This is a genomic window from Herbaspirillum sp. DW155 (assembly GCF_037076565.1).
Lineage (GTDB): Bacteria > Pseudomonadota > Gammaproteobacteria > Burkholderiales > Burkholderiaceae_D > Herbaspirillum.
Genome location: NZ_AP029028.1, coordinates 2,066,824 through 2,176,804, shown reverse-complemented (window position 1 = coordinate 2,176,804; position 109,981 = coordinate 2,066,824). Strand labels below are relative to the sequence as shown.

127 protein-coding genes and 1 tRNA gene (2 of these 128 running past the window's edge) are annotated in these 109,981 nt (G+C 59.9%); 33 read left to right on the top strand and 95 right to left on the bottom strand.

All coding sequences use genetic code 11. The features are described 5' to 3' along the window. From flgL to flgB, 11 genes are all read right to left on the bottom strand, one after another. Window positions 1–920, bottom strand: partial view of a flagellar hook-associated protein FlgL gene (gene flgL / locus AACH55_RS10035; RefSeq protein ID WP_338719270.1) — the 5' portion only. It extends 214 nt beyond the left edge of the window; the window shows 920 of its 1,134 coding nt (coding positions 1–920); it begins with the start codon at window positions 918–920; its stop codon lies off the left edge, out of view. A 20-nt stretch (window positions 921–940) separates the two neighbouring features. Further along, window positions 941–3,271, bottom strand: coding sequence for a flagellar hook-associated protein FlgK (gene flgK, locus AACH55_RS10030; protein ID WP_338719268.1), 2,331 nt, complete (start codon window positions 3,269–3,271; stop codon window positions 941–943). Between the two features lie 142 nt (window positions 3,272–3,413). Further along, window positions 3,414–4,385 carry a flagellar assembly peptidoglycan hydrolase FlgJ gene (gene flgJ, locus AACH55_RS10025; protein ID WP_338719266.1) on the bottom strand — a complete coding sequence of 324 codons (972 nt, stop codon included), beginning with the start codon at window positions 4,383–4,385 and terminating at the stop codon, window positions 3,414–3,416. A 44-nt stretch (window positions 4,386–4,429) separates the two neighbouring features. After that, window positions 4,430–5,560 carry a flagellar basal body P-ring protein FlgI gene (locus AACH55_RS10020; RefSeq protein ID WP_338720248.1) on the bottom strand — a complete coding sequence of 377 codons (1,131 nt, stop codon included), beginning with the start codon at window positions 5,558–5,560 and terminating at the stop codon, window positions 4,430–4,432. Between the two features lie 38 nt (window positions 5,561–5,598). Further along, a complete protein-coding gene (locus AACH55_RS10015; protein WP_338719264.1) occupies window positions 5,599–6,258 on the bottom strand; it encodes a flagellar basal body L-ring protein FlgH in 660 nt (219 codons plus the stop codon). 65 nt (window positions 6,259–6,323) lie between these two features. Next, window positions 6,324–7,106, bottom strand: a complete 783-nt coding sequence (flgG, locus tag AACH55_RS10010; protein WP_338719262.1) for a flagellar basal-body rod protein FlgG — start codon at window positions 7,104–7,106, stop codon at window positions 6,324–6,326. A 65-nt stretch (window positions 7,107–7,171) separates the two neighbouring features. After that, window positions 7,172–7,909: a flagellar basal-body rod protein FlgF gene (flgF, locus tag AACH55_RS10005; protein ID WP_338719260.1), complete on the bottom strand. Its 738-nt coding sequence runs from the start codon at window positions 7,907–7,909 to the stop codon at window positions 7,172–7,174. Window positions 7,910–8,020: 111 nt separating this feature from the next. Continuing rightward, window positions 8,021–9,307, bottom strand: coding sequence for a flagellar hook protein FlgE (gene flgE / locus AACH55_RS10000; RefSeq protein WP_338719258.1), 1,287 nt, complete (start codon window positions 9,305–9,307; stop codon window positions 8,021–8,023). A gap of 39 nt (window positions 9,308–9,346) precedes the next feature. Then, window positions 9,347–10,075, bottom strand: a complete 729-nt coding sequence (locus tag AACH55_RS09995) for a flagellar hook assembly protein FlgD (RefSeq protein WP_338719256.1) — start codon at window positions 10,073–10,075, stop codon at window positions 9,347–9,349. 14 nt (window positions 10,076–10,089) lie between these two features. Next, on the bottom strand, window positions 10,090–10,494 hold the full coding sequence (gene flgC / locus AACH55_RS09990) for a flagellar basal body rod protein FlgC (RefSeq protein WP_338719255.1): 405 nt from the start codon (window positions 10,492–10,494) through the stop codon (window positions 10,090–10,092). 6 nt (window positions 10,495–10,500) lie between these two features. After that, window positions 10,501–10,929 carry a flagellar basal body rod protein FlgB gene (gene flgB, locus AACH55_RS09985; RefSeq protein ID WP_338719254.1) on the bottom strand — a complete coding sequence of 143 codons (429 nt, stop codon included), beginning with the start codon at window positions 10,927–10,929 and terminating at the stop codon, window positions 10,501–10,503. Window positions 10,930–11,157: 228 nt separating this feature from the next. Between flgB and flgA the strand changes: the two genes are divergently transcribed. From flgA to AACH55_RS09970, 3 genes are all read left to right on the top strand, one after another. Continuing rightward, on the top strand, window positions 11,158–11,895 hold the full coding sequence (gene flgA / locus AACH55_RS09980; protein ID WP_338719253.1) for a flagellar basal body P-ring formation chaperone FlgA: 738 nt from the start codon (window positions 11,158–11,160) through the stop codon (window positions 11,893–11,895). A 242-nt stretch (window positions 11,896–12,137) separates the two neighbouring features. Further along, window positions 12,138–12,452 (top strand): flagellar biosynthesis anti-sigma factor FlgM, encoded by a 315-nt coding sequence (gene flgM, locus AACH55_RS09975; RefSeq protein WP_338719252.1) that lies wholly within the window; start codon window positions 12,138–12,140, stop codon window positions 12,450–12,452. A gap of 28 nt (window positions 12,453–12,480) precedes the next feature. After that, on the top strand, window positions 12,481–12,939 hold the full coding sequence (locus AACH55_RS09970; RefSeq protein ID WP_338719251.1) for a flagellar protein FlgN: 459 nt from the start codon (window positions 12,481–12,483) through the stop codon (window positions 12,937–12,939). Window positions 12,940–13,036: 97 nt separating this feature from the next. On the opposite strand, the gene AACH55_RS09965 is transcribed toward AACH55_RS09970, so the two are convergent. The 12 genes from AACH55_RS09965 to AACH55_RS09910 form a co-directional block, all read right to left on the bottom strand. Beyond that, entirely contained in the window at window positions 13,037–14,503 is a 1,467-nt protein-coding gene (locus tag AACH55_RS09965) for an IS1182 family transposase (RefSeq protein WP_338714814.1), read from the bottom strand. A gap of 118 nt (window positions 14,504–14,621) precedes the next feature. Next, window positions 14,622–15,359, bottom strand: a complete 738-nt coding sequence (locus AACH55_RS09960; protein ID WP_338719250.1) for an RNA polymerase sigma factor FliA — start codon at window positions 15,357–15,359, stop codon at window positions 14,622–14,624. A gap of 5 nt (window positions 15,360–15,364) precedes the next feature. Next, entirely contained in the window at window positions 15,365–16,168 is an 804-nt protein-coding gene (locus tag AACH55_RS09955; protein WP_338720246.1) for an antiactivator of flagellar biosynthesis FleN protein, read from the bottom strand. Window positions 16,169–16,202: 34 nt separating this feature from the next. Then, entirely contained in the window at window positions 16,203–17,690 is a 1,488-nt protein-coding gene (gene flhF, locus AACH55_RS09950; RefSeq protein ID WP_338719249.1) for a flagellar biosynthesis protein FlhF, read from the bottom strand. Then, window positions 17,687–19,795, bottom strand: a complete 2,109-nt coding sequence (gene flhA, locus AACH55_RS09945; protein ID WP_338719248.1) for a flagellar biosynthesis protein FlhA — start codon at window positions 19,793–19,795, stop codon at window positions 17,687–17,689. Before flhA ends, flhF begins: the two co-directional genes overlap by 4 nt. Window positions 19,796–19,797: 2 nt before the next feature. Next, window positions 19,798–20,973, bottom strand: coding sequence for a flagellar biosynthesis protein FlhB (gene flhB, locus AACH55_RS09940; RefSeq protein ID WP_338719247.1), 1,176 nt, complete (start codon window positions 20,971–20,973; stop codon window positions 19,798–19,800). Window positions 20,974–21,338: 365 nt separating this feature from the next. Then, complete coding sequence (gene cheZ / locus AACH55_RS09935) at window positions 21,339–21,998, bottom strand: protein phosphatase CheZ (RefSeq protein WP_338719246.1); 660 nt, start codon at window positions 21,996–21,998, stop codon at window positions 21,339–21,341. Beyond that, window positions 21,991–22,386, bottom strand: coding sequence for a chemotaxis response regulator CheY (cheY, locus tag AACH55_RS09930; RefSeq protein ID WP_338719245.1), 396 nt, complete (start codon window positions 22,384–22,386; stop codon window positions 21,991–21,993). The genes cheZ and cheY overlap by 8 nt, the downstream gene beginning before the upstream one ends. 177 nt (window positions 22,387–22,563) lie before the next feature. Then, window positions 22,564–23,640 (bottom strand): chemotaxis response regulator protein-glutamate methylesterase, encoded by a 1,077-nt coding sequence (locus AACH55_RS09925; protein ID WP_338719244.1) that lies wholly within the window; start codon window positions 23,638–23,640, stop codon window positions 22,564–22,566. 69 nt (window positions 23,641–23,709) lie between these two features. Beyond that, window positions 23,710–24,315 carry a chemoreceptor glutamine deamidase CheD gene (gene cheD, locus AACH55_RS09920; RefSeq protein WP_338719243.1) on the bottom strand — a complete coding sequence of 202 codons (606 nt, stop codon included), beginning with the start codon at window positions 24,313–24,315 and terminating at the stop codon, window positions 23,710–23,712. After that, complete coding sequence (locus AACH55_RS09915) at window positions 24,312–25,184, bottom strand: CheR family methyltransferase (protein WP_338719242.1); 873 nt, start codon at window positions 25,182–25,184, stop codon at window positions 24,312–24,314. Before AACH55_RS09915 ends, cheD begins: the two co-directional genes overlap by 4 nt. A 210-nt stretch (window positions 25,185–25,394) precedes the next feature. After that, the gene (locus tag AACH55_RS09910; protein WP_338719241.1) at window positions 25,395–27,071 is read right to left on the bottom strand and encodes a methyl-accepting chemotaxis protein; all 1,677 of its coding nucleotides are present in this window, start codon (window positions 27,069–27,071) and stop codon (window positions 25,395–25,397) included. 244 nt (window positions 27,072–27,315) lie between these two features. Between AACH55_RS09910 and AACH55_RS09905 the strand changes: the two genes are divergently transcribed. Both AACH55_RS09905 and dmeF read left to right on the top strand, forming a co-directional pair. Then, entirely contained in the window at window positions 27,316–27,591 is a 276-nt protein-coding gene (locus tag AACH55_RS09905; RefSeq protein WP_338719240.1) for a metal/formaldehyde-sensitive transcriptional repressor, read from the top strand. Between the two features lie 16 nt (window positions 27,592–27,607). After that, window positions 27,608–28,564, top strand: coding sequence for a CDF family Co(II)/Ni(II) efflux transporter DmeF (gene dmeF, locus AACH55_RS09900; protein ID WP_338719239.1), 957 nt, complete (start codon window positions 27,608–27,610; stop codon window positions 28,562–28,564). Between the two features lie 81 nt (window positions 28,565–28,645). On the opposite strand, the gene AACH55_RS09895 is transcribed toward dmeF, so the two are convergent. The 5 genes from AACH55_RS09895 to AACH55_RS09875 form a co-directional block, all read right to left on the bottom strand. After that, window positions 28,646–28,888, bottom strand: coding sequence for a hypothetical protein (locus AACH55_RS09895; RefSeq protein ID WP_338719238.1), 243 nt, complete (start codon window positions 28,886–28,888; stop codon window positions 28,646–28,648). A gap of 153 nt (window positions 28,889–29,041) precedes the next feature. Beyond that, entirely contained in the window at window positions 29,042–30,163 is a 1,122-nt protein-coding gene (locus AACH55_RS09890; protein WP_338719237.1) for an acyltransferase, read from the bottom strand. Window positions 30,164–30,269: 106 nt separating this feature from the next. After that, entirely contained in the window at window positions 30,270–31,904 is a 1,635-nt protein-coding gene (locus AACH55_RS09885; RefSeq protein WP_338719236.1) for a GMC oxidoreductase, read from the bottom strand. 16 nt (window positions 31,905–31,920) lie between these two features. After that, window positions 31,921–33,138, bottom strand: a complete 1,218-nt coding sequence (locus AACH55_RS09880) for a glycosyltransferase (RefSeq protein WP_338719235.1) — start codon at window positions 33,136–33,138, stop codon at window positions 31,921–31,923. 64 nt (window positions 33,139–33,202) lie between these two features. Then, the gene (locus AACH55_RS09875) at window positions 33,203–34,213 is read right to left on the bottom strand and encodes an NAD-dependent epimerase/dehydratase family protein (protein ID WP_338719234.1); all 1,011 of its coding nucleotides are present in this window, start codon (window positions 34,211–34,213) and stop codon (window positions 33,203–33,205) included. 659 nt (window positions 34,214–34,872) lie between these two features. Between AACH55_RS09875 and AACH55_RS09870 the strand changes: the two genes are divergently transcribed. Together AACH55_RS09870 and AACH55_RS09865 are read left to right on the top strand one after the other, a co-directional pair. Then, window positions 34,873–35,823 (top strand): sialate O-acetylesterase, encoded by a 951-nt coding sequence (locus AACH55_RS09870; RefSeq protein ID WP_338719233.1) that lies wholly within the window; start codon window positions 34,873–34,875, stop codon window positions 35,821–35,823. A gap of 292 nt (window positions 35,824–36,115) precedes the next feature. Beyond that, complete coding sequence (locus tag AACH55_RS09865) at window positions 36,116–37,201, top strand: acyltransferase (protein ID WP_338719232.1); 1,086 nt, start codon at window positions 36,116–36,118, stop codon at window positions 37,199–37,201. 389 nt (window positions 37,202–37,590) lie between these two features. Here the strand turns inward: AACH55_RS09865 and AACH55_RS09860 are convergent, their stop codons facing one another. Continuing rightward, window positions 37,591–37,971: a hypothetical protein gene (locus AACH55_RS09860; protein ID WP_338719231.1), complete on the bottom strand. Its 381-nt coding sequence runs from the start codon at window positions 37,969–37,971 to the stop codon at window positions 37,591–37,593. A 161-nt stretch (window positions 37,972–38,132) separates the two neighbouring features. Between AACH55_RS09860 and AACH55_RS09855 the strand changes: the two genes are divergently transcribed. After that, window positions 38,133–38,327 carry a hypothetical protein gene (locus AACH55_RS09855; RefSeq protein WP_338719230.1) on the top strand — a complete coding sequence of 65 codons (195 nt, stop codon included), beginning with the start codon at window positions 38,133–38,135 and terminating at the stop codon, window positions 38,325–38,327. A 493-nt stretch (window positions 38,328–38,820) separates the two neighbouring features. Here the strand turns inward: AACH55_RS09855 and AACH55_RS09850 are convergent, their stop codons facing one another. The 53 genes from AACH55_RS09850 to AACH55_RS09590 form a co-directional block, all read right to left on the bottom strand. Next, a complete protein-coding gene (locus tag AACH55_RS09850) occupies window positions 38,821–39,321 on the bottom strand; it encodes a hypothetical protein (RefSeq protein WP_338719229.1) in 501 nt (166 codons plus the stop codon). After that, the gene (locus AACH55_RS09845; RefSeq protein ID WP_338719228.1) at window positions 39,318–39,782 is read right to left on the bottom strand and encodes a glycoside hydrolase family 104 protein; all 465 of its coding nucleotides are present in this window, start codon (window positions 39,780–39,782) and stop codon (window positions 39,318–39,320) included. The genes AACH55_RS09850 and AACH55_RS09845 overlap by 4 nt, the downstream gene beginning before the upstream one ends. After that, window positions 39,775–40,065, bottom strand: a complete 291-nt coding sequence (locus AACH55_RS09840; RefSeq protein WP_338719227.1) for a hypothetical protein — start codon at window positions 40,063–40,065, stop codon at window positions 39,775–39,777. Before AACH55_RS09840 ends, AACH55_RS09845 begins: the two co-directional genes overlap by 8 nt. Beyond that, window positions 40,062–40,457 (bottom strand): restriction endonuclease, encoded by a 396-nt coding sequence (locus AACH55_RS09835; RefSeq protein WP_338719226.1) that lies wholly within the window; start codon window positions 40,455–40,457, stop codon window positions 40,062–40,064. The genes AACH55_RS09840 and AACH55_RS09835 overlap by 4 nt, the downstream gene beginning before the upstream one ends. Before the next feature lie 53 nt (window positions 40,458–40,510). Next, entirely contained in the window at window positions 40,511–40,846 is a 336-nt protein-coding gene (locus AACH55_RS09830) for a hypothetical protein (RefSeq protein ID WP_338719225.1), read from the bottom strand. An 8-nt stretch (window positions 40,847–40,854) separates the two neighbouring features. After that, on the bottom strand, window positions 40,855–41,847 hold the full coding sequence (locus tag AACH55_RS09825) for a hypothetical protein (RefSeq protein WP_338719224.1): 993 nt from the start codon (window positions 41,845–41,847) through the stop codon (window positions 40,855–40,857). An 8-nt stretch (window positions 41,848–41,855) separates the two neighbouring features. Then, window positions 41,856–42,452: a putative phage tail protein gene (locus AACH55_RS09820; protein ID WP_338719223.1), complete on the bottom strand. Its 597-nt coding sequence runs from the start codon at window positions 42,450–42,452 to the stop codon at window positions 41,856–41,858. 7 nt (window positions 42,453–42,459) lie between these two features. After that, a complete protein-coding gene (locus tag AACH55_RS09815) occupies window positions 42,460–43,605 on the bottom strand; it encodes a baseplate J/gp47 family protein (protein WP_338719222.1) in 1,146 nt (381 codons plus the stop codon). Continuing rightward, the gene (locus AACH55_RS09810) at window positions 43,605–44,051 is read right to left on the bottom strand and encodes a phage GP46 family protein (RefSeq protein WP_338719221.1); all 447 of its coding nucleotides are present in this window, start codon (window positions 44,049–44,051) and stop codon (window positions 43,605–43,607) included. Before AACH55_RS09810 ends, AACH55_RS09815 begins: the two co-directional genes overlap by 1 nt. 53 nt (window positions 44,052–44,104) lie before the next feature. Continuing rightward, window positions 44,105–44,707 (bottom strand): phage baseplate assembly protein, encoded by a 603-nt coding sequence (locus AACH55_RS09805; RefSeq protein ID WP_338719220.1) that lies wholly within the window; start codon window positions 44,705–44,707, stop codon window positions 44,105–44,107. Then, window positions 44,707–45,840: a phage baseplate assembly protein gene (locus tag AACH55_RS09800; RefSeq protein WP_338719219.1), complete on the bottom strand. Its 1,134-nt coding sequence runs from the start codon at window positions 45,838–45,840 to the stop codon at window positions 44,707–44,709. Before AACH55_RS09800 ends, AACH55_RS09805 begins: the two co-directional genes overlap by 1 nt. 43 nt (window positions 45,841–45,883) lie before the next feature. Then, complete coding sequence (locus AACH55_RS09795) at window positions 45,884–47,344, bottom strand: DNA circularization N-terminal domain-containing protein (protein WP_338719218.1); 1,461 nt, start codon at window positions 47,342–47,344, stop codon at window positions 45,884–45,886. After that, window positions 47,341–49,200 carry a phage tail tip lysozyme gene (locus AACH55_RS09790; RefSeq protein ID WP_338719217.1) on the bottom strand — a complete coding sequence of 620 codons (1,860 nt, stop codon included), beginning with the start codon at window positions 49,198–49,200 and terminating at the stop codon, window positions 47,341–47,343. The genes AACH55_RS09795 and AACH55_RS09790 overlap by 4 nt, the downstream gene beginning before the upstream one ends. A 102-nt stretch (window positions 49,201–49,302) precedes the next feature. Continuing rightward, window positions 49,303–49,584 (bottom strand): phage tail assembly protein, encoded by a 282-nt coding sequence (locus AACH55_RS09785; RefSeq protein WP_338719216.1) that lies wholly within the window; start codon window positions 49,582–49,584, stop codon window positions 49,303–49,305. Window positions 49,585–49,593: 9 nt separating this feature from the next. Next, window positions 49,594–49,959, bottom strand: a complete 366-nt coding sequence (locus AACH55_RS09780; protein WP_338719215.1) for a phage tail tube protein — start codon at window positions 49,957–49,959, stop codon at window positions 49,594–49,596. A 48-nt stretch (window positions 49,960–50,007) separates the two neighbouring features. Continuing rightward, window positions 50,008–51,501: a phage tail sheath subtilisin-like domain-containing protein gene (locus tag AACH55_RS09775; protein WP_338719214.1), complete on the bottom strand. Its 1,494-nt coding sequence runs from the start codon at window positions 51,499–51,501 to the stop codon at window positions 50,008–50,010. A gap of 64 nt (window positions 51,502–51,565) precedes the next feature. Next, window positions 51,566–51,733 carry a DUF2635 domain-containing protein gene (locus tag AACH55_RS09770; RefSeq protein ID WP_338719213.1) on the bottom strand — a complete coding sequence of 56 codons (168 nt, stop codon included), beginning with the start codon at window positions 51,731–51,733 and terminating at the stop codon, window positions 51,566–51,568. 7 nt (window positions 51,734–51,740) lie between these two features. Beyond that, window positions 51,741–52,301 carry a hypothetical protein gene (locus AACH55_RS09765; RefSeq protein WP_338719212.1) on the bottom strand — a complete coding sequence of 187 codons (561 nt, stop codon included), beginning with the start codon at window positions 52,299–52,301 and terminating at the stop codon, window positions 51,741–51,743. Continuing rightward, window positions 52,298–52,615 carry a hypothetical protein gene (locus AACH55_RS09760; protein WP_338719211.1) on the bottom strand — a complete coding sequence of 106 codons (318 nt, stop codon included), beginning with the start codon at window positions 52,613–52,615 and terminating at the stop codon, window positions 52,298–52,300. The genes AACH55_RS09765 and AACH55_RS09760 overlap by 4 nt, the downstream gene beginning before the upstream one ends. A gap of 3 nt (window positions 52,616–52,618) precedes the next feature. Then, window positions 52,619–53,662 carry a major capsid protein gene (locus AACH55_RS09755; protein WP_338719210.1) on the bottom strand — a complete coding sequence of 348 codons (1,044 nt, stop codon included), beginning with the start codon at window positions 53,660–53,662 and terminating at the stop codon, window positions 52,619–52,621. A 70-nt stretch (window positions 53,663–53,732) separates the two neighbouring features. Then, entirely contained in the window at window positions 53,733–54,386 is a 654-nt protein-coding gene (locus AACH55_RS09750; RefSeq protein ID WP_338719209.1) for a head decoration protein, read from the bottom strand. 33 nt (window positions 54,387–54,419) lie between these two features. After that, the gene (locus AACH55_RS09745) at window positions 54,420–55,022 is read right to left on the bottom strand and encodes a hypothetical protein (protein WP_338719208.1); all 603 of its coding nucleotides are present in this window, start codon (window positions 55,020–55,022) and stop codon (window positions 54,420–54,422) included. Window positions 55,023–55,042: 20 nt separating this feature from the next. Next, a complete protein-coding gene (locus AACH55_RS09740; RefSeq protein ID WP_338719207.1) occupies window positions 55,043–55,939 on the bottom strand; it encodes a S49 family peptidase in 897 nt (298 codons plus the stop codon). Beyond that, complete coding sequence (locus AACH55_RS09735; RefSeq protein WP_338719206.1) at window positions 55,936–57,582, bottom strand: phage portal protein; 1,647 nt, start codon at window positions 57,580–57,582, stop codon at window positions 55,936–55,938. The genes AACH55_RS09740 and AACH55_RS09735 overlap by 4 nt, the downstream gene beginning before the upstream one ends. Beyond that, window positions 57,582–57,845 carry a gpW family head-tail joining protein gene (gene gpW, locus AACH55_RS09730; RefSeq protein WP_338719205.1) on the bottom strand — a complete coding sequence of 88 codons (264 nt, stop codon included), beginning with the start codon at window positions 57,843–57,845 and terminating at the stop codon, window positions 57,582–57,584. Before gpW ends, AACH55_RS09735 begins: the two co-directional genes overlap by 1 nt. Before the next feature lie 2 nt (window positions 57,846–57,847). Continuing rightward, window positions 57,848–58,072 (bottom strand): hypothetical protein, encoded by a 225-nt coding sequence (locus AACH55_RS09725; RefSeq protein ID WP_039788568.1) that lies wholly within the window; start codon window positions 58,070–58,072, stop codon window positions 57,848–57,850. 8 nt (window positions 58,073–58,080) lie between these two features. Beyond that, on the bottom strand, window positions 58,081–60,198 hold the full coding sequence (locus AACH55_RS09720) for a terminase gpA endonuclease subunit (protein ID WP_338719204.1): 2,118 nt from the start codon (window positions 60,196–60,198) through the stop codon (window positions 58,081–58,083). Next, a complete protein-coding gene (locus AACH55_RS09715) occupies window positions 60,137–60,772 on the bottom strand; it encodes a hypothetical protein (RefSeq protein ID WP_338719203.1) in 636 nt (211 codons plus the stop codon). The genes AACH55_RS09720 and AACH55_RS09715 overlap by 62 nt, the downstream gene beginning before the upstream one ends. A gap of 121 nt (window positions 60,773–60,893) precedes the next feature. Beyond that, on the bottom strand, window positions 60,894–61,556 hold the full coding sequence (locus AACH55_RS09710) for a hypothetical protein (protein WP_338719202.1): 663 nt from the start codon (window positions 61,554–61,556) through the stop codon (window positions 60,894–60,896). Between the two features lie 207 nt (window positions 61,557–61,763). Further along, a complete protein-coding gene (locus AACH55_RS09705; RefSeq protein ID WP_338719201.1) occupies window positions 61,764–63,890 on the bottom strand; it encodes a hypothetical protein in 2,127 nt (708 codons plus the stop codon). A gap of 9 nt (window positions 63,891–63,899) precedes the next feature. After that, complete coding sequence (locus AACH55_RS09700) at window positions 63,900–64,562, bottom strand: hypothetical protein (RefSeq protein ID WP_338719200.1); 663 nt, start codon at window positions 64,560–64,562, stop codon at window positions 63,900–63,902. Window positions 64,563–64,573: 11 nt separating this feature from the next. Then, entirely contained in the window at window positions 64,574–65,260 is a 687-nt protein-coding gene (locus AACH55_RS09695; protein ID WP_338719199.1) for a fibronectin type III domain-containing protein, read from the bottom strand. A gap of 291 nt (window positions 65,261–65,551) precedes the next feature. Further along, a complete protein-coding gene (locus AACH55_RS09690; RefSeq protein ID WP_338719198.1) occupies window positions 65,552–66,643 on the bottom strand; it encodes an acyltransferase in 1,092 nt (363 codons plus the stop codon). A 265-nt stretch (window positions 66,644–66,908) separates the two neighbouring features. Beyond that, window positions 66,909–67,313, bottom strand: coding sequence for a hypothetical protein (locus AACH55_RS09685; protein WP_338719197.1), 405 nt, complete (start codon window positions 67,311–67,313; stop codon window positions 66,909–66,911). Between the two features lie 202 nt (window positions 67,314–67,515). Beyond that, a complete protein-coding gene (locus tag AACH55_RS09680; protein WP_338719196.1) occupies window positions 67,516–68,031 on the bottom strand; it encodes a hypothetical protein in 516 nt (171 codons plus the stop codon). A 107-nt stretch (window positions 68,032–68,138) separates the two neighbouring features. Further along, the gene (locus AACH55_RS09675; protein WP_338719195.1) at window positions 68,139–68,393 is read right to left on the bottom strand and encodes a hypothetical protein; all 255 of its coding nucleotides are present in this window, start codon (window positions 68,391–68,393) and stop codon (window positions 68,139–68,141) included. Further along, window positions 68,390–68,593 carry a hypothetical protein gene (locus AACH55_RS09670; RefSeq protein ID WP_338719194.1) on the bottom strand — a complete coding sequence of 68 codons (204 nt, stop codon included), beginning with the start codon at window positions 68,591–68,593 and terminating at the stop codon, window positions 68,390–68,392. Before AACH55_RS09670 ends, AACH55_RS09675 begins: the two co-directional genes overlap by 4 nt. Before the next feature lie 11 nt (window positions 68,594–68,604). Continuing rightward, window positions 68,605–68,796 (bottom strand): hypothetical protein, encoded by a 192-nt coding sequence (locus AACH55_RS09665; RefSeq protein ID WP_338719193.1) that lies wholly within the window; start codon window positions 68,794–68,796, stop codon window positions 68,605–68,607. Then, the gene (locus AACH55_RS09660) at window positions 68,793–69,143 is read right to left on the bottom strand and encodes a hypothetical protein (RefSeq protein WP_338719192.1); all 351 of its coding nucleotides are present in this window, start codon (window positions 69,141–69,143) and stop codon (window positions 68,793–68,795) included. The genes AACH55_RS09665 and AACH55_RS09660 overlap by 4 nt, the downstream gene beginning before the upstream one ends. Window positions 69,144–69,160: 17 nt before the next feature. Beyond that, window positions 69,161–69,628: a hypothetical protein gene (locus AACH55_RS09655; protein ID WP_338719191.1), complete on the bottom strand. Its 468-nt coding sequence runs from the start codon at window positions 69,626–69,628 to the stop codon at window positions 69,161–69,163. Continuing rightward, window positions 69,625–70,002, bottom strand: coding sequence for a hypothetical protein (locus AACH55_RS09650; RefSeq protein WP_338719190.1), 378 nt, complete (start codon window positions 70,000–70,002; stop codon window positions 69,625–69,627). Before AACH55_RS09650 ends, AACH55_RS09655 begins: the two co-directional genes overlap by 4 nt. Continuing rightward, window positions 69,999–70,301, bottom strand: a complete 303-nt coding sequence (locus AACH55_RS09645; protein WP_338719189.1) for a DUF4406 domain-containing protein — start codon at window positions 70,299–70,301, stop codon at window positions 69,999–70,001. The genes AACH55_RS09650 and AACH55_RS09645 overlap by 4 nt, the downstream gene beginning before the upstream one ends. 12 nt (window positions 70,302–70,313) lie before the next feature. After that, window positions 70,314–70,592, bottom strand: coding sequence for a DUF3310 domain-containing protein (locus tag AACH55_RS09640; RefSeq protein ID WP_338719188.1), 279 nt, complete (start codon window positions 70,590–70,592; stop codon window positions 70,314–70,316). Window positions 70,593–70,605: 13 nt separating this feature from the next. Further along, window positions 70,606–70,827 (bottom strand): hypothetical protein, encoded by a 222-nt coding sequence (locus AACH55_RS09635; protein WP_338719187.1) that lies wholly within the window; start codon window positions 70,825–70,827, stop codon window positions 70,606–70,608. After that, window positions 70,824–71,795 (bottom strand): helix-turn-helix domain-containing protein, encoded by a 972-nt coding sequence (locus AACH55_RS09630; protein WP_338719186.1) that lies wholly within the window; start codon window positions 71,793–71,795, stop codon window positions 70,824–70,826. Before AACH55_RS09630 ends, AACH55_RS09635 begins: the two co-directional genes overlap by 4 nt. After that, the gene (locus AACH55_RS09625) at window positions 71,792–72,040 is read right to left on the bottom strand and encodes a helix-turn-helix domain-containing protein (protein WP_338719185.1); all 249 of its coding nucleotides are present in this window, start codon (window positions 72,038–72,040) and stop codon (window positions 71,792–71,794) included. Before AACH55_RS09625 ends, AACH55_RS09630 begins: the two co-directional genes overlap by 4 nt. Continuing rightward, window positions 72,037–72,435, bottom strand: coding sequence for a nuclease domain-containing protein (locus AACH55_RS09620; protein WP_338719184.1), 399 nt, complete (start codon window positions 72,433–72,435; stop codon window positions 72,037–72,039). Before AACH55_RS09620 ends, AACH55_RS09625 begins: the two co-directional genes overlap by 4 nt. 41 nt (window positions 72,436–72,476) lie before the next feature. Beyond that, a complete protein-coding gene (locus tag AACH55_RS09615; RefSeq protein ID WP_338719183.1) occupies window positions 72,477–72,911 on the bottom strand; it encodes a DNA N-6-adenine-methyltransferase in 435 nt (144 codons plus the stop codon). After that, on the bottom strand, window positions 72,908–73,171 hold the full coding sequence (locus AACH55_RS09610; protein WP_338719182.1) for a hypothetical protein: 264 nt from the start codon (window positions 73,169–73,171) through the stop codon (window positions 72,908–72,910). Before AACH55_RS09610 ends, AACH55_RS09615 begins: the two co-directional genes overlap by 4 nt. Before the next feature lie 6 nt (window positions 73,172–73,177). Beyond that, on the bottom strand, window positions 73,178–73,528 hold the full coding sequence (locus AACH55_RS09605; protein WP_338719181.1) for a hypothetical protein: 351 nt from the start codon (window positions 73,526–73,528) through the stop codon (window positions 73,178–73,180). After that, window positions 73,525–73,863 carry a hypothetical protein gene (locus tag AACH55_RS09600; RefSeq protein WP_338719180.1) on the bottom strand — a complete coding sequence of 113 codons (339 nt, stop codon included), beginning with the start codon at window positions 73,861–73,863 and terminating at the stop codon, window positions 73,525–73,527. Before AACH55_RS09600 ends, AACH55_RS09605 begins: the two co-directional genes overlap by 4 nt. Beyond that, window positions 73,860–74,042: a hypothetical protein gene (locus AACH55_RS09595; RefSeq protein ID WP_338719179.1), complete on the bottom strand. Its 183-nt coding sequence runs from the start codon at window positions 74,040–74,042 to the stop codon at window positions 73,860–73,862. Before AACH55_RS09595 ends, AACH55_RS09600 begins: the two co-directional genes overlap by 4 nt. A gap of 362 nt (window positions 74,043–74,404) precedes the next feature. Beyond that, entirely contained in the window at window positions 74,405–74,623 is a 219-nt protein-coding gene (locus tag AACH55_RS09590; protein WP_338720244.1) for a helix-turn-helix transcriptional regulator, read from the bottom strand. Between the two features lie 93 nt (window positions 74,624–74,716). Here AACH55_RS09590 and AACH55_RS09585 point away from each other — a divergent pair, with 93 nt between their 5' ends. From AACH55_RS09585 to AACH55_RS09505, 17 genes are all read left to right on the top strand, one after another. Beyond that, a complete protein-coding gene (locus tag AACH55_RS09585) occupies window positions 74,717–75,145 on the top strand; it encodes a helix-turn-helix transcriptional regulator (RefSeq protein ID WP_338719178.1) in 429 nt (142 codons plus the stop codon). Between the two features lie 617 nt (window positions 75,146–75,762). Then, window positions 75,763–76,239, top strand: a complete 477-nt coding sequence (locus AACH55_RS09580; protein WP_338719177.1) for a DUF1566 domain-containing protein — start codon at window positions 75,763–75,765, stop codon at window positions 76,237–76,239. Window positions 76,240–76,285: 46 nt separating this feature from the next. Continuing rightward, complete coding sequence (locus AACH55_RS09575; RefSeq protein ID WP_338719176.1) at window positions 76,286–76,639, top strand: hypothetical protein; 354 nt, start codon at window positions 76,286–76,288, stop codon at window positions 76,637–76,639. Further along, a complete protein-coding gene (locus tag AACH55_RS09570; protein ID WP_255475260.1) occupies window positions 76,636–76,770 on the top strand; it encodes a hypothetical protein in 135 nt (44 codons plus the stop codon). Before AACH55_RS09575 ends, AACH55_RS09570 begins: the two co-directional genes overlap by 4 nt. Before the next feature lie 118 nt (window positions 76,771–76,888). Then, the gene (locus AACH55_RS09565) at window positions 76,889–77,014 is read left to right on the top strand and encodes a hypothetical protein (protein WP_338719175.1); all 126 of its coding nucleotides are present in this window, start codon (window positions 76,889–76,891) and stop codon (window positions 77,012–77,014) included. A 92-nt stretch (window positions 77,015–77,106) separates the two neighbouring features. After that, entirely contained in the window at window positions 77,107–77,829 is a 723-nt protein-coding gene (locus AACH55_RS09560) for a hypothetical protein (RefSeq protein ID WP_338719174.1), read from the top strand. A gap of 62 nt (window positions 77,830–77,891) precedes the next feature. Next, on the top strand, window positions 77,892–78,503 hold the full coding sequence (locus AACH55_RS09555) for a DUF1566 domain-containing protein (RefSeq protein ID WP_338719173.1): 612 nt from the start codon (window positions 77,892–77,894) through the stop codon (window positions 78,501–78,503). Window positions 78,504–78,529: 26 nt separating this feature from the next. Beyond that, a complete protein-coding gene (locus AACH55_RS09550) occupies window positions 78,530–78,907 on the top strand; it encodes a DUF1566 domain-containing protein (RefSeq protein ID WP_338719172.1) in 378 nt (125 codons plus the stop codon). 17 nt (window positions 78,908–78,924) lie between these two features. After that, window positions 78,925–79,299 (top strand): four helix bundle protein, encoded by a 375-nt coding sequence (locus AACH55_RS09545; RefSeq protein ID WP_338719171.1) that lies wholly within the window; start codon window positions 78,925–78,927, stop codon window positions 79,297–79,299. After that, window positions 79,241–80,668 carry an RNA-directed DNA polymerase gene (locus tag AACH55_RS09540; protein WP_338719170.1) on the top strand — a complete coding sequence of 476 codons (1,428 nt, stop codon included), beginning with the start codon at window positions 79,241–79,243 and terminating at the stop codon, window positions 80,666–80,668. The genes AACH55_RS09545 and AACH55_RS09540 overlap by 59 nt, the downstream gene beginning before the upstream one ends. Then, window positions 80,668–81,579 carry a recombination-associated protein RdgC gene (locus AACH55_RS09535; protein WP_338719169.1) on the top strand — a complete coding sequence of 304 codons (912 nt, stop codon included), beginning with the start codon at window positions 80,668–80,670 and terminating at the stop codon, window positions 81,577–81,579. Before AACH55_RS09540 ends, AACH55_RS09535 begins: the two co-directional genes overlap by 1 nt. After that, entirely contained in the window at window positions 81,576–83,561 is a 1,986-nt protein-coding gene (locus AACH55_RS09530) for a DNA cytosine methyltransferase (protein ID WP_338719168.1), read from the top strand. Before AACH55_RS09535 ends, AACH55_RS09530 begins: the two co-directional genes overlap by 4 nt. Window positions 83,562–83,585: 24 nt before the next feature. Beyond that, on the top strand, window positions 83,586–84,515 hold the full coding sequence (locus tag AACH55_RS09525; protein WP_338719167.1) for a hypothetical protein: 930 nt from the start codon (window positions 83,586–83,588) through the stop codon (window positions 84,513–84,515). Then, window positions 84,505–85,905, top strand: a complete 1,401-nt coding sequence (locus AACH55_RS09520) for a hypothetical protein (protein ID WP_338719166.1) — start codon at window positions 84,505–84,507, stop codon at window positions 85,903–85,905. Before AACH55_RS09525 ends, AACH55_RS09520 begins: the two co-directional genes overlap by 11 nt. After that, window positions 85,902–86,552 (top strand): hypothetical protein, encoded by a 651-nt coding sequence (locus AACH55_RS09515; protein WP_338719165.1) that lies wholly within the window; start codon window positions 85,902–85,904, stop codon window positions 86,550–86,552. The genes AACH55_RS09520 and AACH55_RS09515 overlap by 4 nt, the downstream gene beginning before the upstream one ends. After that, window positions 86,552–86,779 (top strand): DUF4224 domain-containing protein, encoded by a 228-nt coding sequence (locus AACH55_RS09510; protein ID WP_338719164.1) that lies wholly within the window; start codon window positions 86,552–86,554, stop codon window positions 86,777–86,779. The genes AACH55_RS09515 and AACH55_RS09510 overlap by 1 nt, the downstream gene beginning before the upstream one ends. Beyond that, window positions 86,776–87,939, top strand: coding sequence for a tyrosine-type recombinase/integrase (locus AACH55_RS09505; protein WP_338719163.1), 1,164 nt, complete (start codon window positions 86,776–86,778; stop codon window positions 87,937–87,939). Before AACH55_RS09510 ends, AACH55_RS09505 begins: the two co-directional genes overlap by 4 nt. 80 nt (window positions 87,940–88,019) lie before the next feature. Here the strand turns inward: AACH55_RS09505 and AACH55_RS09500 are convergent. From AACH55_RS09500 to AACH55_RS09490, 3 genes are all read right to left on the bottom strand, one after another. Next, a tRNA-Pro gene (locus tag AACH55_RS09500) sits at window positions 88,020–88,096 on the bottom strand. A gap of 122 nt (window positions 88,097–88,218) precedes the next feature. Continuing rightward, on the bottom strand, window positions 88,219–89,079 hold the full coding sequence (locus AACH55_RS09495) for a hypothetical protein (RefSeq protein ID WP_338719162.1): 861 nt from the start codon (window positions 89,077–89,079) through the stop codon (window positions 88,219–88,221). 175 nt (window positions 89,080–89,254) lie between these two features. Further along, window positions 89,255–89,497, bottom strand: coding sequence for a hypothetical protein (locus AACH55_RS09490; RefSeq protein ID WP_338719161.1), 243 nt, complete (start codon window positions 89,495–89,497; stop codon window positions 89,255–89,257). A gap of 292 nt (window positions 89,498–89,789) precedes the next feature. Between AACH55_RS09490 and AACH55_RS09485 the strand changes: the two genes are divergently transcribed. Further along, window positions 89,790–90,950, top strand: a complete 1,161-nt coding sequence (locus AACH55_RS09485; RefSeq protein ID WP_338719160.1) for a glycerate kinase — start codon at window positions 89,790–89,792, stop codon at window positions 90,948–90,950. 100 nt (window positions 90,951–91,050) lie between these two features. On the opposite strand, the gene AACH55_RS09480 is transcribed toward AACH55_RS09485, so the two are convergent. Beyond that, window positions 91,051–92,097, bottom strand: a complete 1,047-nt coding sequence (locus tag AACH55_RS09480; protein WP_338720242.1) for an acyltransferase — start codon at window positions 92,095–92,097, stop codon at window positions 91,051–91,053. Between the two features lie 1,199 nt (window positions 92,098–93,296). On the opposite strand from AACH55_RS09480, the gene AACH55_RS09475 reads away from it, so the two are divergent. Further along, complete coding sequence (locus tag AACH55_RS09475) at window positions 93,297–93,842, top strand: FxDxF family PEP-CTERM protein (protein WP_338719159.1); 546 nt, start codon at window positions 93,297–93,299, stop codon at window positions 93,840–93,842. A gap of 127 nt (window positions 93,843–93,969) precedes the next feature. Here AACH55_RS09475 and AACH55_RS09470 read toward each other — a convergent pair whose 3' ends face one another. From AACH55_RS09470 to AACH55_RS09460, 3 genes are all read right to left on the bottom strand, one after another. After that, window positions 93,970–94,497 carry a serine acetyltransferase gene (locus AACH55_RS09470; RefSeq protein ID WP_338719158.1) on the bottom strand — a complete coding sequence of 176 codons (528 nt, stop codon included), beginning with the start codon at window positions 94,495–94,497 and terminating at the stop codon, window positions 93,970–93,972. Window positions 94,498–94,618: 121 nt separating this feature from the next. Beyond that, complete coding sequence (locus AACH55_RS09465; protein WP_338719157.1) at window positions 94,619–94,786, bottom strand: hypothetical protein; 168 nt, start codon at window positions 94,784–94,786, stop codon at window positions 94,619–94,621. Window positions 94,787–94,938: 152 nt separating this feature from the next. Further along, window positions 94,939–95,082, bottom strand: a complete 144-nt coding sequence (locus AACH55_RS09460) for a hypothetical protein (protein WP_338719156.1) — start codon at window positions 95,080–95,082, stop codon at window positions 94,939–94,941. Between the two features lie 108 nt (window positions 95,083–95,190). Between AACH55_RS09460 and kdsB the strand changes: the two genes are divergently transcribed. The 5 genes from kdsB (at window position 95,191) to AACH55_RS09435 (ending at window position 101,295) form a co-directional block, all read left to right on the top strand. Then, complete coding sequence (gene kdsB / locus AACH55_RS09455; RefSeq protein WP_338719155.1) at window positions 95,191–96,471, top strand: 3-deoxy-manno-octulosonate cytidylyltransferase; 1,281 nt, start codon at window positions 95,191–95,193, stop codon at window positions 96,469–96,471. A 37-nt stretch (window positions 96,472–96,508) separates the two neighbouring features. After that, on the top strand, window positions 96,509–97,456 hold the full coding sequence (locus AACH55_RS09450) for a KpsF/GutQ family sugar-phosphate isomerase (RefSeq protein ID WP_338719154.1): 948 nt from the start codon (window positions 96,509–96,511) through the stop codon (window positions 97,454–97,456). Window positions 97,457–97,546: 90 nt separating this feature from the next. Beyond that, window positions 97,547–98,386 carry a 3-deoxy-8-phosphooctulonate synthase gene (gene kdsA / locus AACH55_RS09445; protein ID WP_338719153.1) on the top strand — a complete coding sequence of 280 codons (840 nt, stop codon included), beginning with the start codon at window positions 97,547–97,549 and terminating at the stop codon, window positions 98,384–98,386. Window positions 98,387–98,471: 85 nt separating this feature from the next. Next, window positions 98,472–99,902 (top strand): lipopolysaccharide biosynthesis protein, encoded by a 1,431-nt coding sequence (locus AACH55_RS09440; protein WP_338719152.1) that lies wholly within the window; start codon window positions 98,472–98,474, stop codon window positions 99,900–99,902. 25 nt (window positions 99,903–99,927) lie between these two features. After that, the gene (locus AACH55_RS09435) at window positions 99,928–101,295 is read left to right on the top strand and encodes a capsular biosynthesis protein (RefSeq protein WP_338719151.1); all 1,368 of its coding nucleotides are present in this window, start codon (window positions 99,928–99,930) and stop codon (window positions 101,293–101,295) included. 52 nt (window positions 101,296–101,347) lie between these two features. On the opposite strand, the gene AACH55_RS09430 is transcribed toward AACH55_RS09435, so the two are convergent. The 4 genes from AACH55_RS09430 to AACH55_RS09415 all read right to left on the bottom strand — a co-directional run bounded on the left by AACH55_RS09430 (window position 101,348) and on the right by AACH55_RS09415 (window position 106,405). Further along, window positions 101,348–102,775, bottom strand: coding sequence for a mannose-1-phosphate guanylyltransferase/mannose-6-phosphate isomerase (locus AACH55_RS09430; protein WP_338719150.1), 1,428 nt, complete (start codon window positions 102,773–102,775; stop codon window positions 101,348–101,350). Continuing rightward, window positions 102,775–103,911 carry an NDP-sugar synthase gene (locus AACH55_RS09425; RefSeq protein ID WP_338720240.1) on the bottom strand — a complete coding sequence of 379 codons (1,137 nt, stop codon included), beginning with the start codon at window positions 103,909–103,911 and terminating at the stop codon, window positions 102,775–102,777. The genes AACH55_RS09430 and AACH55_RS09425 overlap by 1 nt, the downstream gene beginning before the upstream one ends. Before the next feature lie 132 nt (window positions 103,912–104,043). Next, window positions 104,044–105,228 (bottom strand): WecB/TagA/CpsF family glycosyltransferase, encoded by a 1,185-nt coding sequence (locus AACH55_RS09420; RefSeq protein ID WP_338719149.1) that lies wholly within the window; start codon window positions 105,226–105,228, stop codon window positions 104,044–104,046. Next, on the bottom strand, window positions 105,215–106,405 hold the full coding sequence (locus AACH55_RS09415; RefSeq protein WP_338720238.1) for a glycosyltransferase family 2 protein: 1,191 nt from the start codon (window positions 106,403–106,405) through the stop codon (window positions 105,215–105,217). The genes AACH55_RS09420 and AACH55_RS09415 overlap by 14 nt, the downstream gene beginning before the upstream one ends. Window positions 106,406–106,906: 501 nt before the next feature. Between AACH55_RS09415 and AACH55_RS09410 the strand changes: the two genes are divergently transcribed. Then, window positions 106,907–108,310 carry an Atrophin-1 multi-domain protein gene (locus tag AACH55_RS09410; protein ID WP_338719148.1) on the top strand — a complete coding sequence of 468 codons (1,404 nt, stop codon included), beginning with the start codon at window positions 106,907–106,909 and terminating at the stop codon, window positions 108,308–108,310. A gap of 83 nt (window positions 108,311–108,393) precedes the next feature. On the opposite strand, the gene AACH55_RS09405 is transcribed toward AACH55_RS09410, so the two are convergent. Both AACH55_RS09405 and xrtB read right to left on the bottom strand, forming a co-directional pair. Further along, complete coding sequence (locus AACH55_RS09405; protein ID WP_338719147.1) at window positions 108,394–109,788, bottom strand: O-antigen ligase family protein; 1,395 nt, start codon at window positions 109,786–109,788, stop codon at window positions 108,394–108,396. Window positions 109,789–109,871: 83 nt separating this feature from the next. Then, window positions 109,872–109,981, bottom strand: the final stretch of a protein-coding gene (gene xrtB, locus AACH55_RS09400; protein ID WP_338719146.1) for an exosortase B. Its footprint extends 1,540 nt past the window's final position; the window shows 110 of its 1,650 coding nt (coding positions 1,541–1,650); the start codon falls outside the window, past its right edge — the gene reads right to left on this strand; it ends in the stop codon at window positions 109,872–109,874.

The window sequence follows — 109,981 nt, the reverse complement described above, 5'->3', positions numbered from 1 at the left end:
ATGGAAGCCTTCACCGTGGAAACGCTGCTGGAGATGGAGTCGATCTGGGTATTGAACTGTGCCAGATTGCGGGCCAGCGCGGCCTGGCTGCCCGCCACCGGCGTACGTGCCGCCTGGGCCGCATCGGCCTGCAGCTTCAGGGCTGCGGTGGCGGTGAAGGTGGCCTGGTAGGTCGGATCGTCAGGCTTGAGGGCATCCAGCTGGGCCTGCGACGCCTTGTAGGCGGCAATCGGCGTCTGGCCGCTGCCGGCCGGATAGACGTAGGCCAGGGCCGCAGCGTCATCGGCCTTGTTGGCCGCCTCGGTCACCGGCACCGACAAGACGTTGATCATGTTGGTCATGGTCTTGAAGATGTCCTGGCCGTTGCCCTGGAACACGGTCTGGCCCGATGCGCTGATGTCCATCTGGCGGGTCGAGTCGACCTGCAGCGTCATGGCCCCCTGGTCGCCGTTGTAGACCACGCCGCCGGTCCCGTCCAGGGTGAACGGCTGGGTGGTGCTCTTGAACCCGGCGAAGATGTAGTTGCCCTGCCCGTCCTGGGCATTGGCGTAGCCCAGTACTTCGTTGAGGTTGCCCTTGATCTCGGCAGCCATGTTGATGCGCTCGGCATTCGAATATGAGGCATTGCCAGCGGTGATGACGTTGGACTTGAGCTTGGTCAGCATGTTGGTCAGGCTGTCCAGCGTGCCCTGCACCATCGACAGGGCGCTGTTGGCGTTCTGGCGATTGGTCTTGTACTGGTCGTTCAGGGCCGAGGTCTGGGTCATGTCCAGGGCGCGGGCGGCGGCCACCGGATCGTCCGAGGGCAGCAACACCTTCTGCTGGGCCGAGACCTGCTGCGTCAGCTTCAGGATATCGCTTTGCATTCCGGTCAGGTCATTGTTGCTCGACTGGTAGAGCATCTGGGTGCTGATACGCATGGTCGTCTTCCTTTAACTGATTAGTTGCCCAGGGTGAGCAGGACATTGATCATGTCGCTGGCGGCCTGGATGATCTTGGCCGCAGCCTGGTACTGCTGCTGGTTCTTGATCATCTGCGCCAGTTCCTCGTCCTGGTTCACGCCGGACTCGGACTGCTGCTGGGTCTGGATCGCCGTCAGGCGCGATTTCTCGGCCGTATTGGTGACGTTGATCTCGTTGGTCTTGTTGCCGATGGTGGCCACCAGCTGCGAGTACGCCCCCTGCAGGCTGGTGCCATTGATGGTGTTGGACGTCTGCAGGCCGGCCATGGCCAGCGCGTTGCGGTTGTCCGAGGTGGCGTTGGTATTGGCCGAAATGGTGAACTGGTCGCCATTGGCGGGCTGGCCCGAGATCTGGAACTTGACGCCGCTGATCTCGTAGGTATCGCCGGCCTTGTAGGGGATGTTGGTATCCCCCGCATTGATCGTCGTGGTGGTCCCGTCCAGATGGGTGATGGTGCCCGCCCCTGGCGCTGCCGGCGACATGACGAACACCGGAGGCGTGGCCGTGCTGTTGTAGCTCAGCGTGGTGGGCTTGGCCAGCGGCGTGGTCGTGGTCAGGTAGGCCGCCGTCACCGAACCGGTACTGATGGTCGCCGTTCCCTTGTTGGCTGCCACCGGGGCAAAGTTGAACTTGTCACCGGCCGACGGTGTACCCGTGAGCGTGTAGGTCACACCGCCGCTGGTGATGGTCATGCCGGGCGTGTAATTGAATGTCGCCCCGCCCGTGGCCGTGCCGGTGCTGCCGTTCGGGTTGGAATAGGAGACGTCCGGCGCTGGCGTCACGCCGGTCCAGGTCGCGGCCAGCTTGAGCTGGTTCGGCGTCACCGAGGTATCGAGCGTGGTGTTGAACGACACCGACGAACCCTGCGTGAACGTGGTCGGATCCAGCGAGGTATTGGAAATGATGGCGTTGCCGGTATTGGTGGCACCGGTGCTGGCGTTGACGTTGTTGGTCGCGTTGATCGAGGTGGAGATCGGCGCGGCCGTGGCCAGCAGTTGGGTATTGCTCAGCAGCAGCGAGAACTGGGCGGCACCGTTGGCCGTCGGCTGTATCTTGTAGATGTTGCCGCTGTTCATTGTCGGCGCACCGGCCGGGCTCCCGCCGTTGGAGTAGGTCACGCCATCGAGCGTGACCGGGAAGTCGGTCGCCACCTTGACTGTCTTGGTGTTGTCCGACAGGCGCGTGAAGGTGTAGTTGGTGCCGTCGAAGCTGAGCGTGTAATCGCTGGTGCTCAGCGCGGCAGGGTTGCTGATGGTGGCCGTCAGGTTGGTCGTGCCGGTATTGGTCGGGTAGCCGATCAGGTTGGGCGAACTGACGTTGAACATGTTGGTGCCGGCATTGCCATTCTGGTCCAGGCCCAGTTTCTGCTGCTGGTTGAAAGCTGTACCCATCGCAATGGCGATACGGCCCAGGGCATTCTGGGTCGGATCCAGCGTTTCGGTGCGGTACTTCAACAGACCACCCAGGCTGCCGCCGTCATAGAAGAAGCTGTCAGGAATGGTCACCGTGGTGCCGCCGGGCATCACCTGGCCGATCTGCAGACGCGAGACGTCGGTAGGCGAATTGGTCACCGCCAGTTGGGTCACCTGGTCCCCGGTCACCAGCGACTGGCCGGTGCCGATGAAGACGCTGACCGCGCCGGTATCCTGCGGCACGGTGGTGATCTTGACGTACTTGTTCAGTTCGGCCACCAGCTGGTCGCGCTGGTCCAGCAAATCGTTGGGTGGCTGGCCGCCACCGGTGCCCACGGCGCTGACGATCGCCTGGTTCAGCTTGGCGATCTGCTGCGCATAGGAATTGATGGTGGTCACCGTCGAGGTGATCTGGCTGTTGACGCTGGCGCTGCTCTGAGCCAGCTGGTCATTGATGCTGGACACGCGCGCCACCAGCGTAGAGGCTTGCGAGAGCACCGACTGGCGCGAGGCCTGGGTATTCGGATTGGAGGCCAGGTTCTGGACCGCCGCAAAGAAATCCTGCAGCGCTGGCGACAGACCCGCCTTGGTGTCGGCCACCATGTTGTTGATCTGCGAGATCTGCGAATAGTACGAATCGAGCGAACTGGCCGAGGTTTGCGAGGCCAGCGACTGCTTGGTCAGGAAGTCGTTGTAGATACGCTTGATCTCGGTAACCTGCGTGCCCTGCCCGACGAAGCCGTAGCCGTAGTTGATGCCACCGGCCGAGCTCTGCACGACTTCCTGGCGGTTGTAGCCGGGAGTGGTAGCGTTGGAGATGTTGTGGCTGGTGGTGGCCTGCGCCGCCATGGCCGCCTGCAACGCACTTTGCCCGATACTGAAGATGTTAGTTGCCATGCTAGGTTGTCGTCCCTGAAAGCTTTTAGCGGAATAACCAAGTCAACGGCAAAATTGACCAAAACTTTAGACGCCCGTGTCCAAATTCGTTTCCAGCCGGCACTGATGAGCTTGCGACGGGCTCGCCTCCACCGCAGCCGGATCAGGCCGACAGCGACTGGCGGATGATGCGCGAGAGCTTCTCCGCATAGTGCGGGTCGGTGGCGTAGCCGGCGCGCTGCAGCCCGTAGGCAAAACCGTGGGCATCCTGGGCGCTGGCCAGTACCTTCTCGTAGCGCGGATTGCTGCGCAGCAAGTTGGCGTAATCCTTGAAGGCGTCCGCATAGGAATCATAGGCGCGGAATTTCTCCACGCGCTTCTGCGGCTTGCCGTTGATGTATTCGATGGTGGTGGCCTCGACCACCTTGCCGGTCCAGTTACCGGTGGCCTTGATGCCGAACAGGTTGTGCGAGGAGCGGCCGTCGCGGGTGATGATTTCCTTCTTGCCCCAACCGGTTTCCAGCGCCGCCTGCGCCAGCATGAACTTGGCCGGGATGCCGGTCATCTTGCTGGCCATTTCGGCATCGGCCTGCAAGCGGTTCTGGAAGGCTTCCACATGCGCCGGCTTGTTGGAATTGCGGCGCTGCCTGTTGCTGCCGTCCTGGTCCGTACCATCGGCCGCCTGCTGGCTGGCAAAGCTCTGGATGAACTTGGCGCGGTCGGCGTCGCTCATGTCCTTGACCAGCGGGATGGCCATGGGCAGCGCATCGTCGCCGGGCGTGGAGTTGCCCTCCAGATCCTGGGCATCCGGCAGCTTCTTGGGCAGCGAGGCCGACAGCTGGCGCGTGAGCACGTCGGCCAGGCCGACGCCGCGCTGGGCCAGGCTCTGGCTCAGCTGCTGGTCCAGCATGGAGGTAAACATCTTGGTCTGCTCGTTGTCGAAGGGCCCGTTCTGGGGGGTCGCATCGCGCATGCTCTTCATGACCATGTTCAGGAACAAGGCCTCGAACTGCTTGGCCGCTCCCTTGATGGCCTCCGGCGAGTTCTGCTTGGCAGCCTCGCGCAGGCTGCTCAGCCCATTCGCATCGACGGCAAGACTCTCGGTCGGATTGGATGGGTTGATCTTGTTGAGCATGGGTTACCTTGGATGAGCGTTGTTTGTCGGAGCGGCCCGGACCGTCAGATCACTTCAAGTTCGGCGCGCAAGGAACCTGCCGCCTTCATGGCTTGCAGGATCGCCAGCAAGTCCTGGGGCGTGGCACCGATGGCATTGAGCGCCTTGACCACATCGGACAGCGACGCGCCACCCTTCAACAGCATGACCTTGCCCGGCTCCTTGTTGATCGACACCTGGGCATTCTGCACGCCCGCCGTCTGGCCGCCGGCCAGGGCATTGGGCTGGCTGACCGCGTTGTCGGCCTGGATCACCACCGACAGGTTGCCGTGCGAGACCGCGCAGGTATCGAGCATCACGCTCTGGTTCATCACCACCGAGCCGGTGCGCGCATTGAGGATGACCTTGGCGGCCAGCTTGCCGGGAGTCACGTCCACATTTTCCAGCGCGCCCAGGAAGGACACCCGGTCGCCACTGGAGATCGGAGCACGCACGCGGATCACGCGACCGTCCTGTGCCACCGCGGTATCGTTGCCGAAGCGCTTGTTGAGGGCATCGACCACCCGGCTGGCGGTAGAGAAATCGTTGTCGTTCAGTTCCAGCACCACCATGTCGCCACCGCCCAGCACGCTGGGCACCGCGCGTTCCACGGTGGCGCCACCGGAGATGCGGCCGGCCGATAGCTGGTTGATGACGGTGCTGCTGCCGGCGGCCGAACCACCGGCGCCACCGACCACGATGTTGCCCTGGGCGATGGCGTAGATCTGGCCGTCAGCGCCCTTCAGGGGCGCCATCAGGAGCGTGCCGCCACGGATGCTCTTGGCGTTGCCGATGGAGGAGACGGTCACGTCGATCAGCTGGCCCGGCTGCGCGAAGGCCGGCAACGTGGCGGTGACCATGGCGGCAGCCACGTTCTTCAACTGCATGTTGCTGCTGGAACTGCTGGGAATATTCACCCCCAGTTGCTGCAGCATGCTCACCACGCTCTGCACGGTAAAAGGCGTCTGGGTGGTCTGGTCACCGCTGCCGTCCAGGCCCACGACCAGTCCGTAACCAACCAGCTGGTTCTGCCGCACGCCCTGGATGGTGGCCAGGTCCTTGAGGCGCTCGGCGTGCGCCGGCGCGGCCGCTGCCAGGCACAGCGTGGCCAGGACGGTGGCCCGCACGAACTGGCGGCCCTTGCTGAAGAGGTCCATGGCGAAGAATCCTTTCCGGGTCATTGCACTACTCCACATCAGAAAGGAGAAACGCTAAAGAAGAATCGGCCCAGTGAAGACATGAAGTCAGCCATGTCCACCCGGGTATTGGTACGGTATTCGACCTTGGCGTCGGCCACCAGGGTCGAGGAAACGGTATTGCCGGTCTGGATGTTGTCGGGGCTGACGGTACCGGAGAAACGCACGTACTCGACGCCCTTGTCCAGCGCCACCTGCTTTTCACCCGAGACCACCAGATTGCCGTTGGGCAGCACCTCGATCACGGTCACGCCGATGGTGCCGGTGAAGGTGTTGCTGGAAGTGGTGGCGCCCTTGTCATCGAACTTGGCCGAGGAACTGCCGGTGGCCGACAATTCCTTGATCGAGGTACCAAAAATGGTCGGTGCCGGCGAAGCCACGGCACCGGTCTTGCTGGCCGAACTGGCGGCCGACTTGGCGGCACTGGTCTTTTCGTTGATGACGATGGTAATGGTGTCACCCACCAGGCGTGCGCGGCGGTCTTCCAGCAAGGGGCGGTACACCGCCGACTGGAAGATCGCGCCGGAAGTCGGTGGCGCATAGGAGGCCGGCTGCGGACGCGCCGTCTTGGGACCGGTCACGATACTGTCGGGCACGGTGGTGCAAGCGTTCAAACTCAACACGCCCGCGATGGCGGCCAATTTCAGTATGTTCATCATCTCTGCCTCGTCCTTGCTCTGCTACCGACTACCTTGTTCAAATCCACTGCACCACTACCACGGCATTACAGCTGCGACAGCTTGGCCAGCATCTGATCGGACGTGGTGATGGCCTTGCTGTTGATTTCATAGGCGCGTTGGGTCTGGATCATGTTGACCAGTTCTTCCACCACGTTGACGTTGGAGGTTTCCACGTAACCCTGCCACAGCGCACCGGCACCGTTGGTACCCGGGGTATTGGGGTTGGGCGTACCGGAGGCGGCGGTTTCCACGTACAGGTTCTCGCCACGGCTTTCCAGGCCGGCCGGGTTGATGAAGGTGGCGACCTGGATGGTACCGATCTGGGTGGTGGCGGTCGAGCCGGCCTGCATGATCGAGACGGTACCGTCGCGGCCCACGGTCAGCTTGGTGGTGTTGAGCGGTACGGTGATCGGCGGCTGCAGGGTGTAGCCGCTGGAAGTCACCAGCTGCCCCTGGTTGTCGGTCTGGAAGGAACCGTCACGGGTATAGGCGGTGGTGCCGTCGGGCAGCAGGATCTGGAAGAAACCATTGCCCTGGATCGCCAGATCCTTGTCATTGTTGGTCTGGTTGACGTTGCCCTGGGTGAAGATGCGTTCGGTCGCCACCGGACGCACGCCGGTACCGATCTGCAGACCCGAGGGCAATTGCGTCTGCTGCGAGGACTGGGCGCCGGGCTGGCGCACGGTCTGGTACAACAGGTCTTCGAACACGGCGCGCGAACGCTTGAAACCGTTGGTGCTGACGTTGGCCAGGTTGTTGGAGATCACGTCCAGTTGCGTCTGTTGCGCGTCCAGGCCGGTCTTGGAAATCCACAGGGAACGAATCATTTGTTTCTCCGGTAATCAGCGCTTGCGCTGCGGGTGCATCGGTGAGGTCAAGTGCGTGGGCAGCATCAGGACAGCGACAGGATCGAGGTCGCCTTGGTCGCATCGCTTTCGGCGGTCTGGATCGCTTTCATGTTCATTTCGAACTGGCGCGACAGATTGATCATGTTGACCATCGCCTCCACCACGTTCACGTTGCTGCCTTCCAGCGCACCGCTGGCCAGGCGCACGTTGGCGTCGGGCTGGGCCGCGCCGGTGATGGTGCGAAACAGGCCGTCATCGCCGCGCTTGAGGTTCTTTTCGTCCGGATTGACCAGCTTGATGCGACCCAGCACGTTGACCGCATTGGGGATACCGTTGGTCGGGATCGAAGACACCGTTCCATCGGCGGCAATGGCCACCGTGGTATCGGGCGCAATGGTGATCGGACCGCCATCACCCAGCACGGTCTGGCCGTTCTGGGTCTGCAGGATGCCATTGGCGTTGATCTTCAGGCTGCCGTTACGGGTGTAGGCTTCGCCGCCGTCGGCGGTCTGCACCGCGATCCAGCCACGGCCCTGCACCGCCACATCCAGCGCCCGGCCGGTATCCTGGATCGGCCCCTGGGAAAAATCGCTGCCGGCGGTAGAGTCCACCACGAAGGCGCGCGTGGCCAGGCCTTCACCCACCACCGGTGCCGAACGGAAGGTATTCAATTGGGCGCGAAAACCCGTGGTCGTGGCATTGGCCAGGTTGTTGCTGGCGCTGGCTTGTTGCTCAAGCGTGTGCTTGGCGCCCGACATCGCTGTATAGACCAGACGATCCATAAAACCCCTTAGTGGCGGCACCCGTCCCCGGCACCACCGATTGAAACCGGCCACCGGCGACGCCGGCAGCCTTGATGCAGGCGCGCCGCAAGGCGCGCCGGGTAGCTCTTATCAGCGCAGGCTGACCAGGGTCTGCAGCACGGTGTCCTGCACCTTGATGGTCTGCGAGTTGGCCTGGTAGACGCGCTGGGCCACGATCATGTTGACCAGCTCGGCGGTCAGGTCGACGTTGGAGTCTTCCACTGCACGCGCCTGCAGGGTACCGAAGGTGCCGGTGGTCGGCTTGCCGACCAGGGGGCTGCCGGCAGCAGACGAGGCCGAATACAGGTTGTTGCCCAGCGGCTGCAGGCCGTTCGGGTTGGCGAAGTTCACCAGTACCACGTTGCCCAGGTTCTTGGTTTGCTGGTTGCTGTAGGAGCCGACGATGGTGCCGTCCTTGTCGATCGAGAAGCTCGACAGCGTGCCCGGCGGCATGCCGTTCTGGCTCTGTGCCAGGTTGACGAAGGCCGAGCCGGTCTGGGTTGAGCCGGTGTAGCTCAGGCTGATGGCACTGGCAAAATTGCCGCCGCCAGCAGCCACGTTGGAGTTCGCCCCGGTCGCGGTCAAATCGATGCTCATCGTGCCGCCGCTGATCAGGGCGCCGGTAGAGTCAAATTTGAGCGTACCCAGGGACAAGGGGGTAGTACCACCGCTAGTGGTCACCAGCGTGTTGTTACCGACCTTGGCATACACATCCCAACTCGTCGTCGGCGGGGTCACGGTAGTGTCCGGATCGTGCTTGACGTAATAAGTCTGCACGCTGTACGGATTACCCAGGCTGTCATAGATGGTGACGCCGGTCGAGTTGTTGTAGGTAGTCGGATCGGCTGCATTGAAGGGCGTGGTGGTCGGCTTGCTCAGGCGCGAATCCAGGTTGACCTTGGTGCTGATGGAAGTCGTCGGGGTCGCGGCAATGGCCGACGTATCGATCTGCAGCGGCACCGGATCGCCGCCCGAGGTACCGGCAGCCCAACCCATCAGGTAGGCGCCATTCATGCTGGGGTTCACGATGTAGCCATTTTTATCCAGCTGGAACTGGCCGTTACGTCCGTACATCGGCGACAGGTTGGTCGGCGAGGAAGCCATCTGGAAGAAACCGTCACCATTGATGGCGATATCCAGCGGGTTGTTGGACGAGCTGATATTGCCCTGGGTGAACTGTTGCGACACATCGGCCACGGCCACGCCGATACCGACGGGCGAGTTGCCCGAGCGGTTCATCGAATTGGCGTACATGTCGGCAAATTGCGTCTGCGACTGCTTGAAACCGACCGTACTGGCGTTGGCCACGTTATTACCGATGACGTCCAGGCTCTTGGCTGCGCCGTTCAGACCACTCAGACCTTGCTGAAAACTCATGAGATATCCCCTTGTTCCGAAACTTGTCGGTAATGACGATTAAAGAATTTGCACAACGTCGGTCGGCTTGATGGTGCCGACGTTGGTGACATTGAGCTTGACGCCATCCGACGCAGTAGAGACGCTGGAGACGGTGCCGAAGGACAGTGCCGTACTGGTGACGGCGGTGCCGTTGTTGGAAGCATTGACGGTGAAGGTGTAATTGCCATCGGCCACCTTGCCGCCTGCATCATTGGAACCATCCCAGATCACCGGCACGACACCGGCAGCCTGGGTGCCAAGATCGGTGGTATGCACCACGGCGCCGCTGGAATCCTTGATGGTCACCACCACCGAGGAAGCCGTACCGGACAGGTTCACACCGAACACGGCCTTCTGGCTGGTGACGGTGTTACCGCTGGCGTCCTTGCTGGTATCGGTGGTCAGCTGGATGCTGTTGCCCGGCGCCAGAACGCTGTGACCGATCATGTCGGCCGTCGACAGCGCTTGCGAGGAGCTCAGATTGCCCATCAGCGTGGACAGCGTGCTGTTGAGCTGGGCGATGCCGGAGACGGTCGACAGCTGCGCCATCTGCGTGGTCATCTGCGAATTGTCCATCGGGTTGCTGGGATCCTGGTTCTTCATCTGCGCGATCAACAGCGTCAGGAAGCGGTTCTGGATCGCATCCGGGCTGTTGTTGTCGAGGCTGGAAGTGCTGGTGGAACTGGTGGACGAGCTGCTGCTCGTGCCATTCATTGAGTTGAGCAGGTCACTGGAGACGATTGCCATGGTTCAGGTCCTGGTTATTGGCCGATGGTAAGGGTCTTGACGAGCATGGCCTTGGCCGTGTTCATCGTTTCCACATTGGTCTGGTAAGAACGGGAAGCCGAGATCATGTTGACCATTTCCTCGACCGGATTGACGTTGGGCATGGCCACGTAGCCATTGCCGTCGGCCATGGGATGCTTGGGGTCATAGACCAGCTTGGGCGGGGCCTGGTCCTCGACCACGGCCGCGACCTTGACGCCGCTGTCCTTGATGCCGCCCACCGGCACCGCTTCGAAGACCACCTGCTTCGCCTTGTAGGGCGTGCCGTCCGGGCTGGTGGCACTGTCGGCGTTGGCGATATTGCTGGCGGTGGCATTGAGTCGCTGCGACTGGGCGCTCATGGCCGAGCCGGCGACGTTGAAGATGTTGGAAAGGGACATGGTTTATCAACCCGGTTGGATGGCGTTGAGCATGGCCTTGATCTGGCCGTTCACAGCGGTGACGCCGGCTTCATAGCGGATGCCGTTGTCGACGAATTCATTGCGTTCCACATCGAGGTCGACGGTGTTGCCGTCCACGCTGCCCTGGGCCGGCGTGCGGTATTGCAGGGCCGTACCGCCGATGCTGCCCGGACCATTGTCGGGCGCGGTCCCGGCCACGTGGGTGGCGGCGGTACGCTCCAGCTGCAGCGGCGGCATGGTGTTAGACTTGTTCTCCAGCGCGTTCTGGAGCGCATCGGCAAAGTTGACGTCACGCGCCTTGTAGTTGGGCGTATCCGCGTTGGCGATGTTGGACGCCAGCACCTGCTGACGCTGGGCCCGCAGGTTCAGCGCCAGTTCGTTGAAACGGAAGTAGTCGTCGAGCTTAGAGACCATCAGGTCCTCCGGAAATACAGCGCCCCACCGCCACTGCCGGGCTGTTGCCTGGCTGCTTGCGGACTGCACCGATGATGGAATTACGTAGGCTTGATCATACGTTCGTACCCCGGACTCTAAGGGGCGATAAAGAGAGAAAAGCCTCCCCTGTTTGCGCTTTTGACCTCGCGCGCGCGAAGTAACATGGCTGCCAAGATTCGCCTACGCCCCTCGGGCAAGTTGCACAAAATGAAACACCCTCTCCGCGCCCTGCGCCACACCTTCGCCGCCCTCGCCTTGCTGGTGGCTGGCCTGGGCGCTGTTGTGCCTGCCCACGCCCAGAACACCCCCAACACGCCGGCCAAACAGGATTTGCAAGCCCTGCAACAAGTGGCGGAGCAATTCCTCAAAGGCCAGACGGCCAGCCTGCCCGGTAGCGTCACGGTGACCATCGATCCGGTCGATCCGCGCCTGACCCTGGCCGCCTGCTTAGAGCCGCAAGCCTTCACGCCCAATGGCGGACGCCTGTTCGGCCGCACCACGGTGGGCGTGAAGTGCGTGGCCCCCTCGCCGTGGACCATCTATCTGCGTGCCAACGTGCAGGTGATCTCGGACTACCTGGTCGCGGCCGTCCCGCTGGCCCAGGGCCAGACCATCAGCGCCAGCGACATCACCCGTATCCGCGGCGACATGTCGGCCCTGCCCAGCGGCGTGATCACCGAGGAATCCCAGGTCATCGGACGGGTGGCCAGCATGTCCCTGCGCGCCGGCATGCCGCTGCGCATGGACGCCGTGCGCAACCAGCGCGTGGTGCAGCAAGGCCAGGCGGTGCGGGTGATCTCGACCGGTCCGGGCTTCCAGATTTCGACCGAGGCGCGCGCCATGACCAATGCCGACGAAGGCCAGATGGCCCAGGCCCGCACGGCGAACGGACAAGTGGTCAGCGGTATCGCCAAGGCGGGCGGGATTCTGGAGATCAACTACTGAGCCATTGCCGAGCACCGCGACCGGCTTACCCCGGACAGGGCGCCCACACTATTTATATGAAGCAATATTTTCAACAGGCAAGCGGGAGGCGGAACGCAGCGGCTTGCCTGGCGGCAGAAGTGAAGAAAATTGCCTGAATTTCCGCATTTTGCGGTGGCGGATGTTAAAGTTTGTCCAGAACTGGTCGATAATCCATACGACAGGCGGGTGCGCAGCGCCCCCACCCTACAAGGAATACTGCCGTGAACGTTAACGACGCACTCAAATCCACGACCCTCAACACCGAGCAGACGCAGGCTCGCACCAATACTCCTGCCGGGACCGCTGCAGGCAATGGGGCAGGTGCCGCGCCCGCCGCTTCGGACAGCGTGCGCCTGTCCAGCACCTATCAGGCGCTGGACGTCAACGGCAGCAACAGCAGCTCCAGCTTTGACGCTCAGAAAGTGGCCGACATCAAGGCGGCCATCGCCAACGGCACCTTCCAGATCAACCCGGACAAGATCGCCAATGGCGTGATCAATACCGCCCAGAACCTCATCAACGCCCGCCAGGCTTGATTGCCATCCGTCTACAGGATCGCCTCGCATGAACCCGGCCAGCAAACTCTCTCTGGAACACGCCGCCCTGTCGCGCCTGGTGGAAAAACTGAACCAGGAACAGGCGCTGCTGGCCGAAGCCACGGCCGAAGGCCTGACCGACATCATTTCCGAAAAAGCCGCCATCGTCGCCGAGATGTCCACCCTGGCCGGCAACCGCCATGCCCTGCTGGGCAGCCTGGGCTACAGCGCCGATGAGAGCGGCATGCAGGCGTGGATGAATGAACAGGCCAGCGAAGCCGATCGCGAGATCTGGGCCAGCCTGTTCGAACTGGCGCAGGATGCCAAGGAACTGAACCGCGTCAACGGCCTGCTGATCGGCAAGAAGCTCTCCATCAACCAGAGCGCGCTGACCATCCTGCAAGGCAAGACCGGCACCGGCAATTTCTACGGGCCGGACGGCCAGAACAGCATCCGCTCCTCCGGCCGCAGGCTGGGCGTCGTGTAAGTCGCCCTGCCAGCTCGGCGGACCCAGCAAAAAGCCCGGCATTGCCGGGCTCAGGTTGATGACGAACCCCGTGTTTTCGAACACGGGGTTTTGTTTTTCAGGCGCAGGTAATTTGCAGATGGTCGATGGCGCAGAAGCCAAGCAATGCGCTCATTTTTCTCTGTAGCCACTTTTGTACGCTGGCATAGGCGTTCAAGCCCGGTAAAAGCGCGCGCAAGCGCGCCACCAGCAGGGCAATCTTCTTCATGTTCTGGGCCGCCGCCGCCAACAAGCACTGCTCGGCGACCTTGCGCAAGCCGCGCATGCGGGCATAGCGATGTCCGTGCAATTGCTTGGCGTCGGCGAAGCTGCGTTCTACCGTTTCCTTGCGTCGGGCATAGATGCGCTTGCCCCATTCGGTACGACGCCGATCATCCACCTTCTCCTTGGAACGCTCCCACACATGGCGCGTCACCACCTTGACCGCATTGGCGCTATTGGTGCATTGCTCGCGTACCTTGCAGCCCCGGCATTGTTCAGGCTTGGATTTGTATTCCCGATACCCCTGCCGATTGGTGGTGCTGTAGTGCAAGGACTGGCCCTGCGGGCAGATGTATTCGTCACGGTAGGCATCGTACTCATACGCCCGTTTAAAGAATGTCCCCGGCTTGTGGTTGGGTGTGCGGTAGCCCATCACGCCGCTGATCTCGCGATTCTCCAGTCCCTGGCAGACGGCCGGTGTGAAATAGCCAGCATCCAGGCCAACGGCCTGTACATCAAATCCGAACGTCTGGCGCTGACGATCCAGGCGTGCCAGATAAGGTTGACTGTCATGGACTGAGGCGGGCGTGACATGGGTATCGGTAATGATGCAATGCTTGGCATCGACGGTGCGGTGATCCAGGTAGAAGAAGCCCTTGGGCTTGTCGTCGCGCACCATGTAGCCGCTCTCGGGATCGGTGCGACTAACCTTGATCTCTTTGGTGGGCGGCTCATCATCATCGTCACGTTTGAGCGGCTTCTTGCCATGCTCGGCACGGTCGATATCCACAGCCGCATCCAGTTCGGCCAGATAGGCCGAGGGTGTCTGGGCAACTTGAACGTAGTCGAACTTGTTCTTGTTGGCGTTGGCCTTGAGGTGGGTGCTGTCGCTGTAGAGCACACGGCCATCGACCATGCCGCGTCCAATGGCCTGGCGCACGATCTCGTCGAAGATGTCTTGATAGACGGTGGTATCAATGAAGCGGCGGCGCCGGTTCTGGGAGAAGGTGGAGGAGTCCGGCACCTTGTCGGTCAGACGGAATCCGGCAAACCAGCGATAGGCCACGTTGACCTGGACCTCGCGGATGAGCTGGCGCTCGCTGCGGATACCGAAGAGGTAGCCGATGAACAAGAGCTTGAAGAGTACCACCGGGTCCAGTGCCGGGCGGCCATTGTCGGCGCAATACAGATGCGCCACCTTCTCGCGGATGAACTCGAAATCCACCGCCGCGTCGATCTTGCGCAGCAGGTGGTCCTTGGGCACGAGCATCTCGATGGTCACCATCTCTAACTCGTGCTGGGCGGCTGTCGGTTTTTTGAGCATGACCGATTAAACAACAAAGCCTTGGCTCTCGCCAGGGCTTTGTCATCAATCTGAGCCCGGCATTGCCGGGCTTTTTCGTTGGCGCATCGGGTTGCGCGGTCTTGCGGCGGCAGTCCCCTCAGGCCACCCCGCTCCAGGAATGCTCGCGCAGATACGAGCGCATGCGCGAAATGGCCTGGCTGTGCAACTGGCACACGCGCGACTCGGAGACGCCCATGACCGCGCCGATTTCCTTCAGGTTCATTTCCTGCTCGTAGTACAGGGCCATCAGGATCTGCTCGCGCTCGGGCAAGGCCTTGATGGAATCCACCACGGCTTCGCGGAAACCGCCATCGATCAGGCTCTGCAAGGGATCGTCATCGCTCTCCCCGGCCTGGTAACGATCCAGGAAATGCTCATGACCGCCGTCCTCGTCGTGGAAATCCTCGTAATAGATGAGCTGATGGCCGCCGCAGTCGGTCAACAGCGCCTGGTAATCGGCCAGGCTGATCTTCATGTGCTGCGCTACCTCCGCCTCCTGGGGCTGGCGGCCCAGTTGCTGCAGCAGGGTCTGCATGGCCTCTTCGACCTTGCGGGCGTTCTGGCGGATGCTGCGCGGCAGCCAGTCGCTGCTGCGCAGCTCATCCAGCATGGCGCCGCGGATGCGCTGCACCGCATAGGTCTCGAACTGGGCGCCGTGGGTTTCCTCGTAGCGGTTCACGGCGTCGAGCAGGCCCATCATGCCGGCCTGGATCAGGTCGTCCACCTCTACGCTAGGGGGCAGCTTGGCCTTGAGCTGATGCGCCAGCTTCTTGACCAGCGGCGCATGCTGCTCCAGCACGTCGTTCTTGCCCTTCTTTCCCTTGACGTTATACATGCACGTCACACTCCCAGGCTGGCACCGTCGGTGGCCATGCCATACGTACTGCGGGCCGCATCCGAACCCGCGGCGAAGCGCTTGGACAAGCGCTGGAACGCCAGCGCCGCCCCGGCAAAGGGGAAGACGTCGCGCACCGCGCGGCCCTGGCCGGTGGCGCGGCGAATATGATCATCGGCCGGAATCGCCCCCATGAAATTCAACTGCGCAGCCAGGTAGCGGCTGGCGGCCTGGGCCATGTTGGCGTAGACGGTCCGGGCTTCGGCCTCGGTGGCATCGTTGACGATGAGACTGAAGGGACGGCGGCCGATGCGGTCGCTCAGGCTCTTCAGGAGCGCATAGGCCGATTTGATCGAGGACGCCGTGGTCGACACCTGGATCACGATCTCGCCCATCTCCATGGTCGGCACCGGCAGCGACAGGTCGCTTGCCAGCACGCCATTGACCAGGGTGATCTCGGCCTGCTCGATGAGGGTGTCGAATATCTCGGCCAGCCGTCCCGCATGGGGATCGGTCGCCGAAGGCACGCTGCGGCGGGCGATGCGCGCCATCGAAAAACCCTCCGGCAACAGCCGTTTGGCTTCGGTCAGGGGGCGTTCCATGCGGGCCACTTCCTGCAGGGTGGCCACATCGTGACGCAGGCCGATCCGGGTCAACAGACCCGTGCTGGCCACATCGCCATCCACCACCAGCACGCTGTGCTTGGCCTGCGACAGAGACGCTGCCAGATTGATGAGCATGGCACTCTTCTCTTCCTCGCCCAGCACCGAAAAGAAAGTAAAGAGCCTGGGCACCGGACGCTCCAGCATCCGGCGCAGACCTGCTGCCTGGTCGATATCGTAACTAGCCAAAGCTCACCTCACGCAGTCCGCGGTCATTCATGGACATGGCGGTGGGCCCGATGACCCCCGGTAACTCACCCTCCTGGAATTCGAAGGGGGCGGTTTCGCGCTTCTGCTTGAAGGCGCGGTCAGCCAGGTAGAGCTTGTTGGCCACGTGCAGGTCTTCGGGCACGCGCTGGCCGTTGGCCACGTAATGCAGGTTGAGCTTGTGGCGGATTACCACGTCCAGCACGTTGCCGATGGTGGCGGCTTCGTCCAGCTTGGTGATGATGCAGCCGGCCAGGCCGGAACTGGAATAGGCATGCACCACTTCGTTCAAGGTGCCGCCGGTGGCGGTGGCGTTCAGGCACAGCAGGCGCTTGATGTCTACGCCGGCACCGGCCAGCATGGCGTCCTGCTCGGCCACCATCTGGTCGCGCTGGCCCACGCCGGCCGTGTCGATCAGCACGGTGTGCTTGCCCTTCAACTCTTCCAGGGCGATGCGCAGGTCGGTCTCGTCCTTGACCGAATGCACCATCACCCCAAGGATCTTGCCGTAGATGCGCAATTGTTCATATCCGCCGATGCGGTAGCCGTCGGTGGTGATCAGGGCCAGCTTGCCGGAGCCGTGGCGCATCACGCAGCGCGCTGCCAGCTTGGCGGTGGTGGTGGTCTTGCCCACACCGGTGGGGCCGACCAGGGCGAAGACACCGCCGTTTTCCAGCAACTCGTTTTCGTTGGCCAGGGTGTTGAGGTTGCGCGCCAGGACCGACTTGACCCAGAACATGATGTCCTGCGACTTGGAATTGGCAGGCAGGTTTTCGGTAATCAGTCGCGACAGGCTGGCCGAGAAACCGGCCGCCAGCATTTCCTTCAAAACCACGCCCTTGAGCGGATCACGCTTTTGCGTGCCACCCCAGGAAATCTCGGCCAGTTGGGTTTCCAGTACGCCGCGCATGGAGCGGATCTCGCTCATGACTTCGGAGAGGATCTCGTCGTAATCCTTGCCATCGAATTCGGGCAGGGCCGAACGCGGGCGCAGCTCCTGCTCGCCAGACTCTTGCGCAGGCCGGCCGGAGGCGGCCGGGCGACCGGCAGCCTGCTCGGTGCGGCGGCTGCGCCAGACTCGGGCGTCGCCGGCTGGCGCAGCGTCGGCCGCACGCACCGGAGCACGACCATGGGCGGGCTGGTCCAGCAGCGGCACGGAGTCGGGGTGCGCAGCTTGCGCGGCGCGGGGCTGCTGCTGCGCCAGCGGCGAGGACAGCAGCGCCGGACGCCTGGACGGCTGCGGGCCCGGCGCGCCGGACTGGCCGCTCTGGGCACGCCCGTTCGGGTCGCGTGCTCCGGTGGGCGCCACCAGGGTGGTCATATCCTCATTGGCCATGGCCAGGATCTCCACCCCGTCGGGAATGTTGCGGTTGGAGAGAATGACGGCATCCGGCCCAAGCGCCTCGCGAACCTGGCGCCAGGCCTCGCGAGAAGAATTGGCGATAAATTTCTTGACGTTCATGCTTGCCCTCCAACTAGGCTGGTAACTTTAATCGTTTTCGACTCGGGTACTTCAGCGTGCGACAGCACGCGCAACTGCGGCATGGCACGGCGCAGGAAGCGCGCCAGCAAGGTCCGCAGCGGTGCGCCGACCAGCAGCACGGGCGACAGGCCCATCTGTTCCTGGCGCTGCGCCGCCATCTCGGTCTGCTGCACCAGCGAATCGGCCAGGCCCGGCTCGATGCCGCCGCTCTCGCCGCTGGCCTGCAGTGCCTGCATGAGCAGGCGTTCGAGCTTGGAATCGAGCGCCATGACGGCCAGCTCGCTCTCGCCCGGGAAAATCTGTTGCACGATGGCACGACCCAGCGCAATGCGGACAATCGCCGTCAAGTCGGTCGGATCCTGAATGCGGGCAGCATGTTCGGCCAATGTTTCGATGATAGTGCGCATATCGCGGATATGCACGCCCTCCAGCAGGAGGTTTTGCAACACCTTCTGCAGGGTACCCAGCGGCAGCATCTTGGGCACCAGGTCTTCCACCAGCTTGGGCGCTTCCTTGGCCAGGTGGTCCAGCAGGCTCTGCACTTCCTGGCGACCCAGCAGCTCGGCCGCATGGGTGGTGATGAGGTGATTGAGGTGCGTGGCCACCACGGTGCCGGCATCGACCACGGTATACCCCATGGTGGAAGCCTGTTCGCGCAGGCTGCTGTCGATCCACACGGCCGGCAGGCCGAAGGCCGGGTCCGAGGTCATCATGCCCGGCAGCGGACCGGTCACCATGCCCGGATTGATGGCCAGGTACTGGCCGGCATGGGCTTCGCCATTGCCCACTTCCACGCCCTTCAGGGTGATGCGGTAGGCCGAGGGCTTCAGTTCCAGGTTGTCGCGGATATGGATGGGCGGCGACAGGAAACCCACTTCCTGGGCAAACTTCTTGCGAATGCCCTTGATGCGCTTGAGCAGTTCGCCGCCCTGCCCCTTGTCCACCAGCGGGATGAGCCGGTAGCCCACTTCCAGGCCCAGGGTATCGACCGGCATGACGTCGTTCCAGGTGGCTTCTTCCGCCTCGGAAGGCGCTGCTGCTGCGGCGGCGGCCTGCGGGGTGGCCGCAGCCGCCGTGGCCTTGGTCTTTTCGACGCGCTTGCTGATGGCATAGGCGCCACCACCCATGGCGGCTGCCAGCAGGAGGAAGGCAATGTGCGGCATGCCGGGGATCAGGCCCATCCCGCCGATGATGACGGCGGTGATGTAGAGCACTTCCGGCTTGGCGAACAGCTGGTTGATCAGCTGGCCGCCCACGTCCTGGTCGTTGGCCACGCGCGAGACGACCACACCGGCGGCCGTCGAGATGATCAGCGAAGGAATCTGCGCCACCAGGCCGTCACCGATGGCCAGCAGGGTGTAGTTCTTGAGGGCCGCATCGAAGGCCAGGTCGTGCTGCACCATGCCCACCACCAGACCGCCGACGATGTTGACCACGGTCACGATGATGCCGGCCACGGCGTCGCCGCGCACATACTTGGAGGCACCGTCCATGGCGCCGTAGAACTCCGACTCCTGCGCCACTTCCTTGCGGCGGGCGCGGGCTTCGGGCTCACCGATGAGGCCGGCGTTGAGGTCGGCATCGATGGCCATCTGCTTGCCGGGCATGGCGTCCAGGGTGAAACGCGCACCCACTTCGGCGATACGGCCGGCACCCTTGGTCACCACCATGAAGTTGATGATGGTCAGGATCACGAACACCACGATACCGACCGTGTAGTTGCCGCCGATCAGGAAGTGGCCGAAGGCCTCGATCACCTTGCCGGCGGCATCGGGACCGGTATGACCTTCGGTCAGCACGATACGGGTAGAGGCCACGTTCAACGACAGGCGCAGCATGGTCGATACCAGCAGCACCGCCGGGAAGGCGATGAAGTCCAGCGGCTTGACCGTATAAAGGGCGGTCATCAGCACGATCACCGACAGCGAGATGTTGAAGCTGAACAGCAGATCCAGCATGAAGGCCGGCAGCGGCAGCACCATCATCGCCAGCATCATGATGATGAGGATCGGGGCCGCCATCGCCCTGCCGCTCTTGACCGGCACCCAGGCCGGGATTTTCATGGTATTGAGTTTGGTCGCCATGGTTACTGCCTGCTTCTATTCTTGGGCCCGCGGGGTTTCTTGGGTGCGGTGGCCGGATCCAGTTCCTTGGGCACGTTCAGATCGGTGGGCTGCACCGGGCGGTTGCCGCCGAACTGGCCATAGGTGCGCAACTGGAACACGTAGGCCAATACCTCGGCCACAGCGGTGTAGAGCGCTTCGGGGATTTCGTCGCCGATCTCGGTATGGGCGTGCAGCGCACGCGCCAGCGGCGGCGCTTCCAGCAGCGGCACCTTGTGCTCGCGGGCCAGTTCGCGGATCTTGGCGGCGATGTCGTCGGCGCCCTTGGCCACCACCTTGGGCGCGCCCATCTTGCCTTCGGTGTACTTCAGGGCCACGGCATAGTGGGTCGGGTTGGTCACCACCACGTCGGCGGTGGGCACTTCGGCCATCATGCGGCGACGCGCCATGGCGCGCTGCATTGCGCGGATCTTGCCCTTGATGTGCGGGTCGCCTTCGGATTCCTTGTGTTCCTGCTTGACCTCTTCGCGCGTCATGCGCAGCTTGCGGCCATAATTCCAGAGCTGGTAAGGCACGTCCAGCGCGGCAATGAAGATCAGCGCCGAGACCATGGTGATGAAGCTGATCCACAGCAGGTGGGCCGAGTGCGCACCGGCGGTCTTGAGCGACTCCACGCCCAGGCCCATGACCGCATCGATCTGGCCGCGAATGGCCACCCAGGCCACGGTACCGACCAGCAGGGTCTTGAGCACGGACTTGACCAGTTCGACCAGCGAATTGACCGAAAACATGTTCGCAAAACCGCTGATGGGGTTGAGCTTGCTGAACTTGGGCGCCAGCGACTCGACGTTGAACAGCCAGCCCCCCAGCGCCAGCGGCGCCGCCATGGCGGCCAGGGTCATCAGGAAGGCAATCGGGATCAGCGACACGGCCACATCCATCAGGTGGGCGCTGAGCATGTTGAACATCACCACCGGGTCGAAGGCAGCGGCCCGCTCGAAGCTCATGGTGGCCACCAGCACGCGGTCCAGGCTGGTCACCACCGGACCGCTGAAGAGCCAGACGCAACTGCCGCCAACCAGCAGCATCAAGGTGGTGGCCAATTCGCGCGAACGCGGCACATCCCCCTGCTCACGGGCACGCTCAATGCGTTTGCCCGTGGCGGGTTCGGTCCGCTCCATATCGCTGTCTTCGGCCATCCGCCGTATCCCCCTGCTAAACCTCTGCCCGTCCGGCACCCATAGCACTGGACGGATTTCTAGAACAATAGGGTAGGATTATTGGCGAGCGGCCGCCCGGATCATCAGGGGAATAGGGGCGAAAAGGTCCCCCATTTCGGACTAGGCAAAACCGCAAGGGTCTGCCTGTGACAAAACGCTTCGTATCGAACCTGCAACATGTGAAGAAAGTCAAGCTGGACGGGCACTTGCGGCCACCTGCCCCGACCTGGAAGTCAGGCGCTGACGCGCCTGCCGGCCATGTCAAAACAAAACGCTTCGGAGTTGCCGGATTGGCAAGCTCGGAAGCGTTTTACGAGGACAAGAAGATGACCGGAGGGTCGTCGTCAGAAGCCCAGACTCTCCAGCAGGTCGTCCACCTGCCCCTGGTCGGCGATGACGTCCTTGCCGGTCGGATCGATCTGCGGACCGTTGAGCAGGCCGGTATCTTCGCGCTTGACGTCCGACGGCGAGTAGTCCACCAGCAATTGCACCAGTTGCGACTCCAGGTCGTGCGCCAGCTTGGTGACGCGCTTGATGACCTGGCCGGTCAGGTCCTGGAAGTCCTGGGCCATCATGATGTCCAGCAGCTGCTGCTTGGTTACGCTGCTGTCTTCGCTGGTCTGCGCCAGGAAGGCGGAGGTTTTGGCCGCCAGGGCCCGATAGTCGGCCTCGGCGAAACTGCCGGTGGCAGCGGCATCCCACTCGGCCTTGAGCGCGTTGGCGCCATCATTGATGCGTTCCTGCAGCGGGCTGGCCAGCTCGGTGGCATTGAGCACGCGCTGGGCGGCCTGCTCGGTCATGCGCGCCACATATTCCAGCCGGTCGCGGGCATCCGGCATGTCGCTGGCGGCTCTTTCCAGCAGCCGGTCAAACCCCAGCCCGCGCAAGCTGTCGTGCAGGTTGCGCGTCATGTGGCCGATGCGGACGAGCACCTCGTCGCTGACCGCGGTGCCTTCGGCCGACGGGGTACGAGCGGAATTGGGGGCGCTGTCCACCTCAGCCACCTGCGGCCATTTTTTCGAAGATCTTGCCCAGCTTCTCATCCAGCGTCGCCGCGGTGAAGGGCTTGACCACGTAACCGTTGGCACCGGCCTGGGCGGCGGCGACGATGTTTTCCTTCTTGGCTTCGGCCGTGACCATCAGCACCGGCAGCTTGGACAAGGCCGGATCCTTGCGGATTTCCTGCAGCATGGTCAAGCCATCCATATTGGGCATGTTCCAGTCGGACACCACGAAGTCGAACTGGTCGCTGCGCAGCTTCTGCAACGCCTGGATGCCATCTTCGGCCTCATCCACGTTGGTATAGCCCAATTCCTTGAGCAGGTTGCGCACGATACGGCGCATGGTCGAGAAATCATCGACGACTAAGAACTTGGTATTGGGACCCGACATGCTAAGACTCCATCTGAACAATTGAATTCTTGGTTATCGGCCAGTGCGCGTGACAACTTGAACCGATACCCCTTTTATGACTCCAGCATGGGCTGGTGGCCCATGCTGCCCCTCATCTGCAACGCATTGTAGTGCAGCAAAACGAAACTGACAGAACAATAAGCGCTGAAATCCGCTTCAGACGCGCAATGCGCGGCTTCCGTGTTCTGCCAGCCACGCCAGCACCCTGCCCGGCATGGCTTGCAGGGACAAGACTTCATGCGCCGCTCCGATGGCGATGGCTTCGCGGGGCATGCCGAAGACCACGCACGATGCTTCATCCTGCGCAAAGTTGTAGGCACCGGCATTGCGCATGTCCAGCATGCCCTGGGCGCCATCCTTGCCCATGCCGGTCAGGATCACGCCCACCGCGTTCTTGCCGGCACAGGTGGCGGCCGACTGGAACAGCACGTCCACCGAGGGACGATGACGGTTCACCGGCGGTCCCTGGTCGAGCTGGGTCATGTAGTTGGCGCCGCTGCGCACCAGCCGAAGGTGCGAATGGCCGGGGGCGATATAGGCATGGCCCGGCAGCACGCGCTCGTTGCCGGCCGACTCCACCACCGAGATTTTGCACAGGTTGTTGAGGCGCTGGGCGAAGGAACGGGTAAAGCCTTCCGGCATGTGCTGGGTGATCAGGATGCCCGGGCAGTCCGAGGGCATGCGGATCAGGAATTCCTTGATGGCCTCGGTGCCTCCGGTGGAGGCACCAATGATGATGAGCTTTTCGCTACTGGTCAGCGGATTACGGATCTGCGGCAAAACTTCGCTGGGGCCTGCGGCCTGCTCGGCCGACCTCGACGGACGGGCGCGCACGCGCGCCTTGGCGGCGGCACGGATCTTGTCGGCGATCATGTCGGCATATTCCTGCATGCCGCTCTGGATCGAGATCTTGGGCTTGGTCACGAAGTCGATCGCACCCAGTTCCAGTGCGCGCAGGGTGATTTCCGAGCCGCGCTCGGTCAGCGAGGACACCATCACCACCGGCATGGGGCGCAGGCGCATGAGCTTTTCGAGGAAATCCAGGCCATCCATGCGCGGCATTTCCACATCCAGCGTCAGTACATCAGGATTGGTCTGCTTGATCAGCTCGCGCGCAATGATCGGATCTGGCGCCACGCCGACCACTTCCATATCCGGCTGGTTACTGATGATCTCGCGCATGACACTGCGGATCAGTGCCGAATCGTCGACGATAAGAACTTTAATTTTCATCACTCAATCACTCAAACTCAATGTTGCAGGGAGCCCTGCCATACGGGCGGAGCCGCCGGTGACACGCTCTCAGAACAGATCCACCTCGCCACCCACCGGCTTGGTGACCAGCTTGCTGGCGTAGGCTTTTTCGCGATCCACCAGCGTGTTGTTGTGCATCTGTTTCAGCTTCTTGACCAGCACCTTGCCGGTGCGCGGGAAGAAATACACCTTGCGCGGATAGATATCGTTGAGATCTTCGGCCACCACGCGGATGTTTTCCGCCTTCAGGTAGCGGCGCACGAATTCGGCATTGCGCTCACCCACGTTGATGGCCGAGAAACCGCGCAGCACGTTGCCGCCGCCGAACACCTTGGCTTCCAGGTTCTCGCGCCGCGCGCCCGACTTGAGCACCTCGTTGATCAGCACTTCCATGGCATAGGTGCCGTAGCGTGCCGAGGCTGAAACGGGGCTGCCGTCATCGCCGCCACCGTCGGGCAGCATGAAGTGGTTCATGCCGCCGATGCCGGAGACGCGATCGCGAATGCAGGCCGACACGCACGAGCCCAGCACGGTGACGATCATCATGTCCTTGGTGGTGAAGTAAAACTCGCCCGGCAGGATCTTGGCCGCATCGCAATCGAAGGTGCGGTCGTAGTAAAGATTGGTGGCGATCTGCTCCGCAGCGTGGCTCATGGCTTGGTCCTTACGCCGCGCTGCGTGGCATTGAGTTCATAGACAGTCTTGCCCTTGAGCTTGAGCGCATCGGAGACATACAGGAAGTTCTCCGAATGGCCGGCGAACAGCAAGGCGTGGGGCTTCATCAAGGGCACGAATCGGGACAGGATCTTGCTCTGGGTAGGTTTATCGAAATAAATCATCACGTTGCGACAGAAGATCACGTCGAACTGCCCGCTGATGGGCCAGCCATCGGCCAGCAGATTCAATTGCTTGAAGGTGATCAGCTTGCGCAATTCGGGACGCACGCGCACGTAGCCTTCATGGCTGCCTTTGCCGCGCAGGAAGAATTTCTTGACCCGCTCGGGCGACATCTTCTCGATGCGTTCCATGGGATAGACGCCATTGGCGCCGGTGGCCAGGACGTTGGTATCGATGTCGGTGGCCACGATCTGCACCGGCGGCGTCAGCGAGCCATAGGCTTCGCAGGCGGTCATGGCGATGGTATAGGGTTCTTCCCCGGTGGAGGCGGCCGAACACCAGATGGTGGCGGGCTCCTTCAGCTCCTTGAGGAAATCGGCCAGGATCGGGAAATGGTGCGCTTCCCGGAAGAACGAGGTCAGGTTGGTGGTCAGTGCATTGGTGAAGGCTTCCCACTCTTCGGAGTCGTGGGTGCGCTCCAGCATGTCCAGATATTGCTGGAAAGAAGTGATGCCGGTGGCCCGCAGGCGCCGCGCCAGGCGGCTGTAAACCATTTCCTGCTTGCTGTCGGCCAGCGCAATGCCGGCCCGCTGGTAGATCAGGCCACGCACACGCTCGAAATCACGGCTGTTGAAATCGAACTCCTTGCCGGATGATTCGCCTTTGCCTGGTACCGTCGGCTTCAATGTCTTTCCTTCCCTGGCGCAGCCCATGTCCGGGCGCTGCTTGCTGTCTGTCGTCCGCCCCGTCTGGGCGGACATCCCCTTGGCGCATAATCTATCAGCCGCCAGGCGGGGTCAAGCGAATCAGCCTTGGAAATGAAACGGTTTTACCCCCCTATTGCGACAAGTCAATCCGGGCCTGGCGTGCATAGGCCGTTCAAATCTTGGAAATCCTCACAGGCCGCGCCGCACGGGCCGCCCCGGCAATCGTGCCGCCCCCGGCGACGCAGCTGCGCTGACCACGGCCGCAGGTGTGGGCGCCGACGCCTGCGCCGGTGCGTGGCTGGACCGGTAACCCACCCGGAAACCGCCCCAGTGCTTGCCGTTGACGTAGATCGGCACCGACAGGTCGTGCATCACCTCGCCGGTATCGCGTTTGTAGGTTTGCAACAGGAACGGCTTGGTATTGGACCCGCAACGCTTGCCGGTACGGTCGCTGAAGATCCGCTTGGTGCGGTTGTTGACCAGATCGGTGTCGTAGTCGCCCGTCAGGGGCTGGGAGAACTTCTTGTTATGGGTGGGGAAATACCCGTTGTTGTCCACCGCGCCTGCATAGGCCAGTTGCGGCATGGCCGCCAGCAGCCCCTCCTGGATGGCCGGCAGCACCCGGTCGGTAAAGCTATCGAACTGGCTTGAATGCTTTTGCGGCGAGGTATTGGGAATGGGCTTGTAGGTCCGGTCGAACAAGGCTGCCTCGCTGATCTGACCGGAGCCAATCGAGGTTTCGAACAGCTTGCCCACCGCCTTGGCCGCGTTGGTGGCGGCGACCCGGATGTCATCGTGCCCGCTGCGCGCGCCGCCGTCGATGATGGCCTCGAACACCGCCTCGGCGCGTTCGGACAGCACCATGGCAGAGGCCGCCACGCGCGGCAGTTCGCCATCGGTCTGCAACATGCCGTTGCGGATGTCGGTGATGGCCTCGGCGATCTCCTGGGTGGTCTGCACATGTTCGCGCGAGGCCACCGCGATTTCCTCGATCTGTTCCTGCGACTGGCTGGCAGAGCGTTCGATGCTGTTCAACAGACCGTGCACCTTTTCCACGTTCTGCGCCGCCTCCAGCACCCGGCTGCTGAGCGAATTCATGCCCGTGGCCGCGCGCTCGGCTTCTTCGGTGATGGCGCGCACCATCACGCCGATGTCGTCGGTGGCTTCCTTGGTGCGCTGGGCCAGCTGGCGCACCTCCCCTGCCACCACCGCAAAGCCGCGCCCCTGCTCACCCGCGCGCGCCGCTTCGATGGCCGCGTTCAGGGCCAGCAGGTTGGTGCGGGCGGCGATTTCGCTGATGACTTCGGTGATGCCGTGGATGCGACGCGACTTTTCCTGCAGCTGCGCCATCATCGACGAGGCCGACAAGGCGTCCGTGCGCGCCTGCCCGATCTGCTGCAGGCCACGGTCGACTTCGGAACGGCCGCTCACACTCTCGGTGCGCACTTCGGCCGCAATGGCCGAGGCACGCTCGGCATTGGCCGCGATCTGCTCGGTGGTGGCGGCGTTCTGCTCGGCGCTGGCGGCGATGCGGTCGGCCGCCACCACGTCCTTGCTGATCTTGTTCTTGATGGTGTCCACAAAGAAGGACGTTTCAGCCGCGCCAATCATGATGTGATCGATCTCGCCGCTGATCTTGTCCACCAGTTGCCCTTCCCGCGCCGGTGTGCGCCGCTGTGCCAGCGCAAACCCGGCCAGGGCCAGCAGGACCGCCACGCCGCTGCTGCCGGGCGCACTCAGCCATTGCTCCGCTCCTGCGGCATGCAAGGCCAGGGAGGAAGCCGCCCCCAGCACCAGTCCGGCGACCCACGGCACGGCAGCCGCTCCCGCCAGTGCAGAGCTGCCTGCCCGATTGATCTTGGCCATTCTTGTCTCCCACAAATTTGCGTTTTCGTTCACCTGCTCGGCGTCAGGCTTGCTTACGGAAAATACTTCCCGCATCGTCCAGAGGCTATAGCGGCCAGCTTACGCCTAACTGAATACACAAACATTCATACAGCCATATTGCCACAGCACAAGAGCCCTGACCGCCCTCCGCGCCGGCGACCTCCCCACTTTGACGATGCATCGCGTTATAATCGCCGCTTTATAGGATAGGGGGGTATGGTATATGGCACACCTGACACGGGAGACGGATGCCCTGCTCAAGCGTGTACGCCGCATCGGCGGCCAGGTGCAGGCACTGGAGCGCGCGCTGGAGGGCCAAGCCGACTGCGCCAAGACCTTGCATCTGGCGGCGGCCATCCGTGGCGCCGTGCATGGCCTGATGGATGAACTGATCGAAGCGCACGCCCGCGAACACGTAGCCCGCCCGGGCCTCACCGATGAAGCGCGCCAGCAGGGACTGGAAGAAGTCCTCGAAGCGATCCGCCGCTATGCCAAATAAGACAGGAGAAATTCTCATGAGCAGCCCCGCCAGCTACCGCCACGAGCACATCTACCTGGGCGCCCACCACGACCGCAACACCCGCCGCACGCTATGGGTGGTGGCCCTGACGGCGGTGATGATGGTGGCGGAAATCGCCGTCGGCACCCTCACCGGATCCATGGCCCTGCTGGCCGATGGCTTTCATATGGCCACGCACACGGGTGCCCTGGCCATTGCGGCCGGTGCTTACGTCTTCGCACGTCGCCATGCGCAGGATGGCCGTTTCAGCTTCGGCACCGGCAAGGTCGGCGACCTGGCCGGCTTTGCCTCGGCGCTGGTGCTGGCGGTGATTGCCGTGGGCATCGGCGGCGAGTCGCTGTGGCGCCTGGCCAGCCCCAGCACGGTGGATTTCGGCGAGGCCATTCCGATTGCGGTGGTCGGCCTGATCGTCAATATCGTCAGTGCCTTGCTGCTGATGGAGGGGCATCACGGCCATGACCACGGGCACGCCCATGAGGCTGCGCATGCGCATCATGAGCATGAAGACCACGGGCACGACCATCACCACGGCGGCCACGACAACAACCTGCGCTCGGCCTATCTGCACGTGGTGGCCGATGCGCTCACCTCCGTGCTGGCCATTGCCGCCCTGCTGGCGGGCCTGTACCTCGGCTGGACCTGGCTGGACCCGCTCATGGGCGTGGTCGGCGCGGTGGTGATTGCACGCTGGTCTTACAGCCTGTTGCGCGCCAGTGCGGTCGTGCTGCTGGATGTGACCGATGCGCAAGTGGCGGCGCGCATCGAGCAGGCGCTCAAGGATGAGCCGGTGCAGATCGAGGATCTGCATGTCTGGCGCATCGGCCCGGCGGCGCGGGCGGCTATCGTCAGTGTGTCAGCCGGCCCTGCCATCCAGGAAGCGCAGCTACGTGAAAAACTCGCCACCGTAGGCGAACTGCGCCACCTGACGCTGGAGTTGCGCCAGCCAGGATGACCTGGCAGAGCATTGCATCACGGAAATAAAAACAGCGGCCAGGCCGCTGTTTTTGTTTCTGCAGATGCCGCACGGACGGGCTTACCGCCAGCCGCGATGCCAGCCGTAGTGGGGGTGATGCCAACCCCAGCCATAGTAAGAGTGATACTCCCAGACCCAGCCCGGGCCGGGCGAGGCGTAGGTCGGCTGCACGTACACCACGCCCGGCGGCGCGACGTAGGCAGGCTGGGCCACATAGGCCGGCCGCACCGTGGGCGGGGTCACCACGCAGCCGCTCAAGCCAAAGGCTGCGGCCAGCGCCGGTATCAATACGAGGGATTTCATGCTTGTGCTCCTGATCTTGTTTGGCGGAATGTGCCGGCGCGGGTCAACGCCGGTAGCCACTGAGGTGGTGATCAGATAACGAGCTCGGCCGTGGGTGGGCGGACGTGAAATTGTGTGTTTATGTAACCCGCTCCAACACAATTTCTTTCCGTACTATTTCAACCGTTGTTCCGCAAATCGGCGTGACCGGGTACGCATCGGCGTTTCGATGAAACGATAGACCAATGCAGAAATGGCGAGCACAACCGCCACCAGAACCACCCAGGCAACAATGACCTCCACCGTCGAAAGCTGGGGTGTACTTCTGCCCCCCATCATGACCTCCGGCTTTTTCAGGATCACGCGCATGACCTGGCTCAGAATCCAGATCACCGCGACGTGTGACATGTAGACAGCATAAGAGACGGAGCCCAGCCAGGTGAGCGCCTTGAGGTTGAGCAGGCGATTGAGGTAACCGTCCTTCACCGTGACGATGCTGGCGATGAGGACGGCGCTCAACAGGTAAATGATCAGATCATATTGTTCCGAGGTCTTCACCTGAAGAAATACGGCGATGGCGGCAAACACGATCAGGGACAGTGCGCGCGGCAACGCCAGTTGCAGGCGAGGGACGGCATAAGCGGTCAGGCAGCCGATGAAGAATCCGGCCAGGCACTTGAGCAGATCACTGAAACCATACGTTGCATTGGTCGCGAGCAATACCAGGGCAGCCAGTGCCAGGAAGGCAAACAGCACGTTCTTTATTTTCGGCAGCAGCAGCACGACCGCACCAAAGATCAGATACGTATAGAACTCAACGCTGATGGACCAGGCCGGCGTATTGAAGGTGGTCGGATGTCCGGCGGGACCGATGGCCTGCACCAGGAAAATCTGCTGCACCAGCGCGGTCAGGCTGTTTTCGCGGAAAGGCTGCGAGTTCGGACTGACAATGCCCAATTTGGCCTGGCTGATGTACTTGGCGACTTCGAACAACACATACACCAGCAGGAACACCAGATGCACCGGATAAAGCCGTCCGAAGCGCAGGAACTGGAACCTCGCCAGATCCTTCGCGCTGCCGATCCTGGCCGCATAGGCGTTGTAGATCACGAAACCCGACAGCACGAAGAACAGGTGGACCATGAGATAGCCACTGCGCACGATGCCCAGGTCAAACAGCGGATTCCAGTTCGGAATATGGTAGAAAACCACCAATAACGCGGCCATGCCGCGGATACTCTCCAGCTCTTCTATCTTTGGCTGGTTCTGGTACGGCGTTTGGATCGTTGCACTCATCACCTACCCCCGGTTAGTCCAGTGCGCCCACATGCGCCCCTGCTTGAAATGAATGGATGAACCCCGCTGTTGCTGCCTGCTGCATTCTGGTCGTGCGCCACACGGATCAGCTGTGCAAATGCTCTGCCATCCGCAAGGCCATGGCCACGATGCTCAAGGTCGGATTGGCATGACCGTTGGTCGGAAACACCGAGGAACTGAGTACCAGCAGGTTCTCCACGCCGTGCAACCGGCAGTCCGTATCGACCACGCTGTCGTCTGCGGACTTCCCCATGCGGGTGCTGCCGATATGGTGCCCGCCCACCGGCAAGGCGCGCGTGACCTGCTCCCTCAGCTCTCCCGGATCAAAGTCCAGGCGGCAATTGCGGGTCTTGGCCAGCAGCGATTGCATGGTCATGAAGGATTGGATCGCCGATTCGATGTCCTGCGCCGTCAGGCGCCATTGCACGTCCACACGGCGCATGCCGTAACGGTCGGTCGCGTCGAGCAGGCCGATGCGATTGCCGGCATCGCTCACCTGCTCGCTGTTGAATTCCAGCGGATAGCTGCCATTGCGGTTGGGGATGAGCGTATAGGGCAACTTGCGCTTGGCCAGCTTGCGCTTGACCAGCATGTCGTAGGCAAACCCGAACACCGAACCGGCATCGAACATCACGTTGCGCAGATGCGCCAGCCGGCGCGGATCGGTCACCGGACTCTGGCTGCCGTGATTGAGAATGTCCTGGTGCTCCGAAGGCAGGACCGACTTGGCAAGATAGATCGCCGAGAGCACACCGCTGCCATGTCCCGGATCGGCATAGGACGGAAAATGCAGCCGCAAGGTGGAGTTGAGCAAACCCAGCTGGTTTTGCCATTGCGGCGTGAACTGCAGCTTGCGGCGGGCGTAGACGCCATCCTGAGTCTTCTGAAAACGGAAGCGCGGCTTCTCGCCCTTCAAGCGCATCTCCCCGAAGATCAGATCGAAGTGGCAGGCGTAATAGCGTCCCAGACTGCCGTCGAAACGCTGCCAGGCGGGCAGCTGCTCGCGCGTACACAGCAGCAGGCGCGTGGCCTCGATGGCGCCACCGGCCAGGACGATCTGGCCCGCCCGCACCCTCACCTCTTGCTGACCGTCGTGCAGCACGATGGCGTCGATGCGCGAGCCATCCGCATTGGCGACCAGCCGCGTGCAGCGCGCCCGCAGCAGCACCGTCACGCGATCCGAGGCTTTCAGTTCCGCGGCGAATTTGGCGGCGAAGTCAGTGGGCAGACTGTAGCGCTCGATGTATTCAGTGAGCGCCTCTCCCAGCTGCGGCAGTTCCGAGAACATCGGTCCATTGCCACCGGCCAGACTGGCCGGCGAAAAGTCCGCAGCGCCCGCATCGCAATACGCCATCGCTGCGGGGAGATAGCGGGCATATTCTTCATAGGAAATCGGCCAGCCACTGAGCGGCACGTGGCTGCGCGCGGCGAAATCGGCCGGGTCCAGCGGCACGCAGCGTCCACCCCACAGATGGGTGGTGCCGCCGAAGCGCTGGCGGCGGTATTCGGTGGTTGCCGGATGCGGCGCAGCGGCGCTGCCCTGGTAAGCATCATCGTCGACCTGCTCTTCACGCCAGTCGCCGCCGTCGACCAGCAGCACCCGCTGGCCTTTGCGCGCCAGCGCCACCGCCAGGCTGAGACCGCCGGGGCCGCTGCCGACCACGCAAACCGGGTAATCCTGCAGGCTCGCCGCTTCGCAATCAGAAAGATATCGGATCAACGGTCTCTCCTCTGCCTCAAGCCTGCTGGCGGCCGTGGGCCGCGAACAGTTGCTCCAGCTTGCCGACTTCGGTCCCCAGATGGTGCTTCCGGCGGACGGCCTGTGCACCATGCTGACCCATCTCCTGCAAGCGTTCGACGGATGCCGAGGTCACCTCATCGATGGCGGTAACCAGTTCATCGACCGAGCCAGGCGCGACCACCCATCCATTGACGCCGTTCTCCACCAGTTCAGGAATGCCGGCGATACGGGTGCTGATCACCGGACGCGACAAGGCCAGCGCTTCCATCACCACCACCGGCAAGCCTTCGGCGAAACTGGGCAACACCAGCGCGCGGCTGCGCTCGATTTCGGCGCGCACTTCGGCGCTGCTCTTCCAGCCGAGGATGCGGATCACATTGGCCAGCGGACCACCGGCCATGGCTTTCTCGATGAAGGGACGCAAGGGGCCATCGCCCACCAGCACCAGTTCGCAGGGCTTGCCGGCGTTGACGTGGCGAGTGACTGCTTCGATCAGGAGCGGCACGCCCTTTTCTGCACACAGGCGCCCGACGAACACCAGGCGCGGCACTTCCGGAATCGGCAAGGCCGGCGCATCTTCAAAGGCGGGCCCGACGCCACACCGCACTACGTTAAGACGCGGCCATGCCTGTACCTCGGAAAACAGCATGCACTGGCTCTTGCAGAAATGCGTGATGGTGGCCGTGAAAGCCGAACGCTGCACCTTCTCGCCCAGCGCCCAGGCCACCGGATGAAAGAAGATCCCCGGCCCGTGCACCGTCATGCTGTAGGGAATGCCGGACAGCATGGAGGCATACATGGCCACAGTGGCCGAGTTCTCGGCGATGTGGTTGTGCAGGATCTGGATGTTCTGCTCCTGCAGGCGGCGCGCCAGGTAGCAGGCTTCGATCAGGTACAGGACGTGCAGCAGCGCTGGCCTCAGGCCGGCGGCACGGGTACGGCGTGCCAGCTTCAACACCTCCAGCACGCGTGCTGGCGAACGCAGCAGGGTTGCGAAGGCCGCGCCCAGCAGGCGCGGCAGACGGTTTTCGAGGATGTAATCGGTGCTGGCCTGTTCGCTCTTGACGTCCGCACTGACGGCGGCGTCACCCGCTTCACGTCGGATCGAAAAGGTATGCACATCATGACCGCGGCGACGCAATTCCAGAACTTCGTTGCGGATGAAGGTATCGCTGGCGCGCGCGTAGATACTGGTCAGGTAGGCTATTCTCATTGAATGGTGGCAAGCAGGGTTGAGGGGGACATGCGGGGACGCCAACGGGCGTCGCAGGTAGGGATCATGCGGCTGCACGCGCGGTTCCGATTCCTTCATCCAGAGCCCACCGGGCCGATTCCGCCAGGCCTTGGGCATACGGACGCGGCGCAAACTTCAGCACGGTGCGCGCGCGCTGACCATCGATGCGCAAATCTTGTTGCCACAGCCGCAGGAAAGACGGCGACAGCGCCACCGGCAAACGCTTGCCCGATGCGCCGGCCTTGCGCGCCACGCGCTGCAGCACGCGGATGAGCACCGTGCCGAGCTGGGCGTCGAGTTTGAGACGAAGAGGCGATATCCTGGCCACCGGCCCTGCGCCGATAGCCTGGGCCAGATCGGCGAAATACTGATTCCAGCGCGGGCTGTCCTCGCCGGCCAGGTTGAACACCGCTGCAGTGCCCTCTCCGTTGGCCTCAGGCGCGTATTGCAGGGCCAGCAGCACGGCTGCGCAGACATCATCGACATGGACCAGATTGGACCAGCCCTGCCCCATCGGGCCGAGGTCGCCCACTCTCCCGGCCACCAGCAGGCGGGCCATCTGCCCCACCCACATGTCACTGCCGGGACCATGCACGCAACCCGGACGCAGCATCACCAGCGACTGGCCTGCCCGGGCATAGGCACTCATATGCACCTCGGCCTGGCATTTGGCCTGGGCGTACCAGCTGGCGCCGGGATCGAGCGGACTGTTTTCGTCCAGGCTGCCCTCCTGACGGCCATAGACCGCCATGGAACTCATGTGCACGATGCGCGGACGGGATGTCTGCAAGGCCGCCTCGACCAACAGGTGCGCACCTCTGGCGATTGCATCGCCCTCGCCCGCGACACAGTTCACGACGGCATCGACATCGCCCAGTGCCTGGCGCAGGCTGCCGGCATCCAGGGTATCGACCTGGCGGAATTCCAACCCGTCGCTGCGGGCCCCGGGGGCGCGGCGACCAGCCAATACCGGCGTGGCCCAGCCGCTGTCGCGCAAGCGCGCTATCAGCCTCTGACCGATGAATCCGGTTGCTCCCAGCACTAGCACTTTCACATAGGCTCCCGTTCAGATGTTCAAATAATCGAGAATTCGAAGCGTCGTGGTGACCTGCGCACTGCAGATCATGCACGGCAGGGGTATCCGTTGAAGGCTGTTGTCTCCCGGTATCCGCCAGGTCATGTCCGTTTGCATCATGCCGCACCGGGTCGTGACGCTTGCTCTTTCTTCTCTCGATCTGCCGTACTGCTGCCACTTGCCGCCACTGACCGGGACTCACTCCAGAGGAGGGAGCGCAGGATCATTCGGGACGATTTTTTTGCGCCGCATCATTTAGAGTTGCCAATCTTACACGGCCGACAATCTGTGAGCAATATTGGACATGAAGCAATCTGACGTGCCGCAGCGGATCGCGCGGTCAGCAGATCCATTCAAAGGAATGAAATTTCTTTGCGGCATTGCAGCAATGCAAGATTTTCTCGTCCACCTCTTATCTGAGCGGCTTTCACCGCGCACGGCAGACATCACACGCGTTACCACATCAGCCAGACCCTGCCTTATTTATTGCTACCGCACAGAGAGAATGTTAAACTTTCGACATCTTTCAGGCGATGCAATTATAACAACACCAAAAGTGCTTGATGAAGGAAATGAAGGAAAAGGTAAGCCACGCGACGGGGCCAGCCGCCGTATCCATGCAACTCCGGGGGGAGAGGATGGACAACAACAAAGCGGGCGCGCGGGCGCTCAAATGTGCATTTCTGGTCGCCTTGCTCGGCCTGGTTTGCGTGATCATGCTGGTCGTTGGCATTCAGTCGGCTCTGAATCAGAATCAGCTGTTTGCCCTGGTCATCAAGATCAAGCGCCACTTCATACCGAAACAAACCCTGTCTTACGGTTACGTCCACACACAGCGCAACGAACTGGACCAACTGATCAGCGACTCGTCCAAGGTGGCTGTGGATGCCCCCGCCCTCACGGACAAGAGCATGGTCGCGTTCGCCTTCGGACAGAGCAATTCAGGCAACAGTATCGGCGAGCGCAACAAAGCAGCTACCGGACAGGTGGTCAATTATTTCAACGGCCGTTATTACAAGGCCGCCGATCCGCTCCTGGGCGCCACCGGTAGCGCCGGCAGTCAGTGGACCATCATGGCCAACAAGATCATCAGCGAGGGCCTGGCGGACCAGGTCGTCCTGATCCCGGCAGGAGTGGGGGGAAGTTCCGTGCAGCAGTGGCGTCATGGCGGCGCACTGAACAGCATGCTGGAAATGCGACTGCAGGACGCGCAGAAACATGGCCTGAACGTGACCCATTTCTTCTGGCACCAGGGCGAGATCGACAACAACAATGCTTATCGTGATTACGAGGCCGGCCTGACCGAGATCATCCAGCTGACCCAGCGCTATTTCCCGAATGCGCGCTTCTTCGTGGCACAGGCGTCCGCCTACTGCCCCCTCCCGTCCTCACGCGAGATCCTGGATAGCCAACGGGCGGTCACCCGGCTCAAGAATGTGTACCTGGGGCCCAATACTGATCTGATCGGGCCAGAGGACAGATTGGATGGCTGCCATCTGTCAGGGAGGGGCGCAGAGAAAGCCGCATCGGAATGGGTGGAGCTGATCCGCAATCCGCAGAAGGCGGCGGGAAATAGCACGGAACGCTAGACAGCCAGAACGCGCACGATTAAGTATTTCGTTCATCGGATGCCACCTCTGGTAGTCGAACTACGCCCTCTTTACCCAACGGAAAAACGCAGCAGAACACTCAGTGGGAAAAGCTCCTCATACGGAAGCGTATCCGGTGCTTTTTGTTTCATATGCTGCGTACCCGCCCCTCCGGCCTGTCGCCCAAACCGGGCGCCCCGTCCAATTTATCCGGAATATTTAGAATGATGCGCTGCAACTGACGGGAATTCTCGCTTGTCCAAGGGTTCAGTCCTACCTTCTTGGGAAGCGCATGAACAACAAAGACCATTTCCTCACGCTCGACGGATTCAGAGGTATTGCTGCGATCCTCGTCGTATTGCGCCATACGCTACCCTATTTCGATGGGAATCCGTTCTTCTCCAGCTATCTCTCGGTGGATCTTTTTTTCCTCCTGAGTGGTGCCGTCCTCGCCCGCTCTTATGAAGCCAAGCTGCAAAACGGCATGCCTCTTGCCACTTTCATCAAGATCCGGCTTCTGCGGCTTTATCCCTTGTACTTCATCGGAATGTGCGTGGGCATCATCGCTTCGCTGGCCGATGCCCTGCCCTACAAGGGACATACCCTGGCGGCGGCCACGTTCGGGCTCCTGTTGCTGCCTGCCTTGTACACCAACGCGCTGTTTCCTCTGAATGGTCCGGCCTGGTCGCTATCCTCCGAGCTGATCATCAATCTGCTCTATGGCTGGAAAACGAAGGCCCTCAGCAACCGCGTGCTGGTCGCCATCATGGCGTTCTGCCTGCTGGGACTGATCGCTTTTACGATCTTCTGGCCCGCCCACAATTTTGACGCAGGATTTAACCGGCGCACGTATTACGTCAGTTTCTTGCGGGTGGGTTTCTCCTTTGCCGCCGGGGTAGTGCTCTACCGCTGGTATCTTCGCAAAGGCGTGGTGATGGCGTTCAGCAATCGCAACGCCATTCTGGCCATCATCGGCATGAGCTTGGTGCTGACCGCCTCACCCTCCAGATCGATCCTTCCTGTGTACGACACATTGGCCGTTGCGGTCGCGTTCCCGCTTCTGGTCTATGCGGGCATGCGTTTTCAGCCTACCGGGATGCTGGCCAAGCTCTGCAAGGTGTTAGGCATCGTGTCCTATCCGCTCTATATCGTGCACAGTCCGTTGTCCGAGCTCGTACAGCATGGTTTTGTCTCGGCGACCGGGCGCGAAGTAAGCGCCTATGCGCCACTGGCCGGCTTTGTGATTCTGGGCTTGCTGGTGGCACTGGCCTGGCTGCTGCATCACTTTTATGACGAGCCCGTGCGCAAGGCTGCCTCGGCGTGGCTGGCCAAACGCTTTGCATCCAGGTCCGCTACCAAGGCACATCCGGCACCCTGAATGAAGCCGGACTGATCGCACGCGAGGCTCTACCTCCCCGGACAGGCCCAACTTCGTCAGCGCGCGCGTGCGCCAGGATGCGGGCCTTCTGTGCGACCCCACAATGGTCCGGACGAAAAAAAACACCCGATCCATCGCTGGATCCGGTGTTTCTCCCACAAGCTTTACCCCGTGGTTATTTCGATTGGTCGGGACGGTGTGATTCGAACACACGACCCCTTGCACCCCATGCAAGTGTAAATTCGACGGAAAGCCTCTACTGTTCTGGATTTCCGTTTGTTTTGTCAAATATACAGTATTATTATTTCGCTCTGAAATAGCCTTGGTGTGGGCGTGTCACTTTCTATATTAGACACAAATCACAGGAAATTTTATTTCTTTCTGTGCAATTATTCGGGCTTACGGCCATGTTGCCGAATCCACTCGGCCATCAATGCCCGGTCCTCCGGATGCTCATCATCCAGGTCTTCAAAGATGGTTCCCTTGGCGAAGTCCAGCGGCCCTTCCTTCTCGCGCGGGCGCGGCCAGGCCTCCCGGTTCTCGGTCAGCATCTCCGATTTCAGCATCTCCAGCAGCAGCGGCCGGTCCTCTCCACGCGGCCACATGGCCATGACCTTGGTGTATTCGTCCGTGAAATACTCCAGCCGTCGCTTCAGGCGCGCGATCTCCCACAGCGCGCGGGCGAGCTCGGGCGTTGGGTTGTCGCGGTAGAGCTGGCGCAGCTCGGCCGTGGACATCGGATCTTTCAATTGGATGGGGCGCTTTGGCATGATCGAAAATACTGTATGAACGCACAGTATATCTGCCGTTTGAGAAGCACGCGGGACCGCAAAAATTCCCTTGCATAATACGCACATTGTACGTATTATGCATCCATGTTCAGCGCATCGCCGAACACCGCGCCTCGGGATAACAGGGGCTGGAGATTAACATGAACACCAAGACCAACATCGTCAACCAAATCCGCGATCTTCTGGGAGGCGAAGGCTCCCTAGAATTGGCAGAAAAAATGTTTGATGCAATGCGCGCCGATGACCGCATCTACTACGCTGGCGACTATGAGGGACTCGTGATTCGTGAGGATGTGGACCTGATCGCTGTTGCTGTGGAAGTAGGAAATGCCTAATCACCCCAATCGCGGCCCGAAAGGGCCGTCAGCTAACCCTGCGCCTGCAGACATCATTACGGCGCGCACAGCAGCCGGTCTGACTCAATCCGCCGCTGGCGCACTGGTACACACCACGCTGCGATCCTGGCAGCAGTGGGAGGCCGGCGACCGCCGGATGCACCCAGGCCTGTGGGAACTGTTCCAGATTAAAACGCGGATGATTACCGCGTCCCGCTAATTCCTCACGCATCTGGCCATAGCGAAAGCAAAAGGCTTGCCGCAATTGCGGCAGACCACAGGTACGCTACGATATTCCACCCCGAATAGTTCATTGTCGTGCTCCCCAAGCAATATTTTTGTTGCAAGCTCATCAATATATTAGTTGATGAGCTCCATTTTGCAAACAAAAAAAACCCCGAGCCTCCACATGGGAAGCTCGGGGCGAATCCAGTTTGCACTGACAGGGATTGCCGGCCAGGAATGACATGCCGGCGGCCGCGCTATAGCAGTTTCATGGGGGCGCCATGCCGTTCTCTCGGATGAATGCCTGCGCCGCGCGGGCGGTGGCGGCAGCCTCTTCGGCCTGGCCGATCAGCGCTCGAACAGCGCTGTCCAGCTCTGGAGGAAGTAGCCGGCCGGCGGTACCGGTTGCATCGCTGCCGCCGGTGCCACCGGCTTGGGCTGGTCCGGGAGTGCCACCGTCGCACCAGGCTGCACCGAGGCGCAGCCGCTTAGAATTGCGCAGATCAGCGCGCACTTTTGCCATTTCATCGTCATACCCTTTCTGAATCTGAGCCGACTTAAGCGCCTGCTCGGCGCCGATGGCCCGGTTTTGTTGGCGTCGCAGTTCCAGCGCTGCCTCGGCGGCTTCCGCCTGCTGCTTCACCTGCACATCCCACTTTGCTTGCACACGGCTGGCGCCGTGGATCTCGCAGCCCAGGCACAGCGCTACCAGGGCCAGAATCCAGTAGCACCAGGACGGCACGATGCGCAGCAGCGCCAGGACGCTCATGCCAGCATCCCGCCGGCGGCAGCGAACTGCGCGCGCAGGATCTCCAGCTTGTTTTCGCGCTGGCCATAGCCCGCGCCGGGCAGTGACGCCCAGATTTTGCGGACCTTGCTGACAGCGATATCGAAGCGCCCAGCGTCCACATCAGCAAGTGCGCCCTGCTCCTTGATCTGCTGCAACGCGATGGCATCCTGGCTGGCCGGTGAGAAATCCGGCAGGTTCAACTGCTTCTTGTAGGCATCAAACCAGCGGGCCAGCAACTGGTAACGCCCGGCCGCCGTGGAGGACAGCGCGGGATTGAGCACGATCAGCCGGCGCGGGTGGTCGGCATAGCTATCGAACAAGATCGGCTTCCATGGCGTCGAGCCCACGATGACGTTGTAGCCGTTGTCGGATGCCTTCAGTAGCGGCCCACCAATCTCGCTAAAAGCCAGGGTATCGAGAAATGCTTTGCGATTATCCATTTGATTTTCTCCATAGGTGCTCGCGCACCAAGACATAGAACCAAGGAACTGCATAGGTTCCGGCCAGACCGGTATTCATAGCCACTTCAGCCATGTGCGGCGCTGTGTAGCCATAGAACGGCCCGAGCAGTACACCGAAGGCGCCCGTGGCCAGTACCGAACCGAAGAACCGGTCAAGGTGGTGTTCGGGACCCGGTGTCATCTCATTGAGGGCGCACACAGCGCGCACCAGCACCAGGCCGGCGGCTATGAGATTGATAATCAGCAGATAGTGGTTTGTCATTGGGGGGCTCCCGATTGTGGATTAACCCCTCCAAATTTCGCGCGTGCCCACTGGATCGCATACGGTCCAAGCGTCTGTGTGCTGACCCCGATGGCAAAAGCACTGAATAGGCGCATCTGCTCAGGAATCTTGGCCGTCCATTCGAAATAAGACGACTGCGCCGCCCAGGCCATGGCCACCGGCCCACCATAGGCCGCAGCCAACGCGCTGGTAATCAGCATGATGGCCATACGTAGCAGCGGCGTCTGCCGGGTGAATGACAGGGCCACACAGCCCCCAAAAATCCCGGCCAGCAGCAGGTCATACTGCAACCCCAGGAATGAACCGGTCAGCGTGACCGTCCCCACAGCCACGGCGTACCCCGTCGCCGCACTGGTTGTTGGTTCTGGCATCAAGCCTCCAAAAGAAAAACCCGCACGCGGCGGGCTTGAATGTTGAATTATGCTCAGGTACCCGACGGATAGTCAGGACGCTCTGGAAAGGCCGCCGTAGCGTCACCAGATGATGCCGACACGATAGAGCGTAGTATCCCGTCATATGCTTGCCATTCAGCAGGATATTTGACGTTAGCCTTTGCGCAGCGAATTGCCACCAAATCATTTGCAGCGAGCGCAGCGAGCGCTTCAGCTTGGCGAGCAGCCCAAAGGGTGGCTGGAGATGGCGCTAAAAGTTCGGCGGCTTCTGCATCGGTGATCTTGACGCTACCAGGAGGGAGCAAGTACTCGAAATACTCGCTGTCAAGCTCGTGAACTTGGCCATTCAGGTCTTTGTATTTTTGCATTTTAGTCCTCAACGAAGTTCTGCCCAATCGGACAGCACTGCGCTGCTACCGAGGGTCAGGAAATAAGATGCTCCGGGCGGAACGACTGTCCACGTACCGAATCCTTGCCCGGTAGCTGACGACGAACCGTTCACACTGGCGGTCGTGATGCCATTTACCGTGAACTGCACATTCCCGCCGCCGGTGGACGTTGCGGTCGCTCCAACAAAAATAGGGCGCCCAGTGGTGTTGTAATAGACCGTGCCTGCGGTTCGAGTCGGATGCTGCCAGGTCTGACCATACCCCAGGCCAGACAAAGCACTCAAAGCGAGCCCTCCAGTCCCTTGTACCAATGTCGGTCCAGATGCCCATATACCAGCGGTGGCCTCTGAAATATCGATGAAACCAACTACACGATATGGCGAATTTGCAGATACGGCGCTGGCCGAATAGATCGCACTGGCTGAGGTGGCTCCGGTGCTGATCGTGGTAGGAGAGATCAGGTTGGTTTCGTCCAATTGCAGGCCACCAGCCATATTGGCAACGCAGAGGACTGGACTTCCTCCGTTGTAAGCCTCCAAGAAAACAAGCCGACTAGCCTGACCTGATACCATGCCCAGCGTAGCTCCAGAGGGTATTGTGATACTCCCTGCTGGCACGCTGACAGCCGAATTTGGTACGCCAGTTGCAAGGGTCGAACTACGAAAATCCAGTGGACCACCCTGGAACGAAAATGTAAGTGCGTTAGACGAGACACTTGCGCTCACAGGTTGTATTTGCGCTTTCTTGGCAAGCGATTTCACAGCCGCAGCAACCTGAGTCAGATCAGCTTTTGATGGCGTCAAGCCTCCAGCGGAGACCAGATTAACCAGCTCCATCATCAGCATGTTCAGGAATTCAGCCGGCACTACCGTAGCGGCCTGACCGGTCGCGGGATTCCCGTCTGTGAAATATCCCGCCGTACCAGCCGATGACGGCGCCGGTAGCGTCGATGATGCAGTCGAATTATCGATTTGATACATGCATTACCTCATTGGTAGATAAACTGCAAAAGGGTGTGCGCCGGCTTGATACGCTTAATCTCACACTCCAGTACTGTGTTTTGCCAGGCAGCCAGCGGCTCGCCCGCAGTTGATTGACCCGCGCCGAAATAAACCGGAGAAGCAAGCGGCGCAACGATCGCCCAGGTGTATGACCAGTCCTCACCGCCAACTGGGTCACCGGCACAGCTCTGGCCGCAGCGGAACGGAGCGAACTCCTTTGTTTCAACCGCATAACCGAGGTCGAGGGCGAAACTGACGAAATAAGGAATCGACTGGCCGCCGCTATTGGCAAACCGTGCCACCACCTGTTGCCGGCGTTGCTGCAGCGTGGGCGACTCTCCCGCGCACGGGTCTGGAAGGCCGAGGGTTGATTCCCACTCGGATAGCAGCTCAATCGTTGTTGCCGGGTTAGCGTCAGTGAGAAGATTCACTGCCCTTTCCGCATGACGAACAAAGGTTGGCGCCAGGCCCGACAATGTTTCAGCCTGCACACTGTCTTGGCCACGTGGCCAGACCAGGCCGGATGGCAGCAGGCCTTGGAGCGCATTGAGAAAATCCTGCGCGGTATATGTTGGGATACGCATGGACGCCTCACAGGAACGTGACGGTGCCAAGCGTGGGCAGATACCCCAGCGGGCTGACGACATTGCCTGCGATGACCGTCGTGGTCTCGCCGATCACGCCATCAATCTCGTCAATGACACCGCCAGCTGCAGCAGAAATACCGCTCAGAGCCCCCTCAATCTCGGTGCGATCTACGGTTCCAGCCAGCGGAGTTCCATTGCGGTAAAGCGCATCGGAAAGGGCCGCGCTGATTGCTGCACGTGTCGCCGTGCTTGCAGAAGAAAGACCGCTGATCTTGAAATTGAGGACGTGCTTTTCAGGAGAACATGCATAGACCAGCGCCGTGGCTGGCCGTAACGTATAGAGCGCGTTCGCCAGAATCAGTTGGTCGCCGGTCGCCTTGGTCGCATTGCGCTTTTCAGCCGTGGCCACGCCATTGGTTCCTTGGGGGAAGCCACCATGATCCGCCTCGACGTCATCCATCATGAAGTAAACGACGACTGTGCCGGCTCCGAAACCGACCGGATTGGCCCAGGCACGAGTTACCCCGGCCTGTGCCGTCGACCAGGTGGAATAGTCGTCTACGGCACCCCCTTGGGGTGATGCCTGGTATCCAGCCATCACGCGCGCAGAAAAGTCGTCCTGGCTCTCAACATCGGCACCACCAACGAATGCGGCCGTAGCGACACCCGTCGACTGCACGCCATCCACAGCGGTGGCCAGCGTGAGCTTGGTACCGGCGTCACAGTTCCCAGCCTCTCCGGCGTCTACGGCTTCTGCGGCCACGGTGATCGCAGTGCCGCTTGATGTCCCGGAGGTGGTCGTGACATATAGAACTCCATCACCGCGCACCAGCTGCGTACCCGCGCTGATCGTGCCCGAGGTCGCCGGAAACGTTACAGCCGTACTAGACGACTTGGTAGCGGCCTTCTGATAGACCTTCTTCAACGCGCCCCACCCTGCCAAGTATTCATCAGTGGCAGTCCACGGGACGGCTTGCTTGGCGATGTAGTCCAGATAGCCGTAAACCAGATTGATCAGCGCCGCCAGGACGCGGCCCAGAATGCGCAGTGGCGAAAATCGAAGCAATGCGTCTGTACCGGGCTGCGCGGCCTCGATGTCAGCCTTGGCCCGCTCCTGCAGCTCACTTAATGTCGGTCTCGTGTATGCCATTACCCAGTCACCTCAATTTTCCAACCCAGCTCTTGTTGCACCGAGCTGCCGTCCGGAAGGTATGCAACAATCTTCGATCCCAGAAAGCCGCGGCGTACCCACTGGACCGTAATGTCAAACCGAAGGACTACCTTGTCATCGATCATCCATTGGAAGGCCTCGGCTAGGTAGTCATAAGCGCGCTGCAATGTTTCGTCCGTCTGCTTTGCACGCCGCAGCAGCCACAGTCGCGATCCGATCGGGTGATCCGCGCCAGCATCGCCCCACCAGCCGCGCGGATTGGTCGTTCCATCCGGGATTTCGTCATCTGATGCCGCAACACGATCGGTGAAAGCACTGATCAAGATCTGCGTGATGATCGGACTGCCTGTGACAAGCCCACTTCCAACGACCTTCCAATCGCCTCGGCTTTCGTTGGAATCCCAATAAACCGCAATATCAGCCATCGTTCGCCCATAAAAAAACCCGCCGGAGCGGGTTCTATTTAGTTCTTTCCCTGTCAGACTTGCTGATTAGGTTTCTTGCTGGTGACCGTTCCGAGCCCGGTCTGAATCCCTTCGATCTGATGGTCATGGTCATCGTAGGTCGAACGCATATTGGCCATTGACTTGCCGCCGGCACTAGCGTTATCCGTGATGTCACCGCCAGCGGTGATCTTTCCGCTTACATCCAGCTCCGGGGTATTCAAAGCCACTTTGGTGCTGGCGTTGATAGTTACCGTCGGCGCATTGTTCAGGGACACAGGCAGTCCTGCTGCCTCAATCACCAGCCCTCCATTTGAAAGGTAGATTCGGATCCCGACTTCGTTATAGACCGCCGCTTCTCCCTGATTCAGATTGCGGGGCCGACTGTCGGGATGATTAGTGCCGAGCACCACACCATTGCCCCGATCGCCGCCGACAAAGGCAACGAGTGCATCTGATCCCACTGGCGCGCGCCCCGAGAAACCAAAGTGCGACATGTAGGGCACTCCGTCGATTGTCTGAAGCGCATTCAAGCGCACCTGTAGGCGCTGCATGACGCCAGAATCATCAACGAAACCGATTCGAAGGCGCAGTACGCCCGACAACAGACGCATGGCAATTTTTGCGATCCCATCCATCATTCAGTCCAATAAGGAGCATTCCCGCTGGCAAACATCTTGCTCGTGTCAATCAGGTTGCTCGTATAAAGCGCCATCGGCTCTACCGAGTAAGCACCAGGATGCATGATGGTGAGCTCCGCTGTGGTTCCCGAGCCTTCGTCCTTTTTAAAATTGACGTTGGCGATCAACCAGGTGACCGGCTCTTTCATCTTCAGGCTTGGCAGATACACTGTGACAAGCCTATTCGGTTGCCAAAGATTACCAGCCTCGTCAAACCAGTTATCGGTAACGACCGTGATGACCTCGCTACGCCCGTTCGCGCTATTGCGCTGCCAAATCGCCCGCTCAATGCAGAGATCCACATACCCAGCAGTCGCTTCGGCAATGAGGTAGCGCTTGCGATTGCGCTGAACACCTTTGTCTTTGGTGCCGCCGAGGAGATTACCGCCGTCCCCGGCATCCAGCCCCATGGCCACGCTTTGCAGAAAGCAGGTGTACTCAGAGAATCTGCGGTCCGCGCTGTACTCTATCCGTGCAGCTTGAACATTGACGCCCTCCTCCAAGGACGATGCCATTGCATCGGTACCCGCGCGCGAAAGCACCAAGTCCCCATCGAAGTCCTCATACATCATCAACTGCGAATAACGCGCCACCCGCGAAAGCACATCAAACGCGGATTCTCCCAAGATCAAATTTAGCTGAGGAATGATTCGCAGCGTAGATGGTTCGACGCTGCAAAGTACATCGATAGGATGGGTCACTTCGCCATCTGGCGTTTTTCCGTAGGCCGAAACCAAGTTTTTGGCCAGAGTGTACGCGTTGACGTTGCTAAACTGGCCACCAGGCCATTCGGCGCTTGCGTCTACCAAGTCTTGGCACTTCCCTCGGCCGCTTGCAGCAATAGAATGGGTCCCAGCGGAAAACTCCGTGTGATACCGGTCAACATATCCTGCCACCATCCGCCTTGTACCGGCGAACAGTTCAAAGTAAGAACCTGGCTCCATGCGCAGTGCGTTCAACTCACCAGGATAGACTTCTGAGAACTGAACAACGAACGAGCCAGGAAAGAACTCCAGCCCAACCTGAACATGGATGCTCGTCCATCCATAGATCTGCTTACCGTTCAGATCAATCCTAATCTCATCGTTCATATGTTCTTCCGCACTGCAATGATGCCGCTTTCGCCTTTATGCTTTACTCCGATAAGGCCCGGAACTCCTGTGGCATGAAAGCGGGATGAATAGGCGCTGCCTGGGAGATCAGCTCACTGGCCCTACTTGGATCGCGATAGAGGCGTTGTGCCAGCGCCAACGCGTTCATGGGTGTACTGAAAGAGAACTCAGTCACCGAAGCAAGCTGCGCACCGCGGGTATTGAGATCGTCAATCACGGCCGCTCTCAGGCCGATCAACGCCACGTAGGTTTCATCGTCGCCAGAGTCGCCGGCAATCTGGATCTCGTTTTCAATGAGGCTTGATACTTGATTCCGGACTGCGATTGCATCCTCGGATGAAGCGGGCTGATAGCTGCTGGTGGCACTAGCCAACTCTGCAAGCGCCGTGCGCCGCATGAGCGCACCTACTGCTGATTGCATGCTGGCCATCGCCTGCCCAGTCTGAGATGAAGTTGTAGGCGCGGATGGCTGGTACTGAGACAGTTGGGAAAGTAGCCGAACCCCATCAGCAGGGTCGCTGGCGGTCGCCAGCAGGGCTTGCGCCAATGCACTTGCAGCAGCCGACAGAGCGGCCCCGTCGGCAGGTGATGCTGCTGCGCCCGCTAGAACGGCTCCAGCCTGAATTACGGCCGCCCGCTTGGCCGTGTCCTTGGCAAGCAACTGCGCAGCCGTCACACCATTTGCCGCTTTGGCATTCGACCCGCTATACCCATTGTTCGCACCGCCAAACAGATTCCCCAAGTTACCCGCCAGCGTCGAAACGGACTTGAAGACTCGGCGCACATCGTTCACAAGCCCCAACGCCTGGGTGTACCACCCGACAGCCGTGCTGATAGCTTGCTTCACGACGGCAGCTCCTTTCTTTACTGCCGCCGCAATATTAGCCAGGTAGTCAATCAGCGATGCCGACTTGACAGCATCCGCTGCGGAAGCTACCTGGCCTTCGGTAGAAGTGGCCGAAACGGGATACTTACGCGCCCCCGAAACGATAAAGTCAAAGCGGATTTCAAAATACCCGCCGTGCTCTGTGTGCTCTTGGATATCGCAATTGATGCAGCAGACATTGTTGAGCGTACCCATTGTCGGATGGACGAGCTGCAACCCCGGATTGGTCTGGTCAAAGCGTTTCTCAAGGATATCGACGAGTCGATCTCGCTGCTGAATGACTGCGCCGCCTTTGTAGACCAAATCGTTTTGCAAAAGAAAACCGATCACACCAAATCGACGCGCACGCTTCCCGAGATCCTCGACCCATACCTCATCGCGCTCCGGATACTCATGGACTACAACTCGCCGGCCAACGCCGGCTGAAGAAGATATAACACCGAACGGGAGGCCGCCGTAGCTAGCCTGCTTCAGCGACTTGAGCCAAGAACCATCAGAGTCACCGAAAAGACCAAGCGCAGTGTCGGCCAGTTGGTTCGCCGCAGAAGCGGCGCCACCAATACTTCCAGCTACCGTACCTACGCTAAAAGTGCTCATAAGTGCCCTCCTTGCCCAGGATCGGCTACGGCAGCGCGCACCGATCCTTCATTCCTCACACTCACTGACATACCCTTGGGGGCGTTTTCAAACCGCACCGTTACCACAGACTGGCCAGCCGCCGCAGGCGAACCAACAGAAGGAGGTGCTCTATCTGGCGTACTAGCAGCGACCGCTGGAGCCGCCCCGACCGTGGCGCCAATTGTGGGCTGACCAGCACTCATTGCCGCCAGCACTGCGACCGCGTTGGCCTGTCGGCGTTCTACATTGGCTTCCGCCACACCAGGACGCTCATATTCCCACGTGTGAATTTGAGCTGCCTTTTCGGCCGTATCCGCCCGCCGTAACAAGCTCCCGGATCGCTTTTCGGTGTTTCGAAGCTCCCAGAGCATGTAATTAACCTGCTCTTCAAAAGAAGAATCCTGCACGCGCTTTCCATACTGCCGTTCGAATTCTTGCTTGCGGGGGCCCAGCCATTGCGAAATGCCAGCCGCCCCCGAGCTTGAATTGACTGCAGTTGGGTCAAGATTACTTTCTTGCATCAAACTACCGATTGTTCCGGCAATCTGCGCATCGCTGTAGCCATCCTCACGCATCTTGCTGATCAGATAGGCCTTGCGCTGATCGACAGAGGCTTGCGTAGCAAGGGGCGACCCAGTGGGCGCCATTGCTGATGTCGCTCCAGCCCTGCGCCTGGCAAGCTCTGAATCCTCCCCTTTATTCAAATCTGAACTGAACAAGGCAGCGGCAACTCCCGCGACAAGCGGGTTGGTCAGGACAGGTAACAGCAAAGCCGAAATCTTGGCTGCGCTTGCCGCCATTGATGCGAGCGCAGCTACAGGACCCGCCAGGGTAACCGCCGCAAGGGCTATGGCAATGGTCTTGACGCCGCCCAGGTTGTCGACGAGTTCACCCACATCCTTTACCACCCGAGACCAGTCCGTCTTGTCAATCCAGTTGGCGATTCGCTCGCCATATTCGGCAACCTTGGTCGCAATCACGTCACCATACCGCTCAACGAGCCGACCAACTGCGCCGGTTACTCTTTCAAACGCCGGCAGGACTGCGAGGCCTAGGGAATTTTTCAATATATCGAACGACCGCTCCAAGCCCAATACCTGCTGCTGATACGCTGCAGCCCGAGCAATCTCCTGATCCGAAAAGGGCTTCGTGATCCGCGAGCTGTCAGAAAAGAACTTTTCGACCGCAGCGCGCCCTTGCACAAGCAGAGGGAAGATAGACGAAACACCGAATGCCTCGGCAATACGCTTTTTGGTTTCCACATTGCCCTGGCGCTCCATGGCGGAAGCGATATCCAGGATGGCGCGCCCCGTATCGATTGAGCCATTCTTGAGCCGATGCATTTCCAGCCCAATCGCATTCATGTCACGCACGGTCTCAGGCGTGCGAAAAGCGTTGTCTAGCTTTTCCCCAACACCGGCCAGGGCTCCGTTCATGTCTTCTGCGGAGAGGCTGGCCAACTTCGCCGCACCCTGCCACACCTGCAGTTCCTGAGTAGACATCCCGATCGACACCGCCTGGTTGCGCAGGGCGAGCTGCGTGCGCCCAAGGCCGGCGGCCAGCGCCGTAATGCCAGCAATCGAACCGACACCAATGATGGCAGTCAGCGGTGCAATGATGCTACGAATCTTCTCCCCTGCCACCTCCGCCCCGCGAGCCACCCCTTTCAACCCCTTGATCAGACGATTGGTGCCAATCTCATTGCCAAGGCTGTTGGCGGACTTTGCCACACGATCAAAAGGAGCCATCATGCGATCGACCTGCTGGTTGATCCTGCGAACGACCTCTGTGGTCTTATCGATCGCACTGATGGTGATCTGGAAATTATTGGCCATTTGGGATGATGTTTTTTATGCGGTTTGACTCCTCCAGCCAGAACTGGAACTCACTGACGTGTAATTGCCAAACGTCAAATGGTCCCCACCTGAAGAAGAACGTCAGGTCTGCGGCGAGCTGTCGCCAGTTTGGGGGGAGTCCGGCAGAAAAGACGTGATGATATCGCCAGCCGCTTGGGCATCGCTCATGCATAGCTGTTGTGCCGCAAGAAGGGGGATACCGGCAGAAAACGAAATCATCAGGGCCAACTTGTCGAACGTGTCGGCCTGCTTATTCACCTTGCCGGTTTCAGCCAATGTAAGTTCTTTCAACGTCAGCTGATCGATGACTTGCTCTCCCACCTTGACGGGCTTTTTCAGGGTCAGGCTCTTCTCTTCGGTCATATCCATCTTTTAGCTCGCAGTCTGCTCAGTGACGCTGTTGCTCTCGAAACGGACATCGAACTTGGCGTCAGTGGTATCCACTTCTTGCTGTTCGACGGTCCACATGTTGTTGCCGATGATCGTCTTGCCATTGGCCAGCTGAGCCACCACCAGGGCATTGCGCATGTTGTTGAAGTCGGATACCGACAAACCACCCGCGTCGCGCAAGGTGAAAGCCATATAACCGGCAATGGGGGTTTCCTTATAGCCGTGCACACCATCCTGGCCCGTCAGCGTTTCGCGTTTGACCTTGGAAACGCTGTATTTGAGGCTACCCTCCAGCTGATAGGTGACGCCATCGACCGAAACCGACGAGGTTCCCGCGAGTAAGTTCATGGATTGCTCCCGTACATGAAGGCGGCCGCTCTCCGCGGCCGCATTGGATTACTGATAGGTGAACTGGAACAGCAACGCGAAAATGCGCAACTGATTCATCAGGACCGCCGGATACAGCACATCGACCCGGTTCGGGTTCTGGCTGTTTTGTTGAACGATGATGTTCTGAGCGAAGGCAGCGCTGTTTTGCGCAAATCCGTTGTCTTCCAGCTGCTTGTACTTACCGATCTGGGCGGCCTTGATGGTCTTCGGATTGACGGTGTTGGTGCCGTAAGTCACCCGGGTGGCGTCGCTGACTAGCTTCATCCGTGCAAATTTGGTAGTGACGTCGGCCCGGAGCTGCCGCAGCACGTAGGCGATGTTGAACATCGCTTCCACGTAGAGCATGCTGTCGTCGGCCACGCCTGCAGCGTTCTTCTGGTAGGTGGTCACGATGCTGTCCAACTGCACGGTACCGTCGTCGGCGACGGTGAAAGTAGACATGCCGTCCCACAGCAACACATTGCGATCGCTGATCGTGAAGCGCTTCTCCAGCGGGGGCGCCAATACGGTCGACATCGCCAGGGTCTGCAGCGGGCGGGCGCAGTCAGCGCGCAGAGATACCGCCGCAGTCGCCGCCAGGTCGGCCGCCCAGATGAACGCCGGAGACGGGGACCCGTTGAACGGCAGGATGCTCACGTGCTCGTCATTACGACTCACGCCGAGGGTGGTGGCTTGAGACAGAGAGCCGCGGAACGCCGTGAAGGCGTGCCCATAGATCATCTTTTGCCACGACCAGCGGCCTGTCTTTGTGCTCAGGAACGACTTGATTGCATCCAGTGACGCGCTGTCGGTGTAGGGGAAGGCGATGAAATCGAACTCCCGGTCGCCCAGATTGGCCAGTGCGGTGGTGAGGGTCGGGTTCGTTGCGCCGCCACTCATGGCCGTAATCGTGACGCCGAGGCCCGTCGGGGTGGACTCCCCGCCCAGGCTACCGCGGTAATTCAGCTGCAAATCGATATCGCCTGCTGCTGCACCTTTGTTTTTCGCGGTCAGGTTGACCTTGAAGGCGCTGGTCCCGTCAACTGCCGCCGAGACGGGAAGATCGGGCTTCGCCGTGATCGCCGCGACCAGGTTGGTCGCCAGCTGAGAGGGAGTGAGGCTGGAGGTTACCGCCAGGCTGACGAGATTTCCTGCAATGTACAGCGACAATACGCCGGTGTCGGTCGCTTGCGCAGTGAAACTGATCGAGCCGGCAGCAGCAACGGCGGCGGCATCGTCGGAAAGCGGCAATTGCCAGACCTCGCCAAACGAATCGGCATTGCGATAGGCCGCGATCATTTGCGCCAGCATCGAGCCCTGGCCGCCAACGATCTTCGCATCGGCCACGCCCTGCGAGATCGTGGCCACGTTGGGCACACCCAGACCTGCCGACGTGATCTGCCCGATAACGAGCGCTCGCTGAGTGCTCGCCCCCGAATTGGCACGGCTTGGGTCCAGGTCAGCAAAAAACAGGCCAGCCCGCAAGTTACTGGGAATGTTCGGGAACGAAATGTCACCCATGCTCTTCTCCAAATGAAAAAGCCCCGCGATGCGAGGCTTGGGGAATTTTTGAAAAGTCGCCGGCTTATTCGAGCGGCGACTCCTGAACGGCCGCGACACGAACGACATCGCCATCGCGCAGGCGCGCAGCCCAGTAAAGGTCGTAGTCGTCGACCTCCACGCCTTCAGATGGGATTTGCGCCATGGTCACGGGATCGCGAACCACCAGGCCGGGGGACGGTTTGATGTGCATATAAGCCTCACTGGGGTAAATTGATAGCTGCGCCGAACTGCGGCGTATCTGGAGTTGCTGGAGGAATACGGGTATCAATCCCTGCAAGCGGAATAGACGGTTCCTGGTAGAACTGGTCCGCGCTTTGCACGAACTCCATACCAAGTTGCTGGTGCAGTGTCCCAAAATGCATCGCGGTGTCAGCATCTAAAGTGCCGACCTGCATCTGCGATCTGAAAAACGGGTAATGCTGCAACAAGCTCATCAGGGGGGTGTAATTGATCAGCGCCGCCTTGATCTGCTCACGCATCACCTCCAAGTCCGCCTGTACCTGGACCGCCCCAATATCGTTGTCGCCAGCAGGGCGCTGCACCCTCGCATGCACGTGAAGCGTGGTGGTAACGGTGAACAGGGGCGCCCCGTGTCGACCAGAAGACTCGCCCTCTTCCTCGGGTGCTGTGACAATGAGCATCGGATACTCACCGTCCCAGGTAGCCACGTCCCGAGGCGAAAAGACGCTTTGCCCCGCCGCAGTTTTCCCTTTCAGGGCATCCACCGCAATCTGGCGAAGATCTGCAGAAGTCGTCATCCAGCCACCTTCAGAGGAAGAACAATCCAGCCGACGCCATCTGGGCGAGCATCCATCAATACATACTGCTTCGCGTCAATGGTCACCCGATCATTTTTGGCCGGAAAACTCGGCAAGTCACTTGCGCGCACACAGAAGGTAGGCGCTGTCGTGGTCCAGGCGGGATTCCCATCGCCATCAATGACTGGGGACTTGTAGCCATCCGTGAAGATGCCACTCACCGGGATGGGAGCGCCACCAGATGGCGCGTAAAGCGCCTGGCGGCCAAATTCCGATTGGCAGGCCGCCAGGACTTCTGCGTCGAAGTCGATCACGGCTTAAGTGCCGGCGCGGCCCGACTGCAGCACCTCCGGACGGGTGCAGATGAACAGCGGATAAGCATAGGCCTCCATCTTCCACCACATACGGCGCTGCGTGTCGAAGATCGGAAGCACATACACCGGTTTGCCGGGAGTGTTCACCCAGTCCACGGTTTCGCCAGGCGCATTGGCTTCGCGGAAGATGCCAGGGGCTCCCACCGGGAAGAACTTCACCTTGTCGTCGGCGATTTTGATGGTGCTGTTGTCGTCGGAGCCGCGGTAGTTCAACCAGGTGATGCCACCGAAGTCGAACGCCGCGAAGGCCGCACCTTGGCTGTTGTCGCGCAGCGCAGTCGCATCAGACCAGTTCACGAAGGTACGGATCACGTCGGGGTGGTTGGTGAACAGGTCGTAGAACGAGTCACCGCACAGCGCGAAGACGCGGGTGGTCGACGTGAACGAGCCCTTGGCAGCACGTGCCATAGAGCGGGTAATGCCGTTGCAGATCGGGCGCAAGGTATTTGCGGTGCCAGCCGCCAGGTTGAAGGCGACTTCAGCAGACTGGGTGATACCGAACTCGTCGAACCAGTTGTAGAGGACGCTGCCGTCCTTCGGATCCAGCACCATGCCCTGCACTGCTGCCAGGCGCAGATATTCCTTGGTGTACTCGACGCTCGACAGCAGGCCGGTAGGGCCGCTCAATCGACGCGCAACTTCGGCCTCGACCTGCATCAGTACAGATTCCTGGCCGAACTCCCGGATGTTCTGCAGCTCAGTGGCGTACAGCGTGTCATCGTGCATCAGACGGGGCACATCGAAGTAGCGCATCTTGCGCTTCTCGGTCTGGCGTTGGGTACCCTCAGCACCGCGCTCAGAGAACGGAATCAGGGCCAGCTTGCCTTCGCGCTCTTCCACTGCCAGTGCGGTGGTACGGATGGGATTGGGGTCGAAAATGTTCAGTTCGCCCAGGCCGGTAGGCTGGTACGGGTTACGCTGAACTGCATCGGTCAGGGCAACCGCCGAGAAGGCGTCTTGCTGGAAGATATTCAGAATGTCGCTCACGGCGAATGTCCTTTCAGAATAAGAAAAGCCGCCCGCAAGGCGGCTTGGAGGATGGCGAAGAGATTGGGCCTTAGCGGACCAGCAAGACCTTGGATTGGGCCATCTGTGCGATGAAGGCCGCGATCTGCGGTGCCGTTGCGCCGGCGGGCCAGATCAGTTCGGAGCCATTCAGCTCGGCATGGCGGAAAATCACCAGCGCCTGCTTGTCCGCGGCGGTGACGTCTTTGGTGCCGTACAGCACAGCTACCGGGACGCCCGTACCATCAGCAGCGGTCAGGCTGAGAGGCGCGTATTTCTTGGAGCCCGCTGCGACCGTGACCTTGAAGCTATCACCTGCCGCGAAGGCGGTTCCACCTGCCGTGATCGTGAAGCCCAGGCCGCCACCGGAGAATGCAACACCGGTCGTCCCGTGCCCCACTTCGACGCCTTGCGGATCTTCGACCACGAAGTGCGTCGCGTCCACGAACTGCACCGCATAGTCTCCAGCTTGCGCGGGCGCTGCCACGGAGATGGCGCCGAAGGTACCGTTGCCCGTATTGGTACCGAGCGCGGCGGCAGCGGCGGTGTTGCCGATGGTCTGCTGGCCCAGCACGGTGCCGGCCAATACCTTGACTCCACCGGTCAAGGTGACGGTCTCGCGCGAGATGTGGCCGTTTGCTTCGCTGACGATGAAACCACCGTCATGCCACTGCTCCTGCAGTGGCGTTACTGTCGGGTTACCCATGATCAGGGAGTCCTTTCGAAATGGATAAGTTGATTAGCGACGGCCAGAAGCCTTCTTGAATGCAGCATCCCAGCGGCTGGCCGTTTGCTGGGCACGATTGGTAGAGGGAGCGCCGGAGCCGATGGCCGGATTGCGCGCTGCACGGCCACCTGCAAACTCGGCAGTACCCATGCTTGCCGGAGTACTTTCCAGCACCGCCAGGGCTTCCTTGCGTGTCATGCTGGTGTTGAACGCGAGATTCGCGGCCAGGACAGGATTGCGGCCGGCGGCTTTCGATCCGAAGATGGCTGCGCAACGAGCACGCTCACGGCGACGGGCCGAAGCAGCGGCACTTTTGCCGCGCATCTCTTCTTCCTCATCGTCATCCTCGGCATCCTGATCGTCAGCCTTGGCGCTGTCCTTCTCATCGTCGTCAGGATCATCGCCCTCAGCCTTGTCTTTGTCCTGGTCGTCGTCCTCGGCACGCTTGCTCTTTTTGCCGGTATAGTCCTCACGATCCTGCTCCTTCTTGTCCGGATCGTCGTCCTCCGCTTCCTCGCGACGGTCCTTGTCATCGTCCTCGGCGCGCTTTCCCGCAACCCCGGTGAGATGGGCGAAAGACAAGACTTTCGCCATTTGCTTGGTGAGTTTCGACATCATTCTTCCTTATGAAATGACTACTGGCCCAGCTCGGAAAGCAGGGATTGGAATGCCTTATCAGGTGCCATCACAGCATCTGCAAAGCCAATTTCGACGCCTGCGGCGCCGAGGAACGTGGTCGCTTGGGTTGCCCGAACAGCGGAAGCCTTCATGCCACGGTTGCGCGCCACGGTTTCGACGAACAGCGTGCCCATGGCGTCGATGTCCTCCTGAAAACGCTGCAAGGCTTCCTTGGACAGGGGGATTTCACTATGCCCATCGGCCTTTCGATCGCCGTAGTGGATCAGGGTCACGGCAATGCCAGCAGCGGTCAGTGCCTTGGAAAAATCGACGTGCATGCAGATCACGCCTACACTGCCGGTACCACCAGTACGCGGCACCGAGATGTGGTCGCAGGCGCTGGCGATAGCGTAGCCAGCCGAATAGGCCGCCTCGCTCAAGATCGCGTGCATGGGCTTGATGCCCCTGCAGGCGTACATCGCATCCACCAGGTCGAACAAACCCGCGACCTCTCCGCCCGGACTATCGATATCGAACGCGATTCCCCGCACCGCCGTGTCTTCCAGCGCCATACTGAGGTTGGCCCGGATCCCGTCATACCCGGTCATACCCGAATACGGACGAAGAGTGCCAAGCTTCTGCACCAGCGTGCCCTGGATTGGGATGACGGCAATGCCCTCGATCACCTCATACCCACGGCGGTCGCTATCGCGCGGCGCGCCGAAGGAGTCACTCGCGATCACGCTCGCAGCAACAGAAGCATCCGCCAGGTCGAGAGCATGCCCGTCCATTCGGAAAAGCCGGGTGATGCCGAAGCGGTCTGCCAGTGCCGCCATTACGACTTCGGCTTTGCCAGGAGTAATTGCCAGCGGCGTATTGAATAATCGCTGCGCCAGGAATGGCAGGTTCGTCATTTCGCTTCATCTCCTTGTTCGGGCTCGGACGCCGAATTTGCGTCATCGCTGTACCACTTGGGTGGCGGCAAGCCGTTGTCTTTGAACATCTGCACCTCAATGGCACGCTGCGCAATGACTTCCTCGTAGTCCAGACCTTGCTCAGCACACTCGCGCTGCAGCGTGGAGAGCCCTGCATCCATACCCAGAATGGCGCCCTGCTTTTCCTTGACTGGATCCACCCAGCCGCGAGCCACGCCAAGCCACGCGCACTTGGCATAGGCGGTACGCGCCTCCAAGAAGCTGGGAGCGCCAGCAGGCAACGGTAGATGCCCACGATCCATCATTTCGTGAAGAACGCCGGCATAAACCGGGGTTGCTGTATTGGTCTTGAATTCCGCAGAGCGCCGCGTGAGCGTTTTCCAGGATTCAAGAAGGGCGGCGCGCGCGGAGCTGTAGTTGGTTTGCGACCAATCCTGGGAAATCTGCTCCGCCGAGATGCCGCTGGCCGCGGCGAAGCTTCGCTGCATTTCCCGCACGAACTCACCAAACCCGCTGTGCGGGTGCGCCGCCGCGACCTGCTCGATCGATTCACCTGGCGCCAGGGTGGGAATACGTGCCCCGTTGAGCATCGCCGGGCGCTCGTTTGACCAATCGACACGCAACTGCTGATACTTGCTCAGTTCTTCGGAGTCGCCATCCAGCGCGTCTTGAACAAGCGCCGGATCATAGGGACTCTTGACGTAGGTCCCGAAGGTGGCAGCAATAGTGGCGGCCTGCAGCTCGACACCGTAGTAGCGCGCCAGCATCTTGAAGCGGGCAATCACCGAGGTGAAAACGCCGATGCCGCGGTTCTGGCCGGCACGGTCTCGCTCAAAATCGTGTATCACACGGATCCAACCATCCGGATCCTCCCGCTCAATGCGCTCCCACGTGTTTGCCTCGACGGCGTTGTACCAGTCGTTTTGCTCGGCCTTTCGGATGTGATAGGCCACCGGCACGCCGAAGTCGTCAATCTCCACGCCACCGCGCATGTGCTTGGTGTCCATGATCTGATAGGGATTGGACAGCCGATCCGGGTCAACCACTTGCCACGCAGTGGCATAGCGCGCTGCGCCCACGCCAATACGCTCTGGCAGCCAGTACGCCATCATCAGTGCATCGCCATCGACCAGCTTGTGCCGCATAGCAAGGCGGAGCTGTTGCGATGTCGTCATTTGGCGGCTGACGTCGCCATACCGCCCCAGATCCTCTGAATAGGTCCGCCACAGAGCTTCTGCTGCCCGACGAAATTCGACCGCCCACTGCGCGTCAAACGTCCGAAGTCCGGTCAGGGTCTGAAGCGCCATGTAATCCGGCATAGCCGACAACTTCAGCGATGCGCCGACCGTGTTGTCCAAGATGCGGGTAATGCCGCCCGAGGCCAGCCCATCGTTTCGCACCAGGTCGCGCTGTCGCGCAACCATCCTGTCCCGGAACTGGTTGATCTCGGAGTCGGGCGAGCGAATCCACGGCAGCCAGTCGCCCATCTCCTGCGTCTGCCAACTCGCCGCATCGTAGGGAAACACGCTCGGCGCCGAGCCATTCAACGACGCAGACGGGCGAGCGCGGGCCGGGCTGGCCCGTTGGATCGGTCGGCCCGAAGCGTCAAGAATGGTCGTCATCAGAAGTTTGTCCAGATTGGCCGGCGGCGACTGCCGAGGCCCAGTTGAGCGTTGAGTTTCGCAAGCCACGCCCGCAAGTCATCCATGTTGGCCTGCTGGTAGGTGACTGATCGCGTTCCATCGCCCTGGCTATAGGAAATGGTCACTCGCTTTTTGCCTGTGCTCAGATCGTGCATGGCCTGCAGCGCATCGATCTGCCATTGCCTCAGCGTATCGATGGGGATGTTAGCGAGGTCGCTGGTCGCAGGATCATAGTTCGACATTGCTACGCCTTCCGAGACGCTTTGGAGGCCGCCAGCGCCAGAATTTCATGCGGCTTCAACTCCTCGATGCCCTCGATCATCTGCTGCCGAACCTTGTCGGAAACGATCTTGGTCAATGCCTCAAAGGGCACCGTGACAGCCAATCCAGCGCGCTCGATCTCAACTTCGCCCGTCATTGCAGCGTTGTGAGTAAAGGTCACGGCGCCGACCTTGGTAGTGATGGACATGCTTTCTCCTATGCGAGCCTTGCGGCTAGCGATTTTCTGGTGCTCTGCGCCACTTGAACGACACTAGCGGTAGCCGCCTGGGGCACTTCTGCCGGCATCGGAGCCGCCTCTTCAGCCGGCGGTGGCGCAAGCAGCGCGTCAACCCGCTTATTGAGCTTGAGACCGATATGCATCAAGCCGCAAAGGGCCGCGTAGGCATACACCCGCATATCCAGCGCCTCGTTTGCCTTGCCATTGGGAAGCTCCCACACCCGGAATTTCTGTCCGGACTGCACCTTTACGACGGAGCGCTCAGAGGTGAGCTGTGCGAAGTAGCCGATATCTCTGTCATGCGGGAAGTGCATGTAGCCAGGCCCAACGTTCTCCAGATGCAGCCGATTACGGATGGTGTCCTTGGCAGCATTGACACCAAGGATCACCGGCCGAAAGGTTGACTTGTTCCGTGAACTGGGGCGCTTGGTCGGCCAGACCGGATTGCGGGCACCATTGCGAGCAGACTCGCCCTTGACCGCCCAGATGCGCCGGCCCAGCCTGGCCTTGCAGAACTGGTACACAGCTTCGGTATGGTGGCCCCCCGAGTCGATACAAGCAGCCATTACCTCGAAACCTCGGCGATCAACTCGCCGCCAAATCTGTGCCAGGTACGCGTCCAGCTGCTCCTGCACTTTCGGATCCGAGAACTCACCGTCAATCACATGGGTGTCAATCGACCAACTTTCCTCGTTACGTCCCCATCCGACCGTTTCTACCTCGACCCGGTAATCTTGAACGTCAACACCTGCCGTCACGACGCCCACACCATCAGGGACAGCCGCCGGCCAGATCTCACCACGAGCAACGAGGGCCTCCAGCTGAAGCTCTTTGCCAGAGTGCGGCCGATGCGGCAGGCCCATCTGCGTATTCCACCAAGCCTGCTCCCGATCTGGGTCGCCTTTCGCCTTTAGCCATTTGCCGGCAATGTCTGCCGGCTTGTCCTTCTGCCAGGGCGAGTACAGCTTGCTTGCCTGGAATCCGGCATGGCTGTTATCAACCGGAGTTGCGCCGCAGTCTGGGCATTTCGCCCGATACACTGCGTGGCGCTCACTTGTCCACCAATCCCAGACCGCATCTACGCTGCCTTCATCCTTCTCGTTCCAGCGCTGGTCATAAGCCATCAGCGGCACATGACGGGCGCCGCAGCAGTCGAAAGGTTTGGTCTGATGCCAGCGAGCAGTTTTCAGCGCCTTGAGTCGGTCGCCTTCGGACCACTGAACGCCACAGCACTCGCAATAGATCCTGGCGGTCTTGGGCAAGTGCTCAACAACGTTGCCGGCATCGTCCAGGCGCTTATCCCAATGGACATGCTTGAAGAAGTCCGGAAACATCCGGTGACCACAATGCGGGCACTCAAGCGAGGCCCGCCGCATGTCGGAATCCTTATAGCTGGCCTCGATGCGGCTTTCATCCTCGATCGTAGGAGAGCACGCCCGAATGGAGAGCCAATTCACCCCGAAGGTAGCGGTACGCTCCTCTGCCAGGGCGATGGGATCGCCCTCACGCGTCACCGGATATTTGTCGACCTCATCTGACAACAGTACGCGAATCGGGCGGCGCGCCAGGTTATCGGGGCTACCAGCACCGGCCAGCGCGAGAAACCCACCAGGAAACGCCTTGTACAGCAGCGTTTCATCCTTGTTACGTGTCTTGCTGGTACCGACCAACGCTCGCAAAACCGGCGTTACCCGGATGTATGGGGCAATCCGCTCCTTCGCAAACTGCTGGGCGGCCTCCTCTTTCGGCTGCAACAGCAGCATCGGGCACGGGTCGAGGTGCGCGAAGAAGCCGAACACGTTTTCCAACAGCGCTGTCTTGAGCAGCTGCGTGCTCACCATCGCCGTGATGATATGGACGCCTGGCTCAGTCACCGCCAACATAGGCCCGCGCGCGATCTCGACGGTATCGGTGCGCCAGGCCCCCGACGTGCTTCCCGCTTCAGGCGCCAGCTGCCGATACCGGTCTGCCCATTCCGGTACGCTAATGCGCGGCGGTGGCGTCCACCCTTGGCGGAAACTGCGCCGCAGACGGTCAGCTTTCGGGCCGGAAGTCTGCGTTGGGCTCCCCAAGGTCTGCAATGTGCTTGTGGACATAGGCTGTCAGGGCTTCGGTTACGCGGTCAGCCTCCAGGCCGAAGTCTGCCGCCAGTAACGGCCCCATCCGCGCCGGCCAGTTCATCCAGGCATCGCGGGCGGCCCGCGCCTGGTCGAACAGCACCGACTCTGCCACCGCCAGGTCAACCAGCTTTCCCGATTTCTCTTCATATTCCAGTTGGTTCAGGAGCGCGAGGTAGTTCTCCTTGATCCGCCGCGCCTCTTCTCGATCCCAAGGAGCGCCGTGCGCATCGATATAGCGCTCTGCGGCTTGCTCGGCCGACTCGTCGTACGCTAGCTCGGGAGGAGGAAGCGCTTGCCGTTTGTTACCTTCCGGCGCGGCCAGTTTGTTACCTGGGTTGTTACCCGACTTGTTACCCTGTTTGTTACCCTGCTCCGTCGAGGTAACAGTTTCTAGAACGTCCGTACGGTACTTTTTCAGCAGCGCATTGGACGCCTCGACATCAACCAAATCGTCCTGAAACACAAGCCAGCCGCGCTCCTTCCATTTGGTCACCGTCTTTCGACTGACGCCGTGAAGGGTGGCGAAGCCCGCTTGCTTCAGCAGTTCCATTTGTTACCTGTTACCCAAATTTCAAAATTTCATAGCTGGGGATACAACGCGATGCGCAATGCCCGCCCTTTAAGGAAATCCCCGGAAGGACCCGTTCGAAGGGCAAAGGAGCTCCTCTCGCTTAGCGCGCAGTAGCTGCCGCTCGGACCATGGCCTCCGCGAAGGCCGGTGCTAGCTTGGCGTCAACGATCCGCTTGGCGGTCAGCCCAAAGCGCAACTGCTTTCGCACAGGCAGTGCATCACCAAATCGAATCAGGAGCTTTAGACGACCTGTCTTGTTGGCACCACGCAACGCGCGTCCCCCGCGCCCCCTGACCTTTGCGTTCGGAGACGCCGACCGCTGCCACACCCCATTGACGATACCGGCCTTGGTTGTCACCGGGCCAATGAAGATATCCGGCCTGGCTTTCAGGCGAGCTAAGGTGGACTTGGGCAGCTGACCATACTGGTCAAGCTTGATGTCTTTGGGGTTCAGAAGCGCCTTGCTTGGCAGCACGTGCACTCCGCCGCCCTCATACGGCGCCAGATACTTGGCAGTGATGTCTTTCATGAAGATCACAGCTACCGGGTTCGCCTTGGTTGCTGACTTCATTCCAAGAGAATTCTGCGTGAAAGGCTTGGGATGCTCGAAGACCGAACGGATATTGTCTTGCTCGGCCTTCATGACCTCTCGCGCTAGGGCGTTCAACGCTTGAGCCTTCGCAAAATCCACCTGCTTACGAAGGCTGCCCACGATCTCACGCGCCTGCCGGTCAAGGTCCGCTTTCACATTAAGCTTCAGCATCGTATCTTCAATTACAAGCTGCACCAGTATCCACAACTCGTTGACTGAGGCCCTTGCGAATCCAATACACCAACTTTTTTTCATCCGGATACTTGCGGGTGATAACTGCAAACAAGATCACCGCGCGCAGATACCAGGTCAACCATGATGAAAAGCACAGCTGAACATGAAATCGCATTGCGCCCATGGTGATATCCCCCTGTCAGTTCATGCCGCTTGCGGAATCCATGCTTGCGCCGCCGCTGGTCCCGTCCAGCCTGAGTTTCCGGAGACCAGGGTGCTATTCGCACCTGCGCTGAACACTGCACCGCCAGTAGCCGCGATGTCTTGCAAGCTCACGTAGTCAGCCTGCACTCGGCCGCCAGCTTTGCTGATAGTTGCTGCGCTACCAGCGGTGGCTGACTTGATTGAAACGACGTTGCTGCCGTTGTACATCAAGTCATTGCCAGGGCTGGTCAGCGTGGTCGCGGTCCCGGCCGCAAAGGTCACGTTGATTGATCCGGGCGTTTTTGGGATCGGCAGGCGAGGTAACGAGCCGCCGCCAGTGAACGCTACAGTGCCCGTGCTCGGCGCAATCTGCACGTCTGGAAATGCGATCCCACTCATCGCAACGGTGCGCGTCCCTGATGCTGTAGAAGTTATCTCGATGCGGCCACCGTAGTCATTGAACTTGGTGTATTGCCCCCCGCTTGGCGAACTGAACAATGTACCTGACCCGGAACGCAATTGCAGCACACCGGCCAGCGAGAAAATACTTGGCTTGTCAGTGCGGTTCGCGTTGCTAGTGATACTGTCGATGCCCACCGTAACACCAGACGGAATTTTCATTTCACCAGTGCGATATGCCAGCACTGCGCCGATATTCCCGCTGTCGGCAAACGTCAATGCGCCATCGCCAATCTGGAAATTCCATGTTCCCAACACGGTTGAAACACCGTTGAATGTCCAATTCACATTAGTACGGGGCGAAACGCACCAGACGCAGCTTGCATTGTTCGAGAAACTCACCCCGGATCGCCAGAACATGTTGCCGGTGATGTAGTTTTCATAGATGGCGCTGGTCAGCGTAAACGCGCCGCTCCCTCCGACCGTAATGTTACGGCATAGCCATTTACGATTCGCGGTAATAGTCGGACTGCCGCTAAACGTCGAGTTGATAACCACATTGTCATGCACCAGAGGAACGCGGCTCGTCCATTTGGACGAATCATTCCATGACCCTACGCCGCCTGCCCACGATTGAGTGGTGGCCGCCAAAAACGTCAACGCCCCACCGCCATACATCGAGTTGCCGCCAGCATCACCAACAAGCGTTTGAGTGCTCAGGTCCAGATTATTCCCGCCGTTGTCGAACACCACATCCTGAATATCGACGTGCTGGAGATTCAACGTCGCACCAGCCACGCGCAGACGCGATTTCACGGCGGTCGAGGATGGCCAAATGGTGATTCGGCTATCCGCATTTGCGGCAATGATATTCAGCGCGTTTGTAACTGTCAGGACGCCGCCATTGATGTCCAGGTTCAATTGGTCGTAGTAGTTCGCAGTGCCATTTCTGGTCAACGTGCCAACAGACCATGTGCCGTTCATGCCGCGTTCGCCCTCGCCATTCAGGATCAGAGTTCCCAGGTTCGACGCAGTAGGCAATGTTACCTGATACGTTACGCGGCCCGTGCTGCTAGGGCTGCTGATGAACGTAGCGGACGAACCATTGAATGTGAGGTTCGTTCCGGTGATGTTGAAATGCGTTGCTGTGGTGCTGCGGATGGCCGTAATTGTCGCGTTGCCGTAGTTTGCAGTGCGAACACTGCTACCTGTGCAGGTATGAGTGCCAACGGTATGCGATAGCGCTGTCGCCCCCGCTGTCCCGGCCCAATTCAACGTGCCGACAGTGTGCGTGTGCGACGCGGTGGCGTTTTGAGTCAACGCGCTGATGTAGGCCCAGCTTGCGCCCACTCCGCTATGCGACACGTTGCCGACAGTTTTTCCGCCCCAGTCAATTGTCTGTTGGGTCGATGCCGTTCCTTGGAACAACAGAGCGCTAGTCGCGGGATCGCCGAGCGTGTACGTCATGCTCGCACCAAACCGCAACGCATTGTTATTTGCGCCAGCCGTAGCGTCGCCAATTGTCAGCGTGATCGATGCAGGGTGCGTCAGCGTATTGGCGTACAGACTGGCGTCCAGCGAACGGCAGAACGCCAGAGTGGTAATTGTGATAGGGCCAGATGCTGCGTTCAGCACAACATCATCCGCAGCAGTAGGCACAACGCCACCAGTCCACGCGGCGGTATCGCTCCAGTTCCCGCCTGTAGATGATGCAGTGATAGTAGCCATGCCGGATCCTTATGCCACGCGGCCAAGATAGGCGGCATCGTAATAAACGGTGCCCCCAAAATTGGTAATATCAATTGCGATTTTTTCGGTGCCAGACGAGACCAGCGTGGGTGCAGAACCCACAACACCCGCGCCCATCCATCTGGTGTTTGCAGGCCAGGTGATCGCGAACGCACCGCCGTTGGTGATGGTCAACACCACGCGAATTGCATTTCCGGAAGCCGGAAGATTGGTGAATGCCAGCGTCAGGGCAGCTGCAACGGTCAGCGAGATGTTGGAGCCGCCCTGCAGGTCAATCGTGTTGGCACCGCTGATGCTGCCCAGGGCCTGCGCCATACGACTGGATCGCAGAAGACTGGTAGCGTTCAGGTAAGAAGCTGTGATTCGCTCTTCGCACTTGTCGTTCGCGGCCCATGCTTGCGCGGCGCCCTCGTAGCCGCGTGAAAAGGTGATGACATCGCCAGAAACAGCAGTGACCTTGACAACCTCGCGGGAAGTCTCATTGGCAGGTGCCCCGGCCTGTGTCAGCGTCATCAGTACATAGTCGCCGTTCGCCAAGGTCGGGAATTTTGATCCGATGCCAGACGGCAGAAGCGTGGCGGACGTCGCGCTGTTGGAGATCGCGCCGCTCAGGGTGGCCGCCAAGTCATTGACGAAAAGCTGCTGGTTCATGGATATCGCCTTTAGATCGAAGAATTCACTGCATAGCCGTTGACCACTCTGCTGAGTCCCGATGCCATTGCAGGGGTGACAGTATTGGAAGCAGTGCTTTGCGGCCCATAACTGGGCACGGCGCCGTTCATTGCTGCGACCTTGACGTACACAGCTACGCCATTGGTCACCCCAGAAAGCGTCACTGGGCTCGCGGAACCTGTTGCCGTACCGAGCAAAGCGTTGTCTGATGCGCGATACACAGACATTTGATAGCTTGTGATAGCGCTGCCGCCGTTGTCGGCCGGTGCGGTGAACGCGCCGGTCACTGATCCATCACCTGCGGTCGCCGAGACACCGGTAGGCGCACTTGGGACGACCACTGGCACAGTGCCCGCGCTGCCCGCATATGCCAGACCGATGGCACGGCACCCGATAACTGATCCTCGGTCCGTGGTGAGCTGGGTATAGGTGTTAGCGGTTTGACCCGAGATGTCCGAGCCGTTGCGAGTCCACTGGAGGCCGGTAGCCGAGTAGCCGGAGCGCAGCGAGGCAGTCAAGACATTTCCTGCGCCAAGCGTCCCAGCAATTGAAACTGGCCCCCTGGTCAAACCAAAAACGGAAGCTAGTTCCAAAAACTCACTTTCGTCGATCATTGCTGCACCCACTTCGACGAGCCAACCAGATTCCCATTCACCCAGTTGAACGTCTTGACCCACGTTAGGCGCCCATCCGTCTTGGTGATGGACGCAACTGTGCCGTCCGCGTTATACGCGTAAGTTGTCGTCATCTGATCCAACATGGAAACTCCGGAAAAGTGAGCAAACCCAGCAGTGGCGAGAGGGGAAAACCCATCGGCAAACTGCAAATAAAAAAGCCCACATCCAACAAAGGAAGTGGGCAAACCCTCGGGAGGGAGGAGACATTCCTAGATAGGCCAAGTTGGCCGTAGAAATAAAAAGCCCCGCGTAGTCAACCTGGCGGGGCTTTGAAATACGGGACTACAGACTTTAGGCTAAAGATGCGGTCTTAGGCGCTTGTTTTTTGGAAAACAGCCGCCTAATCGTCGCAGCTAGAGGTCTCTCCACAAGCCTGTTGATTAAGTATGCAAACACGATCATGGCGACACTCAAGAGACCCAAGAGCAACCACTTGTCCATTTTTAGGCCGAATAAGTTGAAAACAACCATGCCGACGTTTAGGTGTATCAAATATAGCGGATACGAAACTGCGCCAAGTTTGCCCGCTATCTTCGCATAGGTCGGCGAAGCGGAGTGCCGACGGATGACAACAAAAAACACTGCGTAGAACGCCACGCAAATCACCGAAACCATCTCAGGGTGGAATTCCAACCGACCATAATGCGCCGCCCGGCGCACAAGGTCAACCAGCTCAAAATGAATGCCAAGAGGAACCGTGGCGGCCAGCATCAGCATTCTCGACAAAGAGAAGCCCAATTTTGAAATCCGGTAAAACAGGCATCCGGCGATGAAAAACGCCGAATAGTTTGTGATCAGGTATCTCTCAACAAATCCGACATGCAAAACAACCTGGGCAACCGATATCAGCAGCCAACCCGCGAGGAAATACTCAATTTTCGAGATCCTTCCCAGCAGCAGCACGATCAGGACCAGAAGGTAAAACTTTAGCTCTACCATGAGCGTCCAGTAGACTCCATCCACAAAACCGATACCGACGAATCCATTCAACATCGTGAGGTTGAAAATATAGCGCGGGAGCGTCAGAGTAAAAATCTGGTTGATAAACAAATAGGTCAACACAAAGCTGACCGTGCAGCAAAACCAATACGCTGGGTAAAGCCGCGTAACCCTTGATTTAAGGAACGCCACAGCTGAGCCATTCTCCGCACTCATCAGGATCACAAACCCCGAGATCATGAAGAACAGGTTCACCGCGAGGTAGTTGTACTTCACGAAGTTGGCCGCATCACCGTAGAACACCGGAGAGTAATTATCACCTTCGGCAAATCCTCTCACTAGGTAATGCAAAAACATCACGCTCACAGCAGCGAAAAAGCGCAGGACATCAATGTCGTAATACCTACGATGAGGAGACTTAGACGAGGCGACTAGTGGTTGCATGGCAGTGGTTACATAGTAGTTAAATTTGCAATAAATCTAACACACCTTTTCACCAAGCCAACTAGGATTTAACAGGCCCCATCAAAAAACTAACGCCTTGCAGCCAAGTTAATTTCCAATTAGAAATTAAAAAGCCCCGTCCAGATGGATCGGGGCTTTCCTCGAAAATCTTCTGACACTTTTTCAGACTATCTGAATGAGTGCGATTTTATGGCAAAGTGTAAAACGCTCGCCACAACTATTTTGACAAGATTTCGTTTTACACTCAGTCCGCATGCACAGAATCGGCTTCGGCCATGCGCGCAGTCGCGGATTGGAAGCTGCGCGACAACGACACAGCGCGGCGCGCGAAGGCCCGCGCGCGGTTGTAATACGTCGGGCGGCTGATGCCCTTTTGCTCGGCCACGCGCTTCAAGTTACCAGTCTGTTCGATGTACATCAGGCGGAAGCATGCGAAAGTTTCGGCATGCTCTTTCATGTCAGCCATTGCATGTACTGCGGCGTTGAAGAACTGCATCTCAGCACTGTTGCGCGCGTTCGGCGGCTCCTTCACCTTGGCCGGCTGCATGCGGGCCAAGATGTTCTGTGCGCCGGGCTGCAGGTAAAAGCGTCGCGTGTAGCACCACCAAACCCATTCCTGGCAGTAGGCATCCAGTTCCTTGTCGCTCATCCGTTCATTCATCGGGTCCCCTTTCGCTTTTTCGCTTTAGCTGCCTCGCGGCGCCGGATTTCTGATTCAAACTCAACGTGATTAGCCGGATCGCCATGGCGCCCGTAATATTTCGAATCCACCGCCCTACTTGGCTCCTTACCTTGGCGCACCAGCGCGGCATCCAGGCGAAGCTGGTTGGCGACCTCACGCTCCCACCGCTTCATCCGCCAATTTCCTTCAGCAGCTTTTGCAGCTGGCGAATCTTGCCCCACTCGGCCTCGCGTATTGCCGCGTCGTCATCGATCTCAATGGCCGCTTTGGCAATGTCATCACCCAGAGTCTTAAGCATCATGCCGATGGCCACAGCGCGCTCCGAGAGAGCTCCCAGCTTCGCAATCGCGGACTGCTGCTTTGCCTGCGCATTCGTTTGTGTCACTTCGCTCTCCTTTTTCAATTCAACAACTTGCTGGGCGGCGCGGCCATCCGTCTTGGCGCCGCCCTCGCTCACCTTCACGCGCACGTAATGCCCCGGCTTACCCTCCAGCACCAGGCCAGCGCTCAGCAAAGCCGCAATGCATCCGCCAACGATCCGTACATCCAGTGAAGCCCCTTGACGGCGCATCTCGGCCACGATCTGGGCGCACGTCCAGGGCTCTGCGATAGGGACCACAGCGAAGACCTTCCGCGCGGTAGCGGACAAACCCTGCTGCAAGGCCGTGAAGCGGGACAGCCTCATTTGGTCACCAGCCCGAACACCAGCACCGCAACGGGAAGGCCGAATCCCAAACCCAGCAAGGCCAACGTCATGAACAGCTCAAAAGCATCAGCGCTCATCGTTCGCCCTCAGTGGCCGCACGGCAGTTCGCCGAGCGCGTCAGTTTTGGCGCCGCAGGACAAGCAGGTCAGCGGGCCACGATTGCGAACGACGCGCGCCATCACGCTGAAGCGCGGCGGCAAGACGTTGCTGAAGTGGTGCACAGCCTCGATGCGAAAGGTGTTCATGGCCTGGGCCAGCTCCTGGCGCTGCTGCGCCACTTGCTCGGGGATCTGCTGGCTGATGATGTTTGTTCGGTCTTCGGTGGGGATGGCGGGGATCATTGCGCACCGCCTTCCGCGATCACAGCCTTGATTTCCTTCGTGGGCCAGCCCGTGGCCTCGCTGAGGCGCACCATTGCAGCTGCACTGACGCCGATCTTCTCGTGGCGCATCTTGCTGATAGCTGGAGGATCGATACCCAGGCAGCGCGACAGAGCCGTGTCGTTCTTCAGGCCCAAGGCAGCGATTGCGTTGTCGAACAAGGTTGCAGTGCTCACAGGTCACCCCCATCAATCCGAATCACTGAGCCCAATTCGCCGAGGCCGCTTTCTTTGCTAACGCCATCAATGACCCAATAGTCTTCTCCATTCGGCAAACCTTCCCCATTCGCGCAAGGCGTGACGAGAAGAACCGAATAGTGCTGCGGGAGCTTCTGCAGCTCCTCGATCAAATCGGCGACTGTCATACAGCACCACCTTCCGGGCGACGACGCGCCCATACCCACACAGCGCTGTCCTCGGTCATGTGGATCGACAACGTGAACCAGCCTTCCCCGGCAGGGCGCTCGCTCACCCAGTCGCTGATGTTGGCATCGCCCTCCTCGAAATAGCGATGATGCGCGGCATGGTCCGGATAGCCCGTCAGGTCATCGATCCTCAGTTCCAGGCGCTGCGCGTCGATCCACGCCTTGTACGCCTTCCAGTCCTCATCGAAGTCAGGCTCGTCGGGATGGAACCAGTAGCCGTCCTGATCCCGCACCACCGGAGCAGGCTGAATCAGTGTCATGGGCGCAGACTCTTGAATGTTTTGCATTTATCTCTCCTTGGTTGTTATGCGGCCTTGGCCGCTTCCAGCAGGCCTTCCTTGATCTGGAAATCCTTGATAAGGTCGCGCGCGTATCCAGCGGTCATTTCGAGGGATGCGGCGCGGATGTGTTGGAGCGATTCGCGTGCGGCGGCTGTCTGGTGGCAGTCAATCGGCATGCCGTATTCCAGCGCCTTGCCGAGCTTGCGCAGGCCATCCAGGCGCAGATCCTGGCCGATGCGAATCTCATGGATCTCGAATGCCTCGACCACGCCGGCAATGGCTACCGCGCTGTCATACCAGTGGCCGTCGCCCTGATCCTTGAAGACTGCCGCCCCATTACTGGCCACATCGATGGTCCCGTGCTGCTCCAGCTGATCGATGATCGCCAGCAGCGGGTCCATGATTGCCTTCACCTTCCAGGGCTGCATCTTCAACTTGATGGTGTCGCCGTCCATGCGCCCAGGCTTGTAGGCCTTGTTTCGCTTCTTCATGAGCACGCCCCTCCAATTTCGATATGCACGGCACCAGGCTTGCGGCCGTAGCGACGCGTCAAAAGCACCGGCTCAAATTGGCTATCGTCCACGCCAAGCGCCTCGGCCACTCCATCAAGCCCCGCCTTCATCGCGGCAAGTAAATTGTCGCGGTCACGCGGACGGCGGTCCGGAAGCTCGAAAGTGATTCGAAGCGGCACATCACCCTTCACCGGCGACCATGCAACTGCTCGCGCCTCCTGCCGAGCCAGGACAAACCCCTCCAGATGCGCCTTCTTACGCAAACCCGACGTGGCAGACCAATGCATGCCGCTGGCGTTGTTTGGGTTCAAGCGCTTGTCCGGGAACGGCAGCGTGACGGCGACAAGCTTCATACGGGATCGACCAGCTCGGCCGCCTCGATGACATGAAGGCCCAGGCGCATGCCGATGTCGTGCTCCAGCGTGGCACCACGGGATTTTTTCCATCCCGACAGGAGCGCCACACCGTCGCACATCACCAGTTCGCGGATATCGGTGCGCATGCACTCCAACCAGTCGCTGCCGGTCGGGTTGAGTTCGGCCGGATTCACGATTTCATGGCCAAGTGCGCGCAGGCGGGCAGCCTCCTCATGGAACCGAGGGAAATTCAGGTCTGGCAGCCCGGTCATCGGCCCTGCAAGATAGAGCTTCATGCGCCACCCCCCTTACGACAGCTGCTCATTGATCTCGACCAGGCGCTGCAAGTGGTGCGCAGCCTTGGCGATATCTTCGTCACCACCCTTGGCGCCCTCGCGGGCGAGATATGCGATGGCCGTGGCCTTGTGGTAGCCGCGCACCTGTTCGGGCGTCATCCATTTCTCGATGGCCTCCCATGGCTCCAGGGCCATGTCCTTGTAGTGCGATCCGCCGACCTGGCGATCTTTCGCGGACGGCGGGCCGGGGTTGCGCTGCGGGGGAACCTGTCCGTTACGTCGAGTTGCCATGCTGATGCTCCCTTTAAATAATTTGCTGCCTGAACAATTCTTGCTGTGCCTGCAACCACGCTGCGCGCTTGGTCACTGTCTCTTGCGCGGCAGCCTGGAAGTGGCTGCAATCACGCTGCGCCGTGGTGCTCGGGTAGGTGGCCGATGCGACAAACTTGCAAATCGCAAAGCCCCGCCGGGCCATTTCTGGTTTGCTGCGCAGATCACAGTGCGAGCAATCCAGGCAGCGCATCACGCCACCTTCTTCTTCAGCCCGCGTGCTGCCTGCAGGGCGGCGTTGCGGTTTTCGGGCGAGACCTCGGCCTTGCCCTCGTCCTTGGCTTGCGCCGGTACCACGCGCTGGCCGGATACGGTCATGGGCGGCCTGCCGCCGTTGTCGATGGCCTCCTGCACCCGCTGCTTCAGCGAGAACGCCGATTCGCCAGGGATGGTCTTGAGGCCCAGATCCGCTGCCTTGGCGATCACGCCCTGCTCCGTCGCGAACCATGCGCCACCAGTGCCGGCGCCCTCCTCAGCCAGATGCTTCTTGATCCATTCGGCCTTGTAGCCGGTCCAGCCGCGAACGCAGCAGATCTCCAGCGCCTTCTGCAGCGTCACCCCGGCTTGCTGCGCCGCCTCTGCCGCCAGGTGGAAAACCGTCTCTGTGACCGGCGCCTTCTTCGCCTTACGCAACGCAAGCCAATCCTTCGCCGTCTGCTTCTCGACGCCAGCAGCGGTCAGAGCCTGCAAGGGTTTCCAAACCGGTTCAGTGGCAGGCGCCGCAGGCGCGCCTTGTGGGTTCCCTGATGGTTCTTTGGGTTCTTGTGGGTTCCGTGTACCGTTTTCGGTACTCTTAGACGGAAAAACGGTACTGTTACCCGTCGTTTTCGGTACTCTTTGACGGGAATTTCGGAACTGTTCCGATTTCGGTACCGTTCCGTTTTCGGTATCCTTAAGGCGATCAAAGTTGAACCTGTAGACCTTCACCTGCCCCGTGTTGCCCGTCCGCTTGCCGCTGTCCGAGAGATAGCCGGCTTGCTCCAGACGATTCAAAGCCGAAATCACTGTCTTGCGGTCCAATCCGGTCTTCTCGCACAGCGCCGCAATCGAAGGCCATGCCATGCCATCGTGCTGGGCGTTGTCGCCGAGAGAAACCAGGACGAACTTCATCGAAGCAGGCTTGATATCCTGCTGGAACGCCCATTGCATGGCCTCGATACTCATCCGAGCACCCGGAATGTGGACGGGCGGAAGGCGTGGCGCTCGCAAATCACAGCGCCCATGCCCTCCAGCTGCTCCAGATTAGTCCTGACGGAATGCGGGCTCATCCCCACCTTTTCTGCCAGATCGCGGATTCGTGGAGAGCACTTTCCGTCTTGCCCCGCCTGGTCAGCCAGCGCCAGCAGGACAATCTTCGGAGACGCCGGCAAGGACCGCTGCCAGACTTTGATGGTGAGCTCGATACTCATTCGTCAACTTTCAACAAACCCTTGCGGGTCAGAACTTGGTGGGTCAGCTGAACCGCCTCTTCGAAGCGCTCAAGCATCTGTTCGTGAGTCATGCCTGCGGGACGCGGCGCTCGGCCGTCCAGCACGTCATGGCATGAGCTGCAGCCATATGCGGCGCGGGTATCCGGTGCCTTCAGGCCCATGCCCTTGCCGTCCTTCAGCTGGTTGCTGTGGCAAAGCACGGTGGTATCGGTGCGGTGGTTGCACACCAGCGGGAAGCGCAGCGTGCATTCCTGATCGTGGGCACTGGCGCGGATTTTGGTCATCTTGGGCTTGGAGGCCTTGCGCGCCTTCATCTGGGACGATGCGACGCGCAGCAGGCCGGCGCCAGGCCTCGCAAACCCGGTGCGCTTCATGGGCTTTGATCCAGGCTTGAGCGGGCTTCTTCTCATAGCGCTCACCGAGGAAATGTGAGCAGAGGACGAAAGACGACCACCGCCGAGGGAAAGGGAGCATTTGTCTTTGCGCCGCCGAACTTGAGCCTGCCCCGCAAGAAACGTACCTCGCCCTTCATCGCATACTCGTGCCACCAGCTGGTGTCAGTACGGGCCGGGACGAGGCAGACGGCAAGTGCGCCGTAATGGCAACTGGCCTCATAAGCCTTTCTCATCCAATCGGCTATTTCACGGCCATATGGTGGGTTCATGAAAACCCTCTCCCCATGCCAGCTCTGGGCGAGGCCATCATCGTCCTTGGTGAAATGCCGTGCGCATTTGGCGTTCTCGTGCGTAGAGCACGGGTCAAGCGTGAAGGAGAATTCGCTATTGAGGGAGTCAAACACCTCTTGTGGCGTGTACCACTCAGGGGTGGCAGAAGAAAAATGGCCGCTCATGCAGATCGCCCCAGTTGCCAATTCACATATGGGATGCGAATGCGGTCATGAAAGCGCTCAGCGGCAGCAGGGTCGTGATCTAGCTTGCTGCGTTTGTCCACCTCGCAGACCCGGCGCACCAGATCAGCTGCCTTCTCCGAGGTGTCATAGGGCGCGTCGTCTTGCCACCTCGCATCCAGGAACGCGCGGAACTGCGGCTCCCGGCAGAAGATGCCGGCCAACTTGGCAAGAGCCCCGCCCTTTTGCTGTTCTGCTCGCATCACGTTTCAGCCCGCGAAGTGCTGCCAGGTCATGAGGACCTTGCCCTTGCGCTGCACAGGCTTGCCCTCGCCATCCAGCACTACATTGCGCACCCGGATATCAGCGCCCTTCACCTGGTCGCCGCGCACTGCGAGCGCAGCCCATTCGCGTGCGAACTGGGGCGCATCGAAGGCCGGGCTCACCTGGCGATGCCGCGTGGTCGTGTTGAACAGATCCTGCGCGAGCGCATCAACCTTGGCGCACCACTCCTCCTTGGTGAGGTTGCGCTTCTTCTCGTCGTCGTAGAACTTCACTTTCTTTTCAGCGATGCGCATGCAGTCCGAGCGGCTCACGCCGAATACACAAAATGCACTCATTTGATGGCTCCTTGGTAGATCTTCGACATCCAGATGGTGATGGGGCGGTGATGCGCATGAGGCAGCTTGGAAACGCCCATGCCAGCCTTCTCGCAAACCCCAGCGGCGCAGGCCTTTATGGCCACAGATCCCCATGCGCGCTTATCGGGAGGTGGCGGCACGTCGGCAGACGCGGTGCTGACGTCTTCGGTGGCAAACATGGCATGCTCAGTTGCGTATTTTCGAAAAGCCGCCAGCGCCTGGTCCGTCCATTCGCTGCATACACGGTCAGCATGGTCCGCCGCGCGCATGGCATCTTGACGGGCCAGATCGGCCCCCGATTGCGCGCCAATCATTTCTTTGTCCCAGGTTGGCCCAACATGTCCCCATGCTCAAACGCCTGAACTTCGGGATGCAATACGCCGCGATAGCTTTTAAGCACGTGATACGAGAGAAGCTTTTCGGTAGGAACACCCTGCATCGCAGCCCGCACTTCCAGGCTGTCGGCCTCCTCTTTCGGCAGGTCTACCTGCATTTTTCGGCGAATCATTGATGCGGCCCAGGTTGGGACGCATCGGCACTGACACCGGCCAACTGCGCCGGCAAGATGCCAACTGAGCCAAGCAAATGCTGCGCTGCAATCCGAGCCAAAGCCGCCGATACGCTGTCCAGCTGGTTCAGCTGCATATACAGCAGCAGCGCGCTGTATACGTGGTCTGGCACTCGGGTCTTGACCTCATTGCGATACGCGGCACGGGTTCTCATGTGGCACCTGAAATTTTTATGGAGGGGAAAATGAAATCTATAAAATCGCTCAGCCAATATCGGCTGAGTCGTCGGACAAGCTTCAAACAGATAGCCGGAATAAAACTCCCGCAGACCGCAAGTGCAAAAGCATTAGGAATCCTGGGCGCCTGGCACCACATAAACATCCTCAAACGAAATGCTCACACCACGTGTTTTTGCGTACTCGATCAAAACCTTGGCGGTTTCGACGGGCATGCCATGCGCATCGTTTTCATATTGGGAAACATTGCTCTGCGTGCAGCCAAGGACCTGGGCCAATGCGCGCTGAGTAAGGCCAAGTTGCTCGCGGATTTGTTTGCAAGTGTTCATAGCCAAAATAGTAGAACTTCTAATAGCCATAGTCAACAGAACTTCTTATCAAGAAGCTCGAAGGCCATCCGATGCTCTATTTACAATTGAATCATGGCGACCATTGACAAAAGACCACTGACCGAATGGGAGATTCTTGCTGCGAAGAATCTAAAAGCGGCGTGGACAAAATACAAAGAGACCCATGTGGGCGCTTCGCAAGAGTGGCTTGCTAAGCAGACCAATCTTGGAACTCAGAGCACGATTGCCCAGTATCTGAACGGGCGCATTCAGCTGAACCTGAACGCCCTTGTCGCAATTTGCAACGTGATCGAGGTCGATCCTCGCACCATCAGCCGCGAATTGACGCGTGACCTTCCTCGCGGAGATTCTCCGACGCCGGAATATATCCGAGAAGAAACAGCCACAGAAATTGCTGAGGTCATCAGCCTCTATATTCAAGCTAACAAGGAGGCGCGTGAGCTTGCATTACGCGCCCTTCGCTCTGGCATCGCCGCTGCGCGGGAAGTGGCCGCCAACTGATACCAGCCTCAGCTTGGGGCGGCGATTTATGCACGCGGCCGCCTGATCCTTCACCATCCGCACCACCAAATCTTTGTACTTGGGCTCCAGTTCTCGGAATGCCCTCATCAATTCATCCTCTTGAGTTGTAGCCATATATTCATCGCCCCCGGCAACATTTTGCATGCCCTGATAACTGTATATTTATACAGTATATTTCGAGCCCCTGACGCATCAATTTCATTTTGTAATTCTCGTGCTATGAAGAGAATACATCGGCGGTAACGTTTGCGGTATGACAAGTTAATATGTTTTTGACAGCTAGCTGTCAGGCTATTGCACTACAGAAAAGCGAGTTAATCGAGATTCAAACGCCCCACTTAATCAAAAAACCACACCCAAAATTTATTAGAAAATAATAAGAAATTCTGTTGACCATTGAAATTAGAAGTTCTAATATTCTTCTCAGGCGAACCGCTATCGATCAAATCCGCGCAGCGTCTCGCCGGCTTACGAACAAAAAATTTGATTACCGAATTCACCAAAAGCCTCAGCCAGGCCGATACCCCCCTTCACTTGGCTGAAAGCATCCGCGCCGGTTGAGGGCTTCCCGGCAAATAACTTGCGATGGAGTGGCGATGAGCAACGAAACGACACTGGTGATTGCTGGAGCACGGATTACCGTCAACACCGAAGAATTGTTCAAGGCGTGGCTTGAAAAAACACTTGCTGCGCCTGCGCAAGTGGAGGCTCCCTCGACGACGTTTCCTGTGATCGTGAAACCAGGTGAAACCTACATCGGCACCATCGCTACACCAGGCGGATATGGAAGCTATCAACTCTTCCTGCTCCCCGGCGAAGCTAGTGATGTGAACTGGGATGCGGCAAAGAAATGGGCTTCCGATCAGGGCGGCGAACTGCCGAACCGTGTCGAGAGCGCACTGCTCTTTGCAACTGCGAAAGAGCAATTCCAGGATGAATGGTACTGGACTCGTGAGCAGCACGCGGCCTACTCTGACTACGCCTGGTTTCAGAGTTTCTACTATGGCACCCAGTACGACTACACCACGTCGTACGAGGGTCGCGCGCGTGCGGTCCGCAGATTGTTTATTTAGTTTTTGATCATTTTTCAACCTCTAAATATCAATTGGCGGAATAAAAATGACCTCGACTACACAAAAAAAGTTGGTACGCAAAACAGTTGCGAAGAACCCAGCAGCCAAGCCGACGACCCTTCTCACGCTCGACAAGCTGCAAGCACATTTCGATGCCGGTGTAGAGAAGATCCTTGACCGCATGACAAAGATGGCCGTCCCTGCCGTGCCAGTGCTTCCATCTGCAGTTGAGACTGGCGTCGAGAACGCGGCCGCACGCCTGGACGCAATTCTCACCATCTTCAGCGGCCGTCAGGCGCAGAACATCCTTCAGGACATGCTTGAAAGCGGTTGCGCTCCCTCCCGCGAACAACTCCTGCGCGAGGCCGACAAGCTGATCGCCGCACGAGGTGGCAAATGACTTGCCGCTATCGCTACGTTTTCGCTGACGGCTCCGAACGCACCGGTGAACAGGTCGGCTCCCCCGCAATCATCGAAGCCGCCGGTTATTTGGCTGGCGCACTCGGTGTCACCGTACTGGTGGTCGCATGAAGAAATTCTGCTTGGGCTTCGCTTGCGGCGCGTGCTTCATAGTTGCGGCCGTCTTCTTCCTGGCCTCGCTGCAAGCTGCCAAGGCCGCACCTGTGAAAGTTGCTTGCTGGAGGGCGAAATGAAATTCCTTGCAGCCATCCTCGTTTTCATTCGCCTCTACGGCTTCCATCGCCGGGGCGGCAAGCAAGTTTCGGCGGCAGTCCGCCTTTCGGCTCGCGCATTCGATAGCCCGTTTTACCGCTGAATCGCATCCCCCCCTGCCCGCTCCCCTCGGGCCTCGCGCTGGCAGTCCGCCGGAAATAGGCTGCCGCCCTTTTAATTTCACTGGGATTACCCATGGACATCACTATCAAGATTGACATCGAGAAGGCAATCGCCGGAGCGCTGGCGCCAGAGAAACTGGCACCGATCCTCGATAAGCACGTTACTGAAGCCATCACCTCGGCCATCAGCACCGCTACCGGCTACAACAGCGATTTCCGCAAGGTACTGACCGAGCAGCTCAAAGATGCTATGCCGCATGGGCTGGCGCTGGATGATATGGCGAAGTTCCAGCACATCCTGAATGACGCAATCAGTGCCGCCGTCTCGGGCGCGAACAATGACGCCGTTCGTACGGCCATCGAAAAGAGCGTCATCGATTTTATCCAGTCAGCCCCCTCCACCATCAAGCTGAGTGAATTCATGGAGCTGGTGCGCGACGGGCTGCACGTCGAAGGTGGCGCCAAGTTCTATGCATACCTCGACTCTGACTATGGAGTTAATCACCTCTACCTGGACAAAGACCCAGCGCCCGGCTCGTCCACCAGCTTCCGTGGCGATTACCGCTCTCGGGAGGATCGCAAGTACAGCGCCGCATACTCCCTCGCCTTCAACAAGGAAGGTGAAGTGTATGCGCTGAAGCTTGACGACAAAGTGATCACTCCAGCAAGCCTGCCGAATGCGGTCGGCTCTTTCCATGCCTTGCTAATGAGCATGTATGTCGGCCGCACCGTGCTCCTTGCGGACATCGATGACGATGAGATCGAGTCCCTGGCTAACGAGCAGTACGACGACTGAGTTCTCCATTCGCGATCTACGCCGCGAATTCTCTTAACCGTAGTTTCTTAATAGGATCAGAAATGAAATCCTCTGAACAAGAAATCGTGCCGATCATCGGTACCGCAATGGGCGGCGGCTTCTATGCCGGCCGTATCAATGTCGATGGTCAGCATTTCGCCATCATCGTCGCGCCGAAAGCAGATGGCGAGAAGGCTGAAGCCAAGTGGATTCATGACGATATCGCCGTTCCGGGAGCACGCTCCTACTACGATGGCCTGGCGAACACCAATGCCATGGCCGAGGATGGCAGTGAGCTGGCGGCCTGGGCTCGTGGCTTGCGCATCGGCGGCAATGATGACTGGTACATCCCGAGTCAAGATGAGCTGGAAGTCATCTACCGCAACCTGAAGCCGACGGTCGAAACCAATTCCGGATACGCACGCTCGGGCATCAATCTCTCCGCAATCCCGCCGATGCGCCCCTATACCCGCGAATTGCCTGCCCAGACGCAGGCAGAAGCATTCCAGGCTGGCGGCTCCGAAGCCTTCGATGACAGCTGGTACTGGAGTTCGACGCAGCACGCGGCCTACTCTGGCTACGCCTGGCTTCAGGATTTCTACGATGGCACCCAGCACCACAGCAACACGTCGTACGAGGGTCGCGCGCGTGCGGTCCGCAGATTGCCCATTTAATCCTTTAGCCATTTCAGGAGCTATCAATGAGCACTGCTAAGACCGCATGGCTTGCGGAAAACCAAAGGGAAGGCGAGATCTACGCGGGCCTCCTCTTGGGGAAGAATGGCGAACCCGATCAGCACATCTTCTTGCTACCCGGTGAAGCCGAGGGCGTCAACTGGGCTGCAGCAAAGGAGTGGGCGGCCAAGACAGGTGGCGATCTGCCCACTCGCCGCGAGCAGTCGCTGCTGTTTGCCAACTGCAAAGAGGCTTTCCAGCCTCGCTGGTACTGGTCTGGAGAGCAGCACGCGGCCTACTCTAGCTACGCCTGGTATCAGGATTTCAGCTATGGCGGCCTGAGCAACGACGGCACGTCGTACGAGGGTCGCGCGCGTGCGGTCCGCAGATTAGCCATTTTGTAATTTAGCAATTCATCAGCATGGCTATCCATACCAGTCTTCCGATCTACAAAGACGCCTACGAGCTTCTCGATGTCGTCACGGACCTCGCTAAAAATATGCCTCGCGATTTCAAGGCATCCATCGGAGGCGTGATCCGCGACGACTGCGTGAAAGTGACCGTCTTGATTTTCAGGGCGAACGTCGCTGCTGACAAGGCGCCTCACCTGGTCGGCCTGATTGAACGCCTGCAGGTCATGGAACTGCTGCTTCGACTCTCGCGGGATAAGCAGCTGATCTCGACAAAGCAGTATGCAGCGGCAATCAGGCTGACCACGAGCATCGGAAAACAGGCGAATGGATGGCGCAACGCCGCATCTCGCCCGCTTCATGGCGGTCAAGGCCGTCATGACTGAGCGATTAATTAATCTGGTCGTGCCGCTGGCCCACAAGGCCACCGCCATGCGCATCCAAGATACCGCCGGCCTGGTCCGGGTCTGGTCTTGCGCAGTTTCCCCGCTGATCGGCATTGGTGTTCGCCGGGGCGACATCGATAGCACGAACACCCGCAGCACGCGGCCAACTCTAACAACGCCTGGAATCAGAATTTCAACAATGGCAACCAGAACAACAACAACACGTCGTACGAGGGTCGCGCGCGTGCGGTCCGCAGCTCAATACGTGCGCCCACATGCTGATTTTTCCTTCCTCCAATTGGTGGAGGCTTATTTCGATTGCCGAAAGGCCAAGCGCAATACTGAGAGCGCCCTCGCCTTCGAACAAAACTTGGAGCGAAACCTCGTTGATCTCTTCGAGGAGCTCTCAGATGGTAGCTATCGACCAGGCCGGTCCATCTGCTTCGTTATCACCCGCCCGAAACCGCGCGAAGTGTGGGCGGCTGAATTCCGCGATCGGATCGTGCATCACCTCCTTTACAACCACATTTCGCCGCGCTTCTACGCTTCTTTCATCGCGGATAGCTGCGCCTGCATTCCTGGGCGAGGCACGCTCTACGCGGCTGAGCGCCTTGAAGCCAAGGTGCGCAGCATTACCCAGAACTGGTCTCGGGCCGCCTGGTATCTGAAATGTGACCTGGTGAACTTCTTTGTCAGCATCGATAAGGCTATCGTCTGGGATTTGGTCTCGCGACGGGTCAGTGAGCCGTGGTGGCTGAAGCTGGCGGAAACGATTCTTTTCCACGATCCTCGCCAAGACTTCGAACTGCGCGGAAATCCAGCCCTGCTGGAATTGGTGCCAAAGCATAAGCGCCTTCTGTCACAAGTCGATGGATTCGGCCTGCCTATTGGGAATCTATCCTCCCAGTTTTTCGCCAATGTCTATCTGGACGCGCTGGATCAATTTGCTAAGCACCAGGTGCGCGTACGCCATTACGTCCGCTATGTCGACGATTTCATCCTGCTGCATGAGTCGCCGCAATGGCTCAATGGCGCACTTGCCCTGATCTCGGATTTCCTTCCGCAGCGCCTTAACGCACAACTCAATCCGCGCAAGACCATCCTGCAGCCCGTAGAGCGCGGCATCGATTTCGTCGGCCATGTCATCAAACCATGGTGCAGGCGGCCGCGACGACGCTCGCTCAATTCTGCGCTCACGCGCACCAGCGCGGCCAAACCCCAAGAGTTTCTTTCAACGGCGAATAGCTATTTCGGGCTCTTGGGCCAATCTCCTAAGAGCCATCATGACCGTGCACGCTTGGCAAAGGCTGTTCTGCGCTCCGGATCTACCGTCAACCACGGGTTCACTCAAACCTTTAGGAAATCGTAATGTTTAGAAACGCTCAAATCTACCGACTGCCGAAGGCTTGGGGCATCTCTGCCGAACAGCTGGCCCAGTACCTGGCGCCGCAGACCTTCACGCCTGCCGACAACATGGACATGCAGTCGCAAGGCTGGATCCCGCCGCGCGAAAGCTCCAACGGCCTCGTCCACCCGGTCAATCGCCAGTTCTTGCTGCGCCTGCAGACCGAGAAGAAGATCCTGCCGTCATCGGTCATCAATCAAGTGACCCGCGAGCGCGCCACGGAACTGGAAGAGCAGCAAGGCTTCCCGCCAGGCCGCAAGCAGACCAAAGAGCTGAAGGAGCAAGTCACCGACGAGCTGCTGCCGCGTGCCTTCACGCGCATCACCAGCATGTGGGTCTGGATCGATCCCGTGAATGGCTGGCTGGTCGCGGATACCAGCACACCAGCCAGGGCCGAGGAAGCACTCAAGCTGCTGTTCAAGGCCGTGCCGAAGTTCCCGCTGGAGACTTTGCGCACCGTGATGTCGCCGGCCGCCGCCATGACCGACTGGCTGGCCAGCGACGAAGCGCCCAATGGCTTCACCGTCGATCAGGATACAGAGCTTCGCTCCACTGCCGAGAGCCGCGCAACCGTGCGCTACGTTCGCCATACCCTGGAAGCCGACCAGCTTCGACAGCACATCGAGACCGGCAAGCAGTGCACCCGTCTGGCGCTGACCTGGGCCGATAAGATCAGTTTCACGCTGACTGACGCCCTGGCGGTCAAGAAGATCGCCTTGCTGGATGTGCTCAAGGAAGATGCCGGCGCCGTCGGCAAGAACGACGACGAGCGCTTTGATGGCAATTTCGCGCTCTTCGCGGGCGAGATGGGCCACCTGCTGGCAGCGCTGGTTGGTGCACTGGGTGGCATGCTGAATGAATCGGAGGCCGCATGAAGCGTGATCAGCTCACCATGCCTCTCGGTTTCTCGCACGAACTCCTGATCGACAACTTCGCAGGCGGCGGTGGCGCCAGCACCGGTATCGAAATGGCCTTTGGCCGACCGGTGGATGTCGCGATCAATCACGATGGCGAAGCCTTGGCTATGCATGAGGCAAATCACCCCACCACGCGCCACTACCGCGAAGACGTCTTTACCGTGCACCCTGGCTTCGTGACCCAGCAGCAGCCTATCGGACTCGCCTGGTTTTCGCCGGACTGCAAGCACCACTCGAAGGCCAAGGGCGGAAAGCCGCGCGAGAAAAAGATCCGGGGCCTGGCCTGGGTGTGCCTGAAGTGGGGAACGTTCCAGATGCCACGAGCCATTGCCATCGAGAACGTGGAGGAATTCCAGGATTGGGGCCCACTGGACGAAGAAGGCAGCCCGATCAAGGCGGAGAAGGGGCGCACTTTCCGCGCCTTCATTGATGCCCTTACCACTGGCTTGAATCGCAATCACCCGGACGTACCGGAAATCTTCGAGGCGCTGGGCTCCGACTTTCCCATGGATCGTCTCTACGCTGGCCTGGGCTACAAGGTGGAATGGCGCATCCTGCGCGCCTGCGACTATGGCACTCCGACCATCCGCAAGCGCCTGTTCATCTTTGCGCGGCGCGATGGCCTGCCCATCGTCTGGCCGGAGCCGACTCACGGTGATCCGAAGTCTGCCGCCGTCAAGGCTGGCAAGCTGCTGCCGTATCGCACGGCTGCTGAGTGCATTGACTGGTCGATTCCCTGCCCGAGCATTTTCGAACGCAGCAAGCCGCTGAAGGAAGCAACGCTGCGGCGCATCGCCAAGGGCGTGATGAAGTTCGTTGTCAACAGCTCGGACCCGTTCATCGTGAAATTCAGCGAGAACAGCACCGGCCAGCCGCTCGACGAGCCCCTGCATACCGTCATGGCCGGCGCGCCGCGCTTCGGCGTTGTAGTTCCATCTGTCATGCACATGACACATCAGGGCGCAGACCGCAACGCTGCCATGAATGAGCCGCTGGCGACCGTGACCGGCGCGAACCGTGGCGAGCAGGCCGTAATCGCTGCCTCCCTGGCGCCGTTCATCACCGAGCACGCGAACGCCAGCACTCAGCGCAACATGCCGGCAGATGAACCGCTGCGCACCCAGTGCGCCGAGGTCAAGGGCGGCCATTTCGCAGTCGTGTCGGCCACTCTGGTGGACGCCGCTCATGGCGAGCAGTCGCCAAGCGGCGTGAAGCGCTGGGGTACAGGTGCGCATGACATTGAGAAGCCCATGGGCACCGTCACCGCCAGCGGTGGAAATCAGGCACTGGTTTCAGCGACCCTGGTGCAGACCGGCTACGGCGAGCGCCCCGGACAAGCACCACGCGCGCCTGGCTTGGACAAGCCGCTGGGAACAGTCGTCGCAGGCGGTGGTAAGCATGCACTCGTCTCGGCCATGCTGGCCAAGCACTATGGAGGCGTGGTCGGCACAGGCGTTGACGTGCCGTTCGGCACCGTGACTACTTCGGACCATCACTCCGTCGTCACCTCTCACTTGGTGAAGCTGCGCAATAACCAATTCGGCCAAGCCATGGATGAGCCCATGCCGACGCTGACAGCGGGCGGCGGCCACGTCGGCGAGGTGCGCGCCTTCCTGATCAAGTATTACGGCGCCGATCAAGATCCCCGACTGGAAGAACCTTTGCACACGGTCACCACGAAAGACCGCTTCGGCCTGGTCACCGTGCAGGGCGAGGAATACCAGATCGTTGACATAGGCATGCGCATGCTGACGCCGCGTGAGCTGGCTCGTGCGCAGGGCTTTCCGGACGACTATGTGCTCGATCCAATGGTCAACGGGAAACCTCTCTCCAAGACCGCCCAGGTGCGCATGATCGGCAACAGCGTCTGCCCTCCGCTCGCGCGGGCGCTGCTGAAAGCTAATTTCTCCCACGAGCAGCAGATGGCGCAGTGCGCCTAAGCAACAAATATCTAGGAGCAAGAAATGTCTAACAAACCTAGCTGGCGCAAGCTGATGGATCTCGGCGTGGTCAAGCGCACCGATGCCGGCCTGTGGGCTCGCCCGAGCGCTATCCGCATCGTCCCCGGCTTCAACCTGCGTGACATCGAGGCGCCAGGTTACCGCGATGACATCGAGAGCCTGAAGGATCACAAGCGCCGGGGCGGAAAGGTTCCACCTCTGGAGGTCAGCTTGTCCGCCGACGGCCAGGGCGTGGATGTTATCGATGGCCACCGCCGCACGACAGCGGATCAGGAGCTGATCAAAGAAGGCCTGAAGATCGAATGGATCCGCATTGAGCCGTTCGAAGGCAATGATCTGGAGCGCCAGGCGCGCATCCTTACCAGCCAAGACAGCCGCAAGTTGCTGCCGCTGGAGCTGGCCGAAGGCTACCGCCGCCTAAAGGCGTTTGGCCTCAATAACGAGGAAATCGCCAAGCTGGTAGGGAAAACGCGCCAGCATATTGAGCAGATGCTCCTGTTGTCGGCCGCGCCTCACTCGGTGCAAATGATGGTCCGCGCTGGCGAAACAGCTGCGACCACGGCTATTGAGGCCGTGCGTGAACATGGTGATAAGGCAGCAGATGTCTTGGGCTCGGCGAAGAAGACAGTCGCTGCAGCAGGCGGCAAAAAGATCACCACCGCCGCTATCCGGCCGTGGAGCCCTCCTCCGCGCGCCGTGCTGCCGATGGTCTCGGCCGTTGATGCGGTGGTGCAAGCTATCCCGGAGCACGTGCGCCAGGCCCTGCAGCACAAACCCGCCGACGATCAAGTGATCGAACTGCCCGCCGCTGTCGTCTACGAGCTGCTGACGCAACAAGGCGCAATCCAAGCATTGCGTACCAAGGCGGAGAAGAAAGCATCCCGCCAGGCCGATGCAGTAGCCGCCACCACTGGAGGTGATCATGCTGATTAAGCGCATTGACGGCTCTACGCGCCAACTGGGCGCACCCGCCGACTGGGATGGAAAGGATATGTCCTGCGGCGTCCTGCCGGTCCTCGATGTCCAAACGGCCGAAGGGAATTTCATGTTCTCGGCATGGGAGCCGACGCCGCCCGAGCTGGAGGCGCTAAACAAGGGCGCGAATATCATCCTGGGCGTGCGTGGCACAGCGCATCCAGTAGTCTCGTTGCAGGTCGCAGCCGATGCAGAGGTGAGGCATCCGGATGATGTCGCAGTTGACCAGTTCGCCGAGGTCATGAAGGCAAAATTGGCGGACGCACGCGCCAAGGGGCGCAGCGGCTGGCAAGCATGCGATCCGGCCGAACTGTCCTACATGTTGCGCGAGCACGTCGAAAAAGGCGATCCCCGTGACGTGGCGAACTTCTGCATGTTCCTGTGGAGTCTGGGCAAACTCATCGGTGATGCCCGCCCAGTAGTCGGCCTGCAGCTCACCCCGCTGGATGGCATCCAGGTCTGGATCGATGCGTACACGAATGCCGCCAATGGCCCGCACTTCATGGGCCACGGAAGGATCGTGCAGCTGCTGCGCGAGTATCTGGGGCTTCGCAAGCTGCTTGCTCAGCGAACCCCGCCGCCACTTCCTGAAACGCACTACAACGGCTCGGGCGATGGCAGTGAACCCCTGTACACGACAGACATGCTGCATCTGTATCCCAGCCAGTATGCCGCCTCTCTCGCGTTGCCAGCATGGGCAGTGCCTGAAGGCTACGTCCTGATGCCGCGCCGGCTGACAGCCGAGAACGGAGCTAAGGCCGCCCTGTCCGGCGAGTTCTCCGAAAGTTTCAGTACGGATTGCCCATTTTGCGACGCCGACGAGCCAGACATGGAATGCGAAATCTGCGCCGGAAGTGGCGGCTTCGTTGCGCCAGTGCCGGTCGAATGGGACACCATCAAGCGGATCTATGAGAAGGTGGTCGAAGAACTAGCATCCTCCTCGCCGACGGCGGCGCAACCGGTGGACGGCTTCAAGACCCAGCCGACAGCCGAGCAAGTTGCGGCAGTGCACGAGCGCTTAGAAGCGGCCGGACTTCAAAAGGTGGCGCAGCCGGTTGCCTTCCGCGAGGTTGCGGCCGACGGCACCCCGATCACAGATTGGATCGATGGCGCGCTCCCGCCGAACACCCCGCCGCTTCATCCTGGCGCAACTATTCAGTTTGCCTACAGTACGCCTGCAGCTGAGCCCATCGCCTGGGAAAGCACGACGCCGGCCTACGCCAAGTACATCACGGATGCGCGCTATCAGCAGCTTCATCCCGGCTTCAAGCCTTGGTTCAAACCCTATCGTTGCAGTCAGTGCAGCGCGCCAGCCGCTACTGCATTTCCTGAAGGGAGCGTGCCATGAGGGAGAATCCCCTGCTGATGAATGGCCCGATGGTGCGTGCCGTCCTCGCTGGCAACAAAACGCAGACCCGGCGTATTGCAAAAAACGTGGTCGATGTGCATGCCCGTACCGGTGAGCCCCTCGCCGGTCTCGACAGCGCAGGGCCGCGCGTGCCCTGCCCATATGGCCAGGTGGGCGACCTACTTTGGGTGCGTGAGACATGGGCGCCCGATCCGCCGGCAGATGGCACCTGGGCCTATACCTCTTGGGCGGGCTGCAAGGGCTCCAAGCTGATGGATATCCCGGAGCGGTACCGTACGCCGGATCATTGCATGTTTGCAGCGGACTATCCGCTTGATGCCAAGCGCTGGGTCTGGAAACCCAGCATCCATATGCCGCGCTGGGCCTGCCGCATCCTGCTGGAAGTCACTGGCGTCCGCGTGGAGCGCCTGCAGGACATCAGCAATGCGGACTGCTGGGCTGAGGGTATCGAAGAGGTCGATGGAACCCTGGATCCCCTCAAGATCTGTGAACTAGCAAAGCGTATGGGGCGCTGCATTGACGATCCATCACCTACGTTCGCCGCGCTCTGGGAAAGCATCAGCGGCCCTGGTAGCTGGGATGCAAACCCGTGGGTATGGGTCATTGAGTTCAGGAGGATCACATAATGCAAGCAATCGCTGAGCCGATCACCTTGACAGAGCAGGAGGTGGTGGCCATCACTGGCTATCACCGCGCCGCATTCCAGCTGCGCCGCCTGCAGGAGATGGGCATTCCGGCCCATCGCCGACCAGACAATACCGTTATGGTCCTGCGCGTCTACGCCACCACCAGGCCGGCTGTCGCTGCAGCGCCCGAAAAACCAGAACCAAAACTTCGCCTGATCCGCAAATGAACCGCTCTCGCAAGACCGGCAAGGGGCTACCTCGTCGGGTATACATAAAACACGGTGCCTACTACTTCGTACCGACCGAGCCGATGCTCGACCCGAAAGACGGGAAAATGAAGCGCTGGATTCCGCTTGCGAAGGTCGATGAGGGCGAAGCCGCCATGCTTCTGGCACTGGGCAACCTGCTGAAAGACGACGCACTCAACGTGGAGAGCATGCGGTACGTGTGCGCTGAATTCAAGAAGCACAAGCTAAAGCGCTATACCGATGAGACCAAGGCCACCTATGGGAGATACCTTGACACCATCGGGCATGCCTTTGCCGACTTCTCCGCGCGCCAGGTGACCACCAAGAGCTGGGCTGAATTCTTGCGCTTTCACTTCAGCGACAGGCCCAACACGGCTCAGAAATACACCGCGCTCGCGCGCAAGCTGTTCAAGTTCGTCATTTCGGAGCTGGGCCTACGCGAGGACAACCCTATTGACCAGATCGAGCTTGACGACTACGAGACCGAGCGCCGCCTCATCCTGCCAACCCATGAGCAGGTCCAGGCTATTCGCCAGGCCGGCATGATGAGCAAGGTGCGCGCCGATACGGGGAAGGCTCTTCCCACCGCCAGCGGGCCAATGTTTGCCTGCTTGGTGGATGCAGCGTACTTGCTGTGGGCGCGCGCGGTCGATGTGCGGATGCTGAAGGAATCCCAGATCGATGGCGAGCTGGGCGGATACATCCGGCTTCAGCCGTCGAAGACGCTAAAGACCAGCGGCAAGTCGGTAGACATCCTGATCACGCCAGCGATTTGGGATGTGATTCAACGTGCCCGAGCCATCAAGAAAGAGTACAAGGTGCACGGTAAGCCCCTGATCACAGGCTTTCTGTTTCCAACGCGCAAGGGTACGCCATACGGCAAGAACGGACTATTTTCGATGTGGGACCGTGCGCGCGACCGCCTGGGCATCGGCAAAGACTCGTCCCCAGAAGAACGGATTCAATTCAGGGATCTGCGCGCACTAGGCGCAACGGACGCGGCCAAGGCCGGCAAGAAGATAGACGAGATCCAGGCGCGCTTGACGCACACGTCGTCAAAGACCTCGGAAATCTACATCAAGGAAGTGATTGCCCAGGTGTCGGACATGAATCTTCCATTGCCATGGGACACAAAGTAAAACAGCACTGAAATTAGACAAGTGTCTAATATACAGTGCTGTCTACGCATACAGCTTTCGCCGTAAGCCTTTGATTCTATTGGTCGGGACGGTGTGATTCGAACACACGACCCCTTGCACCCCATGCAAGTACGCTACCAGGCTGCGCTACGCCCCGACTGAAGACAAAGATTATAGAGTGCCTGTGCCATTAAATCAACTGTTTCCGTAAAACATTTTTAATCATTTAAGGAGATGAGCTTGCGCCGCATCCGAACCGCCCGCCTTCACACTCGCTAGTCACCGCCCGCCAAAGAATTCATTGAGCAGGAACTGCTGCAGCCCCTTGGTATCTTCCAGTCGCGCCGACAAGGTGACCACCCGGCCCAGCTTCTGCGAGTCGAAATTGAAATCGCCCTGATAGTAGCGGCGGATCAGCGCGATCATGCTGTTGACGACAGCCAGTTGCACATTGCCACCAAAGCCGGCATCCACTTCGATCAACTGGTTCTGGCTGCGACGCTGATCGGTGGTCCAGCCACGGAAGCTGTACTGCGCCACGCGCGGACCCATGCTGATGATCTGGAAGACACCATTGGTGCCGCGTCCACGCCTGTCCTGGAAGGCGATATTGGCGCGGGCGATGTCGTTGGCCGAAGGATTTTCGGCCGCGCGCGCGGCGGCATTTTCCTCGGCAGCTGCCTGCTCGGCCTCCTGCCGCTGCTGGCGCTTGCGGTTGATGGACGTCATGAAATCTTCGGCAGGCGCAGCCGGTGCGGCCGCCGCAGCATTGCTGCTCGGCGCCTGAGCCACCGGCAGGGGCGTACTTTGCGGCAGGGAACGGCGCGCGGGGGCCGAACTGTGGCGAGGAGCCTGCCTGGCTGCAGGCTTCTTCTGGACGGGCTCGTGCTTTTTCGGTTCAGGTGCGGGCTTGGGGGGCTCCGGCGTAATGACCGGCGCGGCCGGGCGGATGAAACTGACCTCCAAGGGCGCATCCGGGCGCCCCGGAGACTCCAGCCGGGGAGGCGCTTCGTTCAGCTTCTCCCGCACGAACATGAACAAGGCCGCATGCACCAGCACGGACGCAGCAATACCCAGCGCGGTCCGGCGCCGGGAGGGGGAAATGACATCTGTTCGGGTCGACGAAACGAAAAAGCTCATACGGTGTGAAGACAGCGGCGAGTGGAAGGCTTGCGATCAATACCGCTGTGCGCCGGATCGGGCGCCCCATGCACCCCATCCATTCCAGCCCTGCCATGCATACCCATCAACAAAGGCGCCATTTTAGCCGGTTTTGAGCCACATACAGGCGCCACCCTGCACCGCCCTCCATCATTCAGCGCCAGCGCCCGTGACCACCCCAGCCACTGCTGTAGCCGAAATAAAAGGAGGACGACGGATATCCATACGCCGGATAGGCCGGATAAGCGGGATAGGTGTAATACGGTGAATACACCGGCTGCGCCGGATAGACCACCGCGCCATTGTAGGGATTGGCAGGCACGGCCACACACCCACCCAGCAGCAATGCAGCGGGTAACACAGCCAGCAGCAGGACCAAATGCAAACGAGGCTTCATGATAGGGTTCCTCAGGCGCGACAGCGCCAACATGACACTATGGCCCGGGTGCGTTCTACCATCCAATTACCTTACTTTTTGTTACGCGCTTCATTCACCCTGACACCAAAGTGATCCAATTTTCACCAGCGGTCGCTACTGCCGCTCACGCCGCAGCCACAATAAAGGACGGCGGTGCTTATAATTGCGCACCAACAGCCCGAGCCGGATTATTCACCGGCAACACATCCAACAAGACCCTCTCGCACGCCCTGCCCCGCCGGGCGCGCGGCCTCAGCCCAACCAGTTCATCATGACCACCCTTGCCTCCGCGCGCCGCGCTCCCGTCGTTGTCATCGCTCCCGATTCATTCAAAGGCTCCCTCAGCGCCGAGGAAGTGGCTGCAGCCATTGGCGCCGGCGTTCAGGCCGCGATTCCCGATGCCGAGATCCGACTCTGCCCGATTGCCGATGGCGGCGAAGGCACGCTGGACGCACTCATGCATGCAGGCGGCGAACGCATGACCGTCGACTGCCGCAATGCAGCCGGACAGCAAAGCAGCGCACCGGTGGGCATTCTCAAGGATGGCAGTGCCGTGGTGGAATCGGCAGCCATCGTCGGCCTGACCGATGCGGCAGGTACGGCCGTGAGCGTCGGACAGCGCACTACGCTGGGCGTGGGCGACGCCATCCGGCAGCTCCTCGATCGCGGTTCCCGCCGCTTCCTGGTAGCGCTGGGCGGCAGCAGCACCAATGATGGCGGCGCCGGACTACTGGCAGCGTTGGGCGTGAAGTTGCTCGACGCCTGCGGCGAGATCGTGCCACCGGTTCCGGCCCAGCTGCAGCGTGTCGCGCGCGTGGATGCATCAGGACTGGATCCGCGAATCAAGGAGGCGCATTTCGTGGCCATGTCCGATGTCGATAATCCCCTGTGCGGCGACGAAGGTGCCACTGCCGTGTTCGGACCACAGAAAGGTGTCGCGCCAGACCAGGTGGCGCTACTGGATGAGGCTTTGAGACATTTTGCGGACGTGCTGGAGCAGGCGCTGGGCCGTCATGCCGCCAGCCAGCCCGGTGCGGGCGCGGCGGGTGGACTGGGTTATGCGCTGCTGATGCTGGGTGCGCAGTTCCGCTCAGGTGCCGAAACCGTGGCAGACCATATCGGGCTGGATGAGGCACTGGCCGGCGCCGACTGGCTCATTACGGGAGAGGGCCGCAGCGATGCCCAGACCCTGCATGGCAAGGCCCCCTTCATCGCCAGCCAGCGTGCTCGCCGCGCAGGTGTACCCACTACCCTGCTATCGGGCGGAATCGACCGCACATCGCTGGAGAAGCTGCAGGGCAGCTTCGCGGGCTGCTTCTCCATCACCTTCGGACCGATGAGCCTGCAGGAGGCCATTGCACAGGCGCCCGGATTGCTCAAGGACAGTGGCGAGCAGCTGGCGCGTTTGTGGCAAAGGGCTGCGTGTCGCTGAACCGTATCACCTTGTTCCGCTCGGGCCGCAAAGAAAGCGGCGCTGCAATCCGATGCAGTGCCGATTCTGTTCCACTACGCCTTCACGAGATCAGTGCCAGTCACACTGGCGCGGTACTCGCGGAAGCCACCACCTTGCTACCACCGAAACGGGCGTTCAGGACTCGGGTGAGCGGTTTTTCCAGCAACAGATAGGAGAGACAGCCGGCGACGGTGGCCACCATCACGGCAGTCAGACAAATGAAGCCGTAAGAATGCGGCGCCAGCTTCAGCCCACCTATTACCGCAGCCGGCATGATGAAGCCGTGCGCCAGATAGGTGGAATAGGAGGCGTCTCCCAGCAAAGTCAGCCTGCCTGCGGCCGCCCGTACCCATGCAAAGCGCTCCATCCACGCCATGCCGAGCACCAGCATGGCCGAGGGAATACCCAGCCCGACGAAACGATCAAGCGGTGGGCGATGAACGAACAGCGCTGCCATTGCAATAGCGACCAGCAAGACCGCCAGCCAGGCTGGCGGCTGTTTGTATTGCATCCACAAGCGGGCGATGCCCATTCCCAGCAGGAACTCAAAGAGCACCGTGCGGCCGAAAAACTGAGACAAGACTGCATCGGGGAAGAGTTGCGCAACGAGATAGATGAGCGCCAGCACCAACGTGGCGGTTTTCAGGCGCGGCAAGCCCAAGGCGATCACCGTGGCCAGTACGGCGTAGAACAGCATCTCAAAACCCAGCGTCCAGCCTGATTCGACCAGGGGCAGGATATCGCCGCTGGCAGGCGAAACCATGGGATAAAAACACAGCGATCCAAGCACGTAAAGGAACGGCAGGCCAGCAGCGAAGGCCTTCGATCCCAGCACCAGGACGATGGCCACCTTGGACAAGGTGTAAAACCAGTACATCGGCACGATACGGATCAGACGGCGCCGGAAAAACAAGGCCGCCGTCGCCGTGGCATCAGCCGGTGCGGGCTTGCGGCGGGTCGACAGGTACATGACCAGGCCGCTGATGACGAAAAAGATATCCACCCCCACTCCACCATGATCGTGCCAGTAGGACAGCAGATCCGGCGTCCCCGTACGCGCCCTCAGCTCGATTGCTGCGTGCTGCGCCACCACCAGCGCCGCCGCGACACAGCGCAGGAATTGCACGGTCAAAAGATGATTCCCCGATGTTGTTAGCATTTTTATCCCCCAATTGACACCCCGTACTGGAGTCCGCGAAGACCGCTCTGCGCGAACACCGCTCAAAAGAACGAATTGCTTTGGCAACACTGAAAAGCGCGTCCGATGCGAAACCCGGATACCTTGCGCCTCTACTGCAAGGAGGCAGCACAACGCGACAGCGGCATATCAGCAGCCGTCGAAAAAATAAATGGGATTTCTCGCAGGCTGGGAGCTCGTCAATCAGCCCCACCTCCCCCAAGGTGAACCGGTGGGTCCGAGCCCCCGCTCAAACGCACCGGAACGAACGCCATAGTCCTTACTGCCGGTCAATGTTTTTGATTTCGGAAATATAGCTAAAATGCAATATCATGCAGCCTATTTCAATTAACGCCAAGCATCATTGCCTAAAAGATCCTTTTTTCATACCGCGCCATTCAAGCACATCATAATAAATATTCAACAAATTAAAACCCCTTGGAGACGCTGGAGCAGAATTTTCTTTTCACACAGACTCATCCAAGCCCCCCTTCTCTTCACATGCCTGCCGAGGCTCCGTGCTTATCTTTCAACCTCATGAGAAAGTTGGCGCAAGGCACTTCATATACAGCATCCCTTGCACGCACAGCCACCAAAACAAAATGCGAGTTGCCCACAACAAAACCTTTCAAGCGGGAATCAAATCTCAGCGCGCAAAGATGTAAATAAGCGCCTTACCCTCCAAGTGATATCGAAGAGAGATAGCGCCATTCAGTTAATTTTTACACAATAAAATGCGAGCACACCCATTATTAATTCGACAATTTTATTTCCATACGGATCAGTTCATTTCCGCAGTGCATTACTCATCAATAGTGCCCCATAGAAATTAGTGAAATCCTTGCCTGTAGCGGGTTTCCAGCCGGTTACGAAAAACAGAAAGTTGGCGTTTTTTCTTCATTTTCTATTGCTTGTACGCGAACCAAAATGTTATAGTTCCGACATCAACACATGGTTTGTTACAGATGTAAGGAAATCAGGAGACAGCGGCACTTTTTTTGCGCTTCTGACAATAAGAAGATTGACTGGGACAAGGGGGTAAAGTCGCAGGGCAATCCGGCATCAAAGTGAGTTGATTTGGTTTTGGAATGGAAAGCGCCACGCGCAATCCTCTTCATAAATAGTCTTAAACTTTAAGGATTGATCCCATGAAAAAGCTTCTCGCAACTTCTGCCATCACTTTGGCACTTGCCCTGGCTGGCGGTGCAGCCAACGCCGCCACCTTCAATCTGGACGTCAGTTCGGGGGGCGCCACCTTCGGTGTGGCCAGCTACGCTTTGAGCCACCCCTTCAATGACACCTACAATTTCTCCATCACCAGCCTGAGCGATCTTTCCGCCACGGTTACTGCCAGCTTCGTCACCTCCACCAACGGTGGCGTGAAGACCTTTGTTCTCAATGATCTGACAAACCACACTACCGTTAGCAGCACCGTACTCAGCAATACCCTTGGCAACAAGACCGTCACCACTTACGCGATCGACACCAGCCGCCTCACCGTGGGCAACTATGAACTGGTGGTTACCGGCAAGGGCCCCTATAGCGGCTTGCTGACCCTGACCTCTTCCGTACCGGAAGCCTCGACCACCGCCATGATGTTGGGCGGTCTGGCCTTCGTGGGCATGATGGCTCTGCGCCGTCGCCGCAACGAAAAGAACGCGTCGGCTCTGCCGACCGGCATGGCTGCTGCCTGATCAGCCGGCACGGGAGCAATCCTTATGAAAAATGCCCGACAAGTCGGGCGTTTTTTCGTAAAGCGGGATCAGAAAAGCATCAGGGGCGCCACGGCGCCCCTGATGCCTTGGGAGAGTACTGCAGCGCTTACTGCGGATCGGGTGCGCCGGCAGAAACAACCCGTGCAGGCGCGCCTACGACGGTAGCCCCTGCCGGCACATCGTGCAGCACGACCGACATGGCACCCACCTTGCAGCCGTCCCCCAGCCGCACACCACCCAGCACTTGGGCATAAGCACCGAATTCGACATCATCGCCGATGACGGGCGAAGGGCCGTCCGGATGTCGGTTGCCGATGGTCACGCCCTGACGCAGCGTGCAGCGCGCGCCGATGACCGCCTGTTCATTGATGAAGATATTGCCGAAGTGCCAGATCCTCAGCCCCGGGCCGATCTTCGCGCCGCGTGGCAGGCTGATCCCGAAGGCCGTCTCAGTGAGGCGAAATACAGGCCAATACACTGCGTTCTGCAGCTTGCGCACCAGACCCGCCGGACGCGCCTCGATACGCCGCCCCCAGCGATAGACCCAGAGGGCCCAGATCGATTGCTCCTTCAAGAACGGACGGCGCAGGTTGTAGCGCGCCAGGTCAGCCAGCCAGTCAGGGTCCTGCGACATCAATATTCCTTTCAAAATCGGTCATTCATGAACCTTCTATCAGCATCCGCTGCGATCTTGCCGTCTTGTCATCAAAGAGGAAGAAAAGTTCACACCTTGATAACAAAAAGTTTGCCATGTTTCAGCAGATGTTTTGCATGAAAAAGGCGACTGTGCAGCGCAACAATATGATAAATTTGCCGAACAAGCCAGCAACTGCGATTAAATGCCGCGAAAAATTTCCAATCGGCAAAACAGCCCGGAAGTTTCCCCCCGCATCCGATCCGGTCGGGCTGGCTTCAAGAAGCATCACACTTCCTCACGGCAGTGCCGGTTCGACGGCCGGGGGAAGCGGATCCGACTTCGATTCATGATAAAAGCAAATGCCGACATGCCGGACCAGAGAGCGATGCAGGGGGAACCCAAGCTTCTGTCAGTGCGGCCGCCGTGTTGGCAGGGACCTCAACAATGGAATCGATGCCGGGCGGTCGCCGCCAGCGGTTGGCATGTTGGCACCGGCGGCCGGTGCTTCTGAATGGATCCATCCCTCTCATCTGAAAGCGCTTCCATGACCACGGTATCGAGCAGGCCCGAGACTTCCAGCATCCGAAACTCCTCTTGCCGCTCTGGCACGCAGCAAGCCAATGACGACACCATCGCCGCGATGCAGGGAAGCAAGCCCTGCCCCGCCGCCATTCGTGCATGAGGCCCGGCATGCGCTGTATCGCCGTCATTCCCGCCCGTTTCGGCTCCAGCCGCCTGCCAGGCAAGCCGCTGGCTGACATCCTGGGCAAACCCATGATCCAGCACGTCTACGAGCGCGTAAAAGGTCTGGAAGAGCTCGCCGACGTGGTGGTCGCTACCGACGATGAGCGCATCGTCGCTGCCGTCACCGCCTTCGGCGGCAAGGCCCTGCTGACCTCGCCGGACCACCCTTCCGGGACCGACCGTCTGCGCGAAGTGATGCAACATCACCCGGCCGACCTCTATCTCAACGTGCAGGGCGACGAGCCGCTGGTCAATCCGGAGCATCTGCGCAGGCTGCTGCAGGCCATGCTGGCGGCGCCGCAGGTACAAGCGGGCACGCTGTGTCACCCGATTACCGCAGCCGAGGCGGACAATCCCAACACCGTCAAGGTGGTACGCAACCGCGCCGGTGACGCCCTGTACTTCAGCCGCGCACGCATCCCCTTCGAGCGCGAATCCACCGGCAAGACCCGCTATTTCAAGCACATCGGCGTCTATGCCTATCGTGACGAACTGCTGGCCGCCTTTCCCGGATTGCCGCCCAGCGAACTGGAAGGCGCCGAGATGCTGGAACAGCTGCGCATCATGGATGCCGGCTGGCAGATCCGCGTGATCGAAGTCGATCACGCCGCACCCGGCGTCGATACGCCGGCTTGCCTGGAGCGCGTACGCGCACTGATGTCCGGCCTGCCCGACCCGGCACTGGATGCCGGCAGTCTGGCTGACGTGAAACTGGTCATCACCGACATCGATGGCGTGCTCACCGATGGCGGCATCTGGTACGACGACAGCGGTGAATGCCTGAAGCGCTTCCACGTGCGCGACGGCATGGGCATCAAGATGCTGCAGGAAGCCGGCGTGAACGTAGCCGTCATTTCCGGGCGCGACTCGGCCACGCTGCGCCGCCGCCTGGCCGACCTGGGCATCACCGTCTTCCACCTCGGCGCCAAGGACAAGGCCGCGGCCTGTCGCGCCATCATGGCCCATTACGAAGTCGCTCCCGACGCCACCGCCATGATCGGTGACGACAGCATCGACCTGCCCGGCTTTGCCGCCTGCGGCTGGCCGGTCGCCGTGGGGGACGCGCCGGATTACGTCAAGCAGCACGCGCGCGTGGTGCTGGCCAAGGCCGGCGGACATGGCGCCTTCCGCGAATTTTCCGATAGCGTATTGAACGCACAGAACCGTTCTGCCATCTATGACAGCGTTGCCGGTTATGCCCAGGCCATGAGCCGCATGACCCAGTGACCTCCCTTATCCAACAAGTGACTCAAGTGAGAACAGCATGAGAACAACCGGTATCCGGGTCTTCCGGGAACAGGCGCAAGCCTTGAACATGATCGCCGAACGCCTGGCCGAGGAATTCGAGCAGGCAGTCGAACTGATGTACACCACCCGCGGCCGCGTGATCGTCTCCGGCATGGGCAAGTCCGGCATCATCGGCAGCAAGATCGCCGCCACCCTCGCCTCCACCGGCACCTCCTCGTTCTTCGTGCATCCGGGCGAGGCCTATCACGGCGACCTCGGCATGTTCACTGAGGCCGATACGGCCATCCTGATCTCCTACAGCGGCGAAACCGAAGAAGTCATCCGCCTGATCCCGTCATTGCGCCACTTCGGTCTGCGCATCATCGCCCTGGTCGGCAAGCGCAATTCCACGCTGGGCAAGAATGCCGACGTCGTACTGGATGTCTCGGTGGTGCGTGAAGCCTGCCCGAACAACCTGGCGCCCACCACTTCGACCACCGCCACCCTGGTCATGGGCGATGCGCTGGCAGTGGCGCTGATTGAAAAGCGCGATTTCAAGCCCAACGACTTCGCCCGCTTCCACCCTGGCGGCAGCCTGGGCAAGCGCCTGCTGACCCGCGTCAAGGATGTGATGCATACCCAGGTCCCCTGGGTGATGCGCGATACCCCGATCATCGACGTCATCGGCCAGATGACCGAAGGCGGCCTGGGCATGGCCCTGGTCAGCGCCGACGGCAACCGCCAGAAGCTGTGCGGCGTCATTACCGACGGTGACCTGCGTCGCGCCCTGGCGGCCCGCAAGGACATCTATCACATCACTGCCGCCGACCTGATGAACACCTCGCCCAAGACCGTCGCCGAAGACGAAATGTTCGTCGACGCCGAAGCCAAGATGCTGGAACTGAACATCACCGCCCTGGTGGCGCTCAATGCGCAGCAGCATGTGGTGGGCGTACTCAAGCTGCTGGATGCAAAGCGACTGTAATTACGGCGCAAATCAACGTATTCTCCCTCTCCGGCGCGAACGCAATGGCGCCGGAATTTGAAAATAAGCTCCTGCATGAGGAAATGGAACATGATCAAGATCAATGAGATTCAGGTTGGCAACGAACTGCCCTTCGTACTGTTCGGCGGCATCAACGTGCTGGAATCCGAACAATTCGCCGTCGACGTCTGCGGTGAATATGTGCGTATCACCAAGGAACTGGGCATTCCCTACGTCTTCAAGGCTTCCTTCGACAAGGCCAACCGCTCTTCCATCAAGAGCTACCGCGGCCCTGGCCTGGAAGCCGGCCTGAAGATCTTTGAAGCGGTCAAGAAAGCCCACGGCGTGCCGGTCCTGACCGACGTGCACGAACCCTACCAGGCTGCCGAGGTGGCCAGCGTCTGTGACGTCCTGCAACTGCCCGCCTTCCTGGCGCGCCAGACCGACCTGGTGATCGCGCTGGCCAAGACCGGCAAGGTCATCAACATCAAGAAGCCGCAATTCGTCAGCCCGCCGCAGATGAAGAACATCGTCGAGAAGTTCGAAGAAGGCGGCAACACCAACGTCATGCTGTGCGACCGTGGTGCGCAATTCGGCTATGACAATCTGGTGGTCGACATGCTGGGCTTCGGCGTAATGAAACAGGTCAGCGGCAACAAGCCGGTGATCTTCGACGTGACCCACGCCCTGCAGCAACGTGAATCCGGTGCTGCCGCATCGGGCGGCCGCCGTGGCCAGGTGACCGAACTGGCGCGTGCCGGCATGGCACTGGGCATTGCAGGCCTGTTCCTGGAAGCCCACCCGGATCCGTCCAAGGCACTGTGCGACGGCCCGAGCGCACTGCGCCTGTCGCAGCTCAAGGCCTTCCTGGAACAGGTCAAGGCGGTGGATGATCTGGTCAAGAGCCTGCCTGAACTGGATACGCATTGAGCATGGGGGCGCACATCAACGCCAGCTCCACTGTGCCGGATGCAGGAGCTGCTGCGCCCTGCCGTGACCGCAAGCAAGCGTCAGCATGAGTGCAGCATCCAACGTCCGCTGGATTGCGGTCACCCAGTTCGTCAAGATAGGTTCGCAGCTCGTCAACATGTTCGTGTTGACGCGTCTTATACCGCCGTCCGAATATGGCTTGATGGCCATGGCCGGCATTGCAACCAACCTGGCCTTCATCCTGCGCGACATGGGCACGGCAGCTGCCATCATCCAGAAGGCGGAGCTGCACGAGAACGACAGTTCCTCGGTCTTCTGGCTCAACATGATCGGCGGCCTGGTGCTCATGCTCATGCTCTGGGTAGCCGCGCCGTTCATGGCGGCCACCTTCCATGAACCGCGTCTGAAGCATGTGCTGTGGGTACTGGCGATTACCTTCCCGATTGCCGCCAGTTCCATGGTGCACCAGGCACTCATAGAGCGGGTATCGCGCTTTCGTCTCATCGCCGGCATCGAATCGGCAGCCTCCTTGCTGGCGTTGGCCATTGCGCTGGTCATGGCGTTCCGTGGCGCGGGCGTATGGAGTCTGACGGCGCAGGCGGTCATGACGGCGGCTTGCACTACGCTGCTGCTGTGGCGCTATTCTCCCTGGCGGCCAAAGATGATCTTCGACCGCGCTTCGGTGCGCAGCGTCTTCTCCTTCAGTGGCGCCATGGCGGGCAACCAGATGGCCGCCTATGTGTTCCGCAATGCCGACAGTTTCGTCGTCGGCAAGATGCTGGGCGCCACCATCCTCGGCAATTATTCGCTGGCCTACAAGCTGATGCTGTTCCCGGTGCAGAACATCTCGTGGGTGGCCGTGCGCTCGCTGTTTCCAGTGATGAGCCGCCGCCAGGATGACCAGGCCTACCTCTCCAGCCTGGCACTTCGCTCGCTAAGCCTGATCTCCTTCGTAGCGGCACCGATGATGTTCGGGGTGGCCAGCCTGTCGGATCTGTTCGTGGCGGTCTTCCTCGGACCGAAGTGGTCGCTGGTCGGAGACATCCTGCTGTTCCTGGGATTGGTGGGCTATCTGCAAGTCATCACCAGCGTGGCCGCGCCGGTCTTCATGGCATTGGGCAAGACCGGATGGATGCTGCGCCTGTCGCTGGTCGGCACCCCGCTTTACGTGCTGGCCTATGTGCTGGGTGCGCGACAGGGTGGCGCACAGGGGCTGGCCATGGCTTATCTGGCGGTGTCGGTCATCATGGCCTTCCCGACCTTCCATTTTGCCTGCCGGCTCATCGGTGTGGGACTGAAGCAATTCCTGTCGGCGCTGTTGCCCTCGTTGCTTTCCAGTGTGGGGATGATGTTCTGCATCCTGCTGTGCCGGGACCGCATTGCGGCCACAGGAACCCTGCTCTTCGCGCTGCTGACCGGTATCGGCCTGCTGTTCTGGGTGTTGACCGTGGCCCTGTTCCAGCGCGCTGCGGCCAAGGAATTCTTCCGCCTGGCCTTCAAACGAATCAAGAAATGACCCTTACTGCGAACGGATGCCTACCATGAAAATCGCCATCTTCGTCCTGGCCGACATGTTCGTGCCGCTCATGCTCAGCACCGGCAACTGCCTGGAAAAACGTCACGGCCATCAGGTCCGCTACCTGAATTTCCTGCCTCACGATCACAAGCTGTTGGCCAAGAATACCGACCAGCTTTATCCGCGCAACCTGGAGACGCTCGATGGCACGGCCCAGTTGGCCGAGACCGTCTTTACACAAGATGAAGTGCAAGCCATGGTCGGATTCATGCAGACCAAGCACGGCGGCAGCATCGGCGAGTGGCATGGCCGTGTCAATACCGTGGCGCGCTACGTTCGTCGATTTATCGAAAACGAGCAACCCGATCTGTTCGTAGTCTGGAATGGACAGGACCATATCGGCCAGGTCATCACCACCCTGTCGCGACGCCACGGCATTCCCGTGGTCTATCTGGAGAACGGTTACTTCGCCAATACGCTGCAAGCCGACCTGGCTGGTGTGAACGCCTCGGCCACGCTGGCTCTGCTGGACTATGATGCCGTTCTGGCGCAAGCGCAGACAGTTTCGGACGAGACCGAGACCGCCGCCCCGTCGTTCCTGCTGCGTCCGCTCACGCGCACGCAACTGGCCAGCATTGCACTGGCCCACCGCACCAATCTCGGCTATTACACCCAGTATCCGGAACAGCGCGGTTTTAGCCGCATCAAGACCTGGAAGATCAAGCGCCAGCGCGCCGCGATACCCAATGATCACGTAACGCTGCCGGAGCAATTTGCGTTCGTACCGCTACAGGTACATGACGATACCCAGGTGCTGCTCAATTCAAAACTGGTACATTCGGTGGAAGAATTCTTCGAGACCGTGTATGCCGCCATCCGACGTACCTGCGGCCCTGACTACCCCATCATCGTCAAGGAACATCCGGAAGATCTCGGCCGCTATGACTACAGCGCGCTGCGGCAGAAGTATCCGGACGTCATCTGGCTGCGCAAGTTCGATATCGAACTCTTGCTGGATCGTGCCACCATGGTCTTTGTCATCAACTCGTCGGTGGGCCTGCAGGCGGTCCGCCGCAAGAAGCCGACAGTCGTGCTGGGTGAGTCGTTCTACTCAAAACCCGAGATCGCCTTCGTGGTCAAGGATCTGGTGCAGCTTGATGCTACCGTTGGCCGCGCCGCCGGTGGTGTGGATGAGATGATGTCCGCGCGCATCGATCATTTCCTTGATGCGCTGGACCGCACCCTCTTCGTCAAGGGCACGTGGAAGCATCCGGCCTGCATTCAGGGGGCCCCGGCGCTAGCGGCGCGGCTGGTGGCCCTGCATGCGCGCAGCGTCAACGACCGACGCACTGCTGCTGCCGCACCATCGCATCAGGCCATTGCCAACGGCTAAGACCGCCGCAGGAGAGCATGAAGCTCTCCTTTTTTCATGGACTCACGCAACCTCAGGCGCGCTTGTAGACGTCATCAAATCGCACGATGTCATCCTCACCCAGATAGCTTCCCGATTGCACCTCGATCAGATGCAGCGGCAGCTTGCCCGGATTCTCCAGACGGTGGGTCACGCCGATGGGCAGATAGATCGACTCGTTCTCGCTCAGCAGCGTCACCTCTTCACCCCGCGTGACCAGGGCCGAGCCGCTGACCACCACCCAATGCTCGGCGCGGTGGTAATGCATCTGCAGGGAGAGCTTCTCGCCCGGCTTGACGATGATGCGCTTGACCTGGAAGCGCTCACCGGAGTCGACGCTCTCATAGCTGCCCCACGGGCGGAAGACGCGCTTGTGATGCACGTGTTCGGTACGCTTGGCATTCTTGAGCTTGTCGACAAAGGCCTTTACCTCCTGGACTTTTTCGCGGTTGGCAACCAGCACCGCATCGTCGGTCTCCACCACCACCAGATCTTCTACGCCAAGCACCGCCACCATCCGGCTTTCGGCGCGCACCAAGGTGTTCTTGACCTGATTCAGGTGCACGTCACCGCGCACCACGTTGCCATCGGCATCGGCCGGCAGAACTTCATGCAGCGCGCTCCAGGAGCCGACATCGCTCCAGCCGATGCTGGCGGGCACCACCACGGCACGCGCAGTGTTTTCCATCACTGCGTAATCGATGGACTCGGAAGGCGAAGCCGCAAAAGCGGTCTCTTCGAGCCGGCAGAAATCAAGGTCGGTGTAGGCCTTGGCCACGGCTTCCTTGACGGCAGCGCCAATCAGAGGACGATGGGCCTCGAGCTCGGCCAGATAATCGCGCGCCTTGAAGAGGAACATCCCGCTGTTCCAGTAGTAACCGCCCTTCTTCAGGAAATCGGTAGCGGTGGCCAGGTCCGGCTTTTCGACAAAGCTGTCGACCAGGTAGTTGCCGCTGCCGGCGGTATCGGCGGCGCCACGCAGGATATAGCCATATCCCGTCTCCGGCCCGGTAGGTTCGATACCGAAGGTGACCAGCGCACCGTTCTGTACAGACGCCAGCGCCCGTCGCACAGCTTCATGGAAGGACAGCACATCCTTGATGACGTGATCCGCCGGAAGCACAAGCATGACCGCTTCCGGGTCCAGACGCTGCAGGTGCAAAGCGGCAGCAGCCACGGCAGGCGCGGTATTGCGGCCCTGGGGTTCGAGCATGATGCTCAGCGGACGCACGCCGATCTCGCGCAACTGCTCGGCGATCATGAAGCGGTGCTCGTTGCCGCACACGATGGTGGGCGCCTGGACTTCTGCCCAAGAGCCCACGCGGGCTACCGTTTCCTGCAGCATGGTCTGGTCACTCACCAGAGGCAGGAACTGCTTGGGATACGCGGCGCGGGAGAGCGGCCACAGGCGGGTTCCCGAACCACCGGACAAGATGACGGGATAGATTTTGGTATTAGACATTAAGCACTCCTGATTTCCTGATGTGTCCCGCGCGGTTTGAGACGGCGATCCCGTGCATCGTTCCATTGCGCGTCTGTTTGTTCGGAGGTGTGTTTCATCTCACCCTCATGGGTGACGCTGTAAGCGCCATAAACGACACTGTTTTCAAAGACGGTTTCCTTGGCCACGCGAGTATACTCGAACAGTACACTCCGAATGACTTTTGCACCGCTGCAGATATGGCTGCCATGCCCTATCCAGGCCGGACCGACAATGGTTGCCCCGGCTTCTACGTGCGAACCCGCACCGATGTAGACGGGCCCTTCGATGGTCGTACCTTCCCACTCGATACGCGTATTCAAACCGACCCAGACGCCTTCCTGAATTTGCGTACCGGGCACGTACATCTGCGCCACCTCGCCCTTGAGCACGCTCTGCAGCACCGACCAGAAGTCGGTGACGTTACCGATATCGATCCAGTTGAAGAAACGCTTCTGCGCATAGAAAGGCAATTGCTTTTCCACCAGCAGCGGGAACAGGTCCGAACCGATGTCGAAGAACTTGTCCTTGGGAATCAGATCCAGCGCGGCCGGCTCCATGATGTAGATGCCGGTGCTGGCCAGATTGGAGAGAGCCTCCTCCTGCTTGGGCTTCTCCTGGAAGGACTTGACCTTGCCATCTTTCTCGGCCACCACGATACCGTAGCTGGAGACCTGCTCCATCGGGACTTCCTTGGTGATGACGCTCACCAGAGCGCCCTTGCGGCGGTGCTCGAACAAGGCGGAATGGATGTCCAGATCGATCAGGGCGTCGCCGCAGATGACCAGCGTGGTTTCATCAAAGAAGCCGCCGAATTCCTGGATTTTCTTCATGCCGCCGGCCGAGCCGATCGGATCGGGAAAGACCTGACCATCGTCATCCACATAGCCTTCGAAGGAATAGCCGATGCGCGCGCCGAAGCGCTGGCCTTCACCAAAATAATTCTCGATGCGGTCATGCAGATAGCTGACGTTGACCATGATGTCCTGGATGCCGAACTTCACCAGGTGCTCAATGAGATATTCCATCACTGGCTTGCCCAGGATGGGAATCATCGGTTTGGGCAGCGCATAGGTCAGGGGACGAACGCGGGTCCCCTTGCCCGCTGCCAGAATCATCGCTTTCATGTTATGCCTTTCTTGTCATACGAAGATTTGCGAAAACTCCTCCGGGGCGCTGATCAATGATCGGCGATTCGGATCGCCATCCGCGTCCAATCCGGCTGAGCCTGCCGATGCCACTTGTTTTCTTTACTGTAAAGGCTCAAGCAAATACTGTGCGCAATGCAGCTCGAACTGTCGGCGCACAACGGGTGATACGCCGGTCACGGTCCACGGACGCTGGGTGGCAGCGCACGCGCCGTAGAGCAGGATCAATGTCCCCAAGGCAGCGCTGTCCACATGGTCGAGTGCACTGCACTCCACCGCGACGGGAGCGCCCTTTGCCCACACCTGCGCCAATGCGGATCGCAAGCGATCGATGTTGGGCTTGCCGATCGCACCGCCCAGGACGAGTTGCGCGCGATCGGATTCAAGACGGACGTCCACCTGCGCTGCATCGTAGCGGGCAGCGCTGACCGAATGACGGCGGGCTGCCAGTGCGCCAGGCAGCACAACCGTAGCCAGCAATTGCAGCAGGGTGCGCCCATCGTTCCAGTAACGTCGCCACAGCGCCGGCTCTTCCTTGATCCGCCAGGCCCATTCAAGGCCCGACTTCTGCACCCAGCGCGGAGCACGCGAAACGGTACCGGCTACGAAATTGATCACCGCACCAAGATGCCCCATCAGCGCGACATCCAGATCATCACGATTGCGCTGGACCCATTCCTGCCCCTTCTTGGCATTGAGTGCCACCACGAGGAAATCCGGATGGCTGTCATTGATGCGCCTGATGGTCTCGGGCGTGCTCATTTCCTCGACACTGCCGAACCCCGGTGTCTCGTACCCGACGGCCAGCATACCGCCCTTGTCTGCATTGATCTTTTCGCAGGCTTGCTGACCCACGCCGGGCAAGCCGCCAAAGAAATAGATGCGCATGGGATCAACACCATTCTTGCCTGCCGTCATCCGCAGCGAATCGAACAAGGTCGAACCAGAGACCCGTTCGGTGAATGGCAGACCCAGCGCGCGTGCGATCCAGACGATAGGCATGCCATCGATCACCGACAGATTGCTCTGGATGACGGTAGAACGGAATTGACGATCCTTCAGACACGCAATGACGAAGTTCAGATTGGGGGTGGACAGAAAACAGCGCCGACGCTCCCTGGCAGCCTGGTGCATACGAGCGGTGGCCTGCTGCAAGTTCACCAGGTCAAATGGCAAACCAAGGATGCAGTAGACATCGCGAGAAAAATCCGGACCCGGGTTGGTCAAGGCCGGCCGGCTCACGGCAGCCGAAGCTGGTTCCACGAGGATATTGTCATTCAGAGTCACGTTTGGACCTCACCCACTCTACCTGGCGATTGAAAAGGAATTTGAAATACAGCGGAATCTTGCGCGCGACGTAGCCAAATGCACCCAGCAGTTGCCCCAGGTTGATCACGCCACGGGCAAATCCAGCCCAGGCCAGCAAGACTGCGCAAGCCAGCGCAATCACCAGCAGCGTCGCCAGGACAAACGGCAGCGACAAACCGAAGGCCACGGCAGTCAGCAGCGTCGCCACCCAGGCAGCCCCCGTGAGCATCACCAGCAAGGCCAACGGCGGAACGCACAAGTCCAGCGCCATCGCGGCAAGTGCCGCGTTGCGCAGCTTAAGCGAAAGCAACAGCAGGCGCGGCACGTAACTCTGGATGACGCTCAGGTGGCCATGCTCCCAGCGGGTGCGCTGTGTGGTGACGCCACTGTCGCTGGTCGGAAAGAAACTGTAGACCATCGCCTCAGGACAGAATTGCGGTGGTTGACCGGCGGTGGCCGAATCCACACCGAGCTTCATGTCTTCGACGATGTGACCGGTAGCCAGGTCCACCTGGCGGATCTGCTCCCAGCGAAAGGCCATCCCGGTGCCCATAAGCTGGCAGGGTTGCGCCAGACGCTGGAAACCCAGGGGACGAACGTGGTTCTTTACCAGCCAGGCAAACTCGGCGATTCTGCGCATCGGGCTGGATTGCTCTGGCGCATGCATCAGGTACAGCGCCTGCACCGGACGCCCCGATTCCAGGCAAGCGCGGCTCACCTTGTCGAGCGCATCGGGGCCCAGGTAGCAATCCGCATCGACGATGATGAGTACTTCAGGCGGATCCTGCGCAAGCTCTCGCACACCGTGGTCCAGCGCATAGCCCTTTCCCCGCAATTGTTCATGGAAACGTTCGGTGACCTCTGCTCCTGCTTCCCGCGCCAGCTTGGCCGTGGCGTCAGAACAGTTGTCGGCGACCACCAGGAGACGATCGCCTGCGAGCAACTGCGCCTTGACTCCGGCGATCACCTCGGAAATACCACCCGCTTCGTTATGCGCCGGCATCAGCACGGCAACACGGGGGCGCGCAGCACTCAATGGTGTGGCACGCGTCCGGGCAAAGCGCGCAGCCAGTACCTGCAGCAACAGGATGGCCACCGGAATGGCCAGTACCAGGAGCGCCAGGATCAAGATTGTTTGCAGTAGTAAGGTGAACATCATCGTTTCTGTTTCCTTTTTCGGATCAAGGATTTTTATCGTTAGTCGTCTCAACGGCTTGCCGCGCAGTCAGATGGCATTACCAGCTCGCATTCTTTCGCGACCAACTGGCGGCGCGCAATTCCATAGAATTTCAACCATATCGCCCTACGCGGAGCACAAAACAATATTCAATAATTTATATTGCTTCGCAGCATCATGAAAACGCAGACACCTTCCTGTGAAAACTGTGCACTTTGGCATTATGCGACAACCCATCGCCATTTTTGCTGCACTTGCACAATATTTATTACGTTCCTTTTAAACCTTGCTCCGAGGCAAAAACCTGTAAGGAATCCGGTCTATCCAAACGGCTTTCCGTCTTCTCTTTTCTTGATAAAAGCTCGCTATACTTGAGCGGTATAGCGAACCGATCACCATGTCCTCTATCTGACTCATGGTTCGCTTGATTCCTACGGGCTTCCAGTCGAACCATCTCTTCACCGTTACAGGAAATTGCTCATGCAACGAAAATCTCGCACGATACGCCACGCCAAGCTTTGCCTGGTCCTGAGTTGCTCCGCCTTGACATGCATGCCGGGCTGGGCCGAAGAATGGGGCACCTACCTCAAACCTTTTGCAGCGGATTCACTATGGAACAGCAGACCCATTAATCCGACTTTCTCAAATGATGTAATCCCGACTTCCGACTACTATCCGCTCGTCACCAACGGCGCCTACTCAACCGGTATTTTTCTGGCGACTCCGAACGATCCACCGGTCACCGTCACAGGCCCAACCGGCAGCAATAGTTTGAAGATCGCCGACGAGGAGACATTCCACGACATCACCATCCCGCATTGGCCCGCTGCGACTACTCCCGCCCCGGGAGGCGATGCCCATGCAGATATCGTCGATCCAAGCACCGGTATCATTCATTCCTTCTGGGGCCTGGCTCAACAGGACGGCAAATGGACCGCACGGCTTTATGCCTGGACCAAGCTCAATGGCAGCGGCTGGCCAGACCCGGCGCACTACTATCAGGGCGCACGCGCGACCGGAATTCCAGCAGGAGCAGGACTGATCCGCACTCATGAAGCTGCAGCAAAGCCTGCCTATTACCCGCATGCTCTGGGCATGTCGCTGACCTTCAATGCCCTGGCTGCCGATCCGGCATACGTCTTCCCGTCCACATCAGCCGACGCCCATGCCAAAGCACTCAATACCGGCACAATCCCTGAGGGTGCATTGATGATGCTCCCTCCCTCATTCGACACCAGCAAGATCACGAACGAGGAGTTGCGCCGCATCGCAGAAACGCTCAAGCGTTATGGCGCCTATGTTGTCGATGCCAATCGCGGCACACCCTTTGCCATTTACGCGGAGATTGGATCTGCCGCCAATCCTGCCCCCAACGGTTGGAATGCCGTCGTGGGAAATGAATTGCAAACCATTCGGGCGGCCCTGCGTCGCGTGACCGGCGCCAGCGGATGGGTCGATGGCAACGGCAAACCTTTCACGCCCAACCAAAACCTCAACCTGCTATCAATGCGAGGGGCATGGACGATACAGTCAGGTAGCGGCCAAGCCAAATTCAGCTCATGGGACCAAGCCGTGGTCTTCAGCGACAGCAGTTCCAATACGGTTGCGGTCAACTACTCAAATCGAGGCATGCAGGCCGTCAACTGGGCCAAGCCGGTCATCGGCAAGAATTACAAGCTGACTGCCCGGACCACCGGAGGTGCAAAACTGCGGTTGACCATCTACGACAAGTTAATCGGCAAAGTCGTCACCGACAGCGGCTATCTCGGCAATGGTCAAAGCACCGTGTTTTCCTGGACCGCGAATACGCCACAGCTGATTATTTATGCTCAAAGTGGCGGCGCAAACTCTTCTGTTGGCGCCGAACTGCTCAAGGCCGATTAATCGCTGACGCTGCCTCTTAACGCCTCTGCCTCCGGGTAGAGGCGTCAATACAAATCAGCATTTTTTCCGCAGGTGCAAGTTCATCATCGCGCGTTGCCCCCAATGGTTTTTTGGGGGCTGGCATCCATATTCAGATAGAGCGACCAGCCCATTCCCATCGCGATCCAGAAATACCAGTTAAAGGCCAGATAACTCAACATATTGTCCGAAGCCGATACGATCAGGTACTGCACCAGCGCACAGATCAGGATGCCGCCAGCCAGGCGATCTTTAGGATAGAGCTTCAACAGCACACGGAAACACTGGTAGAACACGGCCAGATACGCCACCAGACCAACGAATCCGACGTCGAAGAAGAGTTGCACAAACACGTTATGCGCCTTCCACTCGACGTTGCCTGCCAAGGGGAAGAACACGTTGGCGTAATACCCGAATGACTCAACGCCGTAGCCCATCAGATAGTGGGTAGCAGCCATCCAGTTCAGGGCGGACTGCCACAAATAAACTCGCCATGCGAATGAATTGAGGCGACCGTAGCCACTGACTGTATTGCCTGCGTCCAGATCAAGCAGGCGCTGCTGCACGCTCGGCACCAGCAAGGCAAGCAGGCACAGAACCAGAATGTAGATGAGATAGCGCCGTTCAAACAGCGCACCGTACAACACGAATAAAACCAAACATGCTACCCATGCGCTACGCGTCTGCGTCAAGAGCAGCATCACGAACAGCAGACCCACATAGCCCGTGAAGCAATATCGTTCTACGGGGCTCAAGGTGAATGTCGGGCTCTTGAGTACGTACAGGCCCAAGGAAATCACCAGCGTCAGATAAAACGCAAAAATGTTCGCATGCGTAAACGTGCTCTGCAGACGGAAATTGCTGAAACCGCCGCCCGCGTTGAGGCCCGTACTGATCACGCCATAAACGACCGGAATAATTGACGAAGCAATGATCACGCGGACCATGAAGCGGAAGTCCTCCGGTGTGCGCACGACATAAAATGCACAGACGAATACCGCAAAATAGGAACACATCGGCAGCACGGTCTTGATACCGCTGGCCACGTTGGGCGATACCACCAGGCCTGCGATTTCCACCACCAGCAAGATGAGCCAGACCAATGCAGCTTTGGGCGGCAACAGCTTGGGCTTTTCAATGAAATAAAGCAGCGCGATGAGGACGATCAACGCATTGATGGCGCCTCCCAGGCCCGCCGACGTCCCGGTGGAGCCCACCCGCGTCGATTCAAGCACGATGTCACCGGAGGCGCGCAGCAATAGCACAACAAGCAGCAGCAGCCGCTTGTTGAACAGAAAGACGCCAGCCAGCAGGAACAGGACAGGCACCGCAGCCAAGCGTGCATAGCTGTCGCCCAGCAAGCCCGTCACCAAGGGCAGGATCATCCCGATGAGCACAGCCACCATTACGGCTGCGCCAAGCACCAGCATCTGTGATGAGTCCAGATTACTTTTTTTCATATCATTGTCCTCGGCATGTCGCCGGCATTTGGCTGGCGCATGCACACTTCCCGGAAAGAACCCGCATCACCTTCATGGCACCGTCACACCGGCACGAGCAAACCTGGACTGCTCGCGCGCACAGCGGTCTGCAAGTCTTCCAGGAAACGATGCTGCAAACTGAAGGCTTCGGATTGACTGCCATTCTCTTCCA

Excerpts from the sequence above, each read along its gene's own strand:
- AACH55_RS09815 (WP_338719222.1), bottom strand. The coding sequence starts at position 43,605 with ATGGCATACACGAGACCGACATTAAGTGAGCTGCAGGAGCGGGCCAAG.
- AACH55_RS09965 (WP_338714814.1), bottom strand. The coding sequence starts at position 14,503 with ATGCTCAAAAAACCGACAGCCGCCCAGCACGAGTTAGAGATGGTGACC.
- AACH55_RS09625 (WP_338719185.1), bottom strand. The coding sequence starts at position 72,040 with ATGAGTATCGAGCTCACCATCAAAGTCTGGCAGCGGTCCTTGCCGGCG.
- AACH55_RS09910 (WP_338719241.1), bottom strand. The coding sequence starts at position 27,071 with ATGGCCAAGATCAATCGGGCAGGCAGCTCTGCACTGGCGGGAGCGGCT.
- AACH55_RS09750 (WP_338719209.1), bottom strand. The coding sequence starts at position 54,386 with ATGGGTAACCCGACAGTAACGCCACTGCAGGAGCAGTGGCATGACGGT.
- AACH55_RS09970 (WP_338719251.1), top strand. The coding sequence starts at position 12,481 with ATGAACCCGGCCAGCAAACTCTCTCTGGAACACGCCGCCCTGTCGCGC.
- AACH55_RS09765 (WP_338719212.1), bottom strand. The coding sequence starts at position 52,301 with ATGACGACTTCTGCAGATCTTCGCCAGATTGCGGTGGATGCCCTGAAA.
- AACH55_RS09545 (WP_338719171.1), top strand. The coding sequence starts at position 78,925 with ATGGCTATCCATACCAGTCTTCCGATCTACAAAGACGCCTACGAGCTT.
- cheD (WP_338719243.1), bottom strand. The coding sequence starts at position 24,315 with ATGAGCCACGCTGCGGAGCAGATCGCCACCAATCTTTACTACGACCGC.
- AACH55_RS09505 (WP_338719163.1), top strand. The coding sequence starts at position 86,776 with ATGAACCGCTCTCGCAAGACCGGCAAGGGGCTACCTCGTCGGGTATAC.
- AACH55_RS09780 (WP_338719215.1), bottom strand. The coding sequence starts at position 49,959 with ATGAACTTACTCGCGGGAACCTCGTCGGTTTCGGTCGATGGCGTCACC.
- AACH55_RS09880 (WP_338719235.1), bottom strand. The coding sequence starts at position 33,138 with ATGAGAATAGCCTACCTGACCAGTATCTACGCGCGCGCCAGCGATACC.
- AACH55_RS09850 (WP_338719229.1), bottom strand. The coding sequence starts at position 39,321 with ATGAGCGTCCTGGCGCTGCTGCGCATCGTGCCGTCCTGGTGCTACTGG.
- AACH55_RS09605 (WP_338719181.1), bottom strand. The coding sequence starts at position 73,528 with ATGAGTGCATTTTGTGTATTCGGCGTGAGCCGCTCGGACTGCATGCGC.
- AACH55_RS09465 (WP_338719157.1), bottom strand. The coding sequence starts at position 94,786 with ATGCTTCTTGAAGCCAGCCCGACCGGATCGGATGCGGGGGGAAACTTC.
- AACH55_RS09995 (WP_338719256.1), bottom strand. The coding sequence starts at position 10,075 with ATGGCAATCGTCTCCAGTGACCTGCTCAACTCAATGAATGGCACGAGC.
- AACH55_RS09495 (WP_338719162.1), bottom strand. The coding sequence starts at position 89,079 with ATGAGCTTTTTCGTTTCGTCGACCCGAACAGATGTCATTTCCCCCTCC.
- AACH55_RS09890 (WP_338719237.1), bottom strand. The coding sequence starts at position 30,163 with ATGAGTGCAACGATCCAAACGCCGTACCAGAACCAGCCAAAGATAGAA.
- AACH55_RS09835 (WP_338719226.1), bottom strand. The coding sequence starts at position 40,457 with ATGCCAGAACCAACAACCAGTGCGGCGACGGGGTACGCCGTGGCTGTG.
- AACH55_RS09680 (WP_338719196.1), bottom strand. The coding sequence starts at position 68,031 with ATGAGGCTGTCCCGCTTCACGGCCTTGCAGCAGGGTTTGTCCGCTACC.
- AACH55_RS09820 (WP_338719223.1), bottom strand. The coding sequence starts at position 42,452 with ATGCGTATCCCAACATATACCGCGCAGGATTTTCTCAATGCGCTCCAA.
- AACH55_RS09800 (WP_338719219.1), bottom strand. The coding sequence starts at position 45,840 with ATGAACGATGAGATTAGGATTGATCTGAACGGTAAGCAGATCTATGGA.
- flgE (WP_338719258.1), bottom strand. The coding sequence starts at position 9,307 with ATGAGTTTTCAGCAAGGTCTGAGTGGTCTGAACGGCGCAGCCAAGAGC.
- AACH55_RS09470 (WP_338719158.1), bottom strand. The coding sequence starts at position 94,497 with ATGTCGCAGGACCCTGACTGGCTGGCTGACCTGGCGCGCTACAACCTG.
- AACH55_RS09615 (WP_338719183.1), bottom strand. The coding sequence starts at position 72,911 with ATGAGCGGCCATTTTTCTTCTGCCACCCCTGAGTGGTACACGCCACAA.
- AACH55_RS10015 (WP_338719264.1), bottom strand. The coding sequence starts at position 6,258 with ATGATGAACATACTGAAATTGGCCGCCATCGCGGGCGTGTTGAGTTTG.
- AACH55_RS09490 (WP_338719161.1), bottom strand. The coding sequence starts at position 89,497 with ATGAAGCCTCGTTTGCATTTGGTCCTGCTGCTGGCTGTGTTACCCGCT.
- AACH55_RS09590 (WP_338720244.1), bottom strand. The coding sequence starts at position 74,623 with ATGAACACTTGCAAACAAATCCGCGAGCAACTTGGCCTTACTCAGCGC.
- AACH55_RS09925 (WP_338719244.1), bottom strand. The coding sequence starts at position 23,640 with ATGAAAATTAAAGTTCTTATCGTCGACGATTCGGCACTGATCCGCAGT.
- AACH55_RS09620 (WP_338719184.1), bottom strand. The coding sequence starts at position 72,435 with ATGAAGCGCACCGGGTTTGCGAGGCCTGGCGCCGGCCTGCTGCGCGTC.
- AACH55_RS09870 (WP_338719233.1), top strand. The coding sequence starts at position 34,873 with ATGGACAACAACAAAGCGGGCGCGCGGGCGCTCAAATGTGCATTTCTG.
- flgC (WP_338719255.1), bottom strand. The coding sequence starts at position 10,494 with ATGTCCCTTTCCAACATCTTCAACGTCGCCGGCTCGGCCATGAGCGCC.
- AACH55_RS09405 (WP_338719147.1), bottom strand. The coding sequence starts at position 109,788 with ATGAAAAAAAGTAATCTGGACTCATCACAGATGCTGGTGCTTGGCGCA.
- AACH55_RS09705 (WP_338719201.1), bottom strand. The coding sequence starts at position 63,890 with ATGGCTACTATCACTGCATCATCTACAGGCGGGAACTGGAGCGATACC.
- AACH55_RS09855 (WP_338719230.1), top strand. The coding sequence starts at position 38,133 with ATGAACACCAAGACCAACATCGTCAACCAAATCCGCGATCTTCTGGGA.
- flgJ (WP_338719266.1), bottom strand. The coding sequence starts at position 4,385 with ATGCTCAACAAGATCAACCCATCCAATCCGACCGAGAGTCTTGCCGTC.
- AACH55_RS09785 (WP_338719216.1), bottom strand. The coding sequence starts at position 49,584 with ATGACCGAAGAGAAGAGCCTGACCCTGAAAAAGCCCGTCAAGGTGGGA.
- AACH55_RS09570 (WP_255475260.1), top strand. The coding sequence starts at position 76,636 with ATGACTTGCCGCTATCGCTACGTTTTCGCTGACGGCTCCGAACGCACC.
- AACH55_RS09720 (WP_338719204.1), bottom strand. The coding sequence starts at position 60,198 with ATGTCCACAAGCACATTGCAGACCTTGGGGAGCCCAACGCAGACTTCC.
- AACH55_RS09805 (WP_338719220.1), bottom strand. The coding sequence starts at position 44,707 with ATGGATGGGATCGCAAAAATTGCCATGCGTCTGTTGTCGGGCGTACTG.
- kdsB (WP_338719155.1), top strand. The coding sequence starts at position 95,191 with ATGCGCTGTATCGCCGTCATTCCCGCCCGTTTCGGCTCCAGCCGCCTG.
- AACH55_RS09840 (WP_338719227.1), bottom strand. The coding sequence starts at position 40,065 with ATGACAAACCACTATCTGCTGATTATCAATCTCATAGCCGCCGGCCTG.
- AACH55_RS09425 (WP_338720240.1), bottom strand. The coding sequence starts at position 103,911 with ATGATTCTGGCAGCGGGCAAGGGGACCCGCGTTCGTCCCCTGACCTAT.
- flgG (WP_338719262.1), bottom strand. The coding sequence starts at position 7,106 with ATGATTCGTTCCCTGTGGATTTCCAAGACCGGCCTGGACGCGCAACAG.
- AACH55_RS09560 (WP_338719174.1), top strand. The coding sequence starts at position 77,107 with ATGGACATCACTATCAAGATTGACATCGAGAAGGCAATCGCCGGAGCG.
- AACH55_RS09810 (WP_338719221.1), bottom strand. The coding sequence starts at position 44,051 with ATGGCTGATATTGCGGTTTATTGGGATTCCAACGAAAGCCGAGGCGAT.
- AACH55_RS09825 (WP_338719224.1), bottom strand. The coding sequence starts at position 41,847 with ATGTATCAAATCGATAATTCGACTGCATCATCGACGCTACCGGCGCCG.
- AACH55_RS09830 (WP_338719225.1), bottom strand. The coding sequence starts at position 40,846 with ATGCAAAAATACAAAGACCTGAATGGCCAAGTTCACGAGCTTGACAGC.
- AACH55_RS09775 (WP_338719214.1), bottom strand. The coding sequence starts at position 51,501 with ATGGGTGACATTTCGTTCCCGAACATTCCCAGTAACTTGCGGGCTGGC.
- AACH55_RS09525 (WP_338719167.1), top strand. The coding sequence starts at position 83,586 with ATGTCTAACAAACCTAGCTGGCGCAAGCTGATGGATCTCGGCGTGGTC.
- AACH55_RS09905 (WP_338719240.1), top strand. The coding sequence starts at position 27,316 with ATGGCACACCTGACACGGGAGACGGATGCCCTGCTCAAGCGTGTACGC.
- AACH55_RS09610 (WP_338719182.1), bottom strand. The coding sequence starts at position 73,171 with ATGCGAGCAGAACAGCAAAAGGGCGGGGCTCTTGCCAAGTTGGCCGGC.
- AACH55_RS09540 (WP_338719170.1), top strand. The coding sequence starts at position 79,241 with ATGGATGGCGCAACGCCGCATCTCGCCCGCTTCATGGCGGTCAAGGCC.
- AACH55_RS09735 (WP_338719206.1), bottom strand. The coding sequence starts at position 57,582 with ATGACGACCATTCTTGACGCTTCGGGCCGACCGATCCAACGGGCCAGC.
- AACH55_RS09485 (WP_338719160.1), top strand. The coding sequence starts at position 89,790 with ATGACCACCCTTGCCTCCGCGCGCCGCGCTCCCGTCGTTGTCATCGCT.
- AACH55_RS09565 (WP_338719175.1), top strand. The coding sequence starts at position 76,889 with ATGAAATTCCTTGCAGCCATCCTCGTTTTCATTCGCCTCTACGGCTTC.
- cheY (WP_338719245.1), bottom strand. The coding sequence starts at position 22,386 with ATGTCGGGTCCCAATACCAAGTTCTTAGTCGTCGATGATTTCTCGACC.
- AACH55_RS09555 (WP_338719173.1), top strand. The coding sequence starts at position 77,892 with ATGAAATCCTCTGAACAAGAAATCGTGCCGATCATCGGTACCGCAATG.
- AACH55_RS09770 (WP_338719213.1), bottom strand. The coding sequence starts at position 51,733 with ATGCACATCAAACCGTCCCCCGGCCTGGTGGTTCGCGATCCCGTGACC.
- AACH55_RS09845 (WP_338719228.1), bottom strand. The coding sequence starts at position 39,782 with ATGGATAATCGCAAAGCATTTCTCGATACCCTGGCTTTTAGCGAGATT.
- flgF (WP_338719260.1), bottom strand. The coding sequence starts at position 7,909 with ATGGATCGTCTGGTCTATACAGCGATGTCGGGCGCCAAGCACACGCTT.
- dmeF (WP_338719239.1), top strand. The coding sequence starts at position 27,608 with ATGAGCAGCCCCGCCAGCTACCGCCACGAGCACATCTACCTGGGCGCC.
- AACH55_RS09520 (WP_338719166.1), top strand. The coding sequence starts at position 84,505 with ATGCTGATTAAGCGCATTGACGGCTCTACGCGCCAACTGGGCGCACCC.
- AACH55_RS09460 (WP_338719156.1), bottom strand. The coding sequence starts at position 95,082 with ATGCTGGAAGTCTCGGGCCTGCTCGATACCGTGGTCATGGAAGCGCTT.
- gpW (WP_338719205.1), bottom strand. The coding sequence starts at position 57,845 with ATGTCGAACTATGATCCTGCGACCAGCGACCTCGCTAACATCCCCATC.
- AACH55_RS09960 (WP_338719250.1), bottom strand. The coding sequence starts at position 15,359 with ATGTATAACGTCAAGGGAAAGAAGGGCAAGAACGACGTGCTGGAGCAG.
- AACH55_RS09955 (WP_338720246.1), bottom strand. The coding sequence starts at position 16,168 with ATGCTGGAGCGTCCGGTGCCCAGGCTCTTTACTTTCTTTTCGGTGCTG.
- AACH55_RS10020 (WP_338720248.1), bottom strand. The coding sequence starts at position 5,560 with ATGGACCTCTTCAGCAAGGGCCGCCAGTTCGTGCGGGCCACCGTCCTG.
- AACH55_RS09725 (WP_039788568.1), bottom strand. The coding sequence starts at position 58,072 with ATGTCCATCACTACCAAGGTCGGCGCCGTGACCTTTACTCACAACGCT.
- AACH55_RS09895 (WP_338719238.1), bottom strand. The coding sequence starts at position 28,888 with ATGAAATCCCTCGTATTGATACCGGCGCTGGCCGCAGCCTTTGGCTTG.
- flgK (WP_338719268.1), bottom strand. The coding sequence starts at position 3,271 with ATGGCAACTAACATCTTCAGTATCGGGCAAAGTGCGTTGCAGGCGGCC.
- AACH55_RS09415 (WP_338720238.1), bottom strand. The coding sequence starts at position 106,405 with ATGTTCACCTTACTACTGCAAACAATCTTGATCCTGGCGCTCCTGGTA.
- AACH55_RS09660 (WP_338719192.1), bottom strand. The coding sequence starts at position 69,143 with ATGCAAAACATTCAAGAGTCTGCGCCCATGACACTGATTCAGCCTGCT.
- AACH55_RS09600 (WP_338719180.1), bottom strand. The coding sequence starts at position 73,863 with ATGATTGGCGCGCAATCGGGGGCCGATCTGGCCCGTCAAGATGCCATG.
- AACH55_RS09585 (WP_338719178.1), top strand. The coding sequence starts at position 74,717 with ATGGCGACCATTGACAAAAGACCACTGACCGAATGGGAGATTCTTGCT.
- AACH55_RS09685 (WP_338719197.1), bottom strand. The coding sequence starts at position 67,313 with ATGAGCGACAAGGAACTGGATGCCTACTGCCAGGAATGGGTTTGGTGG.
- AACH55_RS09430 (WP_338719150.1), bottom strand. The coding sequence starts at position 102,775 with ATGTCTAATACCAAAATCTATCCCGTCATCTTGTCCGGTGGTTCGGGA.
- AACH55_RS09450 (WP_338719154.1), top strand. The coding sequence starts at position 96,509 with ATGAGAACAACCGGTATCCGGGTCTTCCGGGAACAGGCGCAAGCCTTG.
- AACH55_RS09860 (WP_338719231.1), bottom strand. The coding sequence starts at position 37,971 with ATGCCAAAGCGCCCCATCCAATTGAAAGATCCGATGTCCACGGCCGAG.
- flhA (WP_338719248.1), bottom strand. The coding sequence starts at position 19,795 with ATGGCGACCAAACTCAATACCATGAAAATCCCGGCCTGGGTGCCGGTC.
- AACH55_RS09580 (WP_338719177.1), top strand. The coding sequence starts at position 75,763 with ATGAGCAACGAAACGACACTGGTGATTGCTGGAGCACGGATTACCGTC.
- AACH55_RS09630 (WP_338719186.1), bottom strand. The coding sequence starts at position 71,795 with ATGAGTATCGAGGCCATGCAATGGGCGTTCCAGCAGGATATCAAGCCT.
- AACH55_RS09475 (WP_338719159.1), top strand. The coding sequence starts at position 93,297 with ATGAAAAAGCTTCTCGCAACTTCTGCCATCACTTTGGCACTTGCCCTG.
- AACH55_RS09715 (WP_338719203.1), bottom strand. The coding sequence starts at position 60,772 with ATGGAACTGCTGAAGCAAGCGGGCTTCGCCACCCTTCACGGCGTCAGT.
- AACH55_RS09675 (WP_338719195.1), bottom strand. The coding sequence starts at position 68,393 with ATGATCCCCGCCATCCCCACCGAAGACCGAACAAACATCATCAGCCAG.
- AACH55_RS09535 (WP_338719169.1), top strand. The coding sequence starts at position 80,668 with ATGTTTAGAAACGCTCAAATCTACCGACTGCCGAAGGCTTGGGGCATC.
- AACH55_RS09665 (WP_338719193.1), bottom strand. The coding sequence starts at position 68,796 with ATGACAGTCGCCGATTTGATCGAGGAGCTGCAGAAGCTCCCGCAGCAC.
- kdsA (WP_338719153.1), top strand. The coding sequence starts at position 97,547 with ATGATCAAGATCAATGAGATTCAGGTTGGCAACGAACTGCCCTTCGTA.
- AACH55_RS09640 (WP_338719188.1), bottom strand. The coding sequence starts at position 70,592 with ATGGCAACTCGACGTAACGGACAGGTTCCCCCGCAGCGCAACCCCGGC.
- AACH55_RS09410 (WP_338719148.1), top strand. The coding sequence starts at position 106,907 with ATGCAACGAAAATCTCGCACGATACGCCACGCCAAGCTTTGCCTGGTC.
- AACH55_RS09595 (WP_338719179.1), bottom strand. The coding sequence starts at position 74,042 with ATGCAGGTAGACCTGCCGAAAGAGGAGGCCGACAGCCTGGAAGTGCGG.
- AACH55_RS09790 (WP_338719217.1), bottom strand. The coding sequence starts at position 49,200 with ATGGCCAATAATTTCCAGATCACCATCAGTGCGATCGATAAGACCACA.
- flgB (WP_338719254.1), bottom strand. The coding sequence starts at position 10,929 with ATGGTCTCTAAGCTCGACGACTACTTCCGTTTCAACGAACTGGCGCTG.
- AACH55_RS09865 (WP_338719232.1), top strand. The coding sequence starts at position 36,116 with ATGAACAACAAAGACCATTTCCTCACGCTCGACGGATTCAGAGGTATT.
- flhB (WP_338719247.1), bottom strand. The coding sequence starts at position 20,973 with ATGGCCGAAGACAGCGATATGGAGCGGACCGAACCCGCCACGGGCAAA.
- AACH55_RS09440 (WP_338719152.1), top strand. The coding sequence starts at position 98,472 with ATGAGTGCAGCATCCAACGTCCGCTGGATTGCGGTCACCCAGTTCGTC.
- AACH55_RS09710 (WP_338719202.1), bottom strand. The coding sequence starts at position 61,556 with ATGCTGAAGCTTAATGTGAAAGCGGACCTTGACCGGCAGGCGCGTGAG.
- flgA (WP_338719253.1), top strand. The coding sequence starts at position 11,158 with ATGAAACACCCTCTCCGCGCCCTGCGCCACACCTTCGCCGCCCTCGCC.
- AACH55_RS09530 (WP_338719168.1), top strand. The coding sequence starts at position 81,576 with ATGAAGCGTGATCAGCTCACCATGCCTCTCGGTTTCTCGCACGAACTC.
- AACH55_RS09745 (WP_338719208.1), bottom strand. The coding sequence starts at position 55,022 with ATGTCGAAACTCACCAAGCAAATGGCGAAAGTCTTGTCTTTCGCCCAT.
- AACH55_RS09575 (WP_338719176.1), top strand. The coding sequence starts at position 76,286 with ATGACCTCGACTACACAAAAAAAGTTGGTACGCAAAACAGTTGCGAAG.
- flhF (WP_338719249.1), bottom strand. The coding sequence starts at position 17,690 with ATGAACGTCAAGAAATTTATCGCCAATTCTTCTCGCGAGGCCTGGCGC.
- AACH55_RS09510 (WP_338719164.1), top strand. The coding sequence starts at position 86,552 with ATGCAAGCAATCGCTGAGCCGATCACCTTGACAGAGCAGGAGGTGGTG.
- AACH55_RS09515 (WP_338719165.1), top strand. The coding sequence starts at position 85,902 with ATGAGGGAGAATCCCCTGCTGATGAATGGCCCGATGGTGCGTGCCGTC.
- AACH55_RS09550 (WP_338719172.1), top strand. The coding sequence starts at position 78,530 with ATGAGCACTGCTAAGACCGCATGGCTTGCGGAAAACCAAAGGGAAGGC.
- AACH55_RS09795 (WP_338719218.1), bottom strand. The coding sequence starts at position 47,344 with ATGAGCACTTTTAGCGTAGGTACGGTAGCTGGAAGTATTGGTGGCGCC.
- AACH55_RS09740 (WP_338719207.1), bottom strand. The coding sequence starts at position 55,939 with ATGACGAACCTGCCATTCCTGGCGCAGCGATTATTCAATACGCCGCTG.
- AACH55_RS09655 (WP_338719191.1), bottom strand. The coding sequence starts at position 69,628 with ATGAAGAAGCGAAACAAGGCCTACAAGCCTGGGCGCATGGACGGCGAC.
- AACH55_RS09650 (WP_338719190.1), bottom strand. The coding sequence starts at position 70,002 with ATGAAGCTTGTCGCCGTCACGCTGCCGTTCCCGGACAAGCGCTTGAAC.
- AACH55_RS09700 (WP_338719200.1), bottom strand. The coding sequence starts at position 64,562 with ATGAACCAGCAGCTTTTCGTCAATGACTTGGCGGCCACCCTGAGCGGC.
- AACH55_RS09690 (WP_338719198.1), bottom strand. The coding sequence starts at position 66,643 with ATGCAACCACTAGTCGCCTCGTCTAAGTCTCCTCATCGTAGGTATTAC.
- AACH55_RS09435 (WP_338719151.1), top strand. The coding sequence starts at position 99,928 with ATGAAAATCGCCATCTTCGTCCTGGCCGACATGTTCGTGCCGCTCATG.
- AACH55_RS09645 (WP_338719189.1), bottom strand. The coding sequence starts at position 70,301 with ATGAAGCTCTATCTTGCAGGGCCGATGACCGGGCTGCCAGACCTGAAT.